At 71.3% G+C, this 97,329-nt stretch carries 77 protein-coding genes, 3 tRNA genes, 2 rRNA genes, 1 pseudogene and 2 riboswitches (1 of these 85 cut by a window edge); of the genes and pseudogenes, 50 read left to right on the top strand and 33 right to left on the bottom strand.

The genetic code is table 11. The features are described from left to right. Positions 1-32 precede the first annotated feature (32 nt). The 4 genes from G408_RS0106820 to rrf all read left to right on the top strand — a co-directional run bounded on the left by G408_RS0106820 (position 33) and on the right by rrf (position 3,477). Positions 33-108: transfer RNA gene (locus G408_RS0106820), tRNA-Ala, on the top strand. 15 nt (positions 109-123) lie between these two features. Then, positions 124-200: transfer RNA gene (locus G408_RS0106815), tRNA-Ile, on the top strand. 190 nt (positions 201-390) lie between these two features. Further along, positions 391-3,239, top strand: a 23S ribosomal RNA gene (locus G408_RS0106810). A gap of 125 nt (positions 3,240-3,364) precedes the next feature. Then, positions 3,365-3,477, top strand: a 5S ribosomal RNA gene (gene rrf / locus G408_RS0106805). 173 nt (positions 3,478-3,650) lie between these two features. Here rrf and G408_RS15585 read toward each other — a convergent pair. The 4 genes and pseudogenes from G408_RS15585 to rpsU form a co-directional block, all read right to left on the bottom strand. Then, positions 3,651-4,229 carry a hypothetical protein gene (locus tag G408_RS15585; protein ID WP_169719210.1) on the bottom strand — a complete coding sequence of 193 codons (579 nt, stop codon included), beginning with the start codon at positions 4,227-4,229 and terminating at the stop codon, positions 3,651-3,653. A gap of 36 nt (positions 4,230-4,265) precedes the next feature. After that, positions 4,266-5,600, bottom strand: a pseudogene (gene dnaG, locus G408_RS0106800) (DNA primase); the annotation flags it as partial. A gap of 29 nt (positions 5,601-5,629) precedes the next feature. Beyond that, positions 5,630-6,079: a GatB/YqeY domain-containing protein gene (locus G408_RS0106795; RefSeq protein ID WP_028770493.1), complete on the bottom strand. Its 450-nt coding sequence runs from the start codon at positions 6,077-6,079 to the stop codon at positions 5,630-5,632. A gap of 97 nt (positions 6,080-6,176) precedes the next feature. Next, entirely contained in the window at positions 6,177-6,392 is a 216-nt protein-coding gene (rpsU, locus tag G408_RS0106790) for a 30S ribosomal protein S21 (protein ID WP_028770492.1), read from the bottom strand. A 154-nt stretch (positions 6,393-6,546) separates the two neighbouring features. On the opposite strand from rpsU, the gene tsaD reads away from it, so the two are divergent. From tsaD to folK, 3 genes are read left to right on the top strand one after another with little or no spacing between them, the layout of a single operon-like run. Further along, a complete protein-coding gene (tsaD, locus tag G408_RS0106785; RefSeq protein WP_028770491.1) occupies positions 6,547-7,611 on the top strand; it encodes a tRNA (adenosine(37)-N6)-threonylcarbamoyltransferase complex transferase subunit TsaD in 1,065 nt (354 codons plus the stop codon). Positions 7,612-7,634: 23 nt separating this feature from the next. Beyond that, entirely contained in the window at positions 7,635-7,991 is a 357-nt protein-coding gene (folB, locus tag G408_RS0106780) for a dihydroneopterin aldolase (protein ID WP_028770490.1), read from the top strand. Continuing rightward, on the top strand, positions 7,988-8,524 hold the full coding sequence (folK, locus tag G408_RS0106775; RefSeq protein ID WP_051282700.1) for a 2-amino-4-hydroxy-6-hydroxymethyldihydropteridine diphosphokinase: 537 nt from the start codon (positions 7,988-7,990) through the stop codon (positions 8,522-8,524). Before folB ends, folK begins: the two co-directional genes overlap by 4 nt. A 68-nt stretch (positions 8,525-8,592) precedes the next feature. Here folK and G408_RS0106770 read toward each other — a convergent pair whose 3' ends face one another. Together G408_RS0106770 and G408_RS0106765 are read right to left on the bottom strand one after the other, a co-directional pair. Beyond that, entirely contained in the window at positions 8,593-9,384 is a 792-nt protein-coding gene (locus tag G408_RS0106770) for a pteridine reductase (protein ID WP_084628112.1), read from the bottom strand. Beyond that, positions 9,381-11,102, bottom strand: a complete 1,722-nt coding sequence (locus G408_RS0106765) for a hypothetical protein (protein WP_028770487.1) — start codon at positions 11,100-11,102, stop codon at positions 9,381-9,383. The genes G408_RS0106770 and G408_RS0106765 overlap by 4 nt, the downstream gene beginning before the upstream one ends. A gap of 121 nt (positions 11,103-11,223) precedes the next feature. Between G408_RS0106765 and G408_RS0106760 the strand changes: the two genes are divergently transcribed. Continuing rightward, positions 11,224-12,408, top strand: coding sequence for a class I SAM-dependent methyltransferase (locus tag G408_RS0106760; protein ID WP_037412620.1), 1,185 nt, complete (start codon positions 11,224-11,226; stop codon positions 12,406-12,408). A 23-nt stretch (positions 12,409-12,431) separates the two neighbouring features. Here the strand turns inward: G408_RS0106760 and G408_RS0106755 are convergent, their stop codons facing one another. Genes G408_RS0106755 through G408_RS0106745 form a run of 3 tightly spaced genes read right to left on the bottom strand, consistent with a single transcriptional unit; the run spans position 12,432 to position 16,585 of the window. Continuing rightward, positions 12,432-13,694: a multifunctional CCA addition/repair protein gene (locus G408_RS0106755; RefSeq protein ID WP_037412617.1), complete on the bottom strand. Its 1,263-nt coding sequence runs from the start codon at positions 13,692-13,694 to the stop codon at positions 12,432-12,434. Next, complete coding sequence (locus G408_RS0106750; RefSeq protein ID WP_028770484.1) at positions 13,669-14,601, bottom strand: complex I NDUFA9 subunit family protein; 933 nt, start codon at positions 14,599-14,601, stop codon at positions 13,669-13,671. Before G408_RS0106750 ends, G408_RS0106755 begins: the two co-directional genes overlap by 26 nt. 13 nt (positions 14,602-14,614) lie before the next feature. Beyond that, positions 14,615-16,585: a lytic transglycosylase domain-containing protein gene (locus G408_RS0106745; protein WP_156890079.1), complete on the bottom strand. Its 1,971-nt coding sequence runs from the start codon at positions 16,583-16,585 to the stop codon at positions 14,615-14,617. A gap of 29 nt (positions 16,586-16,614) precedes the next feature. Here G408_RS0106745 and G408_RS0106740 point away from each other — a divergent pair, with 29 nt between their 5' ends. Beyond that, the gene (locus tag G408_RS0106740; protein WP_028770495.1) at positions 16,615-17,430 is read left to right on the top strand and encodes a sulfite exporter TauE/SafE family protein; all 816 of its coding nucleotides are present in this window, start codon (positions 16,615-16,617) and stop codon (positions 17,428-17,430) included. 1 nt (position 17,431) lies between these two features. Here the strand turns inward: G408_RS0106740 and G408_RS0106735 are convergent, their stop codons facing one another. The 3 genes from G408_RS0106735 to G408_RS0106725 form a co-directional block, all read right to left on the bottom strand. Continuing rightward, positions 17,432-18,169 (bottom strand): endonuclease/exonuclease/phosphatase family protein, encoded by a 738-nt coding sequence (locus G408_RS0106735; RefSeq protein WP_037412614.1) that lies wholly within the window; start codon positions 18,167-18,169, stop codon positions 17,432-17,434. Positions 18,170-18,188: 19 nt separating this feature from the next. After that, a complete protein-coding gene (locus G408_RS13550) occupies positions 18,189-18,896 on the bottom strand; it encodes a thiol:disulfide interchange protein DsbA/DsbL (protein ID WP_051282698.1) in 708 nt (235 codons plus the stop codon). A 103-nt stretch (positions 18,897-18,999) separates the two neighbouring features. Further along, entirely contained in the window at positions 19,000-19,785 is a 786-nt protein-coding gene (locus tag G408_RS0106725) for a c-type cytochrome (protein ID WP_028770481.1), read from the bottom strand. A 177-nt stretch (positions 19,786-19,962) separates the two neighbouring features. On the opposite strand from G408_RS0106725, the gene yihA reads away from it, so the two are divergent. The 3 genes from yihA (at position 19,963) to G408_RS13545 (ending at position 22,715) form a co-directional block, all read left to right on the top strand. Then, positions 19,963-20,592: a ribosome biogenesis GTP-binding protein YihA/YsxC gene (yihA, locus tag G408_RS0106720; protein WP_037412610.1), complete on the top strand. Its 630-nt coding sequence runs from the start codon at positions 19,963-19,965 to the stop codon at positions 20,590-20,592. Between the two features lie 75 nt (positions 20,593-20,667). Then, the gene (locus G408_RS0106715) at positions 20,668-22,032 is read left to right on the top strand and encodes a glutamate--cysteine ligase (protein WP_028770479.1); all 1,365 of its coding nucleotides are present in this window, start codon (positions 20,668-20,670) and stop codon (positions 22,030-22,032) included. A gap of 8 nt (positions 22,033-22,040) precedes the next feature. Then, complete coding sequence (locus tag G408_RS13545; RefSeq protein WP_037412607.1) at positions 22,041-22,715, top strand: UPF0149 family protein; 675 nt, start codon at positions 22,041-22,043, stop codon at positions 22,713-22,715. Between the two features lie 116 nt (positions 22,716-22,831). On the opposite strand, the gene G408_RS0106705 is transcribed toward G408_RS13545, so the two are convergent. After that, positions 22,832-24,967, bottom strand: a complete 2,136-nt coding sequence (locus G408_RS0106705; RefSeq protein ID WP_245584279.1) for a M3 family metallopeptidase — start codon at positions 24,965-24,967, stop codon at positions 22,832-22,834. 149 nt (positions 24,968-25,116) lie between these two features. On the opposite strand from G408_RS0106705, the gene ppc reads away from it, so the two are divergent. Continuing rightward, complete coding sequence (gene ppc / locus G408_RS0106700) at positions 25,117-27,846, top strand: phosphoenolpyruvate carboxylase (RefSeq protein ID WP_028770477.1); 2,730 nt, start codon at positions 25,117-25,119, stop codon at positions 27,844-27,846. Between the two features lie 20 nt (positions 27,847-27,866). Next, positions 27,867-29,471: a GGDEF domain-containing protein gene (locus tag G408_RS14755; protein WP_051282697.1), complete on the top strand. Its 1,605-nt coding sequence runs from the start codon at positions 27,867-27,869 to the stop codon at positions 29,469-29,471. Between the two features lie 33 nt (positions 29,472-29,504). On the opposite strand, the gene G408_RS15070 is transcribed toward G408_RS14755, so the two are convergent. Further along, positions 29,505-30,431, bottom strand: coding sequence for a DMT family transporter (locus G408_RS15070; protein WP_169719209.1), 927 nt, complete (start codon positions 30,429-30,431; stop codon positions 29,505-29,507). Between the two features lie 57 nt (positions 30,432-30,488). Here G408_RS15070 and G408_RS13535 point away from each other — a divergent pair, with 57 nt between their 5' ends. From G408_RS13535 to G408_RS13530, 6 genes are all read left to right on the top strand, one after another. Beyond that, complete coding sequence (locus G408_RS13535) at positions 30,489-31,049, top strand: DUF2796 domain-containing protein (protein ID WP_051282696.1); 561 nt, start codon at positions 30,489-30,491, stop codon at positions 31,047-31,049. Then, on the top strand, positions 31,046-31,744 hold the full coding sequence (locus tag G408_RS0106680; protein WP_028770475.1) for an ABC transporter ATP-binding protein: 699 nt from the start codon (positions 31,046-31,048) through the stop codon (positions 31,742-31,744). Before G408_RS13535 ends, G408_RS0106680 begins: the two co-directional genes overlap by 4 nt. Continuing rightward, the gene (locus G408_RS0106675) at positions 31,741-33,003 is read left to right on the top strand and encodes an ABC transporter permease (RefSeq protein ID WP_028770474.1); all 1,263 of its coding nucleotides are present in this window, start codon (positions 31,741-31,743) and stop codon (positions 33,001-33,003) included. Before G408_RS0106680 ends, G408_RS0106675 begins: the two co-directional genes overlap by 4 nt. 17 nt (positions 33,004-33,020) lie before the next feature. After that, positions 33,021-33,572: a DUF3299 domain-containing protein gene (locus G408_RS0106670; RefSeq protein ID WP_051282695.1), complete on the top strand. Its 552-nt coding sequence runs from the start codon at positions 33,021-33,023 to the stop codon at positions 33,570-33,572. Positions 33,573-33,600: 28 nt separating this feature from the next. Then, complete coding sequence (locus G408_RS0106665) at positions 33,601-33,996, top strand: hypothetical protein (RefSeq protein WP_156890076.1); 396 nt, start codon at positions 33,601-33,603, stop codon at positions 33,994-33,996. 60 nt (positions 33,997-34,056) lie between these two features. Beyond that, positions 34,057-34,265, top strand: a riboswitch (cobalamin riboswitch). A 315-nt stretch (positions 34,266-34,580) separates the two neighbouring features. Continuing rightward, entirely contained in the window at positions 34,581-36,905 is a 2,325-nt protein-coding gene (locus G408_RS13530) for a ribonucleoside-diphosphate reductase subunit alpha (RefSeq protein ID WP_245584284.1), read from the top strand. A gap of 57 nt (positions 36,906-36,962) precedes the next feature. Here G408_RS13530 and G408_RS0106650 read toward each other — a convergent pair whose 3' ends face one another. Next, on the bottom strand, positions 36,963-37,331 hold the full coding sequence (locus tag G408_RS0106650) for a four helix bundle protein (RefSeq protein ID WP_028770471.1): 369 nt from the start codon (positions 37,329-37,331) through the stop codon (positions 36,963-36,965). 116 nt (positions 37,332-37,447) lie between these two features. Between G408_RS0106650 and G408_RS0106645 the strand changes: the two genes are divergently transcribed. Further along, a complete protein-coding gene (locus G408_RS0106645; RefSeq protein ID WP_245584283.1) occupies positions 37,448-38,407 on the top strand; it encodes a ribonucleotide-diphosphate reductase subunit beta in 960 nt (319 codons plus the stop codon). Positions 38,408-38,464: 57 nt separating this feature from the next. Here G408_RS0106645 and G408_RS0106640 read toward each other — a convergent pair whose 3' ends face one another. The 6 genes from G408_RS0106640 to G408_RS13520 form a co-directional block, all read right to left on the bottom strand. After that, on the bottom strand, positions 38,465-38,878 hold the full coding sequence (locus G408_RS0106640) for an acyl-CoA thioesterase (protein ID WP_084628107.1): 414 nt from the start codon (positions 38,876-38,878) through the stop codon (positions 38,465-38,467). Continuing rightward, positions 38,875-41,190 (bottom strand): 5-methyltetrahydropteroyltriglutamate--homocysteine S-methyltransferase, encoded by a 2,316-nt coding sequence (gene metE / locus G408_RS0106635; RefSeq protein ID WP_028770468.1) that lies wholly within the window; start codon positions 41,188-41,190, stop codon positions 38,875-38,877. Before metE ends, G408_RS0106640 begins: the two co-directional genes overlap by 4 nt. Before the next feature lie 216 nt (positions 41,191-41,406). Beyond that, a riboswitch (cobalamin riboswitch) is annotated at positions 41,407-41,603 on the bottom strand. Positions 41,604-41,671: 68 nt separating this feature from the next. Continuing rightward, positions 41,672-44,113 (bottom strand): Tex family protein, encoded by a 2,442-nt coding sequence (locus G408_RS0106630; RefSeq protein WP_245584278.1) that lies wholly within the window; start codon positions 44,111-44,113, stop codon positions 41,672-41,674. Between the two features lie 81 nt (positions 44,114-44,194). Next, complete coding sequence (locus G408_RS0106625; RefSeq protein WP_028770466.1) at positions 44,195-45,013, bottom strand: substrate-binding periplasmic protein; 819 nt, start codon at positions 45,011-45,013, stop codon at positions 44,195-44,197. Then, positions 45,010-45,828, bottom strand: coding sequence for a substrate-binding periplasmic protein (locus tag G408_RS13525; RefSeq protein WP_051282694.1), 819 nt, complete (start codon positions 45,826-45,828; stop codon positions 45,010-45,012). The genes G408_RS0106625 and G408_RS13525 overlap by 4 nt, the downstream gene beginning before the upstream one ends. Before the next feature lie 9 nt (positions 45,829-45,837). Then, the gene (locus G408_RS13520; RefSeq protein ID WP_051282693.1) at positions 45,838-49,095 is read right to left on the bottom strand and encodes an amidohydrolase family protein; all 3,258 of its coding nucleotides are present in this window, start codon (positions 49,093-49,095) and stop codon (positions 45,838-45,840) included. 152 nt (positions 49,096-49,247) lie between these two features. Between G408_RS13520 and G408_RS13515 the strand changes: the two genes are divergently transcribed. Beyond that, positions 49,248-50,882: an FAD-binding domain-containing protein gene (locus tag G408_RS13515; protein WP_084628105.1), complete on the top strand. Its 1,635-nt coding sequence runs from the start codon at positions 49,248-49,250 to the stop codon at positions 50,880-50,882. On the opposite strand, the gene G408_RS0106605 is transcribed toward G408_RS13515, so the two are convergent. Beyond that, positions 50,855-53,353, bottom strand: coding sequence for a TonB-dependent receptor plug domain-containing protein (locus G408_RS0106605; protein WP_028770465.1), 2,499 nt, complete (start codon positions 53,351-53,353; stop codon positions 50,855-50,857). The two genes, G408_RS13515 and G408_RS0106605, sit on opposite strands and share 28 nt — an antisense overlap. Positions 53,354-53,527: 174 nt before the next feature. Between G408_RS0106605 and G408_RS0106600 the strand changes: the two genes are divergently transcribed. From G408_RS0106600 to G408_RS0106515, 18 genes are all read left to right on the top strand, one after another. After that, positions 53,528-55,447, top strand: a complete 1,920-nt coding sequence (locus G408_RS0106600; RefSeq protein ID WP_028770464.1) for an ABC-F family ATP-binding cassette domain-containing protein — start codon at positions 53,528-53,530, stop codon at positions 55,445-55,447. A gap of 75 nt (positions 55,448-55,522) precedes the next feature. Beyond that, positions 55,523-55,816: an FmdB family zinc ribbon protein gene (locus G408_RS0106595; protein WP_028770463.1), complete on the top strand. Its 294-nt coding sequence runs from the start codon at positions 55,523-55,525 to the stop codon at positions 55,814-55,816. Positions 55,817-55,935: 119 nt separating this feature from the next. Continuing rightward, positions 55,936-57,702, top strand: a complete 1,767-nt coding sequence (aspS, locus tag G408_RS0106590) for an aspartate--tRNA ligase (RefSeq protein WP_028770462.1) — start codon at positions 55,936-55,938, stop codon at positions 57,700-57,702. A gap of 19 nt (positions 57,703-57,721) precedes the next feature. Beyond that, positions 57,722-58,345, top strand: a complete 624-nt coding sequence (locus G408_RS0106585) for an esterase/lipase family protein (RefSeq protein ID WP_028770461.1) — start codon at positions 57,722-57,724, stop codon at positions 58,343-58,345. Between the two features lie 189 nt (positions 58,346-58,534). Then, positions 58,535-59,263 carry a YebC/PmpR family DNA-binding transcriptional regulator gene (locus G408_RS0106580; protein ID WP_028770460.1) on the top strand — a complete coding sequence of 243 codons (729 nt, stop codon included), beginning with the start codon at positions 58,535-58,537 and terminating at the stop codon, positions 59,261-59,263. Positions 59,264-59,279: 16 nt separating this feature from the next. Beyond that, entirely contained in the window at positions 59,280-59,801 is a 522-nt protein-coding gene (ruvC, locus tag G408_RS0106575) for a crossover junction endodeoxyribonuclease RuvC (protein ID WP_028770459.1), read from the top strand. A 76-nt stretch (positions 59,802-59,877) separates the two neighbouring features. After that, on the top strand, positions 59,878-60,474 hold the full coding sequence (gene ruvA, locus G408_RS0106570; protein ID WP_028770458.1) for a Holliday junction branch migration protein RuvA: 597 nt from the start codon (positions 59,878-59,880) through the stop codon (positions 60,472-60,474). A gap of 18 nt (positions 60,475-60,492) precedes the next feature. Continuing rightward, the gene (gene ruvB / locus G408_RS0106565) at positions 60,493-61,533 is read left to right on the top strand and encodes a Holliday junction branch migration DNA helicase RuvB (protein ID WP_028770457.1); all 1,041 of its coding nucleotides are present in this window, start codon (positions 60,493-60,495) and stop codon (positions 61,531-61,533) included. A 46-nt stretch (positions 61,534-61,579) separates the two neighbouring features. Further along, on the top strand, positions 61,580-62,002 hold the full coding sequence (gene ybgC, locus G408_RS0106560) for a tol-pal system-associated acyl-CoA thioesterase (RefSeq protein ID WP_028770456.1): 423 nt from the start codon (positions 61,580-61,582) through the stop codon (positions 62,000-62,002). Continuing rightward, the gene (gene tolQ / locus G408_RS0106555) at positions 61,999-62,781 is read left to right on the top strand and encodes a protein TolQ (RefSeq protein WP_425423343.1); all 783 of its coding nucleotides are present in this window, start codon (positions 61,999-62,001) and stop codon (positions 62,779-62,781) included. The genes ybgC and tolQ overlap by 4 nt, the downstream gene beginning before the upstream one ends. A gap of 33 nt (positions 62,782-62,814) precedes the next feature. Then, a complete protein-coding gene (tolR, locus tag G408_RS0106550; RefSeq protein WP_028770454.1) occupies positions 62,815-63,252 on the top strand; it encodes a protein TolR in 438 nt (145 codons plus the stop codon). Further along, the gene (locus G408_RS0106545) at positions 63,252-64,220 is read left to right on the top strand and encodes an energy transducer TonB (RefSeq protein ID WP_028770453.1); all 969 of its coding nucleotides are present in this window, start codon (positions 63,252-63,254) and stop codon (positions 64,218-64,220) included. Before tolR ends, G408_RS0106545 begins: the two co-directional genes overlap by 1 nt. Before the next feature lie 47 nt (positions 64,221-64,267). Further along, a complete protein-coding gene (gene tolB / locus G408_RS0106540; RefSeq protein WP_028770452.1) occupies positions 64,268-65,584 on the top strand; it encodes a Tol-Pal system beta propeller repeat protein TolB in 1,317 nt (438 codons plus the stop codon). Between the two features lie 66 nt (positions 65,585-65,650). Then, complete coding sequence (pal, locus tag G408_RS0106535; RefSeq protein ID WP_028770451.1) at positions 65,651-66,160, top strand: peptidoglycan-associated lipoprotein Pal; 510 nt, start codon at positions 65,651-65,653, stop codon at positions 66,158-66,160. Positions 66,161-66,163: 3 nt separating this feature from the next. Beyond that, positions 66,164-67,009 (top strand): tol-pal system protein YbgF, encoded by an 846-nt coding sequence (ybgF, locus tag G408_RS0106530; protein ID WP_028770450.1) that lies wholly within the window; start codon positions 66,164-66,166, stop codon positions 67,007-67,009. Positions 67,010-67,025: 16 nt separating this feature from the next. Then, entirely contained in the window at positions 67,026-67,727 is a 702-nt protein-coding gene (gene queE / locus G408_RS0106525; protein WP_051282708.1) for a 7-carboxy-7-deazaguanine synthase QueE, read from the top strand. A 43-nt stretch (positions 67,728-67,770) separates the two neighbouring features. Further along, positions 67,771-68,484: a 7-cyano-7-deazaguanine synthase QueC gene (queC, locus tag G408_RS0106520; RefSeq protein WP_051282707.1), complete on the top strand. Its 714-nt coding sequence runs from the start codon at positions 67,771-67,773 to the stop codon at positions 68,482-68,484. 85 nt (positions 68,485-68,569) lie between these two features. Further along, positions 68,570-68,645, top strand: a tRNA-Lys gene (locus G408_RS0106515). Here the strand turns inward: G408_RS0106515 and G408_RS14750 are convergent. Further along, positions 68,633-69,961: an amidohydrolase family protein gene (locus G408_RS14750; RefSeq protein ID WP_051282706.1), complete on the bottom strand. Its 1,329-nt coding sequence runs from the start codon at positions 69,959-69,961 to the stop codon at positions 68,633-68,635. The two genes, G408_RS0106515 and G408_RS14750, sit on opposite strands and share 13 nt — an antisense overlap. Then, positions 69,961-71,265 (bottom strand): amidohydrolase, encoded by a 1,305-nt coding sequence (locus G408_RS0106505; protein ID WP_028770447.1) that lies wholly within the window; start codon positions 71,263-71,265, stop codon positions 69,961-69,963. The genes G408_RS14750 and G408_RS0106505 overlap by 1 nt, the downstream gene beginning before the upstream one ends. Positions 71,266-71,478: 213 nt before the next feature. Here G408_RS0106505 and G408_RS0106500 point away from each other — a divergent pair, with 213 nt between their 5' ends. Further along, positions 71,479-72,252, top strand: coding sequence for an AMP nucleosidase (locus G408_RS0106500; protein WP_028770446.1), 774 nt, complete (start codon positions 71,479-71,481; stop codon positions 72,250-72,252). Between the two features lie 35 nt (positions 72,253-72,287). Here the strand turns inward: G408_RS0106500 and G408_RS0106495 are convergent, their stop codons facing one another. From G408_RS0106495 to G408_RS13490, 7 genes are all read right to left on the bottom strand, one after another. Next, complete coding sequence (locus tag G408_RS0106495) at positions 72,288-72,614, bottom strand: hypothetical protein (RefSeq protein ID WP_156890075.1); 327 nt, start codon at positions 72,612-72,614, stop codon at positions 72,288-72,290. A gap of 192 nt (positions 72,615-72,806) precedes the next feature. Beyond that, positions 72,807-73,733, bottom strand: coding sequence for a Grx4 family monothiol glutaredoxin (gene grxD / locus G408_RS0106490; RefSeq protein WP_028770444.1), 927 nt, complete (start codon positions 73,731-73,733; stop codon positions 72,807-72,809). A gap of 84 nt (positions 73,734-73,817) precedes the next feature. Further along, complete coding sequence (locus G408_RS0106485; protein ID WP_425423342.1) at positions 73,818-75,269, bottom strand: FAD-dependent oxidoreductase; 1,452 nt, start codon at positions 75,267-75,269, stop codon at positions 73,818-73,820. Continuing rightward, positions 75,266-79,750 carry a glutamate synthase large subunit gene (gene gltB, locus G408_RS0106480; RefSeq protein WP_051282690.1) on the bottom strand — a complete coding sequence of 1,495 codons (4,485 nt, stop codon included), beginning with the start codon at positions 79,748-79,750 and terminating at the stop codon, positions 75,266-75,268. Before gltB ends, G408_RS0106485 begins: the two co-directional genes overlap by 4 nt. Before the next feature lie 181 nt (positions 79,751-79,931). After that, positions 79,932-80,633 carry an SGNH/GDSL hydrolase family protein gene (locus G408_RS0106470; protein ID WP_425423340.1) on the bottom strand — a complete coding sequence of 234 codons (702 nt, stop codon included), beginning with the start codon at positions 80,631-80,633 and terminating at the stop codon, positions 79,932-79,934. Beyond that, positions 80,623-81,867, bottom strand: a complete 1,245-nt coding sequence (locus G408_RS0106465; protein ID WP_028770440.1) for an aminotransferase class I/II-fold pyridoxal phosphate-dependent enzyme — start codon at positions 81,865-81,867, stop codon at positions 80,623-80,625. Before G408_RS0106465 ends, G408_RS0106470 begins: the two co-directional genes overlap by 11 nt. Before the next feature lie 56 nt (positions 81,868-81,923). After that, positions 81,924-82,313, bottom strand: a complete 390-nt coding sequence (locus tag G408_RS13490; RefSeq protein ID WP_037412590.1) for a DUF4345 family protein — start codon at positions 82,311-82,313, stop codon at positions 81,924-81,926. Positions 82,314-82,373: 60 nt separating this feature from the next. On the opposite strand from G408_RS13490, the gene rsgA reads away from it, so the two are divergent. After that, entirely contained in the window at positions 82,374-83,456 is a 1,083-nt protein-coding gene (gene rsgA, locus G408_RS0106455) for a ribosome small subunit-dependent GTPase A (RefSeq protein ID WP_028770439.1), read from the top strand. An 11-nt stretch (positions 83,457-83,467) separates the two neighbouring features. On the opposite strand, the gene G408_RS13485 is transcribed toward rsgA, so the two are convergent. Continuing rightward, positions 83,468-84,796, bottom strand: a complete 1,329-nt coding sequence (locus G408_RS13485; protein ID WP_051282689.1) for a peptidase MATCAP family protein — start codon at positions 84,794-84,796, stop codon at positions 83,468-83,470. 66 nt (positions 84,797-84,862) lie between these two features. Between G408_RS13485 and G408_RS0106445 the strand changes: the two genes are divergently transcribed. The 7 genes from G408_RS0106445 to G408_RS13475 all read left to right on the top strand — a co-directional run bounded on the left by G408_RS0106445 (position 84,863) and on the right by G408_RS13475 (position 95,106). Then, positions 84,863-87,193, top strand: coding sequence for a SpoIIE family protein phosphatase (locus tag G408_RS0106445; RefSeq protein WP_028770438.1), 2,331 nt, complete (start codon positions 84,863-84,865; stop codon positions 87,191-87,193). Beyond that, entirely contained in the window at positions 87,190-87,576 is a 387-nt protein-coding gene (locus tag G408_RS0106440) for an STAS domain-containing protein (RefSeq protein ID WP_051282688.1), read from the top strand. The genes G408_RS0106445 and G408_RS0106440 overlap by 4 nt, the downstream gene beginning before the upstream one ends. Positions 87,577-87,685: 109 nt before the next feature. After that, entirely contained in the window at positions 87,686-89,965 is a 2,280-nt protein-coding gene (locus G408_RS0106435; protein WP_028770436.1) for an NADP-dependent malic enzyme, read from the top strand. A gap of 64 nt (positions 89,966-90,029) precedes the next feature. Then, positions 90,030-90,449: a universal stress protein gene (locus G408_RS0106430; protein WP_028770435.1), complete on the top strand. Its 420-nt coding sequence runs from the start codon at positions 90,030-90,032 to the stop codon at positions 90,447-90,449. 110 nt (positions 90,450-90,559) lie between these two features. Next, the gene (aceE, locus tag G408_RS0106425) at positions 90,560-93,244 is read left to right on the top strand and encodes a pyruvate dehydrogenase (acetyl-transferring), homodimeric type (protein ID WP_028770434.1); all 2,685 of its coding nucleotides are present in this window, start codon (positions 90,560-90,562) and stop codon (positions 93,242-93,244) included. A 21-nt stretch (positions 93,245-93,265) separates the two neighbouring features. Further along, positions 93,266-94,321, top strand: coding sequence for a class I SAM-dependent methyltransferase (locus G408_RS13480; protein ID WP_156890074.1), 1,056 nt, complete (start codon positions 93,266-93,268; stop codon positions 94,319-94,321). A gap of 11 nt (positions 94,322-94,332) precedes the next feature. Next, positions 94,333-95,106 (top strand): pseudouridine synthase, encoded by a 774-nt coding sequence (locus tag G408_RS13475; RefSeq protein WP_051282704.1) that lies wholly within the window; start codon positions 94,333-94,335, stop codon positions 95,104-95,106. Here the strand turns inward: G408_RS13475 and G408_RS13470 are convergent. After that, positions 95,093-96,295 carry an aspartyl/asparaginyl beta-hydroxylase domain-containing protein gene (locus G408_RS13470; protein WP_051282686.1) on the bottom strand — a complete coding sequence of 401 codons (1,203 nt, stop codon included), beginning with the start codon at positions 96,293-96,295 and terminating at the stop codon, positions 95,093-95,095. The genes G408_RS13475 and G408_RS13470 overlap by 14 nt on opposite strands. A gap of 93 nt (positions 96,296-96,388) precedes the next feature. On the opposite strand from G408_RS13470, the gene G408_RS15410 reads away from it, so the two are divergent. Next, on the top strand, positions 96,389-97,329 hold the 5' portion of the coding sequence (locus G408_RS15410; protein ID WP_028770433.1) for a tetratricopeptide repeat-containing sulfotransferase family protein. Its footprint extends 862 nt past the window's final position; only the first 941 of its 1,803 coding nucleotides appear in the window; its start codon is at positions 96,389-96,391; its stop codon lies beyond the right edge, outside the window.

Genomic DNA, 97,329 nt, shown 5'->3' with positions numbered 1-97,329 from the left:
CAGTGGCGCGGGTTGGTGGCCCAAGCGAGCTTGGGGCCATAGCTCAGCTGGGAGAGCACCTGCTTTGCAAGCAGGGGGTCGTCGGTTCGATCCCGACTGGCTCCACCAGGGCGAAAACACATTGGGTCTGTAGCTCAGGTGGTTAGAGCGCACCCCTGATAAGGGTGAGGTCGGTGGTTCGAGTCCTCCCAGACCCACCATGCTCCGGATGACAGCGCGTACGAAGAGATGACGAGGGGCCGATGTTGCGGTCGGTTCCGGTTCTTTGACAACTTGTGACGTAACAGCGTTTGAGAGCCGTCGGGACGTGAGTCCTGGTGGCCATCTTGAAACGTGTGTCGTTGGTGCTAAGGCGGCTTGGACCGGCCTCGAGGCGACTCGGGGTTATATGGTCAAGCGAACAAGCGCATACGGTGGATGCCTTGGCAGTCAGAGGCGATGAAGGACGTGGCAGCCTGCGAAAAGCGCGGGGGAGCCGGCAACAAGCGTTGATCCCGCGATGTCCGAATGGGGAAACCCACCCGCAAGGGTATCCTGCACTGAATCCATAGGTGCTGGAGGCGAACCCGGGGAACTGAAATATCTAAGTACCCGGAGGAAAAGAAATCAACCGAGATTCCCTCAGTAGTGACGAGCGAACGGGGAACAGCCCAAAAGCCATCAGAGTTCTAGCAAAACGGTCTGGAAAGGCCGGCCATAGACGGTGATAGCCCGGTATGCGAAAGGGCCCTGGTGGTGAAATTGAGTAGGGCGGGGCACGTGAAACCCTGTCTGAACATGGGGGGACCATCCTCCAAGGCTAAATACTCCTGACTGACCGATAGTGAACCAGTACCGTGAGGGAAAGGCGAAAAGAACCCCGGAGAGGGGAGTGAAATAGAACCTGAAACCGTATGCGTACAAGCAGTAGGAGCCCGCAAGGGTGACTGCGTACCTTTTGTATAATGGGTCAGCGACTTACTTTCTGTGGCGAGCTTAACCGTATAGGGAAGGCGAAGGGAAACCGAGTCTGAATAGGGCGCATAGTCGCAGGGAGTAGACCCGAAACCGGGTGATCTAGCCATGCCCAGGGTGAAGGTGCGGTAACACGCACTGGAGGCCCGAACCCACTCCTGTTGCAAAAGTAGGGGATGAGGTGTGGCTAGGAGTGAAAAGCTAATCGAACCCGGAGATAGCTGGTTCTCCTCGAAAGCTATTTAGGTAGCGCCTCGTGCGAACACTCCTGGGGGTAGAGCACTGTTATGGCTAGGGGGTCACTGCGACTTACCAAACCATGGCAAACTCCGAATACCAGGACGTGCTACACGGGAGACACACGGCGGGTGCTAACGTCCGTCGTGAAAAGGGAAACAACCCAGACCCACAGCTAAGGTCCCAAAATCATCGCTAAGTGGAAAACGATGTGGAAAGGCATAGACAGCCAGGAGGTTGGCTTAGAAGCAGCCACCCTTTAAAGAAAGCGTAATAGCTCACTGGTCGAGTCGGTCTGCGCGGAAGATTTAACGGGGCTAAGCGATGTACCGAAGCTTGGGGTGCACACTTCGTGTGCGCGGTAGAGGAGCGTTCCGTACGCCTGCGAAGGTGGCCTGAGAAGGCTGCTGGAGGTATCGGAAGTGCGAATGCTGACATGAGTAACGATAATGCGGGTGAAAAGCCCGCACGCCGAAAGCCCAAGGTTTCCTAGCGCAACGTTCATCGGCGCAGGGTGAGTCGGCCCCTAAGGCGAGACCGAAAGGTGTAGTCGATGGGAAGCTGGTTAATATTCCAGCACCTCGCGTGAGTGCGATGGGGGGACGGAGAAGGGTACGTGTACCGGGCGTTGGTCGTCCCGGGGAAAGTGCAAAGGCTGGGGCGGTAGGCAAATCCGCTGTCCCAAGGCTGAAGCACGAGACCAGTCCTATTGGACGAAGTCACCGATCCCACGCTTCCAGGAAAAGCCTCTAAGCTTCAGCTCACGGGAGACCGTACCGTAAACCGACACAGGTGGGTAGGATGAGAATTCTCAGGCGCTTGAGAGAACTTGGGTGAAGGAACTAGGCAAAATAGTACCGTAACTTCGGGAGAAGGTACGCCCATCGCAAGATGGGCCGCAGTGACCAGGCCGCTGCGACTGTTTATCAAAAACACAGCACTCTGCAAACACGAAAGTGGACGTATAGGGTGTGACGCCTGCCCGGTGCTGGAAGGTTAAGTGATGGGGTCAGGGAAACCGAAGCTCTTGATCGAAGCCCCAGTAAACGGCGGCCGTAACTATAACGGTCCTAAGGTAGCGAAATTCCTTGTCGGGTAAGTTCCGACCTGCACGAATGGCGTAACGACAGCGGCGCTGTCTCCACCCAAGGCTCAGTGAAATTGAAATCGCTGTGAAGATGCAGCGTTCCCGCGGCAAGACGGAAAGACCCCGTGAACCTTTACTATAGCTTTACATTGAACGTTGAGTTCGTCTGTGTAGGATAGGTGGGAGGCTGTGAAACCGAGGCGCCAGCTTCGGCGGAGCCATCCTTGAAATACCACCCTGATGTGCTTGACGTTCTAACCTGGGCCCGTGATCCGGGTCGGGGACCATGTATGGTGGGTAGTTTGACTGGGGCGGTCTCCTCCCAAAGAGTAACGGAGGAGCACGAAGGTACGCTCAGCGCGGTCGGACATCGCGCATTGTGTGCAAAGGCAGAAGCGTGCTTGACTGCAAGATCGACGGATCAAGCAGGTGCGAAAGCAGGTCTTAGTGATCCGGTGGTTCTGTATGGAAGGGCCATCGCTCAACGGATAAAAGGTACTCCGGGGATAACAGGCTGATACCGCCCAAGAGTTCATATCGACGGCGGTGTTTGGCACCTCGATGTCGGCTCATCACATCCTGGGGCTGTAGTCGGTCCCAAGGGTATGGCTGTTCGCCATTTAAAGTGGTACGCGAGCTGGGTTCAGAACGTCGTGAGACAGTTCGGTCCCTATCTGTCGTGGGCGTTGGAGATTTGAGAGGGGCTGCTCCTAGTACGAGAGGACCGGAGTGGACGAACCTCTGGTGTTCCGGTTGTCACGCCAGTGGCACTGCCGGGTAGCTATGTTCGGAAGCGATAACCGCTGAAAGCATCTAAGCGGGAAGCGCGCCTCAAGATGAGATCTCCCGGGACACAAGTCCCCTGAAGGAACCATGAAGACTACGTGGTTGATAGGTCGGGTGTGTAAGCGCAGCAATGCGTTGAGCTTACCGATACTAATGATCCGTGCGGCTTGACCATATAACCTCGAGACGCCTTGACATCGCGACGCGCGATTCAGGACAAACCAACTGTTACGTCACAAGTCCCCCATGAGAGCGTGCGCGCTGGAGGCCACAGGGCCAACAGCGACCCTCCACCCTCTCCCTGGTGAACATAGCTGCGTGGAACCACCCGATCCCATCCCGAACTCGGAAGTGAAACGCGCACGCGCCGATGGTAGTGTGCACTCGCATGCGAGAGTAGGTCATCGCCAGGGCCTTACACCAAAACCCCGCCACACAAAGGCGGGGTTTTTCTTTACCACCACCAAAAATATATCGGTCGGCACGCACGCCAAGGCTTCCTGTGCGGATGAGCCCCCCGGCCGCTGGCAGCCCAGATCTCCGGGATCACAGGCAGCATAACCACCCCCAGCGCCCAGGCCAGCCATCACCCGCGCATCGACAGCAACCTGCGAAGCTCCGACTTCAGGCCCTCGTCCAGAACAGGCCGCGACTTCAGCCAGGCAATCCGCTGCTCCACCGCCTGGCGCCGCAGTTGCGCGAGGCAGCCCCGGAACTCCGCTTCCAGCCCCTGGTTCTCTCCCGGCAGGTCCACCAGCGCGAGGCGGGCCAGGGCCTCGGCCTGGGGATGCCCGGCGAAGGCCTCGAGCAGGGCGCCCGTGCCGATGCCGGGGCGCGCCAGGGTGTGCCGCAGGAGTTCGACGAACAGGGGGATGCCGGGCTGCTCGAGCCGCTCGATCCAGGGCAGGGCCTCTTCCGCGAGCGGGGCGAGGGCGGGGCGGTTCAGCAGCAGACTGATGGCGCTGCGTACCAGGCTGCGGCGGTGGTCCAGACCGCTGGGGCGGGGGGCGCTGAGCGCCGGCAGTTCGCCGAGGATGCGCTCGGCGGCGGTGCGCGGCCGGCGGCGTGATGGACCGTCGTGCTGGCGGACTCCCGGTGCCGGGAATGGCCCTCGCCCCCCGGGGGGGCGGGCCGCAGGGCTGCCCGGCAATTGCGGGACTTTCACGAGGTAGCCGGCGGGCACCTGGCCACGGGCGAGTTCGAGGGCCTCGCGCTGCGCCTGCTGGCCGAGCTCGGCGAGTTCGCGGGTGTATTCGCTGAGCCGGGCGCTGGCATGGAAGCCGACCTCGGTGCGCTGCACCAGCAGGGCCTCCATGCGGTCGCGGAACTCGCCATCGGGGATGCGCTGGATCAGGGCCTTGGCGCGCTCGGCGAGCCGTGCCTTGCCATCGATGGCGCCGAGGTCGACGTCCTGCGAGAGCTGGGCGAAGAAGAACTCGCTCAAGGGGGTAGCGCTCTGGAGCGCGGCCTCGAAGGCAGCCGCCCCCTGGGCGCGCACGAGGCTGTCGGGGTCCTCGCCCTCCGGCAGGAAAAGGAAGAAGGCCTGCCGGCCATCGGTCATGCGCGGGAGCACGGATTCGAGGGCCTTCCAGGCAGCTCGGCGGCCGGCGGCGTCGCCGTCGAAGCAGAAATAGACGTCGGCGGCGTTGCGGAACAGGAGCTCGGCCTGCTCGGGCGTGGTGGCGGTGCCCAGCGTGGCCACGGCGGTGGTGATGCCGAACTGCCAGAGCGAGACCACGTCCATGTAGCCCTCGACCACTACGAGGCGCGGGATGCGGCTGTGCGCCTGGCGGGCATGCCACAGGCCGTAGAGCTCGCGGCCCTTGTGGAACAGCGCGGTTTCCGGTGAGTTGAGGTATTTCGGGCCGTCGTCCTTGCCGGTGACGCGGCCGCCGAAGGCGATCACCCGGCCACGGCGGTCGTGGATGGGGAACATCACCCGGCCGCGGAACTTGTCGTACACGCGGCCGGCCTCGTTCTTCGACAGCAGGCCGGCGCGGTCCAGGAGTTCGATGCGGCGCGGATCGCCGCGGCCCAGGGCATCGAGCAGGGCGCTCCAGCCTCCAGGGGCCCAGCCGATGCCGAAGCGTTCGATGCTGGCCTCGTCGAGGCCGCGTGCGGCGAGATAGGCCCTGGCCTCGGGGCTGGCCTCGAGCGCGCCGCGGAAGAAGCGCTGCGCTGCCTCGAGCACGGCGTAGAGGTCGGCGCCCTCGCGCGGCGGCTCGCGGCCGCCGGCCTCGCGCGGGACCTCGAGGCCGAGGCGCTTGGCCAGTTCCTCCACCGCATCGACGAAATCGAGGCGGTCGTATTCCATCAGGAAGCGCACCGCGGTGCCGTGCGCCCCGCAGCCGAAGCAGTGGTAGAACTGCTTTGCCGGGCTGACGTAGAACGAGGGCGTGCGCTCGTCGTGGAAGGGGCAGCAGGCCGTGTATTCCTTGCCCTTGCGCTTGAGCGGGATGCGCGAGCCGATCAGCTCGACGATGTCGGTGCGTGCGAGCAGTCCATCGATGAAGCTGTCGGGGATGCGGCCGGCCATGCGGGGAGCTTACGGCCTCGCGGGGGGGATCAGCCCGCCAGCGCGGCCTTCAGGCGCTGCGAGACGACCCCCATGTCGGCGCGGCCGGCGAGCCGCGGCTTCAGCAGGCCCATGACCTTGCCCATGGCCTGCGGTCCGGTGCCGGCACCGGCCTCGGCGATGGCGGCCTGGATGGCGGCGTCGATCTCGGCCTCGCTGAGCGGGGCCGGCAGGTAGGCCTGGATCACCGCCAGCTCGGCCTGCTCGGCGGCGGCGAGGTCTTCGCGGCCGGCGGCCTGGTACTGGGCGATCGAGTCCTTGCGCTGCTTCACCATCTTCTCGAGCACCGCCAGCACGGCGGCATCGTCGAGTTCGACGCGTTCGTCGACTTCCTTCTGCTTGATGGCGGCGTTGACGAGGCGGATGGTGGCGAGGCGCTCCTTGTCGCCGGCCTTCATCGCGGCCTTCATGTCCTCGGTGAGCTGCTGCTTCAAAGGCATCGGGGAATCTCCGGGAGGCGGGAGGCACCGGGCGTGGTGCAAAACAAAAAGCCGGCGACGCCTGGGGCGGGCCGGCTTCCTGCGGATGGGGCCGCGCTCAGTACAGGCGCTGGCGCTTGGTGACGTCGCGCGAGGTGCGGCGCAGCTGGCGCTTCACCGCGGCGGCGGCCTTGCGCTTGCGCTCCTGGGTCGGCTTCTCGTAGAACTCGCGCTTGCGGGTCTCGGCGAGGATGCCGGCCTTCTCGCAGGTGCGCTTGAAACGACGGAGCGCGAACTCGAACGGCTCGTTCTCGCGGACTTTGACGTTGGGCATAGGGCTTCTCGAGGGCTTCGGATACCCGGCAACCCGGGTGAGCCGCGTATGATACGCGGGCCTTCCGGGGCCGTGCAAGTCGGCCCCGGCCCCTGTTCAGGACCGGGTGCGGCTGCCCTGCGGCCGGCCCCGGACCCTCCGCGACCCCCACGCGATGATCGTCCTCGGCCTCGAATCCTCCTGCGATGAAACCGGCGTGGCGGTGTACGACACCGCCCGCGGCCTGCGGGCGCACGCGCTCTACAGCCAGGTGGCCCTGCATGCCGAGTACGGTGGCGTGGTGCCGGAGCTGGCCAGCCGCGACCATGTGCGCAAGCTGCTGCCGCTGCTGCGGCAGACCCTCGATGCGGCCGGGATCGCCGTGGCCGAGCTCGATGGCGTGGCCTACACCGCGGGGCCGGGCCTGATCGGCGCCCTGCTGGTGGGGGCGGCCACCGGCCGGGCCTTGGCCTGGGCGCTGGACGTGCCGAGCATCGGGGTGCACCACATGGAAGGGCATCTGCTGTCCCCGCTGCTGGAGCCCGGCGCACCGCCGCCGCCCTTCGTCTGCCTTCTGGTGTCCGGCGGGCATACCCAGCTGGTGGCGGTGGAGGGCATCGGCCGCTACACCCTGCTCGGCGAGACGCTGGACGACGCCGCCGGCGAGGCCTTCGACAAGACCGCGAAGCTGTTGGGCCTGCCGTATCCCGGCGGTCCGCAGCTCGCCGCCTTGGCCCTGCAGGGGCGCGCGGCGGCCGAGGCCGAGGGGCGGCGGGAAAGCCGCTTCCAGTTCGCCCGGCCGATGACCGACCGCCCGGGCCTCGATTTCAGCTTCAGCGGTCTTAAAACCCAGGTGCTGCTGGCCTGGCAGGCCAGCGATCGCAGTGAGGCCACCCGGGCCGACCTGGCGCTGGGCTTTGAGGACGCGGTCACCGAGACGCTCGCCATCAAGTGCGAACGCGCCCTGCGCGAGACCGGCATGAAGGCGCTGGTGGTGGCCGGCGGCGTGGGGGCGAACCGCCAGCTGCGGGCGCGGCTCGCGGCCCTGGCCGAGCGCCGGCGGGTGGCCCTGAGCTTTCCGCGCCTCGAGTTCTGCACCGACAACGGGGCGATGATCGCGTTTGCCGGTGCCCTCCGGCTGGCGGCCGGGCAGCAGGACCTCGCCTTCCGCGTGCAGCCGCGCTGGGACATGGCCACGCTCGACGCTGTCACCGCCTTGCCATCGCCGGTGGCAGGCTGAGGCTCCCTTTGCAAGGAATTCCGATGGACAAGGTCTTCATCGAGGCGCTCGAGATCGAGTGCACGATCGGTATCTACGACTGGGAACGGCGGATCAAGCAGCCCATCGTGCTCGACATCGAGATGGGCTTCGACAACCGCCGGCCGGCGGCCAGCGATGCGATCGGGGACACGCTCGACTACAAGGCGGTGAGCAAGCGGCTGATCCAGTTCGTTGGCGACTCGGACTTCGGCCTCGTGGAGACCCTGGCCGAGCGCTGCGCGGCCATCATCACCGGGGAGTTCGGCGTGCCCTGGGTGCGGCTGAAGCTCTCCAAGCCCGGCGCGGTGCGCGGCGCCCGGGCCGTGGGTATCGTGATCGAGCGGACCCGCGAGGCATGAGCCCCGGCGCGCAAGGCGGCGACGGCGTGGTGGTGCACGGCCCCGGTCTCGCCCTGCTGAGCCTCGGCAGCAACGAACGGCCCGAGCAGCATCTGCGGGCGGCGGTGGCCGAGCTGCGGGCGCGCTTCGGTGCCGTGGCGCTCTCGCCGGTGTACCGCACCCCGGCGGTGGGCTTCGAGGGGCCGGATTTCCTGAACTGCGCCGCGGCGATCCGGAGCGACCTAGAACCTCAGGCCCTGAACGACTGGCTGCATGCCCTGGAGGACCGCCACGGGCGCCGCCGCGACGTGCCGCGCTTCTCCTCGCGCACGCTGGATGTCGACATCGTCTACTTCGACGACCGGGTGCTGCGTGGCGCGGGCAATCTCGAGCTGCCGCGGCCGGAGCTCAGGCACGCCTTCGTGCTGAAGCCCCTGGCCGACATCGCCCCGGACTTCGTCGATCCGGTGCAGGGACGCACCCTGGCGGCGTTGTGGGCCGCCCACCCGGAGCGGGAAGCGCCGCCGCGGGTCGAAGCGCTGGACTTCGATTGAGCGGCGGGCCTCGCCGTGCACCGGGTGGCGAAGGCATGACGGAGCCCGGGCGGCGAGGCCCGGACGATTCAAAGGTTCAGCAGGCGCCCGCCATCCACGGCGAGGATCTGGCCGGTGGTGTAGCGGGCCTCCTGCAGCAGCCAGCGCACCGCCTCGGCGATGTCCTCGGGGCGGCCTTCGCGGCCGAGCGCGATCTTCTCGCGCATGGCCTGTTTGGCGGCCTCCGGCTTTCCGGCCTCGGGCCAGAGGATGGCGCCGGGGGCGATGCCGTTCACCCGCACCTCGGGGGCGAGTTCGAGGGCGAGCGACTTCACCAGCATGGCGTTCGCCGCCTTGGCCATGCAGTAGAGCGTGTGCCCGCGCAGCGGGCGCTCGGCGTAGATGTCGACGAGGTTGACGATGGCGCCGCCGCTCCTGCGCAGTGCGGGAGCAGCGGCCTGGGCGAGGAAGAAGGGGCCCTTGGCATTGCTGTCGAACAGGGCCTGCCAGTCGGCCTCGCTGGCCGCGCCGAGCGGCGTGGGGTGGAAGGCCGAGGCGTTGTTGACGAGAGCATCGAGCCGGCCGAAGCGCTCGAGCGTGGCGTGGACGAGGCCGGGCAGGGCGGCGGTGTCGCCCAGATCGGCCTGCAGCAGAAGGGTGCTGCCCGGGCGGCGCGTCTCCAGTTCCGCCGCGAGGGCCGCGGCCTCGGCGGCCGAGGCGCGGTGGTGCAGGGCAAGCACGAAGCCGTGCCCGTGCAGGTGGCGGGCGATGGCCGCACCCACCCGCCGGGCCGCGCCGGTGACGAGCGCGACCGGTGGCGACCGCCCGGACGCACCGGCGTCGATGGGCCGGGTGAGGGCGGCGGGCAGGGCCTCGTTCATCGGCAGTCCTTCGGCAATTCGCTGCGCATCATGGCCTCGTTGAACGCGATGACGGCGTGGTGATGCCGGCCCGGCCGGTTGTCGACGGTGCGCAGCCCGCCATCCTGTACGTGGTCGAACAGCCACAGGCCGCGAAGTTCGGCCTCGCCTTCGAGGGCCTCGACGCGGAAGGCCAGCCGGTCCTCGACGGGGTGGCTGTCGATGGTGGTACAGGCCCGGCCGGCATGGCCTGCGGGAAGCGCCAACTCGACCGGCTCGCCGCCCCCGGCCTGGAGGCGCAGCCTGGCCCCGCCGGGGCTCAGGGCATCGACGCAGGCGTGGTCCGGGCGATCGTCGCGGTGCGGCAGCCGCCCACGCTCGCGGCCGAAGGCCTGCGTGAGCACTTCGCCACGGCGCAGGCGCAGGTGCGGGTCGCGCTCCGGTGCGGTGAGCAGGGCCTCGCCTTCGGGGATGGCCCGGCCTTCGCCATCGACGAGATGCCAGCCTTCCAGTCCGTAGGCGAAGGAGGGGTTGTACAGCGGGCTTTCCTCGTAGTCGCGGCCGGTCCAGAGGCCGGCGCCGAGCACGCCGTGGTTCTTCAGCACGCAGACCGCGCCGCGCAGGAAGGGCGCGATCTGGTCGTCGGGGAGGGTGGCGTTGTGCTCGTGGCCCGGCGTGTTGTCGATCAGGTTGAACTGGTTGATGAACACCGGGCGGTCACCGCTCCACGCGGAAGCCTCGGCGAGCATGCCGCCGAGCAGCGCGAGGCTTTCCTCGGCACGCAGCGATTCGCCTTCGTTACGGGCGCCCCAGAATGGCGCCCAGTACATCACCAGCGGCACTGCGCCGGGCTGGCGGTAGGTGCTGCGGTGGTCGATCCAGCCAGCCACCTTACGGCGGCCGGCGGCATCGACTTGCCAGCGTGGCTCCTTGTCGCTGCGGACCTCGTAGCCGAGCAGCGGGATCTGCGCCTGCGCCGGGCGGTGCAGTTCCTCGAGCTTCAGCCAGTCCCAGTAACGGTGGAACCAGGGGGCGCTGTCATCGTCCGCGCGCGGCAGGCGGGTCGGGTCCGGAGGGCGCTCCGCCGGTGGCAGGCTGGCGATGAACCGTGCGTAGTCCTCGGCGGCGATGGGCTCGATGTGCCGCAGCCACTGGTCTTCCCAGCTCATGAAGGACATCAGCACCTGCGGCCGCCCTTCGATGGCCTTGCCGACGCGACCGACGAAGCGCTGGAAGGCGGCACGGGCGCGGACGTCGTTCATCAGCACGTGCACCCGTTCCAGGGTGGGCGGGCTGTCGGGGTGGAAACTCCAGGCGAAGCCGATCCGCAGCATCACGCGAAGTCCCTGCCGCTCCGCTTCGTCCAGCAGGAAGTCGAGGCGCTGGAAGGCGCGCTCGTCCTCGCGGCAGCAAGGCAGGTAGACCGGCTGGAAGTCGCCCCAGCTCACCAGCAGCACCACGGTGTCGAAGCCGTCCTCGCGGATCGTGCGGAACTCCCCGGCCACATCCTCGCGACGGTAGGCGTTGATCAGGTTCTTCGCCCAATGGGCACCGAACCAGTGGGTGGCGCGGATCGGCGGCTGCACGGCCAAGGCTTCGGCAGGAGCAGGTGGCGGTATCTCGGCGGATTCGCCGGCGGGCTGCGCGCCGCAGGCGACGATCAGCAGCGGCAGGAGGGCAGGGATCCATCGGACCGAGCGCAGGGGCGTCGATGGCCAGGGCGGCGAGGTCGGCGGCATTGGGATCATGCTGTCGGGCGGTAAACCACCGCAGCCTACACGGCCCCGCCGACCGGGGCGGTATCCTTTCACCCGTCCGCTGCATCGGCGGGCACCGGTTTCCCGATTCCAAGGCGTTTCGATGAGCACTTTCGGCCTGCCCGAGCCGGGCGGCGCGGCGCGCGAGCATAGCGCGCGCCTGGTGGACTTCCTGAAGGCGGCGATCCGCCATGAGCAGGGGGCGATCCCGTTTTCCCGCTTCATGGAGCTGGCGCTGTATGCGCCGGGCCTCGGCTATTACAGCGCCGGAGCGGCGAAGTTCGGCGAGGGAGGGGATTTCATCACTGCCCCGGAGCTCGGCAGCGTGTTCGCCGAATGCGTCTGCGAGGCGGTGGCGCCGGTGCTGCGCGGCCTGCCGCATCCGGGTTTCCTCGAACTCGGCGGCGGCAGCGGCGCCTTCGCCCTTGCCTTCCTGCGCCATGCCGAACGGCTCGGGGTATTGCCCGAGCGCTACGCCATCCTCGAGCCCAGCGCCGACCTGCGCCAGCGCCAGCAGCAGCGGCTGCGCGAGCAGCTGCCGCCGGCGGTGTTCGCCCGCTGCGACTGGCTGGACGGGCCGCCGGAGCGTGGCTGGAACGGTGTGCTGTTCGCCAATGAGGTGCTGGACGCCCTGCCCACCACCCGCTTCGCCATCCACGAGGGCGAGGTGTACGAGGAGTTCGTCAGCCTCGATGCCGAAGGGGGCTTCCTGCGCGTGGACCAGCCGGCCGATGCCCTGGTGCGCGGCGCGGTGCGCCATGTCGAGCGCACGCTTGGCGCGCCCTTGCCGGACGGCTACCGCTCCGAGCTGCTGCCGCAGCTGCCCTACTGGCTGCAGGCGGTGGGTGGCCTGCTGGAACACGGGGCCATGCTGTTCGTCGACTACGGCTACCCGCGCCGCGAGTTCTACCTGCCCGAGCGGCGCGACGGCACCCTCGTCTGCCATTACCGCCACCGTGCGCACGGCGATCCTTTCTTCCTGCCGGGTTTGCAGGACATCACCGCCTTCGTCGATTTCACCGCGCTGGCCGAGGCCGGGGTGAACGCCGGTTTCGATTTCGCTGGCTACTGCAGCCAGTCGAGCTTCCTGATCGCCAATGGTCTGCCGCAGCGCATCGCCGAGGCCGAGGCCGTGCTCGACGAGCGCGAGCGGCACCGCCGCTTGAACGAGATCCGCAAGCTCACCCTGCCCGGGGAGATGGGGGAACGCTTCCAGGTGATGGGCTTCACCCGCGACGTCGATCTCTCTGCCGCCTTCGCCTTCGGCGAGCTGTCGCGCAGGCTCTAGGCGCCTCGGCCTCGGCCTCGGCCTCAGCCGGCGGCGAGGCGGGCGCGGGCCGCACCGATGGCGGCGATGCGGGCCCGGCGCAGCGCCGCGCCCAGGGCCGGGCCTTCCAGCCCCTCCCGCGCCACGTCCTTCGCCTGCACGGCGAGCGCGGCGTCGCGGCAGGCGCGCAGGGCGCGGCCCTGCGGGTAGTCGGTTTCCCCGAAGCCTTTGCGGCCGCGCTTGTCGGCCTCGCAGGCCAGGGCGAGCCGGTCGATGCGCGCGGGCTGCCGCAGGCCGCCGCAGCGCTCGAGCAGCTCCAGCACGGTGGCATCGCGCAGCTCGGCGAAGCGGTGCACGTTGAGATGCTCGCGGCAGACATCGGTGGCGAGCTGCCGCTCGGCGTTCGGCACCTTGAGCCGGGCGCAGAGCGCGGCCAGGGGCGCAAGGCCGCGGTGTTCGTGCCCCGGGTGGCGCGGCAGGGCCTCGGCCGGGGTGAGGGCCTTGCCGAGGTCGTGCGTGAGGGCGGCGAAGCCGAGGGTGGCATCGCCGGGAGCGAGGCGGGCGGCCATGTCGAGCACCATTTCGGTGTGCACGCCGGTGTCCACCTCGGGGTGGAACTCGGGGCGCTGCGGCACGCCGTAGAGCGCGTCCACTTCCGGCAGCACCACGGCGAGCGCGCCGCAGGCGCGCAGGGCCTGCAGGAAGGCCGAGGGGCGCGGCGCGGCGAGGGCGCGGCGCAGTTCCTGCCAGACCCGCTCCGGCACCAGGTGGGCGAGTTCCCCGGCTTCCACCATGCCGCGCATCAGGGCCAGGGTGTCGTCGTGCAGGCGGAAGCCGAGCGGGGCGAGGCGGGCGAGGAAGCGGGCGCCGCGCAGCACCCGCAGTGGGTCCTCGGCGAAGGCCGGGCTGCAGTGGCGCAGCCAGCGGGCCTCGAGGTCGGCCTGCCCGCCGAGCGGGTCGATCAGGCGTCCATCCGCCGCCTGGGCGATGGCATTGATGGTGAAGTCGCGGCGGGCCAGGTCCTGCTCCAGCGTCACGCCGCGGTCGGCGTGCACCACGAAGCCGGTGTAGCCATGGCCGCGCTTGCGCTCGGTGCGGGCCAGGGCGTACTCCTCGCCGGTGTCCGGGTGCAGGAAGACCGGGAAGTCCGCGCCCACGGCACGGAAGCCGGCGGCCTGCATGGCCTCGGCATCGGTGCCCACCACCACCCAGTCACGGTCGCCCGGCGGCAGGCCGAGCAGGGCGTCGCGCACGGCGCCGCCCACGAGGTAGGCCCGGGCTTCAGCGGGCAGCGCGGTAGCGGTCATAGCGCGGCTGCTTGCCGGCCGGCGAGCCCAGGATGGCCGGCAGTTGCTGGCCGATGCGGGTAGGCGGGATGCCGAGCTGGTGCAGGCCGTCGATGGCGCCCACCGAATCGAGCTTGAGCGAGCGGTAGTTGTCGGAGGAGAAGGGCTTGCCGGGCACGAAATCGAAGAGCAGGCCCTGCAGGCGGCCCAGGGCGTCGGGCAGGGGCAGCACGAGGCGCGTCAGGCCCAGCTGCCGCGCGGTGAGCCGCACCAGCTCGCCGAGGGTGAAGACTTCGGGCCCGTAGAGTTCGTACACCTGCCCCACGGTGCGGCGATCGTGCAGGCTGCGGCGCATGGCCTCCGCCACGTCGCCGACGAACACCGGGGCGAAGCGCGTGCCGGCCCTGGCGAGCGGCAGCACCGGGCTCAGCTTGAGCAGGGCGGCGAAGCGGCAGAAGAAGCCGTCGCCGGGGCCGAAGATCACCGAGGGCTGGAAGATCGTCCAATCCAGGCCGCTGGCCTTCACCACCGCCTCGGCCTCGCCGCGTGACTTGAGGTAGAAGCTCTCGCCGCGCCCGGCATTGAGCGAGCTCATCTGCAGCAGGCGGCACACGCCGGCGAGCTGGCAGGCGGCCACCACCAGCTTGGTCAGGCCCACATGGGCACGCTGGAAGCCGCGGCCGTTGTCGCCGCGCTCGTTGAGGATGCCGACGAGGTTCACCACCGCGTCCTGCCCCTGGAAGCGGGCCTTGAGGAACTCGGGGTCGTAGACATCGCCGCAGGCCACCTGGGTGCCGGGCGGCAGCAGGCGGTCGAGGTGGGCGTGGGGGTTGCGCGAGAGCACGGTGAGCGCATGCCCCTCGGCCGCGAGGCGGGCGAGCAGGGCGCGGCCGACGAAGCCGGTGCCACCGAGGACGGCGATCTTCATGGTCGGTTCCGGGTCAGTTCGCGGGAGGAGACGGGGGAAGGGCGGCGGGCTCGGGGCAGGCGAAGTCACGGCGGTCGCTGCCCGGCCGGCCTTCGAGGCGGTCGGTGAGCGGGCGCGCGTGGCCCTCCAGCCGCCAGTCGTAGATCACGCTGAAGGCCAGCACGCGCGGCACGTATTCGCGGGTCTCGCGAAACGGGATGGTCTCGATCCAGTAGTCGGCCGGCAGGGCCGGGCGGGCCGCCACCCAGCGCTGCACGGCGCCCTGGCCGGCGTTGTAGGCGGCGATGGCGCGGTAGGCAAGGCCGCCGTTGTCGCCGATGCGCTGGGCGAGGTAGGCGGTGCCGAGCGGCACGTTCACCGTGGGATTGAACAGGCTGTCGGGGCCCTGCCAGGGCTGGCCCAGGCGGCGCGCCACGCCTTCGGCGGTGCTGGGCAAGAGCTGCATCAGGCCGCGGGCATTGGCCGGCGAGCGGGCCTCTGCCATGAAGGCGCTCTCGGCGCGGGTGAGGGCGGCCACCAGCGAGGGCTCGAGGCCGTTGCGCCGCGCTTCGCGGCGGATCAGCGATTCGTGCGGCAGTGGGAAGCGCAGGCGGTAGTAGGCCTGCGAGTCCGGGGTGGCGGGCAGGCCGAACAGGGCGCGGTCGGTCCAGCCGGCCTCGACGGCGCGGGCCACGGCGATCAGGCGGCGGGCATCGTCCATGCCGGCCACCGCCGCCTGCCACTCCAGGGCGGCGAAGGCCGGGCGTTTGATGCGGAACAGCTCGATGGCGCGCACCAGGGCGGCATTGCGTTCGACGTCGCGCACCAGCCGCCGCTCGCTGCTGACCTCGCGCGGGCAGAGGGCATAGGGCGTGCCGGCGCGGTCGGCAGCGAGGAAGCCGTGGAAGGTGGGGCTTCGGGCGGCGGCGGCGAACAGTGGCGTGGCGGCCTCGGGCTGGCCGAGGTCCTCGCGCAGCCGGGCCTCGAAGTACTGCCACTGCGCCGTGCCGCGCAGGGCCGCGGGCATGCGCTCGATGGCGGCCAGCGCGCCGGCGAGGTCGTTGCGCGAGAGCGGCTCGCGTACCGCCCAGCCGTGTAGGGCGTCGTCGTAGGCGGTGAGCGGCACGGCGGCGAGGCGGCGGGCCGATTCGGCGCCGTAGGAGGCAGCCGTCCACAACGCGATCGCGGCGCGCACCGCGCCGTGCTCGCGGCTGTCCTTGGGCAGCAGGGTGGCCAGCGCCTCGAGCTGCCGCTCAGCGGCGCCGGCATCGCGGCGTGCGAGCCGCACCAGGCCGGCCTCGGCGATGCCGCGGCTGCGGGCATCGCGCGGCCAGCCGCTGGCACGCGGGTGCGGGGCCTCGATGAAGGCGGCATAGTCGCGGGCCAGGGCAGCCTCGCCCTCCGGCAGACCGCGGGCGGCGGTGCGCATCACCCCGGCATTGCCGGCGCGGGCGGCGAGTTCGAGGCGCTGCCAGCGCCGCTCGGCGCTGAGCTCGCCGCGCTGGGCGAGGGTGGCGAAGACCGGATCGCAGGCGGCGGGCTGCGAGTCGGCCGACAGCCAGAGCGCCAGGGCGGTCTCGGTCCAGGCGGCATCGATGCTGCCGGTGGCGGCGCGGGCCTGCAGGGCGGCGCACTGCAGGGGGGTGTCGGCCGGTTCGCGGTAGTGGGCGAGCAGGTCCTGCCAGCGGTTCTCCGCCGCGGCCCGGCGCAGCCAGGCGGTGCGCAGGCGGTTCGCCGCCGGCTGCGGCCCCAGGGCCTCGAGCACGGCGGTGAGCCCTTCGCGGTCGAGGCGGGCGAGGTCGCGCTCGCGTACCAGCACCTCGAGCCAGCCGGAGAGCGGATGCGATTGCAGGCGGGCGACATCGGCCAGCGTGAGCTCGCCGCGTTCGGCAGCGGCGAAGGCGGCCTGGATCTCGGCGCGGCGGGCGTCGAGAGGCTCGCTGAGGGCGGGCGAAGCCGCGACAATGGCGGCGATGAGGAGACAGGAGTTCAGGAGCGATCGCATGCCCGGCAGTGTAGCGGAGCCGTCCCGGCATGCCTGAGCTCGCATGGCTCGCGTTTCCCGCACTGGGCCTGCTGGCCGGCGTGCTGGCCGGCCTGCTCGGCATCGGCGGCGGCATCGTGCTGGTGGCGGCGCTGGTGGCCCTGCTGCCAGCCTTCGGCGTGCCCGCGCCGGCGGTGATGCATGCCGCGCTCGCCACCTCGCTCGCCTCGATCCTCATCACGGCCGCCGCCTCGGCGCGTGCCCACTGGCGTCGCGGCAGCCTGCTGCCCGCCACCGTGCTCTGGCTCGCCCCCGGCCTGATGCTCGGTGGCGTGCTGGGCAGCCGCTGGGCGGTGGGCGTGGAGGGCCGGCTGCTGGCCCTGCTGGTCGGTGGCTTCTGCCTGCTGATGGCCGCGCGCATGGCCTTTCCCGGCGCCGCGGCCGGGGGGGCGGCAGAGGCGCCGGGGGCGGTGCCGCGCGGCCCCTGGCTGAGTGCGGCCGGGCTTGGCATCGGCGCGGTCTCGGCCGTGGTGGGCATCGGCGGCGGCAGCCTCACCGTGCCCCTGCTGGTGGCGCGCGGGGTGGCCCCGGTGCGGGCGGTGGGGACCTCCTCGGCCTGCGGTGTGCTCATCGCGCTGGCCAGCGCCGCGGCCTATGCCCTCGGCGGGCCGGCGGCCGAGGGCCTGGCCCTGCCGCCGGGCATGCTGGGCTTCGTGCATCTGCCGGCGGCCATCGGCATCGGCCTGGGGGCCGTGCTGGCAGCACCCTGGGGCGTGGCCCTGGCGCACCGGCTGGGTGGGCGGACGCTGTCGCGGGTGTTCGCCGCGGTGCTGGCCCTGGTCGGCCTTGCCCTGCTCTGGCCCTGAATCAGGCCGGCTCGATCTCGATCGCCACCGCGAGGTGGTCGGAGCCAGCCGCGGGCAGGGTGCGATAGTCGTGCACCCGGAAGCCGGCGGTGAACACGTGGTCGAGCGAGCGTTTCGGCTCCCAGCTCGGGAAGGTGGCCACCGGCGCCGGCGGCGGCATCAGCTGGGTGCGCCGGTACAGGCCCTCCATCTCGCGGGCATGGGCCGGGCAGTTGAAGTCGCCCATCAGCACCGCGCGCGGATGGTCGGCCAGCAGTTCGCCGAGGAAATCGAGCTGCATGCGGCGCGAGGCCACGCCGAGCGAGAGGTGGGTGACCGCCAGCACCCAGGCGTCCCCGCCTTCGCCGAAACGCGCGAGAGTGACGCCGCGGCCGCCGATCCGGCCCGGCAGGGCGTGGTGCTCCACCCGCAGCGGGTCGAAGCGGGCGAGCAGTCCGTTGGCGCTGCTGGCGATGCGGCTGACCCGGCGGTTCGGGCGGTGGGTCCAGTAGGGGAAGCCGGCCTGTTCGGCGAGCAGCCGGGTCTGGTTGGCGAAACCCGAGCGCAGGCTGCCCGGGTCGCTCTCCTGCAGCCCGACCACGTCGAAGGGACGGGCGAGCTCGGCGATGGCGCGCAGGTTGCCGGTCTTGCCCGCGGGGAGCACATGGCCCCAGCCGCGGGTGAGGTAGTCGCGGTAGGCGCGGGTGCTGTGCCCGGCCTGGATGTTGCAGCTCAGCAGCCTGAGCGGCCGTGGCGCCATCCGCCGCGCCCCGGGGGCTTCAGCGGCCGGCGGGCGCCGGGGCCGGCTTCGCCGCCGCCGGAGCAGCGGCCGCGGCCGGGGCGGCGGGGCGGGCCTGGGCGGCGCGCTCGCGGGCCACGAGGAAGTCGATGGTGCGGATCATGCCCTCGAAGCCGCGGTCGGCCGTGGCGCTGACGCGGTAGCGGCCGTTCACCACCACGGTCGGCGTGGCGTTCACCCCGGTGCGCTGGGCGAACTGCTTGGCACGGTTCACCTTCGAGGTCACGCCGAAGCTGTTCATGGTCTCGAGCAGCTTCTTGCGGTCGAGGCCGAGGCCGGCATAGACGTCGGCCACCTCCTCGAGGCTGCCGGTCTTGATCTTGCGCTCGACGTGGAAGGCGTTGAAGAAGGCGTCGTGGGTGCGTTCGGTGGCGCCCAGGGTCTCGGCGGCGTAGAAGCCACGGGCGAGGTTGTCGATGGCGCCGCCGAAGGCGGCGTGCACGTAAGTGAGGCGCACGTCGGCCGGCAGCCTGGCCTTCCAGCGGTTGATGTGCGGCTGGAAGTCGGCGCAGTGGATGCAGTGGTAGCTGAACACCTCGGCCACCTCGATCTTGCCCGGCGGCCCGAACAGCGGCTGGGCCGGGGTGATCTCCTGGTAGTCGATGCCGGGGCGGGGCGCTTCGGCGGCCTGGGCGAGGGTCAGGCCGGGCAGGGCGAGGGAGGCGATCAGGGCGAGGGTGCGGAGCATCGTGGGCCTCGGGGTCGTGGAAACGAAGAGCCGGCGGAAGGCCGCCGGCTCGGGGTTCGGATCGGGGGCGGGGCGGGAAGTTCCCCGGCCCGGCGGCCTCCGTTCAGCGGGCGGCGGTGGCCGGCGCGGCGTCGCGGACGTCGTGCAGGCCCTGCAGGTAGCTCGCCAGCGAGTCGATCTCCTCGTCGGTGAGGTTGCGCGCCACGGCAGCCATGATGGCATTGGCATTGGCGTCCTTGCCCCAGACCTCGCCGTCGCGGAAGCGGCGCAGCACGTCGGCGGTGTACTGGGCGTGCTGGCCGTGCAGCGCCGGCCAGGAGGGCCCCGGCACGCCGGCGCCGGTGGGGCCGTGGCAGGCCTTGCAGGAGGGGATGTCGCGGGCGGCGTCGCCGTGGCGGTAGAGGCGTTCGCCCACCTGGTAGAACTTGCGGCCAGCGTTCGGGCCCTCGCTGATCAGGGTCTCGTCGGCCACGCCGGGCTTGACGGCCTGGCGGGCGAAGTAGGCGCCGATGTCGCGCATGTCCTGCGAGGACAGGGTGGCGGCGAAGCCGAGCATGATGGCGTTGTCGCGCTCGCCGCTCTTGAACAGGGCGAGCTGGCGGGCGATGTAGTGCTCGTGCTGGCCGGCGAGGTTCGGATACTGCGGGTCGGCGGCATTGCCGTCGGCGCCGTGGCAGGCGGCGCAGGCCGCGGCCTTGCCCTCGCCGGCGGTGGCGTCGCCCGGCACGGCCGGGCCGTCGGCGGGCAGCTCGGTGGCCACGCTGGCGGCGGCATCGGCAGTGGGAGTGACATCGGCCGGCGCCGCCTCGGACTGGGCGATCGCCACGCCGGCCAGGGCGATCGCCGTTCCCACGGCGGCTCCAAGGGCAAGGATGCGCTTCAGCGTCATGCGGTCACTCCGGGGTATCTGCAGGATTCGGGGCCGGGCGGGCCCGGCAGGACGGCGGATTATCCCAGCCGCCTCTGCGGCGGGTCAACGAAGGCCGCGGGCTGGCCGGCCCGGCGGCAGGGGTTCCGGTGGCGGGCGTGAGCGGCCACACTCTGCGCCCATTCGAAGGGGCATGTGATGGCCGCCAACCCGCTCAACACCGCCGCGTACCTGAAGGCCGCGCACACGCCGCAGCAGCTGCCGCCGGATGGCGGTCTCGAGGTGGCCTTCGCCGGGCGCTCGAATGCCGGCAAGTCGAGCGCCCTGAATGTGCTCTGCCAGCGCAGCGGCCTGGCCCGCACCTCCAAGACCCCGGGCCGTACCCAGCAGCTGGTGTACTTCCAGGTGCGCCCCGAACGCTACCTCGTGGACCTGCCAGGCTACGGCTATGCCGAGGTGCCGCAGGCCCTGCGCGCGCACTGGCAGGCCTTCATCGACGGCTATTTCCGCCAGCGCCGGGCGCTCGCCGGGCTGGTGGTGGTGATGGACGGGCGGCATCCGCTGAAGGAATACGACTGGCAGATGCTGGCCTATGCCGAGGCACGCGGCCTTGCCTGCCACGTGCTGCTGACCAAGGCCGACAAGCTGGGCCGCAGCGAGCAGGCCAGGACCCTGGCCCGGGTGCGGAGCGAACTCGGGGCCTTCCGCGGCGCGGGCGTCGGGGTCCAGCTGTTCTCGGCCAGTTCCCGGCTCGGCGTGGAGGAGGCACGGGCCGTGGTGGCGGGCTGGCTGCAGCTGGAGGCGCCGGCGGCCCCGGCCGCCCCCTGACGACCGGCGCTTGCGCCGCCTGCGCCCCGCCCCCATCGTCGGCGGGTTCGCCCCGATTTTTTGATGAGCCCTTGCATGTCCGGCCCCAGTACCGAGCCCTCCCTGCCCATCGAGGGCCGCGCCAGCCTCGTCGAATACCTCGCCTCCGGCGCCAAGCCGCGCGAGGCCTGGCGCATCGGCACCGAGCACGAGAAGTTCGGGTTCCGCCACGAGGACCTGGCGCCGCCGCCCTACGAGGGCGAGCGCGGCATCCGCGCGGTGCTCGAGGGCATCGCCAGGTTCGGCTGGCAGCGGGTGGAGGAGGACGGGAAGCTGATCGCGCTGGTGCAGGACAAGGCCTCGGTGACCCTGGAGCCGGCCGGCCAGCTCGAGCTCTCCGGCGCCCCGCTCGAGACCCTGCACGAGACCTGCCGCGAGACCGCCCAGCACCTCTACGAGGTGAAGGCGGCCGCTGACCCTCTGCGCATCGGCTTTCTTGGCATGGGCTTCCAGCCGAAGTGGCGGCGCGAGGACATGCCGTGGATGCCCAAGGGCCGCTACCGGATCATGCGCGCCTACATGCCGAAGGTAGGATCGCTGGGCCTCGACATGATGACCCGCACCTGCACCATCCAGACCAACCTCGACTTCGCCAGCGAGGCCGACATGGTGCGGAAGTTCCGTGTCTCGCTGGCCCTGCAGCCGGTGGCCACGGCCCTGTTCGCCGATTCCCCCTTCACCGATGGCCGGCCGAACGGTTTTTTGAGCTACCGCAGCCAGGTCTGGACCGACACCGACCCCGACCGCACCGGCCTGCTCGACTTCGTGTTCGAAGACGGCTTCGGCTTCGAGCGCTACGTGGACTACCTGCTCGACGTGCCGATGTACTTCGTCCACCGCAACGGGGCCTACCTCGATGCCGCCGGCAAGAGCTTCCGCGCCTTCATGGACGGCAGGCTGGACCTGCTGCCGGGCGAGCGCCCGACCCTGCGCGATTTCAGCGATCATCTCACCACTGCCTTCCCCGAGGTGCGGCTGAAGCGCTACCTCGAAATGCGCGGCGCCGATGGCGGTCCGTGGAACCGCATCTGCGCGCTCTCCGCCTACTGGGTGGGCCTGCTCTATGACGATGCGGCGCTGGATGCCGCCTGGGACCTCGTGAAGGATTTCACGCGGGAGGAGCGCCATGCCCTGCGCGATGGCGTGCCGCGCCATGCGCTCGGCCTGCCCTTCCGCGGTGGCACGGTGCGCGAGCTGGCACTCGAGACCCTGAAGATCGCCGAGGCCGGGCTGAAGCGCCGCGACCGCCGCAACCGCTGCGGCGCCAGCGAGGCCGTGTACCTCGAGCCGCTCATCGAGATGGCCCTGGCCGGCCAGACCGCCGCCGAGCGCAAGCTCGCGCTCTTCCACAGTGAGTGGAAGGGCAGCGTCGATCCCGTGTTCCACGAATTCGCCTACTGAAGAACGCCATGCCGAACGTCTTCACCGACCAGGACGCCGAGGCCCTGGCCCGGCTCCTCGAGACCCGCGCCATTCCTTTCGGCGGCATGAGCCTGGAGCAGCTCGACGGCTTCCTCTGCGGCATCGTGGTCTCGCCCGAGCCGATCCCGCAATCGCAGTGGATGCCGCGGGTCTGGGGCAAGGAGCCGCGCTGGGAAAATGCACGCGACCGCGACGCGCACTACGCGCCGATCCTGCACCTCAAGGCAGCGATCGAGCGGCGGGTGCGGCTCGACGAGGCGGCGTTCACCGAGCAGGACATGCCCTTCATCTGGGTGCCAGAGGAGGGCGGGCCGCCGGACGATGGCATCCCGGTGGGGGCGGAGTGGGCCGATGGTTTCCTCGAGGCCGTGGGCTTCCATGAGTTCGAGTGGGGAGAGTGGGAAGGCAGCGAGGAGTGGGTGACCGAGGCCCTGGACCTGATCCAGTCGCTCTCCGGCGGCGAGGGGGTGGAGGAGCCGGGCCACGAGGGCCGGCTGGCCATCGTGGGGCAGCTGCCGGCGGTGCTGCACGACCTCTACGCCGGTGGGCTGGAGCGCAAGGCGCCAAAGCAGCCGGTGCGCAAGGCCGAGGGGCCGGGGCGCAATGCTCCCTGCCCCTGTGGCTCGGGGAAGAAGCACAAGGCCTGCTGCGGCCGGCGCTGAGCCGGCGCCGGGCGAAGAAAAAGGCCCGCGGATGCGGGCCTTTTTCCGTTTTCTGCCGTCTGCGCCCGTGAGGGCCGTGGCGGAGGCGAGGCGGCCATCCCCTCCGCCGCGGGCGCTTACTGCAGGCCGCGGCGCTTCAGCAGTGCCTCCACCTGCGGGTCGCGGCCGACGTAGGCGCGGAAGCTCTCCATCGGCTCGCGGGTGTTGCCGCGCGAAAGCACCTCGTTGCGGTAGGCCGTGCCGTTCTCGCGGGTCAGACCGCCGCGCGCCTGGGTGGTGGCGAAGGCGTCGGCCGCCAGCACGTCGGCCCAGAGGTAGGCGTAGTAGCCGGCCGAATAGCCGCCGGCGAAGACGTGGGCGAAGTAGGTGCTCTTGTAGCGCGGTGGGATGGCGTTGAGGTCGACCCCGTGGCGCTTCAGCGAGGCGGCTTCGAAGGCGGCCACGTCGGTGGGGATCTCGCCCGGCTTCAGGGTATGCCAGTCCAGATCGACGAGGGCGGCGGCGATGTATTCCAGGGTGTCGAAGCCCTGGTTGAAGTGGCGGGCATCGACGATCTTCTGCTTCAGTTCGGCCGGGATCGGCTCGCCGCTCTGGTAGTGCCTGGCGTAGCTCGCCATCACCTCCGGATTCAGCGCCCAGTCCTCCTCGTACTGCGAGGGGAACTCGACGAAGTCGCGCGAGACGGCGGTGCCGGCCAGGCTCGGGTACTTCGCCTTCGAGAACAGGCCGTGGATGCCATGGCCCATCTCGTGGAACATGGTCGTGACCTGGTCATAGCTCAGCAGCGCCGGCTGGCCCTCGGCGGGCTTCGGGATGTTCATCACGTTGACCACCACCGGCTTCCTGTCGAGCAGGCCGCTCTGGCTGACGAAGCTGCTCATCCAGGCGCCGCCGCGCTTGCTCTCGCGGGCGAAGTAGTCGGCATAGAACAGGCCGACCGGGGTGCCGTCCTCCTCGAAGACCTCGTAGGCCTTCACGTCGGGGTGGTAGACCGGCAGGTCCGGGCGCGGCTTCAGCGTGATGCCGTACTGGCGGCCCATGGCATAGAGCACGCCGTCGCTGAACACGCGGTCGAACTCGAAGTAGGGGCGCACGCCGGCCTCGTCGAGGGCGAAGCGCTGCTGGCGCACCTTCTCGGCGTAGTACTCCCAGTCCCAGGGCTGCACTTCGCCCTCGATGCCATCGGCCTTCATCATCGCGGCGATGTCGGCCTGCTCGGCCCTGGCATTCGCCACCACCTTCGGCACGAGGTCGGTCAGGATCTTGTACGCCGCCTCCGGCGTGCCGGCCATCTGGTCCTCGAGCACGTAGGCCGCCCAGTTCGGGTAGCCCAGCAGCTGCGCCTTCTCGGCACGGATGGCGGCGAGTTCCAGCACCAGCGGGCGGGTGTCGTTGGCGGCCTGGGCGCCACGCTCGGCCGAGGCGCGCCACACGCGCTCGCGCAGGGCGCGGTCCTTCAGGCTCACCAGCGCCGGCTGGCGGGTGGTGTTCTGCAGGGTGATCAGCCACTTGCCCTCGAGGCCGCGGGCCTTGGCGGCCGCGGCTGCGGCGGCGATGTCGGCCTCGGAGAAGCCCGCCAGGGCCTCGGCGCTGTCCACCACCACGGCATTCTCGTTGGTGGCGGCGAGCAGCTTGTCGCTGAACTCGGTGGTCAGGCTGCTCTCGCGGGCATTGAGCTCCTTTAGCCGGGCCTTGCCGGCCTCGTCGAGCTCGGCGCCGGCGCGCACGAAGCGCTTGTGGGTGCGTTCCAGCAGGCGCAGCGATTCGGCGTCGAGGCCGAGGCGGTCGCGCTGCTCGTACAGGGCCTTCACCCGGGCGAACAGCGGGCCGTCGAGCAGGATGGCGTCCTGGTGGGCGGCGAGCTTCGGCGCCAGTTCGGCGCGCAGGGCCTGGCGCTCCGGATTGCTGTCGGTGCCGATCAGGTTGAAGAACACCGCCTGGGTGCGCAGCAGCAGCTCGCCGCTCTTCTCCATCGCCACCAAGGTGTTCTCGAAGCTCGGCGGCTCGGGGTTGTCGGCGATGGCGCGGATCTCGGCCATGTGCTGCTTCATGCCCTCCTCGAAGGCGGGGCGGAAGTGCTCGTCGCGGATGGCGGCAAAGTCCGGCGTGCCGTAGGGCAGGGGGCTTGCCTGGAAGAAGGGGTTGGCGGCCTGCGCGGCTTCGACGCCGGCGGCGGCAGGGGCCTCGGCGGGCTTCTGGCAGGCGGTGGCGGCGAGGGCGGCGGCGATCATCAGGGCAAGGCGATGCTTCACGTCGGGGTCCCGGGTGGAAGAGGAACGCCCGAGGGTACCCCGGGCCGGCCCCCCCAGCCCCGGGCCGATGGTCATGGGGGCGCGCCGAATGTGATGCTGCACACGTATTCACGCGGCCTCGATCTGCCCGGGCGGGGTAGATTCCGGGCATGGACAGCCCCAGCCCCCGCCTTCGCGACATTGATTTCCCGCCCACCGACGCCCGCCTGCGGGAGGACGTGGGCCGTCTTGGCGCCCTCGTCGGCGAGATCTTGGCCGAGCAGCTCGGTGAAGACTTCCTCGCCCGGGTGGAGCGGGTGCGCCGCGCCGCCATCCGCCGCCGCGAGGCCGGGGCGCCGCTGGCCGAGCTGGCGGCGGAGCTGGCCGGGGTGGAGCCGGAGCAGCATGCCGACCTGGTGCGGGCCTTCGCCCTCTACTTCTCGGCGGTGAACCTGGCCGAGCGGGTACACCGCATCCGCCGCCGCCGCGACTACCAGCGCCAGCCGGGGGGCGGGGCCCAGCCCGGCGGCCTGCTCGATGCCCTGCAGCGGCTGCGCGCCGAAGGTATCGGGGCCGAGGCGGTGCGCGCCCTGCTGCCCGCCCTGCGCATCGAGCCGGTGCTCACCGCCCATCCCACCGAGGCGGTGCGCCGCGCCCTGCTCGACAAGGAGGCGGTGATCGCCCAGGCCCTGATTGCCGACATCGACGGCACCCGCACGCCGGCCGAGAAGCGGGCCGACCGCGAGGTGATCCGCACTGCCCTCACCGCCGGCTGGCAGACCGAGAGCGCGGCCCCGAACAGGCCCACGGTGGCCGACGAGTCGGCCCAGGTGGGCTACTACCTCGGCGATCCGCTCTACCGCGTGCTGCCGGTGTTCTTCGAGGCCTTCGAGGAGGCCTTCGCCGAGGCCTATGGCGAGCGCCCGGAGCTGCCGCCCCTGCTGCGCTTCGCCACCTGGGTGGGCGGCGACATGGACGGCAACCCGGCAGTCGGCGCCGAGACCATCGCCACCGCCCAGCACCAGCAGCGCCAGCGGGTGCTGGCCGCCTACGTGCAGGACCTGGAACACCTGAAGGCCATGCTCACCCAGTCGCGCACCCGGGTGGGCTTCGGCGCCGCCTTCGAGGCCCGGCTGGAGGAGTACGCCGCGCGCTGGCCACAGGCCCTGCAGTACCCCGATACCCCCTACCGCGCCTTCCTCGGGCTGGTGCAGGAGCGCCTGCGCGCCACGCTGGAGGACCGGCTCACCGGCTATCCCGAGGCCGCGGCGCTCGACGAGGACCTGGCCTTGGTGGAGGAGAGTTTGCTGGCCCACCGCGGCCGCCATGCCGGGGTGTTCGCCCTGCGCCGGGTGCGGCGCCGCGTGGCCGCCTTCGGCTTCCATCTCGCCGCCCTCGACCTGCGCCAGCACGCCGACGTGCACCGCCAGGCGGTGGGCGAATGGCTGGGCGATCCGGCCTTCGCCGAGCGCCCGCTCGCCGAGCGGGTGGCGCGCCTGCATGCCGCCCTCGATGCGCCGCTGGCCCCCGCCGAGCCGGGCCGGCTGCCGCCGCGCCCGCTGCCGCCCGAGGCGCCGGCCGCCACGCGCATGCGCCAGGTATTCCGCGCCGTGGTGGAGGGGCGGGCGCGCTATGGCGCGGCCGCCTTCGGGCTCTACATCGTGAGCATGAGCCGCAGCGCCGAGGACGCGCTGGCGGTGCTGGCCCTAGCCCGCTGGTCCGGGCTGGTGGACGCCGCCGGCCAGGTGCCGCTGGACGTGGCGCCGCTGTTCGAGACCGTGGACGACCTCGCCGCCGCGCCCGAAACCCTGCGCGACCTGCTCTCCGACCCGCGCTGGCGCGCCCATCTCGCCGCCCGCGGCGACGTGCAGTGGGTGATGCTGGGCTACAGCGACAGTGCGAAGGACGGCGGCCTCATGGCGGCGCGCTGGGCCCTGCAGCGGGCCCAGGTGCGGCTGGGCGAGGTGGCCGCCGAGGCCGGCGTGAAGCTGCGCTTCTTCCACGGCCGCGGCGGCTCGGTCTCACGCGGCGGCACGCGCACCGAGCGTGCCGTGGTGGCGGCGCCGCGCGGCTCGGTGGGCGGGGTGCTGCGCCTCACCGAGCAGGGCGAGGTGATCCACCGCAAGTACGGGCTGCGCGCGCTGGCCCTGCGCAACCTCGAGCAGGCCACGGCGGCGGTGCTGCGCGCCACCCTGGCGCCGCGCCCGCCCGATCCGCGCGAGGCGGCCTGGCGCGGCATCGCTGACCAGCTCGCGGCGGTCTCGCGCGCCGCCTACCGCGGGCTCGTCTACGAGCGCGAGGGCTTCGTCGAGTACTTCCGCGCGGCCACCCCGATCGACGTGATCGAGCGGCTCAACATCGGCTCCCGGCCCAGCAAGCGCGGGGCCGGGCTGGAAGGCCTGCGCGCCATTCCCTGGGTGTTCGGCTGGAGCCAGAACCGCAGCAACCTCACCGCCTGGTATGGCGTGGGCAGCGCGCTCGCCGCCGCGCAAGAGCGCTTCGGCCTCGAAACCCTCCGGGAAATGGCCCGCGACTGGCCCTTCTTCGATACCGTGCTCGACGATCTCGAAATGGTGCTGGCCAAGACCGAGATCGGCATCTTCGAGGCCTACTCGCGGCTCGCCGGCGCGGCGCACGAGGACTTCTTCCCCGGCATCGAAGCGGAGTTCCGGCGCACCGTGGCCGAGGTCGAGGCCCTGCGCGGGGCGCCCCTGCTGGCCGGGGACGCCCGGCTGGCGCGCTCGATCCGTCTACGCAACCCTTACGTCGACCCGATCAGCCTGCTGCAGGTGGAACTGCTACGCGACTGGCGTGCCGCCGGCCGGCCCGACGATGCCCGCTTCCGGGCCCTCGCGGCCACGGTGAACGGCATCGCCGCCGGCGTGCAGAATACCGGCTGAAGACCCCGGGAGACCGAGCGATGGCAGGGCGCAAGCAGATCGCGGTCGCGGTGTTGGCCCTGCTGCTGTTGCTGCCCTCCTTCGTGCTGGGCTCGCGGGAGGACATCGCCCGCATCCGGGGCGATGCCTTCCGCCTGCCGATCGACTGCGTTGCCGTGCCGGATTCGCCCGGCAGCGCCGAAGTGCGCATCCCGGCGCCGCCAGAGGGCTGGCCGGCCTGGGCGCAGGCCATCGTGGTGCTGGACACCCCGCCGGGCCTGGTGCGCCTGCGCCGCGGCGAGGAAGTGCGCTGCGGTCTTGCGCATGACGCGAGGAGCACCGATTCCCGCTTCCGCGCCGGCGTGGGCGCGGTGTTCTCGGCGGCCCCGGGTTCGAGGGAGCCGATCATCGTCACCGCCCCGCGGCTCGACACAGGCTCGCATGGCCTGACCATCCGCTACGGCGACCCGGCTCCGGTGCAGCGCGAGGACACCCTGCGCTTCGCCGTGCGCATGGGTGGGCTGGCGGTGGTGTTCGCCATGCTGCTCTCGGCCCTGCTGGTCTTCGCCGGGGCGCGTGACCGCATCGCTGGCATGTTCGTGCTGGCCGGCAGCGCCATGGCCCTCTGGCTGGCGGTGCGCAGCGGTTTTGCCGCCTGGCCCCGGCCCTGGCTGCCCGGCGAGGAAGCCATGCATCTCGCCCTGCAGCTCCTGCCGGTGCCGGGGTTCGGCGGTCTTTGGTACGTGGCGCTCGCCTACGGGCGCGCCGACCGAGTCTTGCCGCGGCTCTACCGCACCCGCCATCTCGTCTTCCTGCTCGCCGCCCTGGTGGCGGGCCAGTGGTGGCTGGGCGGCCCCGAGCCCACGGTGTTCTGGCGCGGCTTCGCCTTCCTGCTGCTGCTCGCCATGCTCGCCGTGGGCATCGCCTGCTGGCGCGCCGGCCAGCCCGGCGGGCGCGCGGTGGTGTTGGCACTGGCCCCGCAGCTGCTGGTGCTGGGCCCGCTCTACGGCACCCTGCTGCGGGCCTGGCATGCCGAGACCCTGATCCTTGGCCTTGCCTGGTACACGGTGGTGATGACCCTGGCCCTGTCCCTGCGCATGGGGGCGCTGGCGCGCCAGCGCGACCGGATGAAGGCCCTGGCCGAACGCGACCCGCTCACCGGCCTGCCCAATCGCCGCGCCATGGCCCCGGTGCTGCCGCGCCGTATCGACGAGGCGCAGGCCCTGGGCAAGCCGCTGGCTCTGGTCTTCGTGGATCTCGACCGCTTCAAGCAGGTGAACGACACCCATGGGCATGCGGTGGGCGACGAGGTGCTGGTGGAGGTGGGGCGGCGGCTCGCCTCGCAGCTGCGCGGTGGCGACATGGTGGCGCGCCACGGCGGCGAGGAGTTCGTGATGCTGGTGCCCGGCGCCGATGCCGCCGAGGCGGCGGCCGTGGCCGAGCGCCTGCGCAGCCTGCTGGCCGAAACCCCGGTGGAGACTGCCGCCGGTGCGTTGCCGGTTACGGCGAGCTTCGGCTATGCCGTGCTGCGCCCGGGCGACCCCGGTGGCTCGGCCGGCGTGGCGGCCTTGCTGGCCCGCGCCGATGCTGCCCTGTACCGGGCCAAGCAGAGCGGGCGCAACCGCGTCGAGGGCGACGCCGGCTGATCGTCGGGAACGCCCCGTGCTGGTCGACCGGGCTCAGCGTGCTGGGCGCGCCGCCACCGCCACCCCGGCCAGCACCACTGCGCCGCCGAGCAGCATCGGCAGGGTGAGCGGCTCGCCCAGCAGGCCCACGCCCCAGCCCACCCCGAAGACCGGGGCGAGGTAGGTGACGGTGGTGGCGCGGGTGGGGCCGATGCGGCGGATCAGCCCGAAATAGATGAGGTAGGCCAGGGCCGTGCAGACGATGCCGAGCACGGCCACACTGGCCCAGGCAAGCAGCGAGGGGGGCTGTGCCGGCCAGGCGGCGAAGGCTGCGGGCGCCAGCCACAGGCTGGCGAGCAGCTGGCTGCCGAAGGCCAGCCCGAGTGGCCCGAGGCCGGGAAAGCCGCTGCGGGCGAAGTGCGCGGCATGGCCGTAGCAGGCGGTGGCGAGCAGGCCGGCCAGCACTGGCAGCACGGCCTTGGGCCCGAGTTCGTCGAGCTTGCCCACGACCAGCAGGGCCACGCCGAGGAAGCCGAGCACAAGGCCGCCGAGCAGGGCGCGCCCGGCCCGCAGCCCGAAGAACAGTGTACCGAGCAGCGCGCCCCAGAGCGGGGTGGTGGCGTTCAGCAGGGCGCCGTAGCCGGCGCTGAGCTGCACCGTGGCCCAGGTCAGCAGCAGGAAGGGCGCGGCGGTGTTGGTGAGCCCCATCAGCGCCATGGGCCGCCAGCGCCCGGCAAGATCCGGGGCTTCGCGGCGGGCGAGCAGCAGGGCGCCGAGGAAGGCCGCCGCCACCGTGACCCGCAGCCAGGCGAGCGGTGCCGCGCCCAGCTCCGGCCCGGCCAGCCGCATGAACAGGAAGGAGCTGCCCCAGATCGCGGCGAGCAGGACCAGCAGGGCGGCATCGCGCAGCGTCATCGTCGGGCAGGGCGGGGCGGGGCGCGGAGTATCGCAGGCATCGCCCCCGGCTACGCTCCGGTTCATGCGCTGCCGACAGCGCCTCGTTATGGTGTAACCCTCTTTTGCCGTTTCCTGTCGCCCATGCCCCGCACGCCGACCGCGCTCGCCCTCGCCGCCCTGCTGGCCCTGCCCGCCGCCTCCGCCCATGTGCACGGCCTCGCCCTGCTCGACGTGGCCCTCGACGGCGGGCGCCTGCAGCTGGATCTCGAGGCCACGGCGCACGACCTCGTCGGCTTCGAGCGGGCGCCGCGCGACGAGGCGGAGAAGGCCAGGCTGGAGGCCGCCCGCCGGGCCCTGCTCGACCACGCCCGGTTGTGGCAGTTCAACGTGGCCGCCGGCTGCGTGGCCGAGGCCCCGGTGCTCGAGGTGCCCGGCACGCCCGAGGGCGGCCCGGCGAAGGCCCATGCGCACGGGCACGGTCATGAGCACGGCGATGGGCAGGCGCAGGAGAAGACGCACGGCGACTGGCGGGTGCGCTACCGCTTCCAGTGCCGCAACCCCGAGGCCCTGCGCGCCATCGACACTGGCCTGTTCGCCGCCTTCCCGGCGATCGAGTCGGTCCGCGTGCAGCTGATCGATGCCAGCGGCGCCCGCGCCGCCAGCCTCGGCCCGGCCCAGCCGCGCCTCGTGCTGCGTCCATGAGCGAGGCGCTGCGCATCGAGGGGCTGCGCTTCGCGTGGCCCGGCGGCGGGTGGACCCTTGCCCTCGATTCGCTGGTGCTGGCCCGCGGCGAGCGCCTGTTCCTGCACGGGCCGAGCGGCAGCGGCAAGAGCACCCTGCTCAACCTGGTCGCCGGCACGCTAAGACCGCAGGCCGGGCGCGTCTGCATCGCCGGCGAGGACATGGCGGCACGCTCCGGCCCGGGCCGCGATCGCCTGCGCGCCGACCACCTCGGCATCGTGTTCCAGCAGTTCAACCTGCTGCCCTTCCTCAGCCTGGTCGAGAACGTGACCCTGCCCTGCCGCTTCTCGGCCCTGCGCCGCCGCCGCGCGCTGGAGCGCTTCGGCAGCCTCGGGGCCGCCGCCCGCCACTACCTCGCCGCCCTCGGCCTCGGCGGCGAGGCCATGCAGGCGCGGCGGGTGATCGAGCTCTCGGTGGGGCAGCAGCAACGCGTGGCCGCGGCCCGCGCCCTGATCGGCGGGCCTTCGCTGGTGCTCTGCGACGAGCCGACCTCGGCGCTGGACGCTGGCAACCGGGACCTCTTCATGGACCTGCTGTTCGCCGAGTGCGAGGCCGCCGGCGCGGCCCTGCTCTTCGTCAGCCATGACCTGGCGCTGGCCGGGCGCTTCCCGCGCCAGCACGCGCTGGCCGCCGCCGCGGCCCCGGAGGCGGCATGAGCGGCCTTGTCGGTCTCGCCTGGGCCAGCCTGAGGAACCGCCGGGCCACGGTGCTGCTCACCGTGCTCACCCTCGGGCTCTCGGTGCTGCTGATGCTGGGCATCGAGCGGGTGCGCCAGGAGGCTCGCGAGAGCTTCCTGCGCTCGGTCTCAGGCACCGACCTGATCGTCGGCGCGCGCTCGCACCCGGTGCAGCTGCTGCTCTACTCGGTGTTCCACCTGGGTGAACCCACCGCCAACCTGCAGTGGGACACCTACGAGAAGCTGAAGGCCCTGCCACCGGTGGCCTGGACGGTGCCGATCAGCCTTGGTGATTCCTACCGCGGCTACCGGGTGGTGGGCACCACGCCGGCCTACTTCGAGCACATGGGCTATGCCGAGCGGCGCGGCCTTCCCTTCCGCGAGGGACGGGCCTTCGCCGGCCTGCACGATGCCGTGCTCGGCGCCGACGTGGCCGAGGGCCTGCGCCACGCCCTCGGCGACGAGATCGTGCTCGCCCACGGCACCGCCCGGGTGGCGGCGCACAGGCACGAGGACCAGCCCTTCCGCGTGGTCGGCATCCTCGCCCGCACCGGCACCCCCATCGACCAGGGCGTCTACGTCTCGCTCGAGGCCATCGAGGCCATCCATCTCAACTGGCGCGGCGGCGTGCCGATGCGCCGCGGCGCCGTGGATCCGGCGCGCATCCCGCCGGAGCTGCTGAAGCCGAAGTCGGTCACCGCGGTGTTCGTCGGCCTCGACTCGCGGCTCGAGACCTTCACCGTGCAGCGGGTGGTGAACGAGTACCGCGGCGAGCCGCTGATCGCCGTGCTGCCCGGCGTGGCCCTGGCCCAGCTCTGGGGCCTGATGCACGGGGTCGAGCGCGCCCTGCTGGTGGCTGCCGGGGTGGCGGTGCTGGCGGCCCTGATGGTGCTGCTCACCACCATCCTCTCCACCCTGAAGGAACGCCGGCGCGAGATGGCCCTGCTGCGTGCCGTGGGCGCCGGGCCGCGCCACGTCTTCGCCCTGCTACTGGCCGAGGCGGCCCTGCTCACCGGCCTGGGCCTGCTGCTCGGCCTGCTGCTGCTGCAGGGCGGGCTCGCTGCCCTCTCGCCCTGGCTGGAGGCCCGCTACGGCCTGTTCTTCGCCCCCGGCTGGCCGCGCCCCTCGGAGTGGGCCCTGCTCGCCGGCATCTGGTTCGGCGGTATCCTGCTCGGCCTGATTCCCGCGGCGCTCGCCTACCTGCGCTCCCTGCAGGACGGCGTGGCCGTCGACCGCTGATCCACCCGGACCCACCCATGCGCCTGCCGTTCGCCCTTTCCGCCGCATCCGTCCTCGCCGCCGCGCTGCTGCTCGGCGCCTCCCTGCCGCCCGCCGCGCTCGCGCAGGCGGCCCGCCCCGGCGACGGGCTCGCCGCCGATGCCGCGGTGCGCGAGATCGACTGGCTCGAGCTGCTGCCGCCGGAGGACCTCAAGGCGCTGGAGGAGATGCCCGAGATCGATCACAGCGGGCAGATGCAGATGCCGCAGGTGATGAGCAGCACCAAGACGGTGCCCGCGATGAACGGCGTGCGCGGCAAGGTGCCGGGCTACCTCGTGCCGATCGCCTTCGACGACCAGCAGCGCGTCACCGAGATGTTCCTGGTGCCGTATTTCGGCGCCTGCATCCACGTGCCGCCGCCGCCGCCGAACCAGCTCATCTACATCAAGCCCAAGCATCCGGTCGAACTCGGGCAGCTCTGGGACGCCTACTGGGTGCACGGCACCCTGCGTACCGAGCTCGTCTCCAATGCCATGGCCACTTCCGCCTATGCCATGGACCTGGAGCGCCTCGAGCTGATGACCGAGTAAGGCCGTGCGCCGGCGCGCGATGCCCGTGATGCCGCCCTGCCCGGCCCCGGCGGGCCGCCGCCGTCTGCCGGGTCTGGTGCTCGCCGTGGCGCTCGGAGGCGCGGGGCCGGCCCCGGCCTGCGAACTCGACGGGCTCTCCCATGGCTGCGGCCCGGTCTCGGCGCTGTTCGCCGGCCTGCACCGTGGAACGCCCCTGGATGGCCGCGAGGACGCGCCGCCGCCGGAAACCCCGCCGGCCAGCGCTCCCGTGCCGGCCGCTTCCGGCGCAGTATCGGGGGGCGGCATGGCGCCGGGACCGCGGCGCAGCTTCGCCCGCTGGGCCAGACCGCGGCCGGCCGCCGGCGAGGCGGCGCAACCCGCGCTGCCGGCGCAGGGCGCGCCCGGGGGCGTGAGAGCGCCCGGCACGCCGCCGCCGCGCCCCTGAGCCTGGCCCCTAGAATCATGGGGAACCACAAGATCTTGGGTTGACTCGGCGGACCTGCCTCAATAGGCTGGGGTTGTCGGTTCCCGGACTCGCGTCCGGGATGAAAAGGGAACCCGGTGCGAATCCGGGGCTGCCCCGCAGCGGTATGTGGAAACGACCGCCGTCAAGGCACTGGGGAACTCATCCCCCGGGAAGCGACGGCCAGTAGGGGGACGGCCATGCCGTCCGTGTCCGCGAGCCCGAAGACCTGCCGACCCGCCGCGCGAAGCACAGCGCGTGGCGTGCGGTGATCCGGGCCCGGCGAAGGGCCTGTCGCCCGCGGGGGCGACGCCGGCATCCAGTCGGGGCGGCCCGTTCCGCGCTCCGGCGCCTGCCGATTTCGTTCCCGCGCGTCGCTCCCGAGGGAGGGGCGGCGGCCCGTGCGTCGACCACGGAGTTCCCACGCGATGAGCATCCATCCCGAAGCGGCCGAAGCCGCCCGCGACGCATCCCTGCGTCCTGCCGATTCCACCCCGCGCCCTGCCGCGGCCGTCCCCGCCGCAGCCCCGGGCTTCGACCTGCGTCCGCCGCACCACGCCCCGGTGATGACCGTCACCAAGCGCGACGGCCGCCGCGAGCCGGTCGATCTCAACAAGATCGTGCGGGCGGTGATGCGCTGCGCGGATGGCCTGCATGCCGTCGACCCGATGCGCGTGGCCACCCGCACCATCTCCGGCCTCTACGACGGCGCGAGCACCCGCGAGCTCGACGAGCTCTCGATCCGCACCGCCGCCCTGCTCACCGCCGAGGAACCGGAATACGGCCGCCTCGCCGCCCGCCTGCTCTCCGGGGTGATCGAGAAGGAGGTGGCGGGGCAGGGCATCCATGCCTTCTCGCAGAGCGTGCAGCGCGGCGCCGAGCTCGGCCTCGTCAACGAGCGCCTGCTCGGCTTCGTGCAGGCCAATGCGCGCAAGCTCAACGACACCCTCGACCGCGAGCACGACCGCCGCTTCGACTATTTCGGCCTGCGCACGGTCTACGACCGCTACCTCCTGCGCCATCCGCAGACCCGGCTGGTCATCGAGACCCCGCAGCAGTTCTTCCTGCGCATCGCCTCGGCGCTCGCCACCTCGGTGGCCGAGGCGGTGGAGCTCTACGGGCGCATGGCGCGGCTGGAATACCTGCCGAGCTCGCCCACCCTGTTCAACAGCGGCACCCGCCACGAGCAGCTCTCCAGCTGCTTTTTGCTGGATTCGCCCGAGGATTCGCTGGAAGGCATCTACAAGGCCTACACCGACGTGGCGCGGCTGTCGAAGTTCGCTGGTGGCATCGGTCTTGGCTTCAGCCGCATCCGCTCACGCGGTGCCCTGATCCGCGGCACCAATGGCCTCTCCAATGGCATCGTGCCCTGGCTGAAGACCCTGGATGCCTCGGTGGCGGCGGTGAACCAGGGCGGCAAGCGCAAGGGCGCGGCCTGCGTCTACCTCGAGACCTGGCATGCCGACATCGAGGAGTTCCTCGAGCTGCGCGACAACACCGGCGACGAGGCCCGGCGCACCCACAACCTCAACCTCGCGCACTGGGTGCCCGACCTGTTCATGCGCCGAGTGGAGGCCGATGCGGCCTGGTCGCTGTTCAATCCGAGCGACGTGCCGGAGCTGGTGGACCTGCACGGCGCCGCCTTCGATCGCGCCTATGAGAGCGCCGAGGCCCGCGGCCTGGCGCGAAAGCAGGTTCGGGCCCGCGATCTTTATGCGCGGATGATGCGCACCCTGGCCCAGACCGGGAACGGCTGGATGAACTTCAAGGACCGCGCCAATGCCACCTGCAACCAGGCGGCGAAGCCCGGCCACGTAGTGCACCTCTCCAACCTGTGCACCGAAATCCTCGAGGTGACTTCGGCCCGGCACACGGCCGTGTGCAACCTGGGCTCGGTGAACCTGGCCCAGCACCTCGGCGAGGACGGTGTGGATTTCGAGCGCCTGGGCGAGACCGTACGGGCGGCGGTGCGCCAGCTCGACCGGGTGATCGACCTCAACTTCTACCCGATCCCCGAGGCCGCGGCCTCGAACGCCCAGTGGCGCCCGGTGGGCCTTGGCCTGATGGGCCTGCAGGACGTGTTCTTCGCCCTGCGCCTGCCCTTCGATTCAGCCGAGGCGAAGGCGCTCTCCACCCGCATCAGCGCCGAGATCTACTACCACGCGCTGTCGGCGAGCTGCGAGCTTGCCGAGGCGCATGGCCCGCATCCGGCCTTCGCCGATACCCATGCGGCCGAGGGGCGGCTGCAGTTCGACCTCTGGGGCGTGGTGCCGGAGCAGCCCGAGCGCTGGCAGGCGCTGAAGGAGCGCATCGCCCGCCATGGGCTGAGGAACTCGCTGCTGGTGGCGATCGCGCCCACCGCCACCATCGCCTCGATCGCCGGCTGCTACGAGTGCATCGAGCCGCAGGTGAGCAATCTGTTCAAGCGCGAAACGCTCTCCGGCGATTTCCTGCAGGTGAACCGCCACCTGGTGGAGGAGCTGAAGCGGCTGGGCCTGTGGACGCCGGAGATCCGCGACCGGATCAAGCAGGCCGAGGGCTCGATCGCCGGCATCGAGGAGATCCCGGAGGCGCTACGCCGGGTCTACCGCACTGCCTGGGAACTGCCGATGCGGGCGCTGATCGACCTGCAGGCGGCGCGCGGGCCCTACATCGACCAGAGCGCCTCGCTCAATCTGTTCATGGAAAGCCCGACCATCGGCGCGCTCTCCTCGATGTACATGTACGCCTGGAAGCAGGGGCTCAAGACCACCTACTACCTGCGCTCGCGGCCGGCGACGAAGATCGCCAAGACCACCGTGGCCGCCAGCGCCACCGCCGCGCCCATCGCCGATACCGCGGCGGTGGCCTGCTCGCTCGAGAACCCCGGAAGCTGCGAGGCCTGCCAGTGAATCAGTAGGGGTGGTGAAGCGAGAGGAGTGGAACGAGTGGGAACGGCGGGGGCGGGATCACGCCCACCCCGGCGGCGGAAGGCGGAAGCGGCGGCGAAGGCTGGTGAGCATCCGGCTGAGTTCGTCTGCAGTGCCGAGGATCCGGTCGAGGCGTTCCTCGTCGATCCACCGCAGGCGCCGGACGACCAGGAGCAGGGTTTCGGCTTCCGCGAGCGAGCCCTGTGCAATGGCCAGGAACTGCGCTTTCTCTTTCCGACTCTCGCGCGTCCAGCCTTCGGCAATGTTCGCTGGTACCGATACCGCCGCCCGCTGGAGCTGGCTCGTTACGCCGAATCGCTCCTCCGCCGGGAGGTTGCGGCCCACTCCGTAGATCTCGATCACCCAATCCATCGCCTTTTGCCACATCACCGAACTCTTGAAATGCACTGGAGCCCTCCATGGATGCGCCACTCGTTCCTCTCTCCTCGCCACTCTCTTCTCCGGCACAGGCCGGGCCCATCGGAAAACTCCTCGACCCCGGCTTCGACCTCACCCTGCGGCCGATGCGTTACCCGCAGTTCTACGAGATGTACCGGGATGCCATCCGCAACACCTGGACGGTGGAGGAGGTGGACTTCGCCCCTGACGTGCAGGATCTGGCCCTGAAACTTGGGCCTGCCGAGAAGCACCTGGTGCAGCGCCTGGTGGCCTTCTTCGCCACCGGCGATTCGATCGTGGCCAACAATCTCGTGCTCAACCTGTACCGTCACATCAACGCCCCGGAGGCGCGGATGTACCTGTCCCGGCAGCTGTTCGAGGAGGCCCTGCACGTGCAGTTCTACCTCACCCTGCTCGATGCCTACCTGCCGGATCCGGCCGAGCGTGCGCGGGCCTTCGCCGCGGTGGAGAACATCCCGAGCATCCGGGCCAAGGCCGAGTTCTGCTTCCGCTGGATCGATTCGATCCATGCCCTGGAGCGGCTCGAGACGCCGGCCGACCGCCGGCGCTTCCTGCTCAACCTGGCCTGCTTCGCCGCCTGCATCGAGGGGCTGTTCTTCTTCGCCGCCTTCGCCTATGTGTACTACCTGCGCTCGCGCGGGCTGCTGCACGGCCTCGCCTCGGGCACCAACTGGGTGTTCCGCGACGAGAGCGCGCACATGGCCTTCGCCATGGCGGTGCTGAAGACCGCCCGCGAGGAGGAGCCGACGCTCTGCGATGCTGCCTGGGCCGCCGATGTCGACCGTATGCTCGACGAGGCGGTGGCGGTGGAATACGCCTTCGCCGAGGATGTGCTCTCGGGCGGCATGGCCGGGCTCTCGCTCAAGGACATGCGCGAGTATCTCGATTACGTGGCCGACCAGCGCCGCGTGCAGCTGGGTCTCAAGGCGAAGACCGGCGCGAAGAACCCCTTCCCCTTCATGGACCTGCAGGACGTGCAGGAGCTCACCAACTTCTTCGAGCGGCGGGTGAGCGCCTACCAGGTGGGCGTGGAAGGCGAGGTGGCCTTCGACGAGGCGTTCTGAAGGCGGTTCCCCCGCAGTCGCCAGAGGCCCGCGGGCAGTCCCGCGGGCCTCCTGCCTTCAGCCGCGGTCCTCCGTGATGACGGGCGTCGGCCGTCCCTGCCCGTCGAGGGCGATCATGTGGAATCGCCCGGTGGTGCACAGCCGGCGCTCTCCGCTGTGGATGGATTCCGCGATCAGCTCCACATCCACCTGCATCGAACTTCGGCCGATGCGGGTGACCCGGGCCACCACTTCCACGAGATCGCCCTGGCGGATCGGGGAGAGGAAGTTCACCCGTTCCGAGCGGGCGGTGACCACGGTGCGACGGGCCAGGCGCGAGGCGGCGATGAAGGCCGCCTTGTCCATCAGGGCCAGGCCCTGGCCACCGAACAGGGTTCCGAGGTGGTTGGTGTGGTGGGGGAAGACGATTTCCATCAGCCTGGCCTCGGAAAGCGGTCTTTCCCCGTCCTCCCGGGGCATGGGGGTGCTCATGGGGTCGCCTCCACCGGTTCGGCTGCCGCTGCGGGAAGGCGGGACCGCAACTGCCGTGCCGCGCCCACCATCCGCGTCAGTGCCTCGCGGGTTTCCGGCCAGTCGCGGGTCTTGAGGCCGCAGTCGGGATTCACCCAAAGCTGGGCTGCCGGAATGACCGCACAGGCCCGTTCCAGCAGTTCGAGCATCTCTGCCTCGCTGGGGATGCGGGGCGAATGGATGTCGTAGACACCGGGGCCGATCTGGTTGGGATAGCGGAACCTCACGAAGGCATCGAGCAGGGCCATGCGCGAGCGGCTGGTCTCGATGGAGACCACGTCGGCATCCATGGCGGCCACGGCCTCGATGATGTCGTTGAACTCCGAATAGCACATATGGGTGTGCACCTGCACCGCATCACCGGCGCCGGCGGCGGTGATCCGGAAGGCTTCCACGGCCCATTCGAGGTAGTCTGCCCGGTCGCTTCGGCGCAGCGGCAGGCCCTCGCGCAAGGCGGGTTCGTCGATCTGCACGATGGGCAGTCCGGCGGCAGCGAGATCGGCCACCTCCCCCCGCAGGGCCAGGGCAATCTGCAGGGCGGTGCGCTGGCGTGGTACGTCATCACGGACGAACGACCAGTGCAGCATGGTCACCGGCCCGGTCAGCATGCCCTTCATCGGCCTTGACGTGAGCGACTGGGCATGGCGGCTCCAGTCCACCGTCATCGGCCGGGGCCGCCAGACATCGCCCCAGATGATCGGTGGCTTGACGCAGCGCGATCCATAGCTCTGCACCCAGCCGTGGCGGGTGAAGGCGAATCCTTCGAGCTGCTCGGCGAAGTACTCCACCATGTCGTTGCGCTCGAATTCGCCATGCACCAGCACGTCGAGGCCGATGGCTTCCTGCTCGCGGACGCAGGCGGCGATATGCTTGCGGATCGTCGCCTGGTACTGGTCGTCATCGAGCTTCCCGGCACGCCAGGCGGCCCGGACTTCGCGGACTCCGGACGTCTGCGGAAAAGAGCCGATGGTGGTCGTGGGGAAGGGCGGCAGACCGAGGCGTTCCCGCTGCAGGGACTGGCGTTCGGCATAGGGCGCGCGCACTGCAAGGTCGCCGGCGGCGTGCTGGCGCAGCCGTTCGGCTACCTCCGGGCGATGCACGCGGGAGGAGCGGCGACGGCCTTCGATGACGGCACGCTGGGCAGCGAGGGCTGGCCCGGCTGTCTGCGGATCGTCGAGCGCGGTTGCCAGCAGGGCGAGTTCTTCGATCTTCTGCCGGGCGAAGGCCAGCCAGCTGCGCAGCTCGGGATCCAGCCGGGTCTCCGTGGCGAGGTCGATCGGGACATGCAGCAGCGAGCATGAGGGAGCCAGCCACAGCCGTTCCCGGCCGATCACATCGGCAATGCGCCGGGCAGTGGCGAGCAGGCCATCGAGGTCGCTGCGCCAGACATTGCGGCCATCGTTGAGACCGGCCGAGAGAATCATGCCGTCGGGCAGGGCGGCGAGCACTGGTTCGAGATCCTCGCCGCCGCGGACGAGATCGAGGTGCAGGGCTTCGAAGCCGGAGTCGAGCGCCAGCGCGCGGTTTTCCCGCAGGGGGCCAAAGTAGCTGGCAAGCAGTACCTTCGGGCGTGGAACGCCGGCCAGGGCGGAGAAGGCATGGGTGAAGGCCCGCTCCGTGGCGTGGTCGAGGTCGGTGGCGAGCCAGGGTTCGTCGAGTTGCAGCCATTCGGCCCCCGCCTCGTGCAGGGCCGAGAACAGGGCCGCGTAGTGCGGCAGCAGGGCATCGAGCAGTTCGAGGGCCGGACTGCCGTCGATGGTCTTGGCGAGCTTGAGGAAACTCACCGGCCCGAGCACTACCGGGCGGGCCTGGAAGCCGGCGGCGCGGGCTTCATGGAAGACGCCGAGCAGATCATCGGGCTCCAGGCGGAATGATTGTCCGGCCCGCAGCTCTGGCACGAGATAGTGGTAGTTGGTATCGAACCACTTGGTCATCTCGAGGGCCCGGAGGTCGTGGCGTGCATCCTGGTGGCCACGGGCCAGGGCAAACAGGCCGCGTAGCCGATGCTCGGCGAGCAGGGCGGTATGGGATTCCGGGACCGCGCCGAAGCGCAGCGCAGTGTCCAGGACGTGGTCGTAGAGCGAGAAATCGCCACAGGGCAGGTGTCGGGCGCCGGCTTCATGCTGAAGCTGCCAGTGGCGAAGCCGCAGGGTGCGGGCACGCGCTTCGAGCGTGGCTGTATCGATCTCGCCCCGCCAGTACTGCTCGAGCGCCTGCTTGAGCTCGCGCTTGGCGCCGATGCGGGGGAACCCCAGGGTATGAACGATGGTCATGGAACAGGTCCTCATGCGGTGTCGGATGAGGAACGAAGGCAACGCGCTCCGGTGCGGAGAACGGAGCGGAAGCGGCCCTCGCCCCCTCGGGCGAGCCGGCATTCCGTGAGGACACGAAGACGCAGGGCCGGTGGCGTGGTCGCCCCGACCATCACGCCCTCTGCCTCCCCTCGGAGACGCCAGGCCAGTCGGAAAGCCGGTGTGGCCTTCCGGTCGAGGCAGGTCTTCGGGCTCATGGACGGGCGCCCGGAGGCGCGGGCCTACTGTCCGCGGCTTCCCGGCCACAGGGGCCAGTGCCTGGTGCGGAGGTCGTTTCCAATGACCGCTGCGGGGCAGCGCCGGAATGGGCACGGGGCCTTCACCGGCTTCCCTTTTCATTCCATCGCATCATCTCGATGAAGCGATGGAAACCTTCGACGCCCGCCACCCTAGTGGCCGGCGCATGAGGCGTCAAGTGCCAGTCTCGCCTCAGCGCTTCAGCTCAGCGCTTCAGCGCCCGCAGGGCATCGGCCAGGGCGGTGTTGGCGGGCCCCGGGGCCGTGCCGGCGGGGGCGCCGCGTCCGCCGCCGCGCGCAGCGGCGTGGCGGGGGTCGCGCGTCGCCTGTCCGCTGCGCCCGTCCGGCCCGGGGCGCTCCTCGCGCCGGCCGCCGCGGGCCTCGCCGGGGACGTCGTCGAGGCGGCGGGTGAGGGCGATGCGCCTGCGCGCCACGTCCACCTCCAGCACCTTCACCTTCACCACGTCGCCCACCTTCACCACCTCGCGCGGGTCCTTCACGAAGCGCTCGGACAGGGCCGAGATGTGGACGAGGCCGTCCTGGTGCACGCCGATGTCGACGAAGGCGCCGAAGGCCGCCACGTTGGTGACCACGCCCTCCAGCACCATGCCGGGGCGCAGGTCCTTCAGGTCCTCGATGCCCTCGGCGAAGCGTGCGGCCTTGAACTCCGGGCGCGGGTCGCGGCCGGGCTTCTCGAGTTCCTTCACGATGTCCCGCACCGTCGGCAGGCCGAAGCGCTCGTCGGTGAACTGCTCCAGCTTCAGGCTGCGCAGGGTGGCGGTATCGCCGATCAGCTGTGTTACCGGGCGGCCGCAGGCCTTCACGATCTTCTCCACCACCGGGTAGGCCTCGGGGTGCACGGCCGAGGCATCGAGCGGCTCCTCGCCGCCGGCGATGCGCAAAAAGCCGGCGCACTGCTCGAAGGTCTTCTCGCCGAGGCGCGGCACTTTCAGCAGCTCGCGGCGCGAGCGGAAGGCGCCGTGCTCGTCGCGGTAGCGGACGATGTTCTCGGCCACCGTGGCACTCAGGCCCGAAACGCGTGCCAGCAGCGGTGCCGAGGCGGTGTTCACGAATACCCCCACGGCGTTCACGCAGTCCTCCACCCGGGCGTCGAGGGCGCGCGCCAGGGCGTACTGGTTCACGTCGTGCTGGTACTGGCCGACGCCGATCGATTTCGGCTCGATCTTCACCAGCTCGGCCAGCGGGTCCTGCAGGCGGCGGGCGATGGAGACGGCGCCGCGCAGGCTGACGTCGAGCTCCGGGAACTCGCGTGCGGCCAGCTCCGAGGCCGAATACACTGAGGCGCCGGCCTCGCTGACCACCACCTTGGTGAGTTTCAGCGCCGGGTGCCTGGCGATCAGTTCGCCGGCCAGCCTGTCGGTCTCGCGGCTGGCAGTGCCGTTGCCGATGGCGATCAGCTCGACCCGGTGCGCGGCGCAGAGCTCGGCGAGGCGGGCGATCGAGGCCTCCCACTGCCGCTTCGGTTCGTGCGGGTAGATCGTGTCGGTGGCCACCAGCTTGCCGGTGGCATCCACCACCGCCACCTTCACCCCGGTGCGCAGGCCGGGGTCGAGGCCCAGCACCGGGCGCGGGCCGGCAGGGGCGGCGAGCAGCAGATCCTTGAGGTTCTCGCCGAACACCGCGATGGCTTCCGCTTCGGCCTTCTCCCGGGCGGCGGCCAGCAGTTCCACCGAGAGGTGCATCAGCAGGCGGGCGCGCCAGGCGAGGCGGCAGGTGGCGAGCAGCCAGGCATCCGCCGCCCGGCCCTTCGGCGTGATGCCGGCCGCCAGGGCCACGCGGCCTTCGGCATAGGCGTGGCCGGCCTCGAGGTCGGCGGTGGGCTCGAGATCGACGGCCAGGATCTCCTCGCGGCGGCCGCGCAGCAGGGCCAGCATGCGGTGCGAGGGGATGGTGGCGATCGGCTCGACGTGCTCGAAGTAGTCGCGGTACTTCGCGCCCTCCGCCTCCTTGCCCGGCATCACCCGGGAGCGCAGCACGCCCTTCTGCTGCAGCCATTCGCGCAGTTCGCCGACCAGGGCGGCATTTTCGGCGAGGCGCTCGATCAGGATGGCGCGGGCGCCGTCCAGCGCCGCGGCCACGTCGGCCACGCCCTTCTCCGCATCGACGAAGGCGGCGGCGCGTTCCTCGGGGGCGACCGAGGGATCGGCCAGGATCGCATCGGCGAGCGGCTCCAGCCCGGCCTCGCGGGCGATCTGTGCCTTGGTGCGGCGCTTCGGCTTGTAGGGCAGGTAGAGGTCTTCCAGGCGCGCCTTGCTGTCGGCGGCGAGCAGGTCCTCGAGCAGGGCCTTCGTCAGCTTCCCCTGCTCGGCGATCGAGGCGAGGATGGCGTCGCGGCGCTCCTCCAGCTCGCGCAGGTAGCCGAGCTGCTGTTCCAGCTCGCGCAGCTGGGTGTCATCGAGGCCGCCGGTCACTTCCTTGCGGTAGCGGGCGATGAAGGGCACGGTGGCGCCGCCGTCGAGCAGCTCGATGGCTGCCCGTACCTGCGCCGGCTGGGCGCCGATGCCCTCGGCGATGCGCCGGGCGATGCCGGCGGCGATGGCCGCGGGATCGCGGGCCGGGGCGGGCAGGGCGGTGGCGGTTTCGGCGGCAGCGGGGGTGGAGCTCGACATCGGCACGGGGCAGGGCATGGAACGGCCCCCGATTCTCTCCGCCCCGGGCGGCGGCGCACAGGCTGGCGTTGCAGGCGGCTTCGTGCTTGCGGGCGGCCCTCAGGGGCGGGGGGCGAGGGCCTCGGCGAGGGCCGCGGCCTCGCGCCGGCGGTAGTCCTCGCCATCGCGCACCTCGCGCACGGCGGCCCAGATGCGCCGGGCGAGCTTGGGATGCGCTTCGGCGAAGGCCCTGGAGAGGCCGAGGAAGTAATGCTTGGTGAGGATGGGTTCGGGCAGGGCCTCCAGCCGGGCCAGGGCCGGGCCGCCCACGGCCTGCAGCTGCTTCCAGCGGAAGGCGCTCAGGGCCACGGCATCGACCTCCCCGGCGACGAGCCGGGAGAGCTGCACCACGTGGTCGCGGGAAGCGGTCTCCACCGGCCAGCCGAGGCGCTGCAGGTCATCGGCGATGGCATAGCCCGGCAGCACGCCGACCGGCCTGGCCGTGCCGAGCAGGCGGCCGTCCACCACCCGCACTTCGCTGCCGCGGCGGCGGATGAGCAGGATGTCGTCGGTGCGCAGGATGTCGGCGGGCACTGCCGGCGCATACTCGGGGAAGGCGAAGATGCGCCGGCGCTCCGGGCTCCAGGCCACGGCGAAGGCCCCATGCATGCGCCCGGCCTCGACCTCGGCGAGGCAGAAGGGCCAGGGCTGGGGTTCGAAGACGAAGGCGAGGTCGAGGCGGCGCGCCGCCTCGCGCAGGAGCTCGAAGTACAGGCCCACCTGCTGCCGGGTGCGCCAGGGGGGTGCCGGGGTTTCCTCGAAGCAGAAGCGCAGCAGCCGTGGTTCGGCTCCGGAGGCCGTGCCGCGGGCGGGCTGCGAGGCCAGGCCGGACGGCAGGGCGGGCAGGAGCAGGGCGAGCAGCAGGAGCAGGCGGGTCATGGCCGCGGCTCGGCGCTGGCAGGGGCCTGCCGGCCACGGGCCTCGGCCAGCGCAGCCTGGTAGCCGGGGCTTTCGCGCACGGTGGCGATGGCTTCCCACAGACGTTCGGCCAGAACGGGGCGGCTGCGCACGAAAGGCCGCGAGAACACCAGGAAGTAGGGCTTCTCCACCAGCGGCACCGGCAGCACCTCGAGGCCGTCGAACAGCGCGGGATCGTCGCGCCGCAGATTGTGCGCCTGGTCGGTGCCCACGGCGGCGGCGCCGAGGCGGCCGGCCTTCAGCTTGCGCAGCAGGGCCTCGGGTCCGGGCGAGCCGTCGTCCACCTCGTAGCCGGCGCGTGCGAGATCGAGGGCGATGGAGTGCGAGGGTTCGGCGCCGATCGGGCCGGACAGGCCGCGGATGCGTCCGCCCTCGAGGTGCACCGGGGTTCCGGCACGCCGCACCAGCACGTAGCCGCCTTCGAACATGCGCCGCGCCGGATCCGGGTGGATGCCGCCGGGGTAGACGGCGAAGCTGGCCCGCTCCGGGGTGTAGCTCATGCCGAAGGCCCCATCCACGCGCCCGGCGCGCAGGTCGTCCTGGCAGCGCCGCCAGGGCCGGGCGTGGTAGACGAAGCGCACGTTGCTCTCGCGGGCCACCGCCTCCAGCATCAGGAAATTGAGCCCACTGCGGTCACGGAAGCGCCATGGCGCGATCTCGCTGTTCTCGTAGCAGAGGTGGACGAGGACGGCGGGAGTGGCCGGCGCCGGGGAGGCCGAGGCCATGCCGCCCAGCAGGGCGGCGAGGAGGACGGCGGCGGAGAGGCCCGGGCGCATGCCCCCAGCCTAGCGCGTCCAGGCGCCGCCGTACTCCCAGGGCATCGGCACGCGGTGGCCCTTCGGGCAGTGGCAGGGAGCGGTAGGGCCCCAGGCTGCGGCCGCGCTGAGTCCGGTGGGCTGGCGCTGCCAGTGGAAGACCGGCGCCGGCCGCTGCCGGCCGCCGATCTCGGCCATGGTGCTGGCATCGAACAGGCGGCCATTCACCATCACCAGCGCCGTGTTCGCGCTGGCGCGCAGGTCCTCGAGCGGATTGCCCTCGAGCACCACGAGATCGGCCTTCTTGCCCACTTCCAGCGAGCCCAGGTCCTGGCGGAAGCCGAGGTGGTCGGCGCCGTCGATGGTGAAGGCACGCAGGGCCTCGAAGGGCGTGAAGCCCCCCTGGGCCAGCATCCACATCTCCCAGTGCGGAGCCAGGCCCTGCAGCTGGCCGTGGCCGCCCACCTGCACGCCCACGCCGGCATCGCGCAGCCGCTTCAGCGACTCGGCCACGGTGAGGTGCCAGTAGTCCCAGTCCGGCCCGGTCTCGCGGCGGATGGCGCGGGCATCCAGGGTGCTGCGCGGGAAGAAGCGCAGCAGGCGCTCGTTCTCCCAGACCCGCTCGCGGGCATACCACCAGTACTCGCCGGAGAGGCCGCCGAAGGTGACCACCAGGGTGGGCGTGTTGCGCACGTCGGTCTGCCGCCACAGCTCGATCACATCACGGCGCAGCGGCGCCACCGGCAGGTTGTGCTCGATGTTGCTGCTGCCGTCCACGATCATGGTGAGGTTGTGCTGCAGGGTGCTGCCGCCTTCCTCCACCGTCATCATCCCCAGCTCGCGCGCCGCCTGGTTGATCTGCTGGCGCTGGTCGCGGCGCGGCTGGTTGTAGCTTTTCACCGCGAAGGCGCCGTTCGCCTTCAGGCGCTGCAGGTGGGCGCGGGCGTCGTCCAGCGAGTTCACCACGGCCTTGAAGTCGCCGTCGGCGCCGTACAGGATGGTGCCGGTGGAGAACACCCGCGGGCCCACCATCCGCCCGGCCTGCACCAGTTCCGCCTGCGAGAACACCGTGGGGGTGTTGGCGGAAGGGTCGAACATCGTGGTGATGCCGAAGGCGAGGTTGGCGTAGTAGGCCCAGTTGGCCTGCGGGATGGCGCCGTCGAAGAAGTGGTTGGCGTGGGCGTGGGCGTCGATGAAGCCGGGCAGCAGGGTCTTGCCGGCCACGTCCACCACCCGCGCTCCGGCCGGCACGGCCACCTCGCCGCGCCGGCCCACGGCGGCGATGCGGTCGCCGCGCACCAGCAGCACGCCGTCCTCGATCACTTCCTGGGTGGTCTCGGCCTCGCGCATGGTGATGATCCGGCCGCCGACGAAGGCCACGGTATCGCTCGGCGTGTCCACCGGGACGCTCAAACCCAGCGGCCGGCCGCCGTCGTCGTTCCCGGCCTCCAGCCGGCGGCTCACGTAGCGATCGCCTTCCACCCAGTGCAGGGTGCGGGCATCCGACCAGTGCAGTTCGGCGCCCACCCGGGTGGTGAGGGCGGTGACCGGAATCGCCCTGGTGTCCTTCGACAGGGCGATGCTGCCGCCGGTGGCCGGCAGCGGCGCCACGTAGGCATTGAACAGCTCGGTGAAGGCCACGTGCCGGCCATCCGGCGAGAGCGCCACGGCATTCACGTACTTGAGGTCGAGCAGCTCGCGCGGCTGTTCGCCGTGCAGGCCGACCGACATCAGCTTCTTTGCGATGCCGCCGCCGGTGAGGAACAGCACCCGCTCGCCATCGGCGCTGAACTGCGGGTCGCGGCCGCGCTCGGCGATGCGCCGCGGGGCGCTGCCCGGCTCCAGCAGGTAGACGCCGGCGTCGCGGTCGTAGGCGCCGCCGATCAGGGCATGGCCGCCGTCCTTGGTGAAGACGATGCGGCGTCCATCCGGGGAATAGCGCGGCGAGGCGTAGACACCGGGTTCGCTGCTCAGCACCCGCTCGCGGCCGCTGGCCAGCTCGCGTTCCACCACCTGGCCGCGGCGCTCGTCGTTCCAGGTGGTGAAGAGCACCCGCCGGCCATCCGGCGAGAAGGCCGGCTGGTACTCGAAGCGGTCCTCGGCCGCCGTCAGGGCGCGCGGCCGGCCTTCGCCCTCCTTGAGCCAGAGCCGGCCCACGGCATGGAAGAGCACCCGCCGCCCGTCCGGCGAGGTGGCCACGTCGCGCACCATGCGCGGGGTGAACTCGCCCTGCGGCAGCACCTTCTGCTGCCGCGGTGCTTCCGTCACCTGCAGTTCCACCTCGGCCTCGAAGGGGATGTTGGTGGCCTCGCCGCTTACGGCATCGACGCGCCAGAACCTGCCCTCCCGGCCCCAGACCACGAGGGCGCGGCCATCCGGCGTCCAGTCGAAGTTGGCGTAGGGGCCGAAGATCGCCCAGCCCTCCTGCTGGTCGCGCTCGAGGCCGTCCCAGAGCGGGCGCACGATGCCGCTCTCGAGGTCGAGCAGATGCAGCACGCTCTTCTCGCGCAGGCGCTTGACGAAGGCCAGGGTCCTGCCATCCGGCGAAGGCTGCGGCCGCACCGCGCCGCCGGCGCTGGCCACCAGGGTCTCGATGGCGCCGGTCTCGCGGTCGAGGCGCTTGATGGCGTAGATCAGACCGTGCGGGTTCTTGTTGTACTGGAAGCTCGGGCCCGGACTCACGTCCTCGCTGAAATAGACGTAGCGGCCATCCGGCGAGACCGCGGGTTCGCCGAGGTCCTGCTGGTCGTTCTTCTGTTTGGTGAGCTGCAGGCCCTCGCCGCCGTCGCGGTGGTAGAGCCAGAGCTCGCCCGCGCCCAGAGAACGCAGGCCGGTGAAATGCTTGCGGCCCACGAGGTACTGCCCGTCCGGGGTCCAGGCCGGGTTGTTGAGCAGGCGGAAGCGCTCCCGGGTGACCTGCACCGGGTTCGTGCCATCGGCCCGCATGCGCCAGAGGTTGTTGCCGCCATCGCGGTCGGAGGTGAAGGCGATCTCCGCGCCATCGGGCGAATAGCGCGGCTGCACGTCCCAGGCCGGCCCCGAGGTGAGGCGTTCGGCGCGACCGCCGCCGATCGGCAGGCGGTAGAGGTCGCCGAGCAGGGAGAACACGATGTGGTGACCGTCCGGCGACACGTCGAGATCCAGCCAGGTGCCTTCGTCGGTGGAGAAGCGCACGGTCCTGGTCGGGCCGTGCTTCCCGTTCACGTCCCACTTCGCCGCCTCGGCGGCATGGGCGCTGGAGAACGCGAGGGCGAGGGCCGTGGCGAGGGCGAGGCGGGCATGGCGCATGCGGAAGATCCCCTTGAGGCGGATGCCCTGAGAGTAGCTGCCGGGCGCGCCTCCGCCCCGTGCCGGAGGTCGGGGGCGGCCCGGGGCCATGCCGTGGTGCGCGCCTTCCGCGTTTCACCCACCCGCCGCGGGCGGCGGGGCAGCATCCACGCATGGCCCACGCCCTCGTCTGGTTCAAGCGCGACCTGCGCATCGCCGACCACGCGCCCCTGCGCGCGGCGGCGGCCAGCGGCCGTCCGCTGCTGCCGGTCTACCTCGTCGAGCCGGGGCTCTGGCAGCAGCCGGATGCCAGCGGCCGGCAGTGGGCGGTGATCCGCGAGGCGCTCGAGGAACTGCGGGGCGAGCTGGCCGGCCTCGGGGCGCCCCTCGGGGTATTCACCGGCGAGGCGGTGGCGGTGTTCGAGGCCCTGCGCCGCGCCCATGGCATCGCCGAGCTGCACGCCCACGAGGAAACCGGCAATGCCTGGACCTTCGCCCGCGACCGGGCCGTGGCCGCCTGGGCGAGGGCGCAGGGCATTCCCTTCATCGAGCATCCGAACGGCAGCACGGTGCGCCGGCTGGCCCGCCGCAGCGACTGGCTGCCGCGCTGGGAGCGGCACAATGGCGCTGCTCCGCTTCCGGCGCCTGCCGCGCTTCGCCCGCCCCTGCCGCCCCCGCGCGAGGGCGAAGCCTCGGCTTGGCTGGCGGAGCGCCGCTGCGAGGCCCTGCCTGCCGCGCGCGAGCTCGGCCTGCCCGAGGATCCCTGCCCCGGCCGCCAGCCCGGCGGCAGGGCCTCGGCGCTTCGCCTGCTGGCGAGCTTCCTCGATGGCCGCGGCGCGGACTACGTGCGTGGCATGAGCAGCCCTTTGAGCGCGACGAAGGCCTGCTCGCGGCTCTCGGTGCATTTCGCCACCGGCAGCCTGTCGATCCGCGAGGCGCTGTCCGCCACCCGCGCCGCGGCGGCGGCCGGCGCGGCCACGCCGGCGCGCGCCCTGCGCAGCTTCGAGTCGCGCCTGCACTGGCAGGGGCATTTCATGCAGAAGCTGGAGAGCGAGCCGGCGATCGAGTTCCGCAACACCCACCGCGGTTTCGACGGCCTGCGCGAAGGCCAGTTCGACCGCGCGGCCTTCGAGGCCTGGCGCAGTGGCACCACCGGCTGGCCCTTCGTCGATGCCTGCATGCGCCGGCTCCTTGCCACCGGCTGGATCAACTTCCGCATGCGGGCGATGCTGATGGCCGTGGCCGGCTACCACCTCTGGCTGCACTGGCGCGAGCCCGGCCTGCATCTTGCCCGCTGCTTCAGCGATTACGAGCCCGGCATCCACTGGCCGCAGGTGCAGATGCAGGCCGGCGTCACCGGCATCAACGTGCCGCGCATCTACAACCCGGTGAAGCAGGGCCTGGACCAGGATCCCGAGGGCTGCTTCGTGCGTCGCTGGGTGCCCGAGCTGGCCGCGCTGCCGGCGCCCTGGATACACATGCCCTGGAAACTGCCGCCGGCGCAGCTTGCGAAGCACGGCCTGGTGCTGGGACGCGACTACCCCGGGCCGCTGCGCGACCACGAGCAGGCCGCGCGCGAGGCCAAGGCGCGGCTCACCGCCTGGTGGCGCGAGCACCCCGGCATGCGCGAAGAGGCCCGCGCCGTGCTGGCGAAGCATGGCAGCCGGCTGCGCCAGGCACGTCCGCGCCTGCGCGACGAGGCGGCGAAAAAACGCCCCGCGCCGGTGCCAGCGCAGGGCGAACTGTTCGCCGCGCCCGCCGCCTCTGCGGCAGGCCGGGATCAGAAGTCGATGGCGAGGCGGCCGTAGACGAGGCGTCCGGAACGGCCGAAGGGCGAGTAGTTCGAGAAGGCCGTGGCGCCGGTGGTGTTGAGGAAGGGCGGCAGCGGGTCGGGGTACCGGTCGGTGAGGTTCTCCGCGCCCACGGCGAGTTCGATGCTCTCCCACAGCCGCACCCGGCCCTCGAGATCGATCAGCACCTTCGGACTCAGCACGAAGTCGTTGGCCGGCGTGGTGCCCGGGGCCAGCACCTCGCCGTAGCGGGTGGCGCGGAAGGTGGCGGCGAAGCGGTCGAGCGTCCAGTTCAGGTGGGCGCCGATCTTGTCCTTCGGCGAGCCTTTCTCGAAGGTCAGCACGTTCACCCGGTCGAACAGGCGGATGGTGGGGTCGATGCTGGTGATCGGTGCCGTCGTCGGGGTGCGAGTGACCTTGGTGCGGTTGTAGTTGCCGAGCAGGGTGAGGTCGAAGCGGCCGGCGCCGGTTTCCCAGGGCAGGGTGAACACCACGTCCACGCCGGTGGTCTCGGTGTCCACGCCGTTGATGAAGAAGCGGCCGCCGCCGATGCCGACGAAGCCCTGCGCGGTGAGGTAGTTGCGCACGCTGGCCTGCGTCAGGTTCTCGGAGAGCACGATGCGGTTGTCGACATCGATGCGGTAGGCGTCGATGGTCAGGGTGGCCTCGCCGAAGGTGAACACCGCGCCGAGCGAGAGGTTCACCGATTCCTCTGCCTCCAGTGGTTTCGCGCCCAGGGCCGCCGCCACGGCGCTGGTCGCCGGGAAGGTGGTGATCTCGAAGGGCACGCCGTTGATGAAGTTGGTGGAGGTGGCGGTGAAGTACTGCTGCTGCGGCGAGGGGGCGCGGAAGCCGTTCTGCAGCGAGCCGCGCAGGGCGAAGGCCTCGCTGAAGTCATAGCGCAGGGCCAGCTTGCCGGAGAGGTTGCTGCCGAAGTCGGAGTAGTGCTCGCCGCGCAGGGCGGCGGAGCCGAGCAGCCGCTCGCTCAGGTTGGCCTCCAGGTCCACGTACAGGCCCACGGCCTCGCGCGATTCGTCCACTTCGTTGCTGGGGCGGAAGCCGGGGAAGACCTGGGCGCCCGGCGGGGCCGGCTGGCCATTGGGCAGCAGGGCGCCGCCAAACACGTAGGAGGCCGGCTCGCCGGCGAAGATGCGGTAGCGCTCGCTGCGGGCCTCGAGGCCGGCGGCCACGTAGAGGTCGGAGGCGAGGCGCTCGGTGGGGTAGGCGCGGGTGCCACCGAAATTGAAGACCAGCTGGCTGTAGTCGAAGCCGCCGGCGCGGAACACGGTCTGGCTGCTGGGGCCGATCGAGCGGTTGAGGCTGTTGCGGATGGTGAAGTCCATCTCGTTCCTGCCCCAGACCAGCGAGCTGTCCATCGACCACTCGCCCCACAGCCACTTGATGCCGCCGGCCACGCTGCTGTCGATCACCGTCGGGTTGATCAGTGGCAGGAAGCCATCGGGGTAGATCGAGGGGATGTTGCGGGTGTCGTTGGCCGGGCGGTAGAAGCCGGCCGAGGTGGCGTTGCGGTCTTGCCAGCTCGCCCAGCCGTAGAGGCGCGCGCCGCTCTCGAAATCGATGCCGGCATTGGCGAACAGGGTCTTCTGCCGCAGTTCCGGTTCGCCGTACCAGGCACTGAAGCGGTTGAAGGTGGCCTCGCGCGGATCGAAGCTGCCGTTCAGCAGCGGGTACTGCTGGCGGAAGTCCCAGCCGCCGCGCTCGGTGCGTTCCTGGTCCTTGATCTCGGCCGAGAGGGTGAGGAATCCCGCCCCGGCGAGGTTCAGGCCCTTCCAGGCCGATACCGTGGTGGTATCGCCATCGCTGCGCGAGCGCTTCAGGCGCGCCGGGGCCGACCAGGTGGCGCCGGCAGGCGGCGTGCCGGTGAGGGTCTCGTATTCGGTATCGCGCCAGCCATGGCTGATGGTCAGCCCGCCGCCGCTGTCGGCCTCGCGCAGCAGCACGTTGATCACGCCGGCGATGGCATCCGAGCCGTACTGCGCCGAGGCGCCGTCGCGCAGCACCTCCACCGTGCGCACCGCGGCCGTGGGGATGGTATTGAGGTCCACGGCTGCCGAGCCGCGGCCCACGGTGCCATTCACGTTCACCAGCGAGGCCGCGTGGCGGCGCTTGCTGTTCACCAGCACCAGGGTCTGGTCGGGGGCGAGGCCGCGCAGCTGCGCCGGACGGATGGTGTCGGTGCCGTCGGCGAGGCCGGGGCGCGGGAAGTTGAAGGAGGGCAGGGCCACCGACAGGGCCTGATTGAGCTCCGGCGCGCCGGTGCGTTCGAGCTGCGCGGCCGGAATGGCATCCACCGGGGCGGGCGTGTCGTTGCGCGAGCGTCCGGCCACGCGGGTGCCGGTGACGATGATCGCGTCGAGGGTCTTGGCATCGCTGGTGGCGGGTTCCGCAGGCGGCGCGGACTGTGCCTGGGCCAGGCCCGAGGCGAGGGCGCTGGCGATGGCGAGGGAGAGCAGGGACGGCGTTTTCACGGAGCGACCTCGACGTGCAGGGACGAAGGGAAGCGGCGGCGTGGCGTCACGCAACGGCAACATCAAGGCATGCCCGCCTCCTCGAAACCGTGAAGGTTTTGTCTGAAACGGTCTTGCGGGGTGGGCCGCCCGCCCGGGAGCCGGCGGGGCAGGGGCATCCGGTAGACTGGCCGGATGCTCGCCTTCAAGAATCTGGCCCTCCGCCGCGGGCCGCGCCTGCTTTTCTCCGAGGTCGATCTCGCCCTGCACGCCGGCTGGCGGGTCGGGGTGGTTGGTCGCAACGGCTGCGGCAAGTCCAGCCTGTTCGCCGCTATCCGCGGGGAGATCGAGCCGGACAGGGGAGATATCGACCGCCCTGCCAGGCTGCGCATGGCCTCGGTGGCGCAGGAGACCCCGGCCCTGCCGGACGCGGCGCTCGACTTCGTGCTCTCCGGCGATGCCGAAGTGCATGCCGCCCTGCGTCTGGAGGCCGAGGCCATGGCCGCCGAGGACTACGAGCGGGTGGCCGAAGCCCATGCCCGGCTGGCCGAACTCAAGGGCTATGATGCCCCGGCGCGGGCGGCGCGGCTGCTGCATGGCCTGGGGTTCCCGCCGCATACCCACGGCATGCCGGTGGCCGAGTTCTCCGGCGGCTGGCGGGTGCGCCTGAACGTGGCGCGGGCACTGATGACACCCTCTGACCTCCTGCTGCTCGACGAACCCACCAACCACCTCGACCTCGATGCCGTGCTCTGGCTGGAGGAGTGGCTGCGCAGCTACCCTGGCACCCTGCTCGTGATCTCGCACGACCGCGAATTCCTCGATGGCCTGTGCACCCACACCCTGCACTTGCACGAGGGCCGGGCACGGCTCTATCCCGGCGGTTATACCGCCTTCGAGCGCCAGCGCGCCGAGCAGCTGCGTCTGCAGCAGATCGCCTTCGAGAAGGAGCAGGCCGAACGCGCCCACCTGCAGGCCTTCATCGACCGCTTCAAGGCCAAGGCCAGCAAGGCCCGGCAGGCGCAGAGCCGGATGAAGCGCCTGGAGAAGCTGGCCGGCACCGAAGCAGTGCGCGCCGAACGCGAGGTGCGGATCGACTTCCCGGTGCCGGCCAGGCAGCCCACCACCCTGATCCAGCTGCGCGGGGCCGACTGCGGCTACACCGCCAACGAGAAGGGCGAGGGCGGCATCACCAGGATCCTCGGCGGCGTCGGCCTGTCCATCGAGGCCGGCGACCGCCTGGGCCTGCTCGGCCCGAACGGCGCCGGTAAATCCACGCTGGTGAAGACCCTGGTGGGCGAACTGCCCCTGCTCTCCGGCGAGCGCGTGGCGCATCCCGATGCCGTGATCGGCTACTTTGCCCAGCACACCGTCGAATCGCTGCACGAGGGGAAGACGCCGATCGACCACCTGCGGATGATCGCCCCGGAGGCCCCCACCCAGGCCTTCCGCGACTTCCTCGGCAGGTGGAACTTCCCCGGCGACCGCGCCTTCGAGCCGATCGACGGCTTTTCCGGCGGCGAGCGCGCACGCCTCGCCCTCGCCCTCCTCGCCTGGCGCAGGCCGAACGTCCTGCTGCTCGACGAGCCCACCAACCACCTCGACCTCGAGATGCGCGAGGCCCTGGCCGAGGCGCTGGCGGATTTCGACGGCGCCATCGTCATGGTCTCGCACGACCGCCACCTCATCGGCCTTGTCTGCGACCGCTACGTGCGCGTGGCCGATGGCCGGGTCGAGCCCTACGACGAGGACCTCGATGCCTATGCCGCCTGGCTCAGGCAGCGTGGCAACAGTGCGAATGCCAGGGCCAAAGCCGCCGCAGCCGAGCCCGTGGCCAAGGCCGAACCCGCCGCCAGGCCCGCGCCCGCCAGGACGGCCAGACCGGCCGATGCTGCCACGAAGAAGCGCTATGCCGCGGTCGAGGCCCGGCTGGCCTCGCTGGCCGCCGAAACCGAGGTGCTGGATGCCGAGCTCGCCGCCATTGCCGTGAAGGGCGGGGGCGGGGCGGCGCAGGCAGCGCAGTCCCTGGGCCAGCGCCGCCAGGCGCTCATGGCCGAGCGCGAGGCGCTGGAGCAAGAGTGGCTGGAACTGGCGGAGAAACTGGAGACGGGCTGAAGCCGCCCCTTGAAAACGGCCCGTTCCGCCCCCAGCCTGCGGCCCCAGACGGCCAACCGAACCGATCCACGCGCCATGCCCATCTACGCTTTCGCCTGCTCGGCCTGCGGCCATCACTTCGACCGCCTGCAGCGCCTGTCCGATGCCGATCCCACCACCTGCCCCGAGTGCGGGGCCGAGGGCACGGTGGGGCGCCAGCTCACCGCCCCGCAGTTCCGCCTGGCCGGCGGCGGCTGGTACGAGACCGATTTCAAGAAGGACGGCGAGAAGAAGCGCAACCTCGCCGACAAGGGTGAGACGGGCGGCGGCGGCAGCGGGAGCGCCGCTGCTCCTGCTGCGCCGGCCCCGGCCAAGGCCGGCGCCGACTAAAGCCCCGCCGCGGGAACGCGGTCTGCCGGTGGCGGGGCGGGGACCGTCCGGCCCGGGCTTCCCCGCTACAATGGCGGGCTTGCCGCCCGCCCGGGCGGCCCGATGTTTCCGGAGTTCCCATGCGTAGCCATTACTGCGGCCAGCTCGGCGAAGCGCTGATCGGCCAGACCGTCACCCTCTGCGGCTGGGCCGACGTGGCCCGCAACCTTGGTGGGATTTGCTTCATCGACCTACGCGACCACGAGGGCATCGTGCAGGTGGTGGCCGAGCCGGACAACGCCACCGCTTATGCCAGCGCGGCCCGGGTGGGCTACGAAGATTGCCTCAAGGTGACCGGCGTGGTGCGCGCCCGCCACAGCGTCAACGACCGGCTCAAGACCGGTCGCATCGAGGTAGTGGCCGAGCGCATCGAGATCCTCAACAAGGCCGAGACGCTGCCCTTCTACCTGCACGAGACGCCGGGCGAGGACGTGCGTCTCAAGTACCGCTACCTCGACCTGCGCCGCCCCGAGATGCAGCGCATGCTGCGTACCCGCGTGGCCCTGGTGCGCGCCCTGCGCCGCCATCTCGACGCCGCCGGCTTCCAGGATATCGAGACGCCGATCCTCACCAAGGCCACCCCGGAAGGCGCGCGCGACTACCTGGTGCCGAGCCGCGTGCATCCGGGCGAGTTCTTCGCCTTGCCCCAGTCGCCGCAGCTGTTCAAGCAGCTCTTGATGATGGCGGGCTTCGACCGCTACTACCAGATCGCGCGCTGCTTCCGCGACGAGGATCTGCGCGCCGATCGCCAGCCGGAATTCACCCAGCTCGACATGGAGTTCGCCTTCGTCACCGAGCAGGACATTCAGGGCTTCGTGGAAGAGATGATCCGCAGCGTGCTGAAGGAGGTGGCGGGCATCGAGCTTGCCAACCCCTTCCCGCGCATGACCTATGCCGAGGCCATGCGGCTCTACGGCTCGGACAAGCCGGACCTGCGGATTGCATGGACCTTCACCGACATCGCCGAACTGGTGAAGGGCTGCGAGTTCAAGGTCTTCACCGACTGGGCGAACCACGCCGAGGGTCGCGTGGTGGCGCTGCGGGTGCCGGGTGGTGTCGCGCTCTCGCGCAAGCAGATCGACGACTACGGCGCCTACTGCGCCAAGTACGGCGCCAAGGGCTTGGCCTGGATGAAGGTCGAATCGCGCGCTGGAGGCCGTGCGGGCATCGCCTCGCCGATCGCCAAGTTCCTCAGCGATGCCACGCTCGAGGCCGTGCTCGACGCCGCGCAGGCCGCCGACGGCGACCTGCTGTTCTTCGGCGCCGGCCCCTACAAGACCGTGTGTGACTTCATGGGCGCCCTGCGGCTCAAGGCCGCCAAGGACCTCGGCCAGGTCGAGAACGCCTGGAAGCCGCTGTGGGTCACCGACTTCCCGATGTTCGAGTGGGATGAGGAGGCGCAGCGCTACGTGGCCCTGCACCACCCCTTCACCGCGCCGAAGATCGACGACATCGCCGAGCTTGCCGCCAATGCCCGCATCGCCGTGTCGCGCGGTTACGACATGGTGCTGAACGGCAACGAGATCGGCGGCGGCTCGGTGCGCATCCACAGCAGCGCGATGCAGGCCAAGGTGTTCGAGCTGCTCGGCATCGGCCCGGAAGAGGCCGAGGCCAAGTTCGGCTTCCTGCTGGAAGCCCTGCGCTACGGTGCCCCGCCGCACGGCGGCATCGCCTTCGGCATCGACCGCATTGCCGCGCTGGTGGCCGGCACCGAGTCGATCCGCGATGTCATCGCCTTTCCCAAGACCGCCAGCGCCCAGTGCCTGCTGACCAGCGCCCCGTCGCCGATCGACGACGGACAGCTCGCCGAACTGCACGTGCAGGTGCGTCCGGCGGCGAAGGGCTGAGGCAGTCCGGGCCGGGGCGATGGCCGGGCGCGTCGTCCTGCTCCATGGGCTGTGGAACCCCCGCGCCGTGCTCTGGCCCCTGGCCGCCCGCCTGCGCGCCGTCGGCTTCGCGCCCGAGGCCTTCGCGTATTCCAGCGCATTCGAGGGGGCCGAGGCGGCGGCCGGGCGGCTTGCGGACAGGCTCCGGCAGCAGACTCGCCAGGGGCGGCCGCCGCCCCATCTGGTCGGGCACAGCCTCGGCGGGCTGGTGGCGCTGATCGCGGCACACGAGCCCGGACTGCCCCTGCAGCGCATCGTCTGTCTTGGCAGCCCGCTTTCCGGCAGCCGGGCCGCCGACACCCTCGGCCGGCACGGCCTCGCCGTCCTGCTCGGGCGTAGCGCCCGGGTGCTGCGCCGGGGCCTGGAGGGCCTGCCCGCCGGGCGCGAGGTGGGCGTGGTGGCCGGCACCCTCGGGCTGGGGCTTGGCCGCGCCTTGAGCCGCTTCGAAGGCCGGCACGACGGCACGGTGGCGGTGGCCGAAACCCGGCTGCCCGGGCTTGCCGGCCACTGCGAGGTGCATGCCAGCCATATGGGCCTGCTGGTCTCGCGGGCCGCGGCGGAGGCGGTGGCGAGCTTCCTGCGGACGGGGCGCTTCGCGGGCTAGCGCCTGGCGGCGAGCCGCGACGCGGCGCCGGGCGTTTCGCGGAAAGCGAGCCATGGATGGCGAGCGCCCGAGTCGGGGCAGGACCGCCCCGACCGAGGGAGGAGCGAATGCCCGGCGCCGCAGGCAGGCTCGCGCTGCGCTCGCCCTCGGCGATAATCCCCGCATCGAATCACAGCACCGAGGCACCCCATGGGTCGATTGATGGCCATCGAAGGCCGCAAGAACGCGCAGGCCGCCAAGCGCGGCGCGATCTTCACCAAGCTGGTCCGCGAGATCTCGGTCGCGGCGCGCCTGGGCGGCGGCGATCCTGCCGGCAATCCGCGCCTGCGCCTTGCCATCGACCGGGCGCTGGCCGCCTCGATGCCGAAGGACAACATCGAGCGCGCGATCAAGAAGGCCACCGGCGAGCTCGAGGGGGTCGACTACGAGGAAGTGCGCTACGAGGGCTACGCCCCGGGTGGCATCGCCGTCATCGTCGAGTGCCTCACCGACAACCGCGTGCGCACCGTGGCCGACGTGCGTCATGCCTTCTCGAAGTTCGGCGGCAACCTCGGCACGGAAGGCTCGGTGGCCTTCATGTTCAGGAAGGTCGGTGTGCTGACCTACGGCGCCGGTGCCGACGAGGAGAAGATCACCGAGGCGGCCATCGAGGCCGGCGCCGACGACATCAAGGGCTACGAGGACGGCGCGGTCGAGGTCATCACCTCGCCCGAGGCCTTCGAATCGGTGAAAAAGGCGATGGAGGCCGCGGGGCTCGTGCCGGCCGAGGCCGGCGTGACGATGCGCGCCGACAACGAGGTGGCCGTGGAGGGCGAGACCGCGCAGCAGGTGGTGAAGCTGCTCGACAGGCTCGAGGACCTCGACGACGTGCAGCACGTCTACCACAACGCCGACCTGCCCGACAGCGCCTGGCAGTGACGGCGCGCCCGTGTCGATCCGCCTGCTCGGCATCGATCCTGGCTCCCGGCGCACCGGCATCGGGCTCATCGACATCGATGCCGCCGGCCGCTACCGCTTCGTGCACTGCGAGGTGCTGAACCTGCTCATCGATACCGAGCACTTCCCCGAACGCCTCGGGCGGCTGGCGGAAGGCATCGACGCCATCATCGATGCGTGGCAGCCGCAGCAGGCGGCCATCGAGACCGTGTTCATGGACAAGAGCGCCACCTCGGCCCTGAAACTCGGCCATGCCCGGGGCGCTGCCATCGCCACCGTGGTGCGCCGCGGCCTGCCGCTCGCCGAGTACGCCCCGCGGGTCATCAAGCAGAGCCTCGTCGGGAAGGGCGCCGCCGACAAGGCGCAGGTGCAGCACATGGTGAAGATCCTGCTGAACCTGCAGGGCGAGCGCCTGTTCGCCGATGCGGCGGACGCGCTGGCCGTCGCGCTTACCCACGCCCACATGTCCGCCACCGCCCTGCGCGCCGGCGTCGGCGTGGCCGCCCTGCGCCGGCGCTAGGCTTGCCTCACTCCACCCCCCCTTCTCTCGACTCCCTCCTCTCTTCCACATCTCTTCTCTCCACCTCTTCCCCGCCATGATCGGACGCCTCCGCGGCACCCTCCTGCAGAAATCCCCGCCCTGGCTGATGCTCGAGGTGGGCGGCGTGGGCTACGAGCTCGAGGCGCCGATGTCGACCTTCTACGACTTGCCGGATCTCGGCCGCGAAGTCGTGCTGTTCACCCACTACGCGGTGAAGGAGGACAGCGTGGCGCTGTACGGCTTCCTCACCGAGCGCGAGCGCCGGCTGTTCCGCGACGTGCAGAAGGTGAGCGGCATCGGCGCCAGGATCGCGCTGGCCATCCTCTCGGGGGTCAGCGTCGAGGAGTTCGCGCGGCTCGTCGCCGCGAGCGATGTCGCCGCGCTCACCCGTATCCCGGGCATCGGCAAGAAGACTGCCGAGCGCATCGTGGTGGAGCTGCGCGACCGCGCGGCCGAGCTGGGCGGCGTGGGCAGCCCCGTCGCCAGGGGTCAGCCGATCCCGGCCGACCCCGCTTCCGAGGCCGTGATCGCCCTGCAGCAGCTGGGCTACAAGCCGGCCGAGGCGGCGAAGATGGCCCGGGATGCCTTCGAGGCCGGCGACAGCGCCGAGGCGGTGATCCGCAAGGCGCTCAAGGCCGCGCTGAAGGCCTGACATGCCATCATCCGGCCCATGAACCCCCGCACCGTCGCACCCGGCGCCACCGCCGAGGACGAGTCCCTCGAAGCCAGCATCCGTCCGAAGTCGCTCGCCGACTATCTCGGCCAGGAGGCCGTGCGCGAGCAGATGCAGATCTATATCCAGGCCGCCAAGCAGCGTGGCGAGGCGCTCGACCACGTGCTGATCTTCGGCCCGCCGGGCCTTGGCAAGACCACGCTCTCGCACGTCATCGCCAACGAACTGGGCGTCAATCTGCGGCAGACTTCGGGCCCGGTGATCGAGAAGGCCGGCGATCTTGCCGCCCTGCTCACCAACCTGCAGCCCAATGACGTGCTGTTCGTGGACGAGATCCACCGCCTCTCGCCGATGGTGGAGGAGGTGCTCTACCCGGCGATGGAGGACTACCAGATCGACATCATGATCGGCGAGGGCCCGGCGGCCCGCTCGATCAAGCTCGACCTGCCGCCCTTCACCCTGATCGGCGCCACCACCCGCGCCGGCCTGCTCACCGCCCCGCTGCGCGACCGCTTCGGCATCGTCCAGCGCCTTGAGTTCTACACGGCGGAGGAGCTCACCCGCATCGTCCGCCGTTCGGCCAGGATTCTCGGCATCGCCTGCGATGCCGAGGGGGCGGGGGAGATCGCCCGCCGTTCGCGTGGCACGCCGCGCATCGCCAACCGCCTGCTGCGCCGCGCCCGCGACTACGCCCAGGTGAAGGGCGGGGGGGTGATCACCCGCGAGATCGCCGCAGCAGCGATGAAGATGCTGAAGGTCGACCCGGAAGGCTTCGACGAGCTCGACCGCCGCCTGCTCGCCACCATCGCCGAGAGCTTTGGCGGCGGCCCGGTGGGGGTGGAATCGCTGGCGGCGGCGCTCTCCGAGGAGCGCGGCACTCTCGAGGACGTGGTCGAGCCCTACCTGATCCAGCAGGGCTTCCTCGTGCGCACGGCGCGCGGCCGGATGCTGGCCCCGAAGGCCTGGGCCTGGCTCGGCCTCAAGCCGCCGCGTGGCGCCCCCACGCCCGACCTGTTCGAGTCCGATGGCCCGGCCTGAGGAACGGCCCGCGGGAGGCAGGCCGCGCCGCGGGGACGCCGGGGCCGTGGGCCAGCCGGCGTTCAGCCATACCTCAAGGGTCTATTGGGAAGATACCGACGCCGGTGGGGTCGTCTACCACGCCAGCTACGTCCGGTTCCTCGAGCGGGCGCGCACCGAGTGGCTGCGCGCCGCCGGCCACGACCAGACGCGGCTGCGCGCGCGCGACGGCCTGCTGCTGGTGGTGCGCTCGATGCGGCTCGACTTCCTGGCCCCGGCGCGGCTCGACGACCTGCTCACCGTCACCGTCACCCCGGTGTCGGCGAAGGGGGCCGGCCTGCGCTGCCACCAGGCGGTCCTGCTGGATGGCCGCCCGCTGCTCACCGCCGAGGTCGAGGTGGCCTGCCTGCGCGCCGCCGACTTCCGGCCCACCCGAATCCCCGCCGGCCTGCTGGCCGGCCTGATGCCCACGCCTGGTGCCCCATGCTGACGACCGCCCTGCTGCCCGGTTTCCTCGCCACTGCCGCCACCACCTCGGCCCTGCCGGCCGACCCCGCCGCCGCCGCGGCTGCCGTGGAGGCCGCGGCCCCCGGGGGCATCAACTACTGGGCCCTGGTGATGGCGGCCTCGGTGCCGGTGAAGATCGTGCTCCTGCTGCTGCTCATCGGTTCGGTGGTGAGCTGGGTGATCATCTTCCGCAAGGCCCGCGTCTACCGCCGCGCCGATGCCGAGGCCGATGCCTTCGAGGGGCGCTTCTGGTCGGGCGCCGACCTGACCCAGCTCTACCGCGCCGCCACCGACCGCAACCGCGTGGTGGAAGGCCTGGAGGCGATCTTCGAGGCCGGCTTCCGCGAGTTCACCCGCCTGCGGCAGAAGAAGGGCACCGACAGCCGGGCCCAGCTGGAGGGCGCCCAGCGCGCCATGCGCGCCACCCTGGCGCGCGAGACCGGCGAGCTCGAGCGCAACCTCGAGATGCTGGCCAACATCGGCTCCACCTCGCCCTACGTCGGCCTCGTGGGCACCGTGTGGGGGATCATGATCGCCTTCCACGAGCTCGGGAACATCAAGCAGGCCACCATGGCCCAGGTGGCCCCGCACATCTCTGAGGCCCTGATCGCCACCGCGCTCGGCCTGTTCGCTGCCATCCCGGCGGTCTGGGCCTACAACCGCTACGCCACCCGGGTGGAGCGCCTCACCGTGCGTTACGAGGCCTTCGCCGAGGACTTCAGCTCCATCCTCGCCCGCCAGGGCGGCAGCGACGAGCACTGACCCCGCGCCATCGCCTGATCCGTTGGAGGGCCCATGGCCGCGTTCAGCAACCGACACAAGAAGCGCAAGCTCAAGGCCGACATCAATGTCGTGCCCTACATCGACGTGATGCTCGTGCTGCTGGTGATCTTCATGATCACCGCCTCCGTGATGAACCTCGGCGTCGAGGTGAACCTGCCGCAGTCGAACGCCCGCCCGGTGGAGCAGGCGCAGGACCCGGTGGTGGTATCGATCCGCCGCGACGGCAGCTATTCGCTGAAGCTGGGCGAGGGCGCCGACACGCCGATGGCTCCCGAGGAGCTGGCCGCCCGTGTGCGCGCCGTGGTGGCCACCAACCCGCAGACCCCGGTCTTCGTCGCCGCCCATCGTGAGCTGCCCTACCAGGCGGTGATGGACGCCATGGCCCTGCTGCAGGGGGCCGGCGTCTCCAAGGCGGCCCTGATGAGCGAGCCGCGGCAGGCGGGGCGCTGATGCGCGAGCGTCCCCAAGACACCGGCATCGCCGTGGGCCTGGCCCTCGGCGTGCACCTGCTGGTGTTCCTGCTGCTCTACCTCGGCTGGCTCCTGAGCCCGGCCCCTACCGTGCTCTCGGTGGCCGGGCCGCCGATCGAGGTGGAGTTCGTGCCCGCCGCGGCGCTGCGCGAGACGCCGCGGGTGGCCCCGAGCCCGCCGCCGCGGCCGCAGGCCCCGCGTCCGGTGGAGCAGGAGGCCGCCCCGCCGCCGCAGCCGCGCCCCGAGCCGGCCCCGCAGACCGCCCCGGTCGAGCCGCAACCGGCCCCGCAGGCGCCGCAGGTGGTGCCGGACACCCGGCAGCAGGAGCGCGCCTCGCGCGATGCCGTCAGCCCCAAGCCCCCGGCCCCGCGCGAGCAGGAGGAGCGCAACCGCCAGCAGCAGGTCGACCTGACCGAGCGCGAGCGCCAGGACCGCCCGGAGAACCGCCAGCGGCTCTCCCAGCAGCAGCTCGAGCGCCTGCGCCAGCTGGCCCAACTGCAGCAGCAGCGCGCCGAGCTCAGCCAGCAGAGCCGGATGGAGCAGCAGCGGCTGGAGCAGCAGCGCGACCTCGCCCAGCGCCAGCCCACCCCGCCGGCGCCGGCCAGCGCCGCCACCCCGCGCGAGGCCACGCCCACCCCGATGGCCGGCAACGACGGCACCGACGCCAGCCTGCAGGCGGCCTACGTGCTGGCCATCCAGAACGCGGTGGAGCGGCACTGGATCCGCCCCGATACCATTCCTCCGGGCACCCAGTGCACGGTGCGGGTGATCCAGATCCCCGGCGGCGAGGTGATCAGCGCCGAGGTGCAGCAGCCCTGCCGCTTCGATCCGATCGGCCAGCGCTCGCTGGAGGCCGCGGTGCTGCGCGCCCGGCCGCTGCCTTACGCCGGCTTTGAGACAGTGTTCAGGCGCGAGCTGCTATTCAGGTTCACCGCGCCGCAGGACTGAAGCGCCGCCGGCCGCGCCCCCGAAGCCCACGACCCGGAAAGCCGTCCATGACGCGAAGCCTCGTCTCCCTGCTCCTGCTCGTCCTCGGGCTTCTGGCCCTGCCCTTCCAGGCCCGGGCCCAGGCCCTCGAGATCGACATCGTCCGCGGCAGCGCCGCGGCCCTGCCGATCACCGTGGTGCCGATGCCCTACCTCGGCACCAACGTGGCCCCGGACACCGACGTGGCGGCGGTGATCAGCGCCAATCTCAACCGTTCCGGCCAGTTCCGCACCCTGCCGGAGGCCAACATCATCGAGAAGCCGATCCGCGGCAGCGAGATCCAGTTCCCCACCTGGCGGGTGCTACGCCAGGACTTCATCGTGGTGGGCCGGGTGCTGGACGCCCCGGACGGCGGCTACCGGGTGGAGTACGAGCTGTACGACGTGGCCAAGCAGGAGCGCCTGCTGGGGCTTGCCATGAGCGGCCGGGCCCGCGGCATGCGCGACATCGCCCACCAGATCTCCGACCAGATCTACGAGAAGATCCTCGGGGTGCGCGGCGCCTTCTGGACCCGCATCGCCTACGTCACCAGCACCGGCACCTATCCGAACCAGCAGTTTTCCCTGATGGTGGCCGATGCCGACGGCCACAACCCGCAGACCGTGGTGCGCTCGCGCGAGCCGCTGCTCTCGCCGGCCTGGTCGCCGGACGGCCGCCGCCTCGCCTACGTGAGCTTCGAGCGCGGCAACTCCACCATCTACATCCAGGAACTGACCACCGGCGCCCGCGAGGTGGTGGCGAGCTTCCGCGGCATCAACGGCGCCCCGGCCTTCAGCCCGGACGGCAGCAAGCTCGCGCTCACCCTCTCGCGCACCGGGAACCCCGAGATCTACGTGATGGACCTCGCCACCAAGGCCCTCACCCAGATCACCCGCCATTTCGCCATCGACACCGAGCCGGTGTGGATGCCGGACGGTCAGAGCCTGGTCTTCACGTCGGATCGCGCCGGCCGGCCGCAGCTTTACCAGGTGCCGGCCACCGGGGGCGAGGCCCAGCGCCTGACCTTCGAGGGCGACTACAACGCCAAGGCCTCGGTCTCCTTCGATGGTAAAAAAATCGCTATGGCGCAGGGAAACCGGAACATTTATCGTATTGCGGTGATGGACCGCAGTCTGGGCCAGCCGCGCTGGCAGACCCTGTCGCCGGGCAACCTGGACGAGTCCCCCAGTTTTGCACCCAACGCCAGCATGCTGCTCTACGCGACCAAGGAGGGCGGCAAGGGCGTGCTGTATGCGGTGTCGGCCGATGCACGGGTCCGGCAGCGCTTGGTTTTGACCGACGGTGATGTCCGGGAGCCCGCCTGGTCGCCGTTCCGGCAACGATAAGAACAGGACGGGCCTGCTGTATCCCCGCTATCCGCTTTCCGATCCACTGCCAACGAGGTTGCACCCATGAACAACGTCACCCGCATCGCGCTGGTCGCCGCCTGCGCCGTCGCCCTCTCCGCCTGCTCGAAGAAGGTGAAGGAAGAGCCGGCGGCGCCTGCTCCGGCCCCCGCCCCGACCACCACCGCTCCGGTCAGCGATGGCCGCTACGGCCCGTCGGATCTCGACACCGACGCCTGCCTGCGCCAGCGCACCGTCTACTTCGATTTCGACCAGGACGCCGTGAAGCCGGAGTTCCTGGCCATCATGGCCTGCCACGCCAAGTACCTGCGTGACCGTCCGGAGTCGCGCATCACCCTCGAGGGCAATGCCGACGAGCGCGGCACCCGCGAATACAACCTCGGCCTCGGCGAGCGCCGCGGCAACGCCGTCTCGGCTGCCCTGCAGGCCGCCGGCGGTTCGGCCGCCCAGCTCACCGTCGTCTCCTACGGCGAGGAGCGCCCGGTCTGCACGCAGTCCAACGAGGAGTGCTGGCAGAAGAACCGCCGCGTCGAGATCGTCTACACCGCGCGCTAAGCGATGACGGTCCTGCGCAGCCTCACGCTCGCAAGCCTGGCGGCGGCCCTCGTGGCCGCCGCCCCGGCCTTTGCCCAGCGCATGAGCCTCGCTGAGCGCGTGGAGCGCCTGGAGGCCCAGGCCGCGGCGCAGAACCAGACCCAGGCCAACATCGAACTGCTGAACCGGCTGAACGCCCTGCAGCAGGAACTCGCCGCCCTGCGCGGCACTGTCGAGCAGTTGCAGCACGAGAACGCCCAGTTGAAGCAGGCGGCGCGTGACCAGTACCTCGACATCGATTCCCGGCTGGGCCGCCTCGAGGGCGGCCAGGCCCCGGTCGCCCCCGCCGCCCCGGCGGAAGTGGCGCCCTCTGCCACCCCGGCTCCGCCGGCCGCCAGCCCGGCCCCGGCCAGTCCCGCTTCCGCCAGTGGCCGCGGCGTGGTGGCCGACGTGGTGAATGCCGGCGCCGCGCCGGCCGCACCCGCGGGCGAGCGCCCGCTCTACGACAGCGCCTTCCAGGCCCTGCGCGACGGCGAGTATGCCGAGGCCTCGCGCCGCTTCCAGGCCTATCTCGAGGCTTACCCGGCCGGCAGCCTCGCCCCGAATGCCTGGTACTGGCTCGGCGAGAGCTACTACGTCACCCAGAACTACGAGGTGGCCCTGCAGGCCTTCCAGAGCCTGCTCGACACCTTCCCCGACTCCGCCAAGGCCCCCGATGGCCTGCTGAAGCTGGGCTATACCCAGTTCGAGCTGGGCCGCCGCCAGGAGGGCGAGGCCACCCTGCGCGCGGTGATGAGCCGCTACCCCGGCTCGGACGCCGCCCGCCTCGCGCAGAGCCGTCTGCGCAGCCTCGCGCTCGACGCGCGCTGAGGCCGTGGGCATGGGCATGGCGCCGCGCCCGCGCGAGCAGCCGGGCGACCGCGAGCGCCCCTCCGAGATCGTGCAGGCCGAGCGCCTGAAGATCACCGAGGTCTTCCTCTCGCTGCAGGGCGAGTCGCGCTCGGTGGGCTGGCCAACGGTGTTCATCCGCCTCACCGGCTGCCCGCTGCGCTGCACCTACTGCGACACCGCCTACGCCTTCCACGGCGGCGAGTGGCGCAGCATTCCCGAGCTGGTGGACGAGGCACGGGCCCATGGCGTGCGCCATGTCTGCGTGACCGGCGGCGAGCCGCTGGCGCAGAAGCGCTGCCTCGTGCTGCTTGGTGCGCTCTGCGATGCCGGCTTCGAGGTCTCGCTCGAGACCTCGGGCGCGCTCGACGTGGGGGCGGTCGATCCGCGGGTTTCGCGGGTGCTCGATCTCAAGACCCCGGGCTCCGGGGAACTGGCGCGCAACCGCTGGGAGAACCTCGCCCTGCTCACCCCCCGCGACCAGGTGAAGTTCGTGCTGCGCGACCGCGCCGACTACGACTGGGCGAAGCGCACCGTGGCCGAACACGCCCTGACGGCACGTTGCGAGGTGCTGTTCTCGCCCAGCTTCGGCGAGCTTTCGCCCCGCGAGCTCGCCGACTGGATCGTCGCCGACCGCCTGCCGGTGCGCTTCCAGCTGCAGCTGCACAAGCTGCTCTGGGGCGACGAGCCGGGGCGCTGAGACCGGGGCGGGGGAAGGCTGGGCAACGATGGCGGAGACGATGATGGCTTCCACTTCCACGTCGAAGGGCCGCGAGGGCGAGGGCCGGCGCGCCGTGGTGCTGGTCTCGGGCGGCATGGATTCGGCCGTGGTGCTGGCCATCGCCCGCGAACGCGGTTTCGTGCCCTACGCGCTGTCGGTGCGCTACGGCCAGCGGCATTCCGCCGAGCTCGAGGCGGCGGCGCGCACCGCGGCACGTCTCGGCGCCGTGGCGCACAAGGTGGTGGAGGTCGATCTGCGCAGCATCGGCGGCTCGGCGCTCACCGCCGACATCGCCGTGCCGGAGGCGCCGGCCGAGGGCATTCCGGTCACCTACGTGCCGGCGCGCAACACCATCATGCTCTCGGTGGCCCTGGGCTGGGCCGAGGTGCTGGGCGCGCGCGACCTGTTCTGCGGCGTGAATGCCGTCGACTACTCCGGCTACCCCGACTGCCGCCCGGCCTTCATCGAGGCCTTCGAGCGGCTGGCCAACCTCGCCACCAAGGCCGGGGTGGAGCAGGGCGGCCTGCGGGTGCACGCCCCGCTGATCGCCATGTCGAAGGCCGACATTGTGCGCGAGGGCCTGCGTCTCGGCGTCGACTTCGCACAGACGGTGAGCTGCTACCAGGCCGATGCCGACGGCCGGGCCTGCGGCCGCTGCGACGCCTGCCGCCTGCGCGCCGAGGGCTTCGCCCGGGCCGGCGTGGCCGATCCGACGCGCTACGCGAAGGCCGGCTGAGGCCGCGCGCCCTGCCGCCTTCGCGGCGCTTGCGCTACACTGCGCGCCCCCCGCGAGGCCGCGGGAGGCGCCGATCCGGCATGCCGGGCCGTTAGCTCAGTCGGTAGAGCAGCTGGCTTTTAACCAGTTGGTCGAAGGTTCGAATCCTTCACGGCCCACCATTCTCCCGCCCACCCGCCGCCGGGTACTGCCGCGGCAGCGCGCCCTTCGGCGCGAGGTAGCGGTCGCGCAGCAGGGTCTGGCGCGACTGCATCGGCACCGCGCGGCCGCCGACGAAGACCTGCGTGGCGGTGGTGGTCACCTCCAGCGGGTCGCCGTTCCAGAGCACGAGATCGGCCACCTTGCCCACCTCGATGCTGCCGAGCCGGCCCTCGATGCCGAAGATGCGCGCCGGGTTCGCGGTGAGACCGGCCAGGGCCGCTTCCCAGGGCAGGCCGTTGGCCGCGGCCACGCCGGCGAGCTGGCGGATCTTGCGGGCATTGTGGGTGGCATCGCCGCTCTGGGTGAAGGCGATGGTGACGCCGGCGGCATGCAGCTTCGCCGCGTTGTCGATGCGGGCGCCAAGCTGGTCGAAGCTGCCGGGCAGGTTCACCAGGGCGTCGAGCAGCACCGGCACCCTGGCCGCAGCGAGTTCTTCGGCCACCACCCAGGCCTCGGCGCCGCCGGCGATCACCGGCTGGAAGCCGTACTGCTGGCCGAGGCGGATCACCTGGCGGATGTCGGCGGCGCGGTCGACCATGAAGACCACCCGGCCGCCGCGCAGGTAGCGGCTCATGGCCTCGCGGCCGGCCGGGGTGAGCAGGCCGTGGCCAGGGCTCACCATCATCATCGGCGAAGGCGCGGGGCGGGCCTCGCGGATGGCCTGGTCGAGCAGCATGTACTGCCCGGCGCGGCTGCCGCCGGAGGCGGCGACGGCGCCGTTGCCAAGGTCGATGAACAGGCTGCGGCTGCCCTCCACCAGGGCATCGAAGCGGCCGTCGAGGCGCACCGCGCCGCCCTGCCCGGCAACGAAGCTGCCCTGCTCCAGGGCGCCGGGGGCGAGCACGGTGAAGGTGAGGCCCTCGAGGCGGTTGACGCCGATCACCTGCGAGCGAGGGTTGAAGGCCGGTAGCACGTCGAACTCCGGGCGCCAGCGGGTCTCGCCCGGGTGCACGTGCGGGGCCGGGGCGCCGAGGGCATTGTGCACGGTGCTGGACTCGGCGCTGATCTCCTCGAGGCCGAGGGCGGTGAGGCCGGCGAACAGGCCCGGCGTCAGGGGCTGGCCCTTCGCATCGATGCGCAGGGCACCGGGAGGCGGCGCGAGTTCGCGGCCCACGGCGGTGATCAGGCCGTCGGTGATCAGCACATCGCCGTTTTCCAGCGTGCCGGCGGGGCCGGCGGTATGGACGCGGGCATTGTCGATGAACACGGCCTGCGCCGAGGCGAGGCCGGCGAGGGCCAGCGCGAGGGCGCCAGCGAGCAGGGAGAGACGGCGCATCACAGGGGCTCCTGGCCGAGCATGAAGTCGTAGGTGGGCTGGCGGGCGGGATCGGCGCGGTCGTAGAGCAGGGCGCCGTCGATCCACACCTTCTCGGCCTTGGCATAAACGCTGAAGGGGTTCTGGTTCCACAGCACCACATCGGCCATCTTGCCGCGCTCCAGCGTGCCGACCTGCGCCTCGATGCCGAGCACGCGCGCGGCGTTCGCGGTGAGCCAGCGGATGGCCTGTTCCGGCGCCACCTCGATGCCGGCGCGGCGGGCCACGCCGATCACCTTGCCGGCTTCCTGGTTGAGGCGCTGGATGCCCTCGGGGGAATCCGAGTGCACCACCGCGCAGCCGCGGCCATTGCGGGCGCGGTCGACGATCAGGATGTTCTCCTGCACCGCGTCGTAGGCCTCGGCCTTGAAGCCCCACCAGTCGGCCCAGAGGGCACCGCAGGTGCCGGCATCGGCCATCTCGTCGGCGATCTTGTAAGCCTCCACGCCATGGTGGAAGGCGGCCACTTTGAAGCCGAACTCCTTGGCGAGGTCGAGCATGATCGCCATCTCGTCGGCGCGGTAGCAGTGGATCTGCACCTGGATCTCGCCGTTGATGGCGGCGGCCAGGGTCTCGAGCCGCAGGTCCTGCGCCGGGGCCTCCTTGCCACCCAGCTTCTTCAGGTATTCGCGGGCCTCGATGAAGGCGTTGCGGTAGCCGGCCACGTTGCCCATGCGGGTCATCGGGGCCGAGCCGCGGCCGCCGTAGACCCGCTTCGGGTTCTCGCCGCAGGCCATCTTCAGGCTCCAGGGCGCGCCGGGGAACTTCATCTGCTGGTAGGTGGTGGCGGGTACGTTCTTCAGCACCACGCCACGGCCGCCGATCAGGTTGGCGCTGCCAGGCAGGATCAGCATCGAAGTGACGCCACCGGCCAGCGCGGTGCCGAAGCCGGGATCCTGCGGCCACACGCCGTGCTCGGCCCAGACCTGCGAGGTCACCGGGCTCGTCATCTCGTTGCCGTCCTGGTGCGCCTGCAGGCCGGGCGAGGGGTAGACGCCGAGGTGCGAGTGCACGTCGATCAGGCCGGGCGTGACCCATTTCCCGGCAGCCTCCACCACCACGGCATCGCGCGGGGCCTCGAGGCCGCGGCCGATGCGGGCGATGCGGCCCTCGCGCAGCAGCAGGTCGGCGCCTTCCAGCCGGGTGCCGTCGCCGATGAGCAGGGTGGCGTTGCGGATCAGGGTGGGCGGCGCGGCCAGTGGCTGGTAGGTGCTGGGGTAGGGGTCCTGCTTCAGGACCGTGGTGCGCGAGGCCGGCGCGGCCATGGCGCCGAGGGCGCAGACAAGGGCGGCGGCGAGGAGGACGAGACGGCCCGCCCGGGGGCGGGCGGCGGCGGATCGGGGGCGCATGTGGGGCTCCGGGTCGGGAGAACCGTCACGTTAGCCAAGCAGGCGCGGGCTTCCAACCGGGCCGAAGGTCATGGTCGGCCGGGGGTGCATGGCAAAATCGTGCGATCGAAGACGACGAGGACGCAGGCGATGCGTGACAAGCAGGAAATCGTGACCAATTGGCTGCCGCGTTACACCGGGGTGCCGATCGAACAGTTCGGCCAGCATGTGCTGCTCACCAATTTCGGGGGCTACCTCGAGGTCTTCGCCAGGCTCACCGGGGCCGAGATCGTGGGACGCGACCGGCCGATGCCCAGTGCCACCATCGACGGCATCACCATGGTGAACTTCGGCATGGGCAGCGCCAACGCTGCCACCATCATGGACCTGCTCTCGGCCTATGGTCCGAAGGCTGTGCTCTTCCTCGGCAAGTGCGGCGGCTTGAAGCGCAAGAACGAGTTGGGCGACCTCATCCTGCCGATCGCCGCCATCCGCGGCGAGGGCACCAGCAACGACTACCTGCCGCCCGAGGTGCCGGCCCTGCCGGCCTTCGCCCTGCAGCGCGCGGTCTCCACCACCATCCGCGACCTCGAGCTCGATTACTGGACCGGCACGGTGTTCACCACCAACCGCCGAGTCTGGGAGCACGACGACGAGTTCAAGGAGAAGCTGCGGCGCATGCGCTGCATGGCGATCGACATGGAGACCGCCACCGTGTTCGCTGCCGGTTTCGCCAACAGCATCCCGAGTGGCGCTCTGTTGCTGGTCTCGGACCAGCCGATGGTGCCGGAAGGGGTGAAGACCGAGGCTTCCGACCGCGTGGTCAGCGAGCGCTTCGTGGAGAGCCACATCCGCATCGGCATCGAGGCGTTGCGGCTGGTGCGCCGCCACGGCAAGTCGGTGAAGCACCTGCGCTTCGACTGAAAGGGGCCCGGGGCGCGGCCTCGGGCCGCACGGGCTCACCAGATGAAGCGCAGGTTGAGCACCTCGGCACTGGGCGGCTCGCCGCTCAAGCGCACCGTGCACTCGAGCTGCTGGGTGCCCTCGTCGGCCAGCCCGGCGTTGACCACGATCGGCGCGCTGAGCAGGAGGCCGCCGCGGCCGTCGTCGGTGGCCGAACTGGCGAGCATGGCCCTGTCCAGGGTGTAGGGCTTGCCGCCTAGCCGGCCTTTGGCCTGGGCCTCGCAGGCCGCGGCGGCGAGCTCGGCCGGGGTCTCCGCGCTGCCGCAGCCCACGGCCAGCATGGCCGCCGAGCACAGCCCGATCCATATCGCAGTACGCGCCATCGTCCTCTCCCGTTCTCCTGCCCCGGCAGAATCGCCGGGAAATACAGGGTGTTGCCGTCGTATTTAGGGCAGATACTCTAGCGCTGCTGCGATAGCGATGGGCGGCCGGCAGCGCTTGGCTGCCAGCTTTGACGGGGTTTGACGCTTGGCTCTTTCCGGCACGGGGGCGCCCCGTACCGGGGGCACCCTGCCTCAGTAACGCGGTACCGAGGGATCGACCTCCACCGACCAGGCGTCGATGCCGCCTTCCACGTTGTACACCTGGGTGAAGCCAAGGCTGCGGAAGTGTTCGGCGGCCTGGCGGCTGCTGTTGCCGTGGTGGCAGAGGAAGGCGAGCAAGGTGTCCTTCGGCAGGGCGGCGAGCTGGTCGTGGCTGCTCTCGTCCAGCACCCGGTGCGGGTGCGGGAAGGGGGCATGGGCGCGGGCCGAGGGCGGGCGCACGTCGATCACGGTGAACTCGGACAGGCGTGCGGCCAGCGCTTTCACCGACAGCGGGCGTACCGGGGCCGGGGCGTTCGGATTGGTGATCGACAGGCCGGCCCCCTGCACGCCGCGGTCCACCCAGTCGATCACGATGCCATTGGCGCGCGGCGCGCTGGCAAGGTCGAAGTGCACCACGATGCCGTTCGATTCGGCGCGCAGTTCGTGCCCGGTGGCAGGCTTGAGCTCGAAGCGGCTGTTGAACTTCGCGTCCACCGCCATGTGCAGGGCGAGGCCCTCGCCCTGCTCGGCCATGGCCTTGCGGATCTGCGCGGCGGCCTCGTCGGTGATGGTGATGGCAGGCGGGGTGCGGTCCGGGGGCTCGCCGCCGAGCAGGGCATGCAGCTCGCCGGAGTTGAGCATCTGCTCGAGGATGTCCGAGCCGCCGATCAGCTCGCCCCTCACGTAGAGCTGCGGAATGGTCGGCCACTGGCCGTAGATCTTGATGCCCTCGCGGATCTCCGGGTCTTGCAGCACGTCGACGTGGGCGAACTCGGGCAGGATGCCGGAGACGATGCTGGCGGCCTTCATCGAGAAGCCGCACTGCGGGCGCTGCGGGCTGCCCTTCATGAACAGCACTACCTCGTGCGAGGCGAGGATGGATTCGATGCGGGCGCGGGTATCGGGGCTGAGGCTCATGGCGGCGGGAGGGGAATCCGGGAAGCGGCCATTGTACGCCGCCCTTGCCTCCCGGCCGGATGAACACCGTGCCGCGGCGCGCCTTCAGGCCGCGCTACGGATGGCGATGCCCTTGAACTGCCGCAGCATGGCCGCGGCTGCGTCGCGGCCGTCGCGCACGGCAGTGACCACGAGGTCGGCGCCGCGCAGGGCATCGCCGCCGGCCCAGAGCTTCGGCAGCGAGGTCTGGTAGGGCGAGTCGATGCACCATGCCGGCTCGCTGCCGGCCGCCGCCGGGCCGCCCAGCACCAGGCCGTTGCCGGCGAGGCGCACGCCGTGCCCGACGAGCCAGGCCGGCGGGCTCGGGCGGTAGCCGAAGGCGAGGATCACCACGTCGGCCGTCAGGGTCTCGGTGGCGCCTTCGAGCACCGAGAAGGCCCCGCGGCCCGTAGCCTCGGTGCGGGCCACGCGCAGGGCCTGCACCCGGCCCTGGCCCTCGATGGCGAGCGGGGCGCGGTGGAACAGGAACTCCACGCCCTCGTCGCGGGCGTTCTTCACCTCGCGGCGCGAGCCGGGCATGCCGGCCTCGTCGCGGCGGTAGACGCAGCTCACCCGGGCGGCGCCGAGCCGCTTCGCGGTGCGCACGCAGTCCATGGCGGTGTCGCCGCCGCCGAGCACGCGCACGGTCTTGCCGGCGAGGTCGAGCATGGCGGCCTCGTCTTCGGCGAGCGGGCGGCCGAGCACGCGGCGGGCATTGGCGATCAGGAAGGGCAGGGCCGGCAGTACCCCGGGCAGGGCCTGCCCCGGCAGGCCGGCATCGACCGGCGTGGTGGCCCCGGTGCCGACGAAGACCGCGTCGTGCTCGGCCATCAGCCGGCCGAACTCGATGTCGCGGCCCACCTCGGTGGCGAGCTGGAAGCGCACGCCCATGGCCTCCAGCACCTGCCGTCGGGTGGCGATCACCGACTTCTCCAGCTTGAAGGGCGGGATGCCGAAGGTGAGCAGACCGCCGATCTCGTCGTGGCGGTCGTAAACGGTGACGCCCACGCCGGCGCGCACCAGCCGGTCGGCGCAGGCGAGGCCCGCGGGCCCGGCGCCGATCACGGCCACGCGCTCCCGGCGCGGCTTCACCCGCGAGAGGTCGGGGCGCCAGCCCTGGCGAAAGGCCTCGTCGACCAGGTACTTCTCGAGGCTGCCGATGGTCACCGCCTCGAAGCCGGCCTCCAGCGTGCAGGCGCCCTCGCAGAGCCGGTCCTGCGGGCAGACCCGGCCGCAGATCTCCGGCAGCGGGTTGGTCTCGTGCGCCAGCGTGGCGGCCTCGAACAGCCGGCCCTGGCGCACCAGCTCCAGCCACTGCGGGATGGCATTGCCCACCGGGCAGGCGTGGCTGCAGTAGGGGTTGCCGCAGTCGAGGCAGCGCCCCGCCTGGGCCTTGGCCTCCGCGGGCGGGAAGTGGCCGTAGATCTCGCCGCCGAGGGCGAGCCGGGTGGCCACGCCCAGTTCCTGCGGCATCTGCCGCGGCAGGTCGAGGAAATCGAAGTGCGGACGGGGCATCAGGCGGCCCTCTTGAGTGCGGCGACCAGGGAATCGAGGCTGGCGGCCTTCGGCTTCACCAGCCAGAACTTGCCGATCACCTCGCGGAAGTCTTCCAGCAGGCCGCGGGCGAGAGCGCTGCCGGCGAACTGGGCATGGGTGCGCAGCAGGGCGCGCAGGTGCTGCAGGTGGTGCTCCATCGACTCGGCCTCGAGGCGGTGGATGTCGACCAGCTCGTGGTTGTAGCGGTCGACGAAGCCACGGTCGAGATCGAGCACGTAGGCGAAGCCGCCGGTCATGCCGGCGCCGAAGTTGAGCCCGGTGCGGCCGAGCACCAGCACCTGGCCGCCGGTCATGTACTCGCAGCCATGGTCGCCGAGGCCTTCCACCACCGCAGTGGCGCCGGAGTTGCGCACGGCGAAGCGTTCGCCGGCCCGGCCCGCGGCGAACAGCTCGCCGCCGGTGGCGCCGTACAGCGCGGCATTGCCGAGGATGGCCGCCTCATGGGCGGGGAAGCGGTGGCCGGCCGGCGGGGCGATGACGATCCGCCCCCCCGCCATGCCCTTGCCGACGCCGTCGTTGGCCTCGCCATGCAGGTGCAGGTGCACGCCCTTGGCGTTGAAGGCACCGAAGCTCTGGCCGGCGCTGCCGTGGCAGTGCAGTTCCAGCGTGGCCGGTGGGGCCTCGTCGCCGCAAGCCCGGGCCAGGGCGCCGGAGAGCCCGGCGCCGAGGCTGCGATCCTGGGTGTCGATGCGCACTTCGCGGCGCACGCTGCGCCCGGCCAACAGCTCCGGTAGCACCTCGTCGAGCAGGGTGGCAGCGAGCGGGCTGGGAGGAGCAGGATGCGGCGGTGCCGGCTGGTGGCAGGCGGGCCCCGGCAGGGCGGCGCTGGCGACGAGGCGCGAGAGGTCGAGCAGGCGCTGGCGCGGCGGCAGATCCTCGCGTGTCCGCAAGAGGTCGGCGCGGCCGATGAGTTCGTCCAGCGAGCGCGCGCCCAGCGCCGCGAGGTGCCGGCGCACGTCCTCGGCGAGGAAGCGGAAATAGGCCATCACCCGCTCCGGCAGGCCCTTGAAGTGCTGTTCGCGCAGCCGGGCATCCTGGGTGGCCACCCCGGTGGCGCAGGTGTTGAGGTGGCAGATGCGCAGGTACTTGCAGCCCAGCGCCATCATCGGCACGGTGCCGAAGCCGAAGCTGTCGGCCCCGAGCAGGGCGGCCTTCACCACGTCGAGCCCGGTCTTGAGCCCACCGTCGGCCTGCAGCCGCACGCGCCCGCGCAGGCCGTTGCGGCGCAGGGTCTCCTGGGCCTCGGCAAGGCCCAGTTCCCAGGGCGAGCCGGCGTAGCGGATCGAACTGACGGGGCTGGCGCCGGTGCCGCCGTCATGGCCGGAGACGGTGATGAAATCGGCGCCGGCCTTGGCCACGCCGGCGGCGATCGTGCCCACCCCGGCGTGCGCCACCAGCTTCACCGAGACCAGGGCCGTGGGGTTCACCTGCTTGAGATCGTAGATGAGCTGGGCGAGGTCCTCGATCGAGTAGATGTCGTGGTGTGGCGGCGGCGAGATCAGGCCGATGCCCGGCCGGGCATGGCGCAGGCGGGCGATGGTGGCGTCCACCTTGTGGCCCGGCAGCTGGCCGCCCTCGCCGGGCTTGGCGCCCTGGGCGATCTTGATCTGCAGCACCTCGGCGTTGACGAGATAGCCCGGGGTGACGCCGAAGCGGCCCGAGGCCACCTGCTTGATCTTGCTGCGGCGCTCGGTGCCGTGGCGCGCCGGGTCCTCGCCGCCTTCGCCGGAGTTGCTGCGGCAGCCCAGCCGGTTCATGGCGATGGCGAGGGCTTCATGCGCCTCCGGCGAGAGCGCGCCGAGGCTCATGCCGGCGGAGTCGAAGCGGGCGAGGATGGCGCTGGCCGGCTCCACCGCCTCGAGCGGCACGGGCGGCCCCAGGGGCTCGATCGCGAACAGGTCGCGCAGGGCCGAGGGCGGGCGTTCGTCCACCGCGCGGCGGAAGGCCTCCCAGTCGGCCTCGGCCTCGCTCAGCACCGCGCGCTGCAGGCATAGCACCACCTCCGGGTTGGCCATGTGGTACTCGCCGCCGGGGCGGTACTGCATCAGCCCGCCGATCTCCAGCGGCGCGGCATCGTCGGCGGCGAAGGCCGCGTACTCGGCGGCATCGGCATCGAGCTCGGCGAAGCCCGCGCCGCCGATGCGGCTCGGAGTACCGGGGAAGCACAGCGCCACCACCTCGGGCGCGAGGCCGACGATCTCGAACAGCCGCGCCCCGCGGTAGCTGGAGAGCGAACTGATGCCCATCTTCGAGAGGATCTTCAGCAGCCCCTTCTTGAGCCCCCTGCGGTAGCGCCGTCCCGGCTCGGCATCGTCTCCGGGCAGCTGCAGCTGGCCCTGCCGCAGCATGCCGTGCAGGGTCTGGTAGGCAAGGTAGGGGTAGACGAAGGTGGCCCCCATGCCGATCAGGCAGGCCATGTGGTGGGCATCGCGGGCGGTGCCGGTTTCCACCACCAGGTTGCAGTCGCAGCGCAGGCCGGCCTCCACCAGGCCGTGGTGGATGGCGCCGGTGGCGAGCAGGGCGTGCACGGCGCGGGCGCCGTCGGGCGGGTAGCGGTCGGAGAGCAGCAGCACGCGGGCGCCCTCGCGCACCGCCTGCGCCGCCTCGGCCACCAGCCGGCGCAGCGCCGCCTCCAGGCCCTCGCCCTCGCGGCAGTACAGGTGCAGCAGGGCATGGCGCTGGGCGTAGTCCGGCATGGCCAGCAGCTCGCGCAGCTTGCGCTGGCTCAGGATCGGCGAGTTGAGCTGCACCTGGCGGGCATGCTCGGGCCGGGCCTCGAACACATTGCGCTCGGCGCCGAACTGGGTGACCAGCGACATCACCACCGTCTCGCGCAGCGGGTCGATGGGCGGATTGGTGACCTGGGCGAAGGCCTGGCGGAAGCTGTCGTAGAGCGAGCGCAGGCGCTGCGAGAAGGCCGGCAGCGGGGTGTCGTCGCCCATCGAGCCCACCGCCTCGCCCTCGGTCTCGGCCAGCACCTTGAGGATGCCGTCGCGTTCCTCGCGGGTCAGGCCGAAGCGGCGCTGGAAGCGGGCGAGGGTGAGATCGTCGAAGGGTTCGGCGGCCAGCGCCGGGTCGATCAGGTCGGAGACGAGGTAGCCCACGCCCTCCTTCAGCCACTGCTTGAAGGGGTGGCGCGAGGCGTTGATCCGGTCGATGGCCTCGCTGTCGAGCACTTCGCCGCGTTCGAGATCGACGGCGAGCATCTGCCCCGGGCCGAGCCGGCCCTTGGCGAGGATCTCGCCTTCCGGCAGGCGGAAGGCGCCGGCCTCGGAGGCGATCACCAGCGTGTCTTCGGTGCGCGCCCAGCGTGCCGGGCGCAGGCCGTTGCGGTCGAGCAGGCAGCCGGCATAGCGGCCGTCGTTGAAGCTCACTGCCGCCGGCCCGTCCCAAGGCTCGGTGTGCAGGGCGTAGTACTCGTAGAAGGCGGCGAGGTCGGGGTCGAGGGTGGAGAGCGTGTGCGCCGCCGGCGGGATCAGGATGCGCAGCGCAGCCAGCGCATCGAAGCCGCCGGCCAGCATCACCTCCAGCATGTCGTCGAGGCTTTGCGAGTCCGAGCCATGCTCGGAGACCAGCGGTCCTAATGCGGCGAAGTCGAGGCCTTCCGCCTTCCACAGCGTGCGCCGGGCCCGCGCCCAGCCGCGGTTGCCGGCGATGGTGTTGATCTCGCCGTTGTGGGCGAGGTGGCGGAAGGGCTGGGCCAGCGGCCAGCGCGGCGCGGTGTTGGTGGAGAAGCGCTGGTGGACGATGACGCAGGTGGAGGCCAGCGCCGGGTGCCGGAGGTCGGGGTAGAGCCGCGGCAGGCGCTCGGGGATGACCATGGCCTTGAAGCCGATGCTGTCGGCCGAGAGCGAGACGAGGTAGCCGGCTTCCTCGCTGCCGAGGGCCTGGGCAGCACGGCGGCGGGTGGCGAACAGGGCGCGGCGGAACTCGGGCGCGCTGAGTGGTGCGGCCGGGGCGACGAAGAGCTGCTCGATGTGCGGGCGGCGGGCCTCGGCCACCGGCCCGCAGGCCGAGAGGTCGAGCGGCACCCGGCGCCAGCCGAGCACGATGAGCCCGCTCTCGCGGGCGGCCGCGGTGATCTTCTGCCGCGAGGCCTGGGCCTCGGCCACCTCGCGCGGCAGGAGGACGAGACCCGAGGCGGACTGCGCCGGAAGGCTGAGGCCGATGTCGGCGGCGCAGGCGGCGAGCCAGGCCGAGGGCCGCTGGATCAGCAGGCCGGCGCCGTCGCCGGAGGCGCCATCGGCCGCCACCGCGCCGCGGTGCGCCATGCGGGCCAGGGCATCGAGGGCGAGGTCGAGGTTGCGCCGTTTCGGCACGCCGTCCAGCGAGGCGATGAGCCCGAAGCCACAGGCATCGTGTTCGAAGGACGGATCATGGAGCCCGCGGGAGGCTTTGCCCCGCTGGTCCGGCTCCTGTGCCGGCGTGACGCACTCGCGCATGCCTTCTGCTCCCCTTGGCCGCTCGGTATCGGAGGTGGCCCCCGACTTCACCACGCGGGTCTAGAGTCGGGACTCCAAGCGCGAGGGCCTCGCGTAAACCCTGGCCGCCACGCGGCCCGGCGGGGCCAGGGCGCATTCGTATTCAGCGGCGGGTGCGCGGAGTGGTTGCGGATGCAACCGATCAGCGGCGCAGGAGGGCCTCGGCCACTGGCAGCGCCGCCTCGGCCCACAGGGCGTACAGCGCAGCCGAGGGATGCAGGCCGTCCTCGGCCAGCATCGCTGCCTCGCCACCGCGCTCGCGGCTCACCGGCGCGATGTCGACGAAGCGCGCGCCGCGGGCGTCCGCGATGCGCCGGGCCGCGGCATTGAAGGCATCCAGCTGTGCTGCGATCTTGGCGCGGTCGCGGCCGGACCGGATCGCGAAGGGCGTGACGCCCCAGTCGGGGATGGCGAGCACCAGCACCCGCGCAGGATCGCCCCCGGCGAAGCCGATCGCGCGTTCGAGCAGGGCGGAAAACTGCTGCTCGTACTCGGCGAGCGGCCGGCCCCGGTACTGGTTGTTGACGCCGATCAGCAGCGAGACCAGGGCATGGTCGGCGGGGAGGGGCTCGCGCGCGGCCGCGGCATCGATGCCGGCCTCCAGCTCGTCGGTGGTCCAGCCGGTGGTGGCGATGAGGCGAGGCTCACCGATGGCGATGCCGCGCTCGCGCAGCCGCGCGGCGAGCTGCACCGGCCAGCGGCCCTCCGGGGCCACGCCCTCGCCGATGGTGTAGCTGTCGCCGAGCGCGAGGAAGCGCGGTTCGGGCGCAGCGTTGGCGGCGCCGGTCGCCGCGCCGGCGGGCAGGGTGGCGAGGGCCATGGCGAGCAGGGCCTCAGGCCACATGGCGGGCGCCGCCGCGGTCGGCGTACTGCGAGAGCGAGCGCTCGATGCGGCGGAACACTTCGGCGATCTCGCGGGCCTCGGGCAGCAGGGTGACGCGGAAGTGGTCGCGGTAGGGCACGTTGAAGCTGCTGCCCGGCACGATCAGCACGTGCTCGGTCTCCAGCAGCTCGAGCGCGAAGCGGTAGTCGTCGAAGTCCGGCAGGTGGGTGGTGTCCACCCGCGGGAAGGCATAGAGCGCGCCCTGCGGCGGCACTACCGAGAGGAAGCGGCTGCCGGCGCAGGCCTCGATCACCGCCTGGCGCGAGGCGTGCAGGCGGCCGCCGGGGGCGGTGAGGGCGCCGATGGTGTCGCCGCCGGTGAGCGCGGCCTCGATGGCGAACTGGCCCGGCACGTTGGCGCACAGGCGCAGGGCGCCGAGCAGGTCGAGGGCATGGTGGTACTCGCCGGTGCGCAAGGGGTCGCCGGAGAGCACCGCCCAGCCCACGCGCCAGCCGCAGGCGCGGTGCACCTTGGAAAGACCGCTGAAGGTGAGACAGGGCAGCTCGCCGGCCAGCGGGGCCAGCGGCTGGAAGGCGTTGCCGTCGTAGAGGATGCCGTCGTAGATCTCGTCGGCCATCAGCAGCAGGCGGTACTTCGCGGCCAGCGCCACGAGCTTTTCCAGCAGCGGCCTGGGGTAGCTGGCGCCGGTCGGGTTGTTCGGGTTGATGAGCACGAGGGCGCGGGTCTTGGGCCCGATCATCCGCTCGATCTCGTCCGGGTCGGGCAGGAAGCCGTTCTCGGCGCGGCAGCTGTAATAGCGCGGGATGCCGTCGTTGAGGATGGTGGCCGCACTCCACAGCGGGTAGTCCGGGCTGGGCAGCAGCACCTCGTCGCCGAGGTTGAGCAGGGCGCGCAGGGCGATGTCGATCAGCTCCGAGACGCCATTGCCGATGAAGATGCGCTCCGCCGAGGCATGCGGCGTGCCACGGGCCCGGTAGTGCGCGGCCAGTGCCTCGCGCGCCCGGGGCAGGCCCTGCTGATGGGTGTAGGGGTCGGTGTCGTGGATGTGGTCGGCAATCGCACGCTGCAGGTGCTCGGGGGCGCGGAAGCCGAAGGCCCCGGGATTGCCGATGTTGAGCTTGATCAGTTTGTGGCCGTGGCTTTCCAGCTCACGGGCGCGGCGGGCAAGATCGCCGCGGATCTCGTAACGGACTTCCCGCAGGCGTTCGCGGGTGGCGAGGGTATGGGAGGGCATGGGGCAGGGTGGGAGAGACCAGCCCCGAGGGTAACGCATGCGCTTCGAGACCGGCCTCAGGCCTGCGGACGGCCTCCCCGCAGACCGGCCAGGGCGAGGGCGGCGAAGCCGAGTTCCCAGACCAGGGCATAGGCGAAGAAGGGCACCCAGACCCCGTCCAGCGCGATGCCGACGAGGCGCCCGAGGGCAATGCCGCCATTGGCCGCCAGTACCAGCCACAGGCCCGGGCGGCGCCAGGCCGGGCGGGCGGCCGCTGCGAGCAGCAGGGCGCCGAGGCCAAGCTCGAGGCCGCCGTAGAAGGCGCGGAACTCGGTGGCCGCGGCCGGCCCCTCGGCGCGGATGCCGATGGCGGCCAGCGGCACGACCGGATCCACGAGGAACCACAGGCCGAAGCCGAGGAAGCCGAGGCCGGCGAGCACGAGCACGAGGACACGGTAGTTTTCCATCCCTGCAGGCTAGCACCCGCCGCGGTCAAGGGCGGGGCAAGCCCGCGTACACTGCGCGCGATGACGTGGACCCCCGACGACTTCGAGGCCGTGCGGCCGATGGGCTGGCGCGAGGGCGCGCCTGCGGCCGAGGCTCTCGCCGCCCTGCCGCGTGCGACGCTGGCGCGGGTGGTGGGGCAGCACCGCAATGCCTACGTGGTGGCCACCGCCATCGACGAGACGCGCCGCGTGCAGCCGCCAGCGGCCTGGACCCGGCCGCGCTTCCCGGCCGAGCAGCGCGCGGTGGTGGGCGACTGGGTGCTGCTCGACGACCGCGGCGAGGCCATCGCCCAGCGGCTACCGCGCCACGCCCTGCTGCGCCGCGCCGCCGCCGGCGAGCACTACCAGCAGCAGCCGATCGCCGCCAACATCGATCACGTGCTGGTGGTGACCGGGCTGGACGGCGATTTCAACCCGCGGCGCATCGAACGCTACCTGCTGCTGGTGCAGGCGAGCGGCGCCGCCCCGGTGCTGGTGCTGACCAAGGCCGACCTCGCCGGTGACCTCGCCGGCGAGGCCGCCGAGCTGCTGGCGCCGCTCACCGCTGCCGGTTTCCCGCTGCATGTGGTGAACGGCAAGGACCCGGCCAGTGCCGCCGTGCTCGCGCCCTACCTCGGGCCGGGGCGGAGCTGCGTGCTGGTAGGCAGCTCGGGCGCCGGCAAGTCCACGCTCACCAACACCCTGCTCGGGTGCGAGCAGATGAAGACCGCGGCGGTGCGCGAGGCCGATTCGCGCGGCCGCCACACCACCACCTCGCGGGTGCTGATCCCGCTGCCGCAGGGCGGCTGCCTGATCGACACCCCAGGCATGCGCGAGCTCAAGCTGGTGGGCGAGGAGGATTTTGCCGAGGGCGTGTTCGAGGACATCGAGGCGCTGGCCGCCACCTGCCGCTTCCGCGACTGCGCCCACCTCAACGAGCCGGGCTGCGCGGTGTTGGCGGCCCTTGCGGCAGAGCAGCTCGACGAGGCGCGCTATGCCCACTACATCAAGCTGCGCGACGAGCGCGACGCCGCCGCCCAGACCCTTGCCCAGCGGCGGCAGGAGGCGCGGCAGGCGCCGCGGGGCGGGCGGCCGCGGCCGAAGGATAGGTTCGGGCGGCGCTGAAACCGCCTGCCTCAGCGTTCCTGGGCACGCGGCTCCGAGGGACGAACGCCGAAGAGCTGCGGCACCGCATCGAGGTTGTCGATGTCCACCCGGTCGAGGCGGATGGTGTTGGCGAACAGCGAGAAGGCCAGCAGGCCGGCGAGGCCTCCCGCCCGGCGCGCCCAGGGCGGCAGGTGGCGGGGTGGGGCGATGGCCCCGCTCTCGAAGGCGGGCTCGAGGTCGAACACGTCCTCCAGCGTCATCTTCCCGGCGAACAGCCGGTGGGTGAGGGCGAGGCGGCGGTGCTTCAGGCACCAGCGGAAGAAGGTATGCACCCGCACCAGGCCGGCGAGGTAGACGCCGTCCTTGGTGAAGGCCGCGCCACCGGTCACCGGCACGCCGCGGAAGATGCGCGCCGCCGAGGCGAAGCTCTCGGTCTCGCGCTGCCCGGCCTCGAGGAAGAAGCGGAACACGTCGATGAAATCGGCGCCGCGCAGGGCCATGTCGATGGCGAGAATGCGCAGGCTGATGCGCTTCATGCGCTCGATGTCGATATGGCCGGTGATCAGCTCGGCGAAGGTGGCGAGTCCCTCCTGGGTGGCGATGATCCGCGGCGAGGTGCGCGAAAGTGAGGCGAAGTGCGGCTGCGCCCGGCCATTGAGGGCGGTGAGGGTGTGCACGAAGGCCTCGTGCTCGCGCAGCTGGTGCACGTCGTATTCGCTGAATGCGGCGCCCTCGCGCAGACGGATGCGGGTAGGGCCGGCGGCGGCCTTGGCGATCAGGTCGGCATCCAGTTCCACCGCCACTTCGCCGGGGCCGAAGAAAGCGTCCATGTCGGCCTGCAGCCGGTCGCGCACCTCGGTGGAGGGGATGCGCACGTCGTCGGTGTCGGCATCCCGCAGTTCGGCGTCCAGCTCGTCGGCGATGCGCACGAAGTGCAGGGCGGCATCGAGCCCGGAGACCTCGCCGCCGGGCAGGGGGTCGCCGGGGCGGCCGAACAGGCGGATCGAGTGGTCGGTGACCGCCGCCGTGCCCACCGCCTCCAGCAGCTGGGCGGCGGTGTGCCAGCTCTCGCAGCTGCGGCGCAGGTAGAGGCCGAGCGGCGAGTCGACGTCGCAGGCCTCGCCGATGGCGCGCAGCTCGGCGCGCACGTCCGCGAGGTCCTCGGGCTCGTATTCGGGTTCGGGAAGGCGCAGCACGCCGCGCCGCCAGCGTTCGAGGAAGGCCACCTGCACCCGGCGCTTCCAGCTCACCGCCTGCAGCAGCCGCAGCCGCCGCGTCGCCCGCACCAGGCGGGCGTCGAGGTCGGCATGGTGCGCGAGCTCGGATCGGGTGGCCACGGCGGGCGGTCCATCGGGCATGCCGGCCAGCATACGCCCCCCGCGCCCCGTTGACCGGCCGGGCGCCGGGCCGCAGCCTTGGCGCCCATGACCGCCCTGCTCCCCGACCCGCCCGCGCGTCCCCGCTGGCACCACAGCCTGCAGACGCGTTTCGCGCTCTGGTTCGGCGTGGCCGGGGCGCTGGCGGCGGTGGCCGGCGGCATCGCCCTCTACCGGGTGGCCGAGGCCCGGGCGCTGGAGGCCGCGGGCGCCAGCCTGGTCGAATCGCTGCGCCGCACCGGGGTCGAGGGCCGCGCCCTGCTGCAGGCGGTGGACGTGGGGGCGGCCACCCTGGCCGGGGCGGTGCCGGGGATGCGCGGCGATGCCGCCCAGACCCTCGCCCTGCTCGATGCCGTGGTGCTGGCCGATCCGAACGTGGCCGGTGGCCTGGTGGCCGCCGAGCCTGCCGTCTCGCCGCTGCCGGGGCGGCACTGGGCGGTGTACGCGGCGAAGCAGGGGCGTGGCGTGGTGCACCGCGACCTGATCGGCGAGCGCGGCATCGACGTGCCGGCCCAAGCCTGGTACCGCGAGACCCTGGCCGCCCGCGGGCCGCGCTGGTCGCCGCCCTACTTCAACGAGACGGCGGGCGGGCGCTGGATGGTGACGCTCAACCGCCCGCTGGCGCCCAGCAACGGGCAGCCCTCGGGCATGGTGAGCCTCGACGTGCCGATCGACCGCTTCAACGCCCTGCTCGATCCCTTCCGCAACGATCCCCGGCTGCGCGCCGTCCTGCACAAGGGGCCAGTGTGGATCGGCGATTCGGACTGGGTATCGGTGGGAACGCCGCCGCCGGCCCTGCCAGAACTGGATGCCCTGCTCACCACGGCGCGCCAGCAGGCCAGGCCGGGCGAACTCGTCGCCCTCGGGCAGGGGCGGCGCGGGGCCCATGCCAGCATCGACGGCGACTGGGGCCTGCTCCTGGTGCTCGACGAGGCGGCTACCCTGGCTCCCCTGCGCGAAGTGGCCTGGCGCTTCGCCGGCGGCACCGTGGTGCTGATCGGCCTGCTCGCCCTGCTGGGGAACGCCCTGTCGCGCGGCATCACCCGGCCGATGGTGCAGCTCGGCGAGGCCGCCCGCCGCCTCGCCCAGGAAGGCTTCGCCATGCCCACCGCCCTGCTGGTGCGGCGCGACGAGGTGGGCGAGCTGGCGCGGGTGCTGGATGGCGCCGATGCCGCCCTGCGCCAGCAGATGGCGCAGACCCAGCGGCTTGCCCAGGAGCAGCAGAAGCTCGACAGCGAGCTGCGGCTCGCCCACGACCTGCAGCAGTCGATGCTGCCGCCGGCCACCGCGGTCGACGTGCACGAGGGCCACCTCGACATCCATGCCGTGCTGAAGCCGGCCAAGAGCGTGGGCGGCGACTTCTACGCCTTCCACCCGCGCGAGGACGGGATGCTGTGGTTCGCCATCGGCGACATCAGCGACAAGGGCGTGCCGGCGGCCCTGTTCATGGCCCGCACGGTGGCCGTGCTGGAGGCCACCGCCCGCAACACCGATTCCCCGGCCCTGATGCTGGCCCGCGCCGCGCCACGGCTCGCCGAAGGCAACGAGAGCTGCATGTTCGCCACTGCCCTGTGCGGGCTGGTGGACCCGCACACCGGCATGTTCGAGCTGGCGAGCTCCGGCCACGAGCTGCCCTTCATCGTCCGCGCCGACGGGCGGGTCGAGCTGTTCGAGATGGAGACCGGCGCTCCGCTCGGCATCGATCCGGAGGCCTATGGCGAGGGTCACGCCGGCATGCTCGCCCCCGGCGACTGCCTGTTCTGCTTCACCGATGGCGTGACCGAGGCCCGCAACCGGCAGGGCGAGCTGTTCGGCGAGGCCCGGCTGCGCGAGGTGCTGGCGCAGCCCGGGCGCAATGCCGAGCAGCGCATCGCCGACGTGGTGGCGGCCGTGGAGGCCTTCGCCGCCGGGGCCGAACCGGCCGACGACGTGACCGTGCTGGCGGTGGGCCTGGTCGCCCCGGAGCAGCCGGCCAGCGATCCGCTGCATTTCTCCATCTGGCCCTCCGGCCTGCGGGCGATGAACCGGGCGATCGACGAATGCCTGGCCCGCCATGGCATCGACGCCGAGGGGCAGTCGGACGTGCGCCTGGTGCTGGAGGAGCTGCTGGCCAATGCCATCGACCATGGCGGCGCGGTGGACTGCACCGTGGACCTGAGCTTCACCGAGCGCACCATCACCCTGCGCATCGTCGATGACGGGATGCCCTTCAATCCGCTCGATACCCCCGATCTCGAGCTCGATGCCGAGGACCTCGACCGCCCGATCGGCGGCCTTGGCATCCATCTCATCAAGACCATGAGCCTCGACGCAGTCTATGCTCGCGAGGGCGACCACAACCGGCTCACTCTCGTTCTTCCCAGGAATCCGCCGACATGAGCGACGATCTTCGCATCTCCATCGAAGGCAGCGGCCCGAAGCGCACCTGCGCGCTCGCCGGCCACCTCGACACCCATACCTACCAGATGGCCGATTCGGCCCTGGAGCCGGTGCTGGCCGACCCGTCGGTGAGCCTGCTGGTGCTCGACCTCTCGGAACTCGATTACATCAGCTCGGCCGGCCTGCGCACCGTGTTCCGCGCCCGCAAGACCCTCGGGGCGCGGGGCGGCAAGGTGGTGGTGGCCAATCCACAGCCGCAGATCCGCAAGGTCTTCGACCTCGTCAAGGCCGTGCCCTTCTCCGAGATCTTCAGCTCGATGGACGAGGCCGACGCCTATCTCGATGCCATGCAGAAGCGGGTGCTCTCGGGCGAGGACGACTGACCTTTCCGGGCCGTCTGCCGGCCCCTGCCCGCCGCTTCCCGTACGCCGCCGTCGCCAGCCCTCCCCGGGGCATGGCTAGAATGCGGCTCGCCTTTCCATGCCCGCTCCGATGTCCGACCAAGACGCGTTCAAACAGGCCGCCCTCGACTACCACCGCCAGGCGCCGGCCGGAAAGATCAAGGTCATGCCGACCAAGGCGCTGGTCACCCAGCGCGACCTCTCGCTCGCCTATTCGCCCGGCGTGGCCGCGGCCTGCGAGGCGATCGTGGCCGATCCCGCCACGGCGCGGGACTACACCGCCCGCGGCAACCTGGTGGCGGTGATCTCCAACGGCACCGCGGTGCTCGGTCTCGGCGACATCGGCCCGCTGGCCGGCAAGCCGGTGATGGAGGGCAAGGGCGTGCTGTTCCAGAAGTTCGCTGGCATCGACGTGTTCGATCTCGAGGTGGCGGAGAAGGACCCCGACCGGCTGGTGGACATCATCGCCTCTCTGGAGCCCACCTTCGGTGGCATCAACCTCGAGGACATCAAGGCCCCGGAGTGCTTCATCGTCGAGCGCAAGCTGCGCGAGCGGATGAAGATCCCGGTATTCCACGACGACCAGCACGGCACCGCCATCATCGTCGGCGCCGCCATGCTCAATGCCCTGCATGTCGTCGGCAAGAAGATCGATGAGGTGAGGCTGGCGGTGAGCGGGGCCGGGGCCGCCGGCATCGCCTGCCTCGACATGCTGGTCTCGCTCGGCGTGCGCCCGGAGCACATCCTGGTGGTCGACCGCGAGGGCGTGCTGCACACCGGTCGCACCGACCTCAACGAGGGCACGGTGCGCTATGCCCGCGACACGCCCTTCCGCAGCCTGGCCGAGATCGTGCGTGGCGCCGACGTCTTCCTCGGCCTTTCCGCCGGCGGCGTGCTGAAGCCAGAGATGGTGGCGACCATGGCGCCGCGGCCGATCATCTTCGCGCTGGCCAACCCCACGCCCGAGATCCTGCCGGAAGCGGCCAAGGCGGTGCGCCCCGATGCCATCATCGCCACCGGCCGCAGCGACTATCCGAACCAGGTCAACAATGCGCTGTGCTTCCCCTACATCTTCCGCGGCGCGCTCGACGTGGGGGCCACCACCATCAACGAGGCGATGAAGCGCGCCTGTGTGCTCGCCATCGCCGAGCTGGCCCGCAAGGAAGCCACCGATCTCGGCGGCGCCTATGGCGGCGAGCCGGTGCAGTTCGGCGCCGAATCGCTGATTCCCCGGCCCTTCGACCCGCGCCTGCTGGTCTCGCTGGCCCCGGCGGTGGCCGAGGCGGCGATGGCCTCCGGCGTGGCCACCCGGCCGCTCGACATCGCCCAGTACCGCGACCGCCTGAGCCAGTGGGTGTTCCGCACCGGCCTGATGATGAAGCCGGTGTTCGACCGCGCGCGCGCGAACCGGCAGCGCGTGGTCTATGCCGAGGGCGAGGAGGAGAACGTGCTGCGCGCCGTGCAGACGGTGGTGGACGAAGGACTCGCCTTCCCGATCCTGGTCGGTCGCCCGGCGGTGATCGAGCGCCGTATCCAGCGCCTCGGCCTGCGTATCCGCCCCGGCGTGGATGTCGAGGTGACCAACATCGACGATGACCCGCGCTTCAACGAATACTGGCAGCTCTACCACCAGATCATGGCCCGCAAGGGCGTGACCCCCTCGGCGGCCAAGGCCATCGTGCGCGGCCGCGACACGGTGATCGCCGCCCTGATGGTGCGCCGGGGGGAGGCCGATGCCATGCTCTGCGGCATCGTCGGCCGCTATGCCCGCAAGCTGCGCTACGTGCGCGAGATCCTCGGCCTCGATGCCGGCAGCAAGGCGCTCTCGGCGATGTCGGCGGTGCTCAACGACAAGGGCGTGTTCTTCTTCGCCGATACCCATGTGCAGCCCGACCCCAGCGCCGAACAGATCGCCGACTGCGTGCAGCAGGCGGCGTTCCGGCTGCGGCTGTTCGGTGTCTCGCCGAAGGTGGCGCTGGTTGGCCACTCCAACTTCGGCAGTTCCGACGCGCCCTCGGCGCAGAAGCTGCGCGAGGCCCTGTGCCTGCTGCACGAGCGCGACCCGAAGCTGGAAGTGGAGGGTGAGATGCACGCCGACCTTGCCCTGGACGAAGAGGCCCGCGAAAGAGTGTTCCCGGACTCGCGCCTGAAGGGCCGGGCCAACCTGATGGTGTTCGCCAACATCGACGCCGCCAACGCCGCCTATAACCTCACCCGTTCGATGACCGACGGCGTTGGCCTCGGCCCCATTCTGATGGGACTTGGCAAAGCGGCACACGTGCTTACGCCATCGGCCACCATCCGCCGGATCGTCAACATGACTGCGGTAGCAGCAGTGGATGCGCAGATCCGAGCCGAGCGCGCTGCTTGACCAGCGTCAAATCGCTGTCGTGTCGCAGCGCTAGCCTACGGCAGGAAGTCACGGGAGAAGAGCGATGAAGGTTCTGGTGGCGATGGATGGCAGTGCTCATGGCCTCAGGGCGCTCGATTACGTTCTTTCCAAGCCGCAGATGTTCGCGGCTGCTGAACTCGTGCTGATGCATGTTGCTCTGCCACTACCGCCGCGTGCGGCGGCAGCCGTGGGGGCAGAGGTCGTCGCCGCCCAGCACGCACACGAGCATGAAGAGGCAATGCGTGCGGCCAGACAACGGCTGGCGGATTCCGGGCTGCGTGCACGGGAAGTGCTCGAAGTGGGAATGCCAGGGCCGGCCCTGGCGGCTGAGGCAGAGCGTGGCGGCTATGACTTGGTGGTGATGGGGTCTCACGGTCATGGCGCGGCACTCGGGCTGCTGCTTGGCAGCACGGTGAGCAAGGTGCTCGCCGCGAGCCGGGTGCCGCTGCTGGTCGTTCGTTGACGGCCCTGTTTCACGGCAATCGTATGCACCAGGAGTCTGCCCTGCCTGTGGGGAGAAGGGGGCTGTTAGACTTTCTGCTCTAGTTTCTTTTTGCGGCGGAGCAGGCTGACATGAACTGGTTGCAGGACGTCCTGGCGAACGATATCGACCCGACCGAAACCCAGGAATGGCTGGAATCGCTGAAGGCGGTGATTGATGCCGACGGCCCGGAGCGCGCCCATCATCTGCTCGAGCGCATGGTGGAGTTGACTCGCCGTGCGGGCGCGCATCTGCCTTTTGCTCCTACCACCGAGTACATCAACACCATCCCGCCGCACCTCGAGGCCAAGAGCCCGGGCGATGCGCAGATGGAATGGCGGCTGCGCTCGCTGATCCGCTGGAACGCCCTGGCCATGGTGGTACGGGCCAACCGCAAGCCCGGGGAACTCGGCGGCCACATCGCCAGCTTCGCCTCGGCGGCCACGCTCTACGACGTCGGCTTCAACCACTTCTGGCGCGCGCCGAGCGAGCAGCACCCGGGAGACCTGCTCTACATCCAGGGCCACAGCGCGCCCGGCATCTATGCCCGTGCCTTCCTCGAAGGGCGGCTCACCGAAGAGCAGCTCGACCACTTCCGCATGGAGGTCGATGGCAAGGGCATCTCGAGCTATCCCCACCCCTGGCTGATGCCGGACTTCTGGCAGACGCCCACCGTGTCGATGGGCCTTGGTCCCATCGCCGCCATCTACCAGGCGCGCTTCTGGAAGTACCTCGAGGCCCGCGGCCTGATGCCGGCCTCCGACCGCAAGGTGTGGTGTTTCATGGGCGATGGCGAGTGCGACGAGCCCGAGAGCCTCGGTGCCATCTCGCTGGCCGGTCGCGAGGGCCTCGACAACCTGGTGTTCGTCATCAACTGCAACCTGCAGCGTCTCGATGGCCCGGTGCGCGGCAACGGCAAGATCATCCAGGAACTCGAGGGCGTGTTCCGCGGCGCCGGCTGGAACGTCATCAAGGTGATCTGGGGCAGCTACTGGGATCCGCTGCTGGCCAAGGACAGCAACGGCACCCTGAAGAAGCTGATGATGGAGACCGTCGACGGCGAGTACCAGAACTGCAAGGCCTTCGGCGGCGCCTATACCCGCGAGCACTTCTTCGGCAAGTACGAAGAGACGAAGCGCATGGTGGCCTCGCTCTCCGACGAGGACATCTGGCGCCTCAACCGCGGCGGCCACGACCCGCACAAGGTGTATGCCGCCTACCACGCCGCGGTGAACCACAAGGGCCAGCCCACCGTGATCCTCGCCAAGACGGTGAAGGGCTACGGCATGGGCAAGGCCGGCGAGTCGATCAACATCACCCACCAGCAGAAGAAGCTGGACGATGCGGCGGTGAAGGCCTTCCGCGACCGCTTCAACATCCCGGTGAGCGACGAGGACCTGCCCTCGGTGCCCTTCTACCATCCCGGCCCGGACTCGCCCGAGGTGCAGTACCTGAAGGCGCGCCGGGCCGCGCTCGGCGGGCCTCTGCCGCAGCGCCGCAGGAAGGCCAGCCAGTCGCTGCCGGTGCCCGCGCTGTCCGCCTTCGAGCGCCTGCTGAAGAGCAGCGGCGAGCGCGAGATCAGCACCACCATGGCCTTCGTGCAGGCGCTGAACGTGATCCTGCGCGACAAGGTGGTGGGTCCGCGCACGGTGCCGATCATCTGCGACGAGGCACGCACCTTCGGCATGGAAGGCCTGTTCCGCCAGATCGGCATCTACTCGCCGCACGGGCAGAAGTACAAGCCGGTGGACGCCGACCAGCTGATGTTCTACCGCGAAGACGAAGCCGGGCAGGTGCTGCAGGAGGGCATCAACGAGGCCGGCAGCTTCGCCAGCTGGATGGCGGCCGCCACCAGCTACAGCACCAACGACGTGCCGATGCTGCCGTTCTACATCTTCTATTCGATGTTCGGCTTCCAGCGCGTGGGCGACTCGGCCTGGCAGGCCGCCGACATGCGCGCCCGCGGCTTCCTGCTCGGCGCCACCGCCGGTCGCACCACGCTCAACGGCGAGGGCCTGCAGCACGAGGACGGCCACTCGCACCTGCTGGCCGGCAACATCCCGAACTGCCGCCCCTACGACCCCACTTTCGCCTATGAGGTGGCGGTGGTGCTGCAGCACGGCATGCAGCGCATGCTCACCGAGCAGGTGGACGAGTACTACTACCTCACCCTGATGAACGAGAACTACGCGCACCCGGACATGCCGGAAGGCGCCGCGGAAGGGATCATCAAGGGCATGTACCTGCTGAAGGATGCCGGCAAGCCGAAGAAGGGCGAGCTGCGCGTGCAGCTGATGGGCTCGGGCACCATCCTGCGCGAGGCGATCGCCGCCGCCGAGCTGCTCGACCGCGAGTTCGGCGTTTCGGCCGACATCTGGAGCTGCCCGAGCTTCACCGAGCTGCGCCGCGACGGCTTCGACTGCGAGCGCTGGAACCGTCTGCATCCGGAGGCGAAGACGCCGCGCAAGGCCTATGTCACCGAGCTGCTGGAGGGCCGCCAGGGCCCGGCCATCGCCGCCACCGACTACGTGCGCCAGTACGCCGACCAGATCCGTGCCTTCGTGCCGATGCGCTACACCGTGCTCGGCACCGACGGCTTCGGCCGTTCGGATACCCGTGCCAACCTGCGCCGCCACTTCGAGGTCGACCGCCACTACATCGCCCATGCCGCCATCGCGGCGCTGGCGGCCGAGGGCAAGATGAACGCCAAGGACGTGGCCCGGGCGATCAAGACCTTCGGCATCGACCCGGAGAAGGCCAACCCGATCGGCGTCTGACCGTCGCGGGAGCGGCGCCGCATGCTTCCCCCGAACGCCGGCACGGCGTTGCAGGCGGCCCTGCCGCAGGTGCTGGCCGGGCTGCCTGCCACGGCCGCGGTGCGTGTCTTCCGCGCCCTGCCCGGTCTTGCCGCGGCCCTGCCGCCCGGCCTTCGCCTCTCCTTCGCGCAGGGCATGAAGCCGCTGCATGACGCCCTGCGGGCCGAAGGGCGCGGACCGGTCGATGACGGGCTCGCCGAACCCGCCGGGCTTCCTGCCCCTTCGCTCGCCCTGCTGCTGCTGCCGCGCTCCCGCGAGGAAGGCAGGGCGCTGCTGGCACGGGCCGTGTGCGGGCTGGCGCCCGGCGGCCGGGTGCTGGCGGCGGCGCTGAACGAGGAAGGTGCGAAAGCCTTCGAGAGGGATCTCGCGGCCCTGATGCCCTTGGGGGGCGTGCTCAGCAAGGCCCATGGCCGCGCCTTCTGGACCCGGCCGCGACCGGCCGTGCTGGACGCCGCCTCACGGGCGCTGGCGGAGCGCTGGATCGCCGCCGACGCCCCGCGGCATGACGTGCACACCGGCCTGTGGACGCGCCCCGGGGTGTTCAACGAGGGCCGGCTCGATGCCGGCTCGGCCCTGCTCATCGCGCATCTTCCGGCGAGCCTGCGTGGGCGGGTGGCCGATCTCGGGGCCGGCAGCGGCCTCTTGGCACGGGCGGTGCTCGAGCGCTGCCCCGGCGTCACGGCGCTCGCGCTCTTCGAGGCCGAGGCCCGGGCCCTCGACCTGGCGCGGCGCCATCTCGCGGCTGCCCGGGTGCCGGTGGGCGTCCACTGGCATGACGTGGCCGGCGGTGTGCCGGGGCGTTTCGACGCCATCGTCTGCAACCCGCCCTTCCATGTCGGCTCGCGCGGCGTGCCGGCGCTGGGCAAAGCCTTCATCGCCGCCGCGGCCCGGGCGCTCACCCGCGAGGGGCAACTCCTGCTGGTGGCGAACCGCCACCTGCCCTACGAAGAGGCCCTGCTCGAGGCCTTCGCCCGCAGCGAACGGCTGGCCGAGCAGGGCGGCTTCAAGGTGTATCGCGCCTGGGAGCCGAAACGGTGAGCGGCAAGCCAGTGAAGCTGCGGCAGTACCTGCAGGCGCTGGGTTACGGCACGCGGCGTGAGGTGGAGGCTCTGATCGCCGCAGGGCGCGTCACGGACGCGGCGGGGGGGGCCCTGTACGTGGATGACGAGGTGGGCGAGGGCGCTCCGGCCCGCGGCGGTCATCGACTGCCGCATGCGGCGCTGCGCCTCGATGGCGCGCCGCTCGACCCGGCCCCGGGCCTCTTGGCGGCCCTGCACAAGCCGGTGGGTGTCACCTGTTCTACCAAGGATCCCGGGCGGCTCGTCTACGACCTGCTGCCGCCGCGCTGGAAGCGCCGCGATCCGATCGTCTCGCCGGTGGGGCGGCTCGACAAGGACACTTCGGGCCTGCTGCTGCTCACCGATGATGGCCCGCTGCTGCACCGCCTCACCCATCCGCGCCGGCATCTGCCCAAGGTCTACCGCGTCCGCCTCGCCGAAGCGCTGCGCGGCGACGAGGCCGCGCGCTTCGCCGCCGGCACCCTGATGCTGGAGGGAGAGACCAAGCCCCTGCTGCCCGCCGCGCTCGAGGTGCTGGGCGAACGCGAGGCCCGCCTCACCCTGCACGAGGGCCGCTACCACCAGGTGCGGCGGATGTTCGCCGCCACCGGCAATGCCGTACTGGCCCTGCACCGCGAAGCCATCGGCGGGCTCGCCCTGGACGCGCTCGGCCTCGCCGCCGGGGAGTGGTGCCTGCTCGATGCGGCGCAGCGGGCCCTGCTGCTGCCGGGCGAGGCGCGCGGCTTAGGCCCTAGGCGCGGTTGAAGCGCCCGATGCCCTCGACCAGGGCGGCGAGTGCCTCGCGCTCCGGGGGCTCGAGATCCGGGTGCCAGGTATCCATCAGCAGGATGATCCGCACGCGGTCGCTGCGGTTCCAGGCCTCGTGCAGCCACGTGTCGTCAAATACCAGCACCTCGCCCTCGCGCCAGGCATGGGTGAGCCCGGCCACGTGCAGGGCGCAGTCCCGCGGCACCACCAGCGGCAGGTGCACCACGAGTCGGGTGTTGGTGACCCCGTGGTGCGGCTTGATGTGGGTGTCCGGGCCAAGCAGCGAGAAGCAGATCTCCGGGGCGTGGTCGGCGATCCGCACCAGGGGCAGGGCCTCGATGGCCGCCGAGGTGGCCGGGCAGGCGGCATGGACCGACCCGAAGCGCCGACCGTCGCGGTAGAAGAAGCGCGCCTCCCAGCGGGGCTCGGCGCCGCCGAGGTAGTCGCCGGGATCCTCGCCCTCGCCGAAATGCAGGAAGGATTCGCGGGCATCCTCGACGCAGGCCGCGAGCGCCTCGGCGCGGATCGCGTCGGTGCGGGCCTCGAGGGCCTCGATCCATGGAAAGCGTGAGCGGGGATGGATGCGGTCCTCGGCCAGGCCCGGCAGGAACAGGAAGCGGGCCTTGCGGGCGGGATCAGAGGGCGCCGGCGGCGCGTGCCCGAGGTAGGCCTCGAGCCAGGCGCGGATGCGCGCGAGGGCAGGGCGGCCGTGGGCCTCCTCGAAGGGGCGGAGCAGGGCGTCCAGCAACTGCCGGCGCTCGGCATCCACGAGGTCCATCGCCGCCAGCACCAGCGGACGAAGCCCGGGTGGCGTGCTGCCGGCATCGCGCCAGCGGCCCTTGGCCTGGGCCCGGGTCAGGGCCCGGAAGCCCTGCCGCGCGGCTTCGAGCCGCTCGCCCTGCGCGAGCAGGAGGCGGGCGAGGTTGAGATGGGCGAGTTCGGGCTCCGGGTCGGCGGCCAGGGCCTCGCGCAGCCGGGCGATGCCCGCCTCGCGCTCCCCGGCCGCGGCGAGCGCGATGCCGAGATTGCGCCGCAGCACGGCGCGCAGGGCGGCATCCGCCCCTGCTCCCAGCCCGGCCTCGGCCTCTTCGATGAGGCGCACGGCGTCGCGCGGGCGCCCGGAACGCATGGCCTGCCCGGCATGGACCATCAGGGCCTCGAGAGGTGGCTGGACGGATTCCGTCATGTCGGGGTGCCGGGCAGGAGGCGCCTAGAATACGTGCCTTCCGCCGCAGCCCGGGATCGCCCTGCCGTGAGTCTTCCGCCCGCCCCTCCTCCGGTGGCGCGTCTTTACGAATACTTCGCCGCCGGGCACTGGGACGAGGCCGAGGCCGGGGCACGCCAGCGCCTCGCCCATTGGCCCGAGGAGATCCCGACCCGGCTCGTGTTGGCCCTGGCCCTGAGCGCCCGGCGCCGGCCCGACGAGGCCCTGCCGCATTTCGAGTGGCTGGCGTCGGTCCAGCCGGAGGAGCCGGCCCATTGGGTGAACCTTGGGCATTGCCTCTGTGAGCTCGATCGTGCGGTAGACGCGCTGGCGCCGCTCGAGCGCGCCGAGCGGCTCGGGGCGCGGGACGAGGCCTTCCTGCTCGCAATGGTGCGGGCCCTGCTCGCCCATCAGCGCGTGGCCAGCGCCCGTCCGCTTGCCGAAGCCCTGGTGCGCCGGGCTCCGGATGACCCGGAGGCGGTCCTGCTGTATGTCCGCACCCTGCTGGCCAACGAGGAACCCGAGCTGGCCGCCGAGGCGATGGCGGCCTTTTCCGGGCGCCCGCTCGACCCCGAGCCGGCTCTCGAGGCTGGCCACCTGCTGCTGGAAATCGGCCTCTACGAAGACGCCCTGGCGCGCTTCCGCGAGGCGGCCGCCGCCAACCCGGAACAGGTCGAGGCCAGGCTCGGCATCGCCTCGGCCCTGGAGCGGCTCAACCGGGTCGATGAAGCGGTCGCGGTCTTCGCCACGGTTGCGGGCGTGGCGGAGGGCGAAGGCCGTATCGCCGAACTCGCCCTCGAGCTGGACGCCCAACTGGCGGCCCGTCGCGGCGAGCACGGGCGCGCCATCGCCGGTTACCGCCGGCTCTGCGCGCGTTCGCGCGACCTCGCCGCCCGGGGCGATCTGCATCTCAAGCTCGCCCGGAGCCTGGCTGAAGCCGGTCGGGCCGAGGAAGCCATTGCCGAGGCGGGCGAGGGCCATCGCCTGAAACTGGCCCGCGTGCGTGCCGCGCATGC

Source organism: Silanimonas lenta DSM 16282, assembly GCF_000429065.1.
Taxonomy (GTDB): Bacteria; Pseudomonadota; Gammaproteobacteria; order Xanthomonadales; family Xanthomonadaceae; genus Silanimonas; species Silanimonas lenta.
Note: the sequence above shows the minus strand (reverse complement) of the source record. Positions and strands in the feature narration are given on the sequence as shown.

What these genes read in the sequence shown, in the direction of transcription:
- G408_RS0106545 (WP_028770453.1), top strand. Translation starts at nt 63,252, where the DNA reads ATGCGCGAGCGTCCCCAAGACACCGGCATCGCCGTGGGCCTGGCCCTC.
- G408_RS0106745 (WP_156890079.1), bottom strand. Translation starts at nt 16,585, where the DNA reads ATGCGATCGCTCCTGAACTCCTGTCTCCTCATCGCCGCCATTGTCGCG.
- queC (WP_051282707.1), top strand. Translation starts at nt 67,771, where the DNA reads ATGGCTTCCACTTCCACGTCGAAGGGCCGCGAGGGCGAGGGCCGGCGC.
- aceE (WP_028770434.1), top strand. Translation starts at nt 90,560, where the DNA reads ATGAACTGGTTGCAGGACGTCCTGGCGAACGATATCGACCCGACCGAA.
- G408_RS0106435 (WP_028770436.1), top strand. Translation starts at nt 87,686, where the DNA reads ATGTCCGACCAAGACGCGTTCAAACAGGCCGCCCTCGACTACCACCGC.
- G408_RS14755 (WP_051282697.1), top strand. Translation starts at nt 27,867, where the DNA reads ATGGCAGGGCGCAAGCAGATCGCGGTCGCGGTGTTGGCCCTGCTGCTG.
- ruvA (WP_028770458.1), top strand. Translation starts at nt 59,878, where the DNA reads ATGATCGGACGCCTCCGCGGCACCCTCCTGCAGAAATCCCCGCCCTGG.
- G408_RS0106795 (WP_028770493.1), bottom strand. Translation starts at nt 6,079, where the DNA reads ATGCCTTTGAAGCAGCAGCTCACCGAGGACATGAAGGCCGCGATGAAG.
- G408_RS0106585 (WP_028770461.1), top strand. Translation starts at nt 57,722, where the DNA reads ATGGCCGGGCGCGTCGTCCTGCTCCATGGGCTGTGGAACCCCCGCGCC.
- ruvB (WP_028770457.1), top strand. Translation starts at nt 60,493, where the DNA reads ATGAACCCCCGCACCGTCGCACCCGGCGCCACCGCCGAGGACGAGTCC.
- G408_RS0106760 (WP_037412620.1), top strand. Translation starts at nt 11,224, where the DNA reads ATGAGCACTTTCGGCCTGCCCGAGCCGGGCGGCGCGGCGCGCGAGCAT.
- yihA (WP_037412610.1), top strand. Translation starts at nt 19,963, where the DNA reads ATGGCCGCCAACCCGCTCAACACCGCCGCGTACCTGAAGGCCGCGCAC.
- G408_RS13530 (WP_245584284.1), top strand. Translation starts at nt 34,581, where the DNA reads ATGACCGTCACCAAGCGCGACGGCCGCCGCGAGCCGGTCGATCTCAAC.
- G408_RS0106495 (WP_156890075.1), bottom strand. Translation starts at nt 72,614, where the DNA reads ATGGCGCGTACTGCGATATGGATCGGGCTGTGCTCGGCGGCCATGCTG.
- G408_RS13535 (WP_051282696.1), top strand. Translation starts at nt 30,489, where the DNA reads ATGCCCCGCACGCCGACCGCGCTCGCCCTCGCCGCCCTGCTGGCCCTG.
- G408_RS0106645 (WP_245584283.1), top strand. Translation starts at nt 37,448, where the DNA reads ATGCGTTACCCGCAGTTCTACGAGATGTACCGGGATGCCATCCGCAAC.
- G408_RS0106750 (WP_028770484.1), bottom strand. Translation starts at nt 14,601, where the DNA reads ATGAAGATCGCCGTCCTCGGTGGCACCGGCTTCGTCGGCCGCGCCCTG.
- G408_RS0106755 (WP_037412617.1), bottom strand. Translation starts at nt 13,694, where the DNA reads ATGACCGCTACCGCGCTGCCCGCTGAAGCCCGGGCCTACCTCGTGGGC.
- G408_RS0106500 (WP_028770446.1), top strand. Translation starts at nt 71,479, where the DNA reads ATGCGTGACAAGCAGGAAATCGTGACCAATTGGCTGCCGCGTTACACC.
- G408_RS13470 (WP_051282686.1), bottom strand. Translation starts at nt 96,295, where the DNA reads ATGACGGAATCCGTCCAGCCACCTCTCGAGGCCCTGATGGTCCATGCC.
- G408_RS0106735 (WP_037412614.1), bottom strand. Translation starts at nt 18,169, where the DNA reads ATGGCGCCACGGCCGCTCAGGCTGCTGAGCTGCAACATCCAGGCCGGG.
- G408_RS0106665 (WP_156890076.1), top strand. Translation starts at nt 33,601, where the DNA reads ATGCCGCCCTGCCCGGCCCCGGCGGGCCGCCGCCGTCTGCCGGGTCTG.
- tolB (WP_028770452.1), top strand. Translation starts at nt 64,268, where the DNA reads ATGACGCGAAGCCTCGTCTCCCTGCTCCTGCTCGTCCTCGGGCTTCTG.
- G408_RS0106440 (WP_051282688.1), top strand. Translation starts at nt 87,190, where the DNA reads ATGAGCGACGATCTTCGCATCTCCATCGAAGGCAGCGGCCCGAAGCGC.
- G408_RS14750 (WP_051282706.1), bottom strand. Translation starts at nt 69,961, where the DNA reads ATGCGCCGTCTCTCCCTGCTCGCTGGCGCCCTCGCGCTGGCCCTCGCC.
- folK (WP_051282700.1), top strand. Translation starts at nt 7,988, where the DNA reads ATGAGCCCCGGCGCGCAAGGCGGCGACGGCGTGGTGGTGCACGGCCCC.
- metE (WP_028770468.1), bottom strand. Translation starts at nt 41,190, where the DNA reads ATGACCATCGTTCATACCCTGGGGTTCCCCCGCATCGGCGCCAAGCGC.
- G408_RS0106765 (WP_028770487.1), bottom strand. Translation starts at nt 11,102, where the DNA reads ATGCCGCCGACCTCGCCGCCCTGGCCATCGACGCCCCTGCGCTCGGTC.
- G408_RS0106445 (WP_028770438.1), top strand. Translation starts at nt 84,863, where the DNA reads ATGACCGCCCTGCTCCCCGACCCGCCCGCGCGTCCCCGCTGGCACCAC.
- ppc (WP_028770477.1), top strand. Translation starts at nt 25,117, where the DNA reads ATGGACAGCCCCAGCCCCCGCCTTCGCGACATTGATTTCCCGCCCACC.
- G408_RS13550 (WP_051282698.1), bottom strand. Translation starts at nt 18,896, where the DNA reads ATGCTCCGCACCCTCGCCCTGATCGCCTCCCTCGCCCTGCCCGGCCTG.
- G408_RS0106725 (WP_028770481.1), bottom strand. Translation starts at nt 19,785, where the DNA reads ATGACGCTGAAGCGCATCCTTGCCCTTGGAGCCGCCGTGGGAACGGCG.
- queE (WP_051282708.1), top strand. Translation starts at nt 67,026, where the DNA reads ATGGCGCCGCGCCCGCGCGAGCAGCCGGGCGACCGCGAGCGCCCCTCC.
- G408_RS13515 (WP_084628105.1), top strand. Translation starts at nt 49,248, where the DNA reads ATGGCCCACGCCCTCGTCTGGTTCAAGCGCGACCTGCGCATCGCCGAC.
- G408_RS13520 (WP_051282693.1), bottom strand. Translation starts at nt 49,095, where the DNA reads ATGCGCCATGCCCGCCTCGCCCTCGCCACGGCCCTCGCCCTCGCGTTC.
- G408_RS0106430 (WP_028770435.1), top strand. Translation starts at nt 90,030, where the DNA reads ATGAAGGTTCTGGTGGCGATGGATGGCAGTGCTCATGGCCTCAGGGCG.
- G408_RS0106715 (WP_028770479.1), top strand. Translation starts at nt 20,668, where the DNA reads ATGTCCGGCCCCAGTACCGAGCCCTCCCTGCCCATCGAGGGCCGCGCC.
- G408_RS13545 (WP_037412607.1), top strand. Translation starts at nt 22,041, where the DNA reads ATGCCGAACGTCTTCACCGACCAGGACGCCGAGGCCCTGGCCCGGCTC.
- G408_RS0106465 (WP_028770440.1), bottom strand. Translation starts at nt 81,867, where the DNA reads ATGCCCTCCCATACCCTCGCCACCCGCGAACGCCTGCGGGAAGTCCGT.
- G408_RS13485 (WP_051282689.1), bottom strand. Translation starts at nt 84,796, where the DNA reads ATGCCCGATGGACCGCCCGCCGTGGCCACCCGATCCGAGCTCGCGCAC.
- G408_RS0106505 (WP_028770447.1), bottom strand. Translation starts at nt 71,265, where the DNA reads ATGGCCGCGCCGGCCTCGCGCACCACGGTCCTGAAGCAGGACCCCTAC.
- ybgF (WP_028770450.1), top strand. Translation starts at nt 66,164, where the DNA reads ATGACGGTCCTGCGCAGCCTCACGCTCGCAAGCCTGGCGGCGGCCCTC.
- G408_RS0106675 (WP_028770474.1), top strand. Translation starts at nt 31,741, where the DNA reads ATGAGCGGCCTTGTCGGTCTCGCCTGGGCCAGCCTGAGGAACCGCCGG.
- G408_RS0106470 (WP_425423340.1), bottom strand. Translation starts at nt 80,633, where the DNA reads ATGTGGCCTGAGGCCCTGCTCGCCATGGCCCTCGCCACCCTGCCCGCC.
- G408_RS0106630 (WP_245584278.1), bottom strand. Translation starts at nt 44,113, where the DNA reads ATGCCCTGCCCCGTGCCGATGTCGAGCTCCACCCCCGCTGCCGCCGAA.
- rpsU (WP_028770492.1), bottom strand. Translation starts at nt 6,392, where the DNA reads ATGCCCAACGTCAAAGTCCGCGAGAACGAGCCGTTCGAGTTCGCGCTC.
- G408_RS0106595 (WP_028770463.1), top strand. Translation starts at nt 55,523, where the DNA reads ATGCCCATCTACGCTTTCGCCTGCTCGGCCTGCGGCCATCACTTCGAC.
- G408_RS0106770 (WP_084628112.1), bottom strand. Translation starts at nt 9,384, where the DNA reads ATGAACGAGGCCCTGCCCGCCGCCCTCACCCGGCCCATCGACGCCGGT.
- pal (WP_028770451.1), top strand. Translation starts at nt 65,651, where the DNA reads ATGAACAACGTCACCCGCATCGCGCTGGTCGCCGCCTGCGCCGTCGCC.
- G408_RS0106625 (WP_028770466.1), bottom strand. Translation starts at nt 45,013, where the DNA reads ATGACCCGCCTGCTCCTGCTGCTCGCCCTGCTCCTGCCCGCCCTGCCG.
- aspS (WP_028770462.1), top strand. Translation starts at nt 55,936, where the DNA reads ATGCGTAGCCATTACTGCGGCCAGCTCGGCGAAGCGCTGATCGGCCAG.
- G408_RS13525 (WP_051282694.1), bottom strand. Translation starts at nt 45,828, where the DNA reads ATGCGCCCGGGCCTCTCCGCCGCCGTCCTCCTCGCCGCCCTGCTGGGC.
- G408_RS0106640 (WP_084628107.1), bottom strand. Translation starts at nt 38,878, where the DNA reads ATGAGCACCCCCATGCCCCGGGAGGACGGGGAAAGACCGCTTTCCGAG.
- rsgA (WP_028770439.1), top strand. Translation starts at nt 82,374, where the DNA reads ATGACGTGGACCCCCGACGACTTCGAGGCCGTGCGGCCGATGGGCTGG.
- grxD (WP_028770444.1), bottom strand. Translation starts at nt 73,733, where the DNA reads ATGAGCCTCAGCCCCGATACCCGCGCCCGCATCGAATCCATCCTCGCC.
- G408_RS0106670 (WP_051282695.1), top strand. Translation starts at nt 33,021, where the DNA reads ATGCGCCTGCCGTTCGCCCTTTCCGCCGCATCCGTCCTCGCCGCCGCG.
- G408_RS13490 (WP_037412590.1), bottom strand. Translation starts at nt 82,313, where the DNA reads ATGGAAAACTACCGTGTCCTCGTGCTCGTGCTCGCCGGCCTCGGCTTC.
- folB (WP_028770490.1), top strand. Translation starts at nt 7,635, where the DNA reads ATGGACAAGGTCTTCATCGAGGCGCTCGAGATCGAGTGCACGATCGGT.
- G408_RS0106680 (WP_028770475.1), top strand. Translation starts at nt 31,046, where the DNA reads ATGAGCGAGGCGCTGCGCATCGAGGGGCTGCGCTTCGCGTGGCCCGGC.
- tsaD (WP_028770491.1), top strand. Translation starts at nt 6,547, where the DNA reads ATGATCGTCCTCGGCCTCGAATCCTCCTGCGATGAAACCGGCGTGGCG.
- gltB (WP_051282690.1), bottom strand. Translation starts at nt 79,750, where the DNA reads ATGCGCGAGTGCGTCACGCCGGCACAGGAGCCGGACCAGCGGGGCAAA.
- G408_RS0106740 (WP_028770495.1), top strand. Translation starts at nt 16,615, where the DNA reads ATGCCTGAGCTCGCATGGCTCGCGTTTCCCGCACTGGGCCTGCTGGCC.
- tolR (WP_028770454.1), top strand. Translation starts at nt 62,815, where the DNA reads ATGGCCGCGTTCAGCAACCGACACAAGAAGCGCAAGCTCAAGGCCGAC.
- G408_RS13480 (WP_156890074.1), top strand. Translation starts at nt 93,266, where the DNA reads ATGCTTCCCCCGAACGCCGGCACGGCGTTGCAGGCGGCCCTGCCGCAG.
- G408_RS0106580 (WP_028770460.1), top strand. Translation starts at nt 58,535, where the DNA reads ATGGGTCGATTGATGGCCATCGAAGGCCGCAAGAACGCGCAGGCCGCC.
- G408_RS15070 (WP_169719209.1), bottom strand. Translation starts at nt 30,431, where the DNA reads ATGAACCGGAGCGTAGCCGGGGGCGATGCCTGCGATACTCCGCGCCCC.
- G408_RS0106600 (WP_028770464.1), top strand. Translation starts at nt 53,528, where the DNA reads ATGCTCGCCTTCAAGAATCTGGCCCTCCGCCGCGGGCCGCGCCTGCTT.